Raw genomic sequence first — 113,124 nt, forward strand, 5'->3', positions numbered from 1 at the left:
AACGTTGCGCGGTATCACAGTTTTATAAACTTTAGCGCCCATATGCGCCCGCACATCATCAACAACCTGGTTGGCTAAATTATTACGGCCATCATACATCGTCATAACAATGCCCTGAATGCCCAAATTCTTATTCACAGAGCCGCGCACTTGTTCAACAGTTTTGAGAAGCTGGCTCAACCCTTCAAGCGCAAAGAACTCGCACTGTAATGGCACTAATAGCGAATCAGCTGCGGCCATAGCGTTAAGCGTCAGCAAATTAAGAGATGGTGGACAATCAATGATAACATAGCCAAATTGACCATCTTGCGCGCGCAGAGCATTTTTTAAACGAAAAACACGGTCAGCCGCAGATGCGATTTCCATTTCAACGCCAAGCAAATCCATCGTTGAAGGCACAATAGATAAATTCGGAACCGCGGTCTGAATGGTGGCTTCTGAAATAGAAGCTTCGCCAAGCAATATCTCATAAGAAGAGACTTCGCGGTCATCACGCTCAATGCCAAGGCCCGTGCTGGCATTGCCTTGCGGATCGACATCAACGATCAAAACGTTTTCGCCAATAGCAGCCAAAGCCGTTGCCAAATTAATCGCAGTCGTCGTTTTTCCTACGCCGCCCTTTTGGTTGGCAATGGTTATAATCCGTGTGGATTGACCCATGATTTGAACTCCGCGTATAAACGCTATTTGCGCTTTAGATTTGCAATCTCGAGAATGACCGATTCCGTGTCTATTCTACTTTTATGTATTACCAGATCAAAGTCCCAATTGGCATGGCTTTCTTCCAACTCTTCACGGTATCCACGTCCTTTGTGAAAAAGTCCTACAGCGCCATTTGATAAATGGCACTGCGTCAGCTCAAACAACTTTGGAAGCGCTGCAAGTGCGCGCGCTGTGACATAATTTGGCGTTTGAATAGAAGGCAGTGCATCTTCAATTCGCTTCGAATGTATATTTACACTGCGTGCGCATTGTCCCTTCGCCGCCATCAAAAATGCTGTTTTTTTCCGATTGCTTTCGACCAGATCCACGCGCGTGCCATCAACATCTTCGAGTATGGCCGCTAGAACGATACCGGGAAATCCACCGCCAGAACCAATATCAACCAAATGTCGCATATCTGGCTTTATGAGTAATAGCTGTGCACTGTCTTCTATATGACGCTGCCAGATTTCATCCTTTGTTGAATGAGCAATAAGATTGATCCGTTTCGACCATTGCTCGAACAAGGCTTCAAATGCGATTAAGCGCTGCATAGTTTCACGTGAAACATTCAGCGCGCCATTTAATAATTTTCGATCCATATTAAGCAGCTGATTTCTGTTGTTTGCGAATTTGCGCTATAATCAATGCAATACCAGCAGGCGTCATGCCTTCAATACGCTGCGCCTCTGCAATGCTCTTTGGTTGTCTATCATTCAGTTTATTGCGGAGCTCATTAGAAAGACCGGCGATACTATTAAACTCTATACCCGCTGGAATGAGAAGATTTTCATCCCGCCGCACAGATTCAATATCAGCCTTTTGCCTGTCCATATAAACCGCATAATGCGCTTCAATCGCAAGACGATCTAAAGTATCGCCCTCAAACTGATCAAGCTCTGGCCACACCCGCAATAAATCGGGCAGCTCAATCGTAGCATAAGAAAGAAGGTCATAACCGCTACGTCTGACGCCATCCATATTCAAAGCAATATGGTGTTTACCCGCTTCTTGAGGCGTCAGCGTTTTACTCTTCAACGCCACACGCGCATCATCTAAGCGCGTTTTAACATCCTCAAAATGAGCAGCACGTTCGGAAGAAGCTAAACCAATTTCCACAGCAAGTGGTGACAAGCGCATATCCGCATTATCAACACGCAATGAAAGTCGGTATTCAGCACGAGACGTAAACATACGGTAAGGCTCGCTCACACCGCGCGATGTTAGATCGTCAATCATCACGCCGATATAGGATGATGTACGGCTAAAATGCACAGGCGCTTTTTGGCCAACAAAGTGTGCAGCGTTAATGCCAGCAACCAAACCCTGCGCGCCAGCTTCTTCATAACCCGTTGTGCCATTGATTTGGCCGGCCAAATAAAGACCCGACGTACCCACCAAGTTTAAAGATTGGTCGAGAGCTTTGGGATCAAAGTGGTCATACTCAATAGCGTAACCTGGCTGCAAAATTTGCGCATTCTCTAGCCCAGGGATAGTTTTCATCATCGCCCACTGCACATCTTCAGGCAAAGATGTTGAAATGCCATTTGGGTATACCGTGTGATCATCCAAACCTTCCGGCTCAAGAAATATTTGATGCCCATCACGGTCGCCAAATTTGACAATCTTATCCTCGACCGATGGACAATAACGCGGACCTGTGCCGCTAATATTACCAGAATACATCGCCGAGCGATTTAGATTCTCACGAATGAGATCGTGCGTTTTCTGAGTTGTGCGTGTGATGCCGCAATCAATTTGCGGAACACGAATTTCATCAGTCATCGATGAAAATGGAACAAGCTCTTCATCAGCGCTTTGCAGATCAAGAATTTTCCAATCGATTGTGCGTCCATCAAGACGGGGCGGCGTTCCTGTTTTCAAACGGCCAAGGGGCACGTTTAGTTTAGTCAGACGGTCAGCAAGTAAATTACTCGCCTTTTCTCCCATCCTTCCGGCCGGAAATCTTTTATCGCCAATATGAATAAGACCGCGCAGAAATGTGCCTGTCGTTAAAACAACAGCGCCGCAGGATACATGCGTACCATCCGCCAACTTAATGCCATTAATCGCGCCTGAACCATCCTGTGACAGATCGACAACTTCGCCTTCCAAAACAGAAAGGCCGTCAACAGCGCGAATCTCCGCTTGCATCGCCTCTCTATAGAGCTTGCGATCAGACTGAGTACGTGGACCACGAACCGCTGGGCCTTTTTTGCGATTAAGCATTCTAAACTGAATACCTGATCTATCAGCAACACGCGCCATCAAGCCGTCGAGAGCATCAATCTCACGCACAAGGTGCCCCTTACCCAGCCCGCCAATGGCAGGATTGCAAGACATCACACCAACAGTGTCGAAGGAGTGCGTGGCGAGCGCCGTCTTAGCCCCGAGCGCAGCACTCGCACGAGCCGCCTCGCAGCCAGCGTGACCGCCGCCAATAACAATAACATCGTAATGCATAAAAATACCGCAAGTTAGGAATAGGTGTTGAATGACTCTTATCGACACACAGGTCAAGGCTCTTATGTTTCACGTGAAACAATTAGAGGAATTATAATGGAAAGTGTTTCACGTGAGTCACGAAAACTCGTCGTAATGTTTCACGTGAATCATTTACCAATACAAAATGACGAGAATATGCGCCCTAATACATCTTCTGTATCAAATTGTCCGGTAATACGTCCAAGACTATAGGCAGCAGACCGCAAATGCTCAGCGCGCAGTTCAAGAGCGTCATCGCTCTCTATCGATTTATTCAAATCTTTTAAACACTGAGATAGATGATCGATGTATCGGGACTTAATAGCAGAGCCAATGCGCGACTGATCTAGCTCAATACTAATAATGGCGAACAGTTTCTCTAATAGCGCAGTCACGGAAGCAGCGTCATTAACGCTTACAAAGATAACATCTTCATCGGGTTTAATATCCGAACTTAGATCAGCCTTAGATCGAATATTGAGAACTTTAGAATTCGCGTCAATGAAATCATGATGCCATTCATCCTCATCGCTTAAGAACAAAATAAGGTCTGCTTCTTGAGCTGATGCAATAGAACGGCGGATACCCTCCGCCTCTACGCTGCCTGCTTGTTCTCTGATCCCTGCCGTATCACTAAGCAAAACAAGATAGCCCGCAATATCCAACCGAACCTCAACAATGTCCCGCGTAGTACCTGCTTCGCTAGAAACAATGGCACGGTCACTGCCTGCCAGCGCATTCAGTAAACTTGATTTACCAACATTGGGTTTTCCAATAAGGCTAATTTTAAAACCATCGCGGATACGCTCTGAGCGATCATAGCCGTCAAGATGCGCAGAAATGGACTGATATAGTTTTGCCATATCATTCCAGACTTGGTCCGCTACGGAACCTGGAACATCATCTTCATCAGCAAAATCGATATCTGCTTCGATCATTGCGCGTGCATTTAAGAGCTGGTCCTGCCAATCATTATAAAGGTCTTTTAAACCGCCGCTGGCAAGATATTGAGCAACTTTTCGCTGGGCTGTCGTTTCAGCATCAATAAGATCGGCAAGACCTTCAGCCTCAGTCAGATCAATCTTGCCATTGGCAAATGCACGGCGGGCAAATTCCCCAGCTTCCGCATGGCGAACCCCATCAATGCTGAGCAAAACATCAAGAATACCTGCAACAACGGCGCGGCTACCATGCGTTTGCAGTTCAACAACATCTTCACCAGTAAAACTATGCGGTGCAGGAAACCAAAGGACTAAGCCTTCATCGATTACTGAACCATCATTGTCACGAAAGATTTGTAGGGAGGTTTGGCGGGGCTGTGCAATGCGTGCGCCCAAAACACTAATCACTGTTGCAGCTTTGGGTCCCGATATACGAATAATCGCAACGCCTGAAGGCAAACTGCCAGATGAAAGGGCAACAATAGTATCCATTTGTTGCGCCTTTCATTAGTTTCGGAGTCGAATCAATTGACTCAAATAATACTGACGTAAGATTCGTTTCTAATCCGAATCAAACTATGCGTTCATTGAGTCAAAGAACTCTGCATTGTTCTTTGTCTGCTTCAATTTATCGATCAAGAACTCAACAGCATCCGTTGTACCCATCGGTGCCAAGATACGGCGCAGCACAAAGATCTTCTGAAGATCCTTACGCTCAATAAGCAGGTCTTCCTTACGCGTACCGGATTTCAAAATATCCATTGCAGGATATGTACGTTTATCAGCAACCTTACGATCAAGAACGATCTCAGAGTTACCAGTACCTTTGAATTCCTCAAAGATAACTTCGTCCATGCGGCTACCGGTATCGATCAAAGCTGTCGCAATAATCGTGAGCGAGCCGCCCTCTTCAATATTACGAGCAGCACCGAAGAAGCGTTTCGGACGTTGAAGAGCGTTGGCATCAACACCGCCTGTTAAAACCTTACCAGATGACGGTACAGTCGTATTGTAAGCACGGCCAAGGCGTGTGATCGAATCAAGTAGAATAACGACATCGCGGCCATGCTCTACAAGACGCTTGGCTTTCTCAATTACCATTTCAGCAACCTGAACGTGACGTGAGGCTGGTTCATCAAAGGTAGAAGAAACAACTTCGCCTTTAACAGAGCGCTGCATGTCCGTGACTTCTTCAGGGCGCTCATCGATCAATAGAACGATCAAATAACACTCAGGATGGTTCGCTGTAATTGCATGGGCGATGTTCTGTAAGAGAACTGTTTTACCTGTGCGCGGCGGCGCAACGATCAAACCACGTTGACCCTTACCAAGCGGTGCAACCAAATCGATAATACGAGAAGACAAATCTTTCGATTCGCTATTCTCAACTTCCATTTTGAAGCGCTCATCAGGGTAAAGCGGTGTTAAGTTATCAAAATGGCTTTTATGGCGAATTTTCTCAGGATCATCAAAATTGATCGTATTGACTTTGAGAAGCGCAAAATAGCGCTCACCATCACGAGGGCCGCGGATAAAGCCTTGAACCGTGTCGCCTGTTTTCAGAGAAAACTTTCGAATTTGCGAAGGTGAAATGTAGATATCATCAGGGCCAGGAAGATAATTCGCGCTAGCAGAGCGCAAGAAACCAAAACCGTCTTGCAAAATTTCGACAACGCCTTCGCCGATAATTTCAACATCATCTAATGAAAGTTGCTTCAAAATAGCAAACATAAGCTCTTGCTTACGAAGAGCACTCGCATATTCGACTTCGAGGGATTCAGCGAACGCAACAAGTTCAGGAGCTGATTTTACCTGAAGTTCACGCAAAGACATTTGGTCCATGGGACACCATATAGTTAAAATAGAAGAATAGACGGAAAAGGAGGGACTGGGTTCCGAATTTTCACATCAAATACAGGCGAATTGTGAAAATTTCAAGCCTGATTAAAAATCACGCCCCTAGAGACGCGATTTTTACTTAATCAAAATGGTTTTACAATGACCATAATAACGATGAAAATCATCAAAACTGTAGGAATTTCATTGTACATACGCCATTGGCGCGCAGTTTTATCGTTCATATCAGCGGCAAATTTCTTCACTGCACCGGCATAAAAAGAATGAACACCAGATAATAAAACAACAGCTAAAAGCTTCATGTGAAACCAAGGAGCCGTAAAATATCCAGCTGAATAAGCAAGCCATAGACCCAATACCCATGCGATAATCATAGCCGGCGTCATGATTATTTTCATCAAACGCCTTTCCATGACTTTAAAGGTTTCAGACTGAACTGAGCCTTTTTCAGCATCGCTATGATAAACAAATAGACGCGGCAAATAGACAAGGCCTGCCATCCACGAAATAATTGCGATCACATGCAAAGCTTTAAGCCAGAGATATCGATCAGCAGGACCAGCAAGCCACAATAAAAAACCAATCACTACGAATATAGAAATTGCGATGGCAGCTCTAATCCCTGCCTTTTTTCCAGATTGTTTCGAAGTCGAATCAATTTCAGACATAATTAAGCTTCTCCGCGCACATAACGCACAAGGAAATCCATATCCTCAGGCTTTGCATCAGGTGTAATACCGTGCCCTAGATTGAATACCAACGGCCCCTGACCCAGAACGTCCATAATCCGGTCCACACCTTCCCTGATCGCCGCTTGCCCAGCAACAACCCTCTGTGGGTCAAGATTGCCTTGCACAGGGCCCTCTTTTTGAAGTTCAGCGGCAAATTCAAGCGGAACACTCCAATCAAGTGCGACCATATCAACGCCTGTTTTTTCGCGGTATCCACGATAAAAATGTCCAGCCCCTTTAGGAAACGCTATAATTTTAGCATCAGGACGCTGAGCACGCACTTTATCGACAATGCGTTTGACGGGACGCACACAATTTGCCTCAAACGCAAATTCGTCCAAAACCCCAGACCAGCTATCAAAAATCTTAACCGCATCAGCACCGGCATCCAATTGACCGATCAAATACTCAGCAGAGGCATCAGCCAAGATATCCAGAAGCTTGGCTAGTTCATCAGGCTTTTGATACATGAACAATCGCGACGGTGCTTGATCGCTCGTTCCTCGGCCCGCAATCATATAGGTTGCTACAGTCCAAGGGGCACCGCAAAAACCAAACAATGCAGTTTCATCAGGCAGTTCTGTTCTCAGCCTTTTCACAGCTTCAAAAACCGGCGCTAAATGCGATAGAACATTATCAGGCGTTAAATTATCAACATCGCCGTCAGCCAAAGGCGTCATGCGTGGACCTTCGCCCGTTACAAAGTGAACATCACGGCCCAGCGCATCTGGCATCACCAAAATATCGCTAAACAAAATAGCAGCATCAAAACCATAGCGTCTGATCGGTTGATGTGTTGCTTCAACAGCCATGTCTGGCGTGTAGCAAAAATGAAGAAAGCTTTTCGCTGATTTTCTAAGCTCACGATATTCTGGCAAGTATCGTCCTGCTTGTCGCATAACCCAGATTGGAGGAGGCGCTATATGTGCTCCACCTATCACATCGATGATTTTTCGGTTCGACATGATTTACTCACTTTCATCGATCCCTCTTTAAAGAAGAAATCATTTTTTTGAATCTATTCTTATTTAGAGTCTGTGATTTGTGGGGAAACAGAATTATTCACAGACAGAAGGCCATTTATCCCACTGTTTAAAATAATATACACAATCAACAACATTTTTGTCGGTCAAAATTGACGCAGCTCGAAAATCGCATTGTTTTCAAACTATTCAAAGATAAATCAAATAAAGCGCACATTGTATAACTCTGTGCATAAGCTGTGGAATGAAATGTATATGCTGTGTGTTTTAAACAGCTACATAAAAACGTAAAGATAAGTGTGAACTGGGATAAAAACCATTTAGTTCACAGGCTCGAAGGCCAGCCTATGATTCGCTATTTTTTACGCACATCTTTATCCACAAGGCAAAATCGCTCATAGAGACGAAACTGATCGTTGTTGGAAAATGACAGCAACACTAGATGTTGTGGTTCTAAGATTTATGAAAGCGCGCGACATGTCCCTTATCTTGGCTTCAACCAGCCCCTTTCGAAAAATGCTTTTTGAAAATGCTGGACTGACATTTGAGACCGCTGCGCCTGACGTGGATGAACGCGCGATCGAAGAAACACTAGAAGGCAGCGGTGCAACAGCATCTGATATTGCCGAGATATTAGCCGAATCAAAAGCTAGAAATATTGCTGAAAAGAATCCGGCTAAATTGGTTATTGGCGGTGATCAAACCCTGTCGCTTGAAGGCAGGCAATTTCACAAACCCAAAGACATGGAAGAAGCACGCCAGCACCTTTTAGCAATGAGCGGAAAGGTTCATCAACTTAACAGTGCAATTGTGATTGTGCGCGGTGATGAAATAATATGGCGCCATGTATCGGTCGCACATATGCATATGCGTGTATTAGACCCCGGCTTTATTGGCAGACACCTGGCAGCCGTTGGCGATATTGCATTAAAAAGTGTTGGTTCGTATCAGATCGAAGGGCCAGGTATTCAGCTCTTTGAAAAAGTAGACGGCGAATATTTTACAATTGTCGGCGTACCGATGATCCCATTATTGGCAAAATTGCGTGAGCTTGGAGAAATTGATGGCTGATATAAGGGCTTTTGTTTGCGGTGATCCGATTAAACATTCTCGGTCTCCCCTTATTCATGGGTATTGGCTGAAGCGTTATAAAATCAACGGTTCCTATGAGGCAGTGCAGGTTTCAGCTGAAAATCTGCCAATCTTTATCGAATCTCTTCATGAAAATGGCTGGGCGGGTGGAAACTTCACAATCCCGCATAAACAATCAGTTTTTGATCAACTTGAAGACCTAGATGATGCTGCACGCGCAATTGGTGCGGTAAATACGGTGTGGAGCGAATCCGGCAAACTATATGGTGGCAACACGGATGCCTATGGTTTCGCGGCTAATTTAGATGCGCAAGTGCCAATGTGGCGTGATGCTGAAACAGCCATTGTTTTTGGGGCGGGCGGTGCCGCGCGCGCTGTTATTTTCGCACTTTTAAAAGCGGGCGTTGCGAAAATCATCGTCGTTAATCGCACGATTGAGCGTGCGGAAGATATGGCGCAAAGTTTTGGAAAAACTGTAACTGCTATGACCTGGCAAGATATTACGTCAAAGCTTCAAGATGCCGATCTCTTAATTAACACAACATCACTTGGCATGGATGGGCAACCAGATTTTCCGCTTGATTTGGCGGGTGCGCGCGCCGACGCAATTGCATCCGACATTGTTTATGTGCCGCTGGAAACGCCTTTTTTATTAATGGCAAAAAAACGCGGTCTTCAAACATCGGATGGATTGGGCATGTTGCTGCATCAAGCAACACCAGGTTTTGAAAAATGGTTTGGCCAGAAACCAGAGGTAGATGACGCATTACGGCAAGTCATTATCGACGATTTAGGAATCCGGCTATGATTATTGTGGGATTAACGGGTTCCATCGGAATGGGTAAATCAACGACTGCGGCCATGTTCAAGGAAGAAAATATCGCAGTTCATGATGCCGATGCAGTGGTGCATGATCTTTATCGTCATGGCGCATTGGTTGATGAAATCGAAAATCATTTCCCGGGCACAAAAACACCTTCTGGTGTGGATCGCAAAAAGCTTGGGCAATATGTCTTAAATGACAAAGCTGCGATGAAAAAACTAGAAGCGCTTGTTCATCCGCATGTCAGGCTGGCAGAAGAAAAATTCATCCAAGACAACCGCGCAAAGAACGCAAAAATTGTTGTTCTGGATATACCGCTGCTGTTTGAAACAGGCGGCGATGAGCGTGTTGATAAAATTGTTGTCGTCACCGCGCCTTATGAGGTTCAAAGAAAGCGTGTTTTATCACGTGCCTCGATGACCGAAGAAAAATTCCAGCAGATCCTAGACAGACAAATACCCGATGCGGAAAAACGAGCGCGTGCAGATTTTCTCATTGATACATCGCTTGGCATGGATGCTGCTAAAGAGCAGGTCAAGCACATCATTAGCCAGCTATTAGAGGCTTAAGTTCTGCATAGGTTTATAGCACGCTTGCTATCATAGCTTCTGGGATTCAAACTGAACTAAAGGAAATTCCATGCGCGAAATCATATTCGATACAGAAACAACTGGTTTGGATAACCGCGATGACAGGATCATCGAAATCGGTGCCGTTGAACTGGAAAACCGGTTTATCACGGGTCGTAGCTTCCATGTTTTTGTTAATCCTCAAGGCAAGCAAGTTCATCCCGATGCATTGAAAGTGCACGGCATTACCAATGAGTTTCTGCTCGATAAGCCTGACTTTGCAAAAATTATTGATGACTGGTTGGATTTTACGCGCGGCGCAAAACTAATCGCCCATAATGCGAAATTCGATGTCGGTTTTTTTAATGCTGAATTTGCAAGGGTTGGGTTTCCTGAAATTGATCCAGGTCGCGTCATCGACAGTTTGGTATTAGCGCGCCGCCGCCATCCGATGGGGCCAAATTCACTGGATGCTTTGTGTAAGCGTTACGGCATCGATAATTCCAAACGTGAAAAACACGGCGCATTGCTGGACAGTGAACTGCTCGCAGAAGTTTATATTGAGTTGGTCGGCGGAAAGCAGGCAGCTTTAACACTCGAATCCGATGATAATTCAGCGCAAAAGCAAGGCGATGATGCTGATTTGCCGGAAATCGAAATTAGTGCGCGTCCACGCCCATTGGCACCGCGCCTTACCAGCGATGATATCAAAGCACATCAAGCAATGGTGGATGTTATCGGCGATAAAGCTATTTGGTTAGCCAAGTAAGTGGCAGGCTTGTGAATCCGGCAAATCATTTATGTTTGCACAAAAAAGCCCGCGTGAAGCGGGCTTTGTCGTTAATTTAGATAGGTTTAGTTTGGTTTAACCTGAGATTTTGCTTTTTCTTCAGCAATTCGTTGCTGGAACATTTTAGCAAAATCAATTGGGTCAATCATCAATGGCGGGAAGCCACCGTTGCGCGTAGATTCTGCAACGATCTGACGTGCGAATGGGAAAATCAAACGCGGACATTCAACAAAGAGCAAAGGCATAACATGCTCTTGCGGGAAGCCAGCAATTCTAAACACGCCGCCATAAACCAATTCAACATTGAACAACACGTCATCGCCGTCTTTAGCAATGGCTGTCAAAGTAAGGTTTACGTCATAATCAGTTTCAGAAAGCGGATTAGCGTTGACGTTAACATTGATATTGATCGCAGGCGCTTTTTCGCGTGGACGCAATGAAAGCGGTGCACCAGGGCTTTCGAATGACAAATCTTTTACATATTGCGTCAAAACGCTGAGTTGTGGTGCTTCGCCATTACCGGCGGCTGCGCCTTCAGTACCTGTAGATTTTGGATCTTTAGCCATTAAGTCAGAACCTGTTGAGTTTATTTTGTTAAAGTTGGCTCGAAGTAACACGCTCGAAAGTTGCTGACAAGCAAAACGCAAGCACGCGTTTTAAGTAGCTGAACTCATTTATCAGACCAAGGGCTGTTTGCGTCAGGCTCTCTTTTAAAATCGTCTTCATCAAGATCAATTGTTGGACCGCCGGAAGCATCGCCTTTCGTAGGGCTCTGATCTGAACCACCACGCAGATTGACAATATTGATCCGGCTTTTGGCAAAGTGCCAAACAGCATCGCGAATAGGAGGCACAAATAACAAGAAACCGCAGGTATCGGTGACAAAGCCCGGCGTTAGCAGCAAAATACCCGCAATGGCGATCATAACGCCGTGAACCAGCTCGCGCGCCGGCATTTTTCCGCCGCTTATATCGCTTTGTATTTTTGCAATCAGTCCAAAGCCCTGCACGCGCAGCAAAATGGATCCAATGATGGCCGTGACAACGATCATCGCAAGAGTTGGGAAAACGCCAATTTGGCCACCGACGACCACAAACGTGGCAATTTCAAGCATCGGAATGATCAAAAGCATAAAGGGTATAAGCGAAAAAGGCACAATTTTCTCCAAATGAGTGCTAAGACTAGCTTTTATATAGGTATTTAAGTCATAAATTTGAATGATGACTAGCTGACCTCTATATCAGACTATATGTGCTGATGACGAATCTCGCTAAACAAGGTGTTTTATGGAAAGTTCAAACTTAGTAACCCTCATTTTTGTCGTTGCTGCAGTTTTTGTGTTTATGCAACTGCGCAGCGTTTTAGGAAAACGCACGGGTCATGAACGCCCACCTTTTGATCCTAGCCGCAAACAGCAGGAAGCGCCGGAAAATGACGGCGATAATGTTATTACATTGCCTAATCGCAAAGAGGGTGCGAACGATCCATACAAGCAAATTGATGAGATCGCTGACACTTCCAGCGCTTTGAATAAAAATTTGCGCAAAATCAAAGATGCTGCACCTGCTTTTGAGCCGAAAGAATTCCTAAAAGGCGCAGGCATGGCCTATGAGATGATTGTCATGTCTTTTGCCGACGGTGATAAAAAGACACTGAAAAATCTACTTTCCAAAGAAGTCTATGATGGTTTTGCTGCTGCATTGGACGATCGTGCAAAAGCTGGCGAAACGGTTCAGTCAAATTTTGTTGGTATTGAAAAAATTGAATTTAGCGATGCGGAACTACGCGGCCATGATGCACATCTAACCGTATCCGTGGTTAGCCAGATGATTTCTTCAACCCGCGATAAGGCTGGCGAAATTATTGATGGTGATCCTGAAGCGGTTGTTGAAGTAAAAGATATTTGGACTTTCGCACGCGATACGCGCCAGAAAGATCCAAACTGGAAACTTGTTGCGACAGAAGCTGAAGACTAACTTCAGCATTATCTATGTGGTCACTTCGTCCGATATCCTATAGCGCGCTATCCGGTTGGAAGGACGATGACCACGGCGCTGCTTTAGCAGCGTTTCAGCGCCAAGCGCTCAAACCCATAGATGAGCGCTATAAAACCGGTAGCATCGGGATTACACCCGCTGCTTTCGATCCATTGATCGCATTATCGCAGAAACCGGAAGCGATCAAAAACCCGCGGCATTTCTTCGAAGATAATTTTTCAGTGTTTAAACTTGTCTGCAATGATGAAAAGCGCGGCCAAGTGACAGGTTTTTATGAGCCGGAAGTTGAAGCGCAACGCGGTAGAGATGCACAATTTGCAACGCCTTTGCTGCGCCGTCCTGATGATCTGATTGTTTTAAATGAAAGCAATAGACCTTCGAATTTAAGCGAGGATTATCGCTTTGGCAGACGAGATGGCAATGGAAACATCGTTGAATATTATGATCGTGCCGCCATCAACCGCGGCGCAATCAATGTCGATGATTTTGCGATTGCATGGATAAAAGATCCCGTGGATGCGTTCTTTATTCATGTGCAGGGTGCGGCCCGCTTAAATATGGGAAATAGTGATACCGTCCGCATTACTTATGACGGAAAATCCGGTCATCCATTTACGGCAATAGGCAAGTGCCTCATTGAGCGTGGTGAAATAGCAAAAGATCAAATTTCGATGCAATCCATTCGCGCATGGCTGTCAAAAAATCCAGATAAAGCAACTGCGCTTATGGAAGAAAACAGGTCTTATATTTTCTTCAAAGAAGCCCCTTCAATAAATGATAATTTAGGACCGATTGCAGCCGCAAAAGTACCATTAACCGCTGAACGCTCTCTGGCTGTTGATCGCCTGATACATACGTTTGGAACGCCGATTTTTGTTCAGGCTGATAAAGTGAATGCTGCGCCCTTTCAGCATTTGATGATTGCGCAAGAAACAGGGACCGCAATTGTAGGGCCGTCGCGCGGGGATATATTTTTTGGAAGCGGCGATCTTGCGGGAGAAAAAGCTGGCGCTGTTAATTCACTTTGCGATTTTACAATTCTTGTACCGCATGGCATTGGCTTTGATGAAGCTGGGGTTCAATTGCCATGACACGCAAAATAAATGTTGGGACAAGAGAACTTAAACCTGACGAGAAGGTTCTTTGGAATCTTGTCACGCGAACCGTGGTTCCGATGCGCAAATCAGCAAAACCAGAGCTGGGTGAACCTGAAAGCTTTAGCGAGCATATGGATCAATTCATGCCAGCGCCAAAAAGATCGACACCCATCAAAGATGCTGAATTGCGCCGTGCGAAAGCAGCGAGCCAGATAAAACCGATAACACCGGAACAAAAGCCTAAAACTGCGCCTAGCCCCGCACCCATAGCAGCGCATATTGATAAGCCTGTATATCGAAAAATCGCCAAAGGGCGGCTGCCCATCGACAGCCAAGTTGATTTGCATGATTTAACGCAAGATCAGGCAATTCACCGTTTGCAGGCATTTTTAACACAGGCCCGAAACTTGGGACAAAGGCATGTATTGGTGATTACCGGTAAGGGTGGCTCGCCAACCAGTGAAGGCGTGCTTCGCCGTATGCTGCCAATTTGGCTCAATATGCCGGCTTTTTCTTCAATCGTAAACGGCTACCAAGCTGCTAGCCGAGGTCATGGCGGTGATGGTGCGTTTTATGTTCGCCTGAGGCGTCTGCGATAAGGATAACAATATGACACCATTTGGAGAACGCGTTCGCGAGTTGCGCAATGAGCGCGGTATGACTCAAAAGGAAATGGCAAAACAACTCAATGTATCAGCTGCTTATTTGTCTGCACTAGAACATGGCAAACGTGGCACGCCGCGATGGATTTTGGTTCAGCAGATTATTGCTTGCCTCAATATCATTTGGGATGATGCCGATGAGTTGCAAACCCTAGCGCTGCGCTCTGCACCGCGTGTAACGATTGATACGACACAGCTTTCGCCGCGTGCCACAGAGCTTGCTAATCTTTTAGCATCAGGCATCGATGTCTTGTCAGATACGGCGATAGAAGATCTTCGAATCAGACTTGATGCTGCCATTCGAAACAGTGCTAAAATCCCGAAATATTTGCCGCGAGAATGATGCGCTCATAAAAGAGTACGCAGCTCATCAATACGATCATTAATCAGCCAACCATAATAGTTTTCTTGTGGCGTTTCGATTGGTTTGCCTTCGGCTTTTAATGCCTTATTTTTGCGAGCCAGAGTCAGCGCCCGTGCTTTCGGGTTACCCGTATTATACAGTGTTGCTGTGATACCGGGATTTGTTGAGATGTCGAAATCTGCATAACGCTTATAAGCATCTATCGATGATTTTAATGTTGCTGCGATATAAGGCAGTGTTTTTCTCGGGTCCATGATCGTTGCATAAACATCCTTGCCCCTAGAGGCATCAATTTTGCGGGCGCCTGTCACTTTTGATACTGCATCTGTCATCATGAGCGCAGTCAATGGATTAAGCTGGCCTAAGCCGAAGGTCTGTCCGGCATAAAAGGGTTGAAAAAACACAGCACTAAAACGGTTACGCGGGAATTTTTTACCATCAACTGTTTTGCCGCTGAATTTTGAGATCCAAACATTTTCGCGGCATGTCCAAAGCTCAAGGCTTTCTTTTAAGCTCTTGCACTTTTCAAACTGTGGACGCTCAACAAAGGCCGTAATGTTTTCGCCATCATATTCAAAATTAATATCTGATTTTAGATAGGAAATTGCTTTAATATAATAGCTCTGAGCACGGTCCATTGCATCGACATTGTAAGTATGTTCGCCAACAATCGCGCCGACCATATGGATGGGGTCGATGCCAAATTTTTTGGATATGGATTTTATATCGGAAATTAAACCGCGATCATTTTTGAGAAGTTGAAGTACTTTTTGATATTTTCCATCAAAGGTCTTCTTCAGAGCTTGTGTCCGATTTTTAGACGAACCAGGAATAGCAGGCTGTTCCACGTTCACATTATCACCGGACATTTTTGTCAGTGCATAAGCAGTGGAGGGCATAAGCAGCGATACAGCGCATAGAGCGCTCATCATCGCACTTGTGTAATTATTTTTATGAAGTCCCATCACGCCGCCTTGATTTAACTTTCGTAAGGTTAAATAGAAAAAGGGCGCCCCTATGTCGAGTGCCCCTCTTCCTTTAAGTTTCAGCGTGTGAAATCGGTCACAGAATGAAACGCGATAGATCAGCGTCTTTGGCAAGCTCGCCAACGCTTTTACGCACATAGTCCGCATCAATCGTATAGCTGGAACCAGATTTATCCGGCGCTTCAAAGGAGATTTCATCAAGCACCCGTTCCATGACCGTTTGCAAACGGCGTGCACCAATGTTTTCGACCGTGGAATTCAAATCAACGGCAATATCAGCCAAGGCGTCTATTGCATCATCGGTGAATTCCAATGTCACATTCTCAGTAGCCATCAACGCGATATATTGCTTAATCAAGCTTGCATCGGTTTCAGTAAGAATGCGTTTAAAATCTTCTTTTGTCAGAGCGCGCAATTCAACACGGATCGGCAGGCGGCCCTGCAATTCTGGTAGAAGATCAGAAGGTTTGGCCACGTGAAACGCGCCAGATGCAATAAATAGAATATGATCTGTTTTCACCGGACCATGTTTTGTCGCAACAGTCGTGCCTTCAACAAGTGGCAGTAAATCGCGCTGAACACCTTCTCGGCTTACGCCTGCGCCAGATCGCTCATTGCCAGATGCAATCTTGTCAATCTCATCAAGAAAGACGATGCCGTCATTTTCGACAGACTTGATTGCTTCTTCGACGAGTTTTTCCTCATCAAGCAGCTTATCCGACTCATCATTGACGAGATGCTTATAGCTATCGCGCACGCTTGTTTTAATTTTCTTGGTGCGTCCGCCAAAGGCTTTGCCCATCAGATCGCCAATATTGATCATACCAACATTGGCACCAGGCATGCCTGGAATCTCAAAGCCGCCCTGTGATGCGGTGTCAGCGATTTCGACTTCAATCTCTTTTTCATCAAGCGAACCGTCACGCAGCTTCTTGCGAAAACTATCGCGCGTTGCTGGGCTTGACGTTGAGCCAACCAGCGCATCAAGCACACGCTCTTCAGCATTCAAATGTGCTTTAGCGTTGACTTCAGCGCGCTTTTTCTCGCGCACAAGGCCGATGCCAATTTCAACGAGATCACGGATAATCTGCTCAACATCGCGGCCCACATAACCAACTTCAGTAAATTTAGTCGCTTCGATTTTGACAAATGGCGCACCGACAAGTTTGGCAAGGCGGCGAGAAATTTCTGTTTTACCAACGCCAGTTGGTCCAATCATCAGAATATTTTTAGGCATCACCTCTTCGCGCAAATCGCCGTCTAGCTGCAATCGGCGCCAACGGTTACGCAGCGCGATAGCGACCGCACGTTTAGCGTCTTTTTGACCAATAATGTGACGATCAAGCTCTGAAACCGTCTCGCGTGGAGAATATACACTCATAAAAATTACACTCTGATAGGTGGCAGTTTGTTGATTAACGATGTGGGGAGAGTTGGTCGCACAATCAAGGCGCGAATGCGTTGCCAGCCCGCACCGAACATGATGACAAGCAAACCAATGACCAACAAAATCAGCGCAAGCGGTGGTAGTCCCGTAGAGTTCGCGGTGCTCTCAATCATGTAATAAACGCCAAGCGATCCGAAATAAGCCAGCGTTGGAATGAGCAATGAGCGCCGATCAATGGCTAGGGCGACATAAACAAAAGCACTGATTAACAGGCCCAACATGATGGATGCGGTCATGCCCGGCTCAATTTTGCCGAGAACAACATCTTGGCCCGTTGCAAGGATAAACAATGGATGGACGAGCAATGGCGCGGAAATCACATGCAGCCAAAACGCACAATCAGACCAGACGGTGGAGCGTTCGCGGTCTCGTAAATCGAAATAGACAGCGGTGCAAAACACAATAATACCGCAGATGAGCGGCATCATCAGCGCGCGTTCCAAGATCAAAGGTATTTGTTCAAAGGTGGGTAATTCAACACGGCCATCTGTGACACCATCGTAGAAATATAAAATTGTCCACAGAAACGCGAAGCCTGTTAAGCTGACAGCAATTGCAGCGGACATGATAGGTACGCGGAAACGCCAGAAATATAGGATTGAAATCAGCGCAATACCGCCAAAGAAGGCGCTGCCATAAGAGCCAATTGTCGGGCGCAGGCCAAATGCCAATTGTGGATTATCGGCAATTTTTGCCAAGTCCAATGTTTCCCAAATATAAATGCCAAGTATGGCGGCAGTGTAACCTAAAAATCCAAGACCAAGCACGGTGGATGAAAGTTTCATACGGAATTGGCGTGTAACGAACTCTGCAACAAGCCACATCAAAACAGCCATGAGTGCCGCGCGGATAATTTGATTGTCGCCAAGCCATGTCTGCAAAGCAAAGCCGACACCTGAAAACAACATCAAAATACCGACGGTGACAAACAAATCATTGCCGCCGCCGACAAGCCTTAGCTCTTCATCATTATCAATATTTTGAACGTCTTGCAGTTCTGCAGCGCTATCGTCATCACCTTCACGGGCAATGACTAAAATATCTGCCTGTTGGCGGGCGTTAATGACACCGCGCCTAACTGCCTCTTCAAGATGTGCCTGCTTGAGCATCTAAATACCTTTGTGATCTGAACCCTTGCGGACATCTATGAAGTAAACGCGCAGCAAATGCATGATGAAATTAGCGCGTTTGCTTCAAAGTCTATCAGCTTTCTGCGTCAAGGCTTTCTAAAACAAGGCCATCATTTGTATAGACGCAAATTTCTGCAGCAATCTTCATTGCCCGTTTTGCGATTTCTTCGGCATCATAATCAGTATCGTGTAGCGCACGGGCGGCGGCCAAAGCAAAATTACCCCCTGAGCCGATAGCCATAACGCCGTGTTCAGGTTCAAGAACATCACCATTACCGGTCACGCATAGTGTAACGGATTTGTCTGCAACGATCATCATGGCTTCAAGATTGCGCAAATATTTGTCCGTGCGCCAATCTTTGGCAAGCTCGACAGCTGCACGCATGAGCTGGTCAGGATATTGCTCTAATTTTCGCTCTAACCGTTCAAGCAATGTAAAAGCATCGGCGGTGGCACCAGCAAATCCAGCAATAACGCTGCCATTCTTACCAATACGCCTTACTTTGCGGGCATTACCCTTCATAACGGTCTGGCCCAAACTGACCTGACCATCACCGGCAACGACGACTTTACCTTCTTTTCGTACTGCTACGATTGTTGTCATTATCTGTTCCTCAATCGAAATTCTGTTAGTCGATATGTAATGACTGTAAAATTGATTGCAAATCAGAGCGCTAGTATTTGCTGTAAAGCCTTGGTAAGAGCGTTTTGAGAGAGATTAGGACTGCTATTATGAGTGCGCGTACAGCAAAAATCAGCCGAAAAACTAACGAAACCGATATTTCAGTTTCTGTTGACCTTGATGGCACTGGAAAAAATGTGATCGAAACCGGTGTTGGTTTCTTTGATCATATGCTTGAGCAATTATCGCGCCATTCTCTGATTGATATGAATGTGAGCGCCAAAGGCGATCTTCATATCGACGATCACCACACGGTTGAAGATTGCGGCATTGCGCTTGGTCAAGCGGTCAATAAGGCGCTGGGTGAACGCCGCGGCGTGACACGCTATGCTTCATTGGATTTAGCAATGGATGAAGCACTAACCTCTGCAGCAATTGATGTATCGGGCAGGCCGTTTTTGGTGTGGAATGTCGAATTTACGGCCGCGAAGATTGGTACATTCGATACTGAATTGGTGCGCGAATTCTTCCAAGCCTTTTCACAGCATGCAGGCATCACGCTTCATGTGAGAAATCTTTATGCGGCAAACAGCCACCATATTGCCGAAACTTGTTTCAAGGCGGTTGCACGCGTATTGCGCACGGCGTTGGAAATTGATCCACGCCAAGCCGATGCCATTCCGTCCACTAAAGGCACATTGAACGGTTAAATTAGAAATGGACATGAAATGACGAGTTTCGTTGTTCTGCATAATGATGGCGCACCTTTACGTTTTTCGGAACGTACGGAATTTGTGCGCGATCATTTTTCCATTGTCGCACTGGCCTTTCCGCTTTTCTGGTTGCTTTGGCATAGGCTCTGGTTCGCCACGGTCATTTTCATCGGTGTGATGACAATCTTGGTCTTTGTTGCAGGCGATCATCGTTTCATCTTGGCAGTGGGCCCGCTGAATTTTCTAATTGGGCTTTTTGTAGCTTTAGAAGGTTCTGCTTGGCGCATTGCTTCTTTTAAGCGCCATGGTTATCGGCAGGTTGCAGTGATAGATGCTCAAAATCTTGAAGAGGCTGAGCTAAAGTTTACTTCGGTACATGCCGCAAATGGCGAAACGTCACTTGTCTATAAAAATGCGCAAGCTTATGAGACATCAAGAAATGCGCATGGCGCGGATGATCTCATCTTTGGATTTAACGGGAATAAATAATGCAAGTTGCGATCATCGATTATGGGTCCGGCAATTTACGTTCCGCGACCAAAAGTTTTGAACGCGCTGCGCGTGAAGCGCAAATCGACGCGGATATTATTCTAACCAATGATGCCGATATTGTTGCCACCGCTGACCGCGTTGTGCTGCCAGGTGTTGGTGCTTATGCGGATTGCGCAGCAGGCCTTGCCGCAGTGCCCGGCATGCGCGATGCAATAGATACAGCCGTCATTCACAAAGCACGCCCGTTTTTCGGCATCTGTGTTGGCATGCAATTAATGGCGACACGCGGGTTGGAAAAAACAACCACATATGGCTTTGACTGGATCAAAGGCGATGTGAAAGAAATGACGCCTGACGATGCAGATTTACGCATTCCTCAGATTGGCTGGAACACGATCAATTTGACAGGCGAACATGCTCTGTTTGACGGTATCCATACGGGCACCGATGGTTTGCATGCTTATTTTGTACATTCCTATCATTTGGCTGCCGCTAACAAAGAAGATGTAATTGCAACGGCTGATTATGGCGGACCGATCACAGCCGCAGTTGTGCGAGACAATATGTTTGGCACGCAGTTCCATCCTGAAAAAAGCCAACTTTTGGGGCTGGCTTTGATCGCTAATTTTCTAAAATGGAAGCCTTGATTTATGGCGCGTAAAATACTTTTTCCAGCGATTGACTTAAAAGATGGACAATGCGTTCGGCTCAAGCTCGGTGATATGGATCAGGCAACGATCTATAATGATAGCCCTGCGGCGCAAGCAGCTGAATTTGAAAATGCAGGTTTTGAGTGGCTCCATGTCGTTGATCTAAATGGCGCATTTGAAGGCCAGAGCGTTAATGGCGCTGCGGTTGAAGAAATTCTAAAGGCGACGAAAAATCCGGTACAGCTTGGCGGCGGTATCAGAACGCTTGATCATATTGAAAACTGGCTGTCAAAAGGCCTTTCACGCGTTATTTTGGGAACAATTGCAGTCCGCGACCCTGATCTGGTGATTGAAGCTTGCAAAAGATTTCCAGGCAAAGTCGCAGTTGGCATTGATGCAAAGGGCGGTAAAGTTGCTGTTGAAGGTTGGGCCGAAGCGTCCGAACTTGGCATAATGGAAATGGCTGAACGCTTTGAAGGTGCCGGCGTTGCCGCGATCATCTATACCGATATCGACCGCGATGGTGTGCTGACGGGCATAAATTGGGAATCAACGATTGGCCTTGCCGATCATGTTTCAATTCCTGTGATTGCGTCGGGCGGTTTGGCCTCAATGGCTGATATTGTGCGTATGACAATGCCGGATGCAGTCAAGCTGGAAGGAGCTATTTCTGGCCGCGCGCTTTATGATGGCCGTATTGATCCGGCCGAAGCACTTCAGGTTTTGCGCGGTGAAGGCAAGGGGTCGGAACTTTGAGCCTCAAATCCCGCATAATTCCTTGTCTTGATGTGAAGGATGGGCGACACGCAGCGCCCGCAGCAGCGACGCTGCGAGGACGTGCAAACAAACAAAACGACGCGGCAAAAGGATCAACACGATGACCCTGAAATCTCGCATAATTCCTTGCCTTGATGTGAAAGATGGCCGTGTCGTGAAAGGTGTCAACTTTGTTGATCTGATTGACGCAGGCGATCCGGTAGAAGCGGCAAAAGCGTATGATGCTGCTGGAGCGGACGAACTTTGCTTTCTCGACATCACGGCATCGTCTGACAACCGCGAAACAATTTACGATGTCATTTCACGCACTGCCGAACAGTGCTTTATGCCGCTGACGGTTGGCGGCGGTGTGCGCGCGGTTGAAGATGTTCGCAAACTGCTTTTGGCAGGCGCTGATAAAGTTTCGATCAACACAGCTGCGGTGATGAGGCCGGAACTGGTGGTTGAAGCTGCCGATAAGTTTGGCAATCAGTGCATCGTTGTCGCCATCGATGCCAAAGCTGTTCACGGCGAAGGCGAAGAGCCGCGCTGGGAAATTTTTACCCATGGCGGACGAACCGCAACGGGCATTGATGCGGTTGAATTTGCGCGCAAGGTTACGGATTTGGGTGCGGGTGAAATTCTACTGACATCAATGGACCGCGACGGCACAAAAATTGGTTATAATTTGCCATTAACTCGCGCTGTTGCCGATGCTGTTCGTGTGCCGGTGATTGCATCGGGCGGGGTTGGCGAATTGCAGCATTTGGTCGATGGTGTGCGTGAAGGCCATGCAACGGGCGTTCTTGCCGCGTCAATTTTCCATTTTGGCACATACACCATTCAAGAGGCCAAAGAATTTATGGCTGATGCTGGTGTGAATGTCAGGCTTGATCCGGTGGTGTCGCAATGAGCAAATTCTCACTACAAGATTTGGAAAAAATCATCGCGTCACGCGCCGGTGTAACCGATGGTTCTTCATGGACTGCGAAGCTGGTTTCGGGCGGTGTTGAAAAAGCATCCAAGAAGTTTGGCGAAGAAGCATTTGAGACAGTAATTGCGGCCTTGAAAGAGACCGATACTGATTTAATCGGTGAAAGTGCTGATTTGCTTTATCATTTATTAGTTGTGCTTCACGTTCGCGGCGTTAAAATCGATGCTGTCCTTGATGAATTGGCAAGGCGTACGCAGCAAAGCGGAATCGTGGAAAAGGCATCCCGACCGCAATAATGGCGCCTCGCCATAGACTGGTAAAAAAATGGACCAGAAGGTCGGAAAATTTAGCGCCGTTTCGCAGCGCGCACTTGATGAACAAGTCATTGATCAGCTCACAGGTGAAGAATGGTCGCCCTATAGGCTGTTTTCAGCCGATCAATGGGCAGGTCTTCGCGCAAATACCAAGCTGACTTTGAGTGAAGATGAAATTCGCCGCTTGCGCTCGCTCAACGACCCTGTCGATCTTGAAGAAGTGCGCCGCATCTATTTGTCTTTATCGCGATTGCTTTATGCGCATGTTGAAGCCTCGCAATCCATATTCGAGCAGCGAAAGCGTTTTTTGAATGTTTCAAACGTTACCAAAACGCCCTTCATTATTGGTATTGCTGGTTCTGTAGCCGTTGGAAAATCAACAACGGCGCGTGTTCTACAAGAGCTTTTAAGCCGCTGGCCCACCAGCCCAAAAGTTGATCTTGTTACGACCGATGGTTTTTTGATGTCGAATGCGATGTTGCGTGAACGTGGATTGATGGAACGCAAAGGCTTTCCAGAAAGCTATGATGTTGGCGCTCTGCTCCGGTTTCTTTCGGCGATTAAAGCAGGCACCCCCAATGTGGAAGCCCCGCTTTATTCCCACTTTGTCTATGATGTAATTGATGACGAGAAACAGGTTATCAATCAGCCTGACATTTTGATTTTTGAAGGCATCAATGTTCTGCAGGTGAACCCATTGCCTGCAGGTGGACGCGCGGTGCCGTTCGTTTCTGACTTCTTTGATTTCTCAATCTATATTGATGCCGATGATGAATTGATCCATCGCTGGTATGTGGATCGTTTCATGCGGCTTCGCGATACAGCCTTTCAGGACCCTGAATCATTTTTCCACCGCTATGCCAAAATGTCAGTTGATGGTGCGCGCGCGATTGCAGAAGGCCTTTGGCAGAATATCAACTTGCGAAATCTACGCGAAAATATTCTACCAACGCGTCCACGCGCTGATTTAATTTTGCGCAAAGGCTCGGACCATCTCATCGAGTCAGTGCTTTTACGAAAGCTCTAATTCAAACAGGTGTCACACGGCGCAATGTCAGGTTAATGCGCCCACCGTACTTGAGCAAAGGTGATGTGTTTGGATAAATTCGGTCAACACCGTGATAGTTCAAACGCCCCTTCCCGCCCAGAACGATAACATCGCCGGAAGCAAGCCTGATTGATTTTGTTGAACTGCCGCGTTCAGATCCGCCAACGCGAAACAAACAATCATCGCCCAGTGAAATCGACACAACAGGCGCATCGAAATTCGCCTCATCCTTGTCTTGGTGTAGGCCCATCTTTGCGCCTTGCTCATAAAAATTGATGAGACAAGCTTCGGGCGGATGTGGGTAATTGGCATATTTATGCCACAGGGCCATTAGGCTCGCAGGCATGGCAGGCCACGGATTGTGCGTGACGGGATGCGTTGCTTGATAGCGATATCCATTTTCCTTATCCGTTACCCAGCCAAGCGGTCCACAATTTGTCATCCGAACGCTCATCGGCTTTCCGGTTTTAGGCATGCACGGAATATAAAGCGGAGCCTCAGCAACGATGGCGCGAATATCTTTAAGCAAAGCCACCTGCTCATCAATATTGAGGCACATGGCAATATGTTGAACACCGTCGGGAAGCATCTGGCTTTCTCTTTCTTCGGCTTTAAGAAAATCCCAGCTAGGAATCATCAGAGGAAACAGAGCCACGGTTTTTCTTGATTTGGCTGCGCCCCGCCTTTGATTTAAGCCGCCTTTCGACAGAGCCGCGTGTGGGCCGTGTTTTCTTGCGCGGCGGCGGTGGTGGCTCAAGCGCTTTGAGCACAAGTTCTTTAAGCCGTTCACGCGCATCTTCTCGGTTTCTGTCTTGCGAGCGAAATTTGGAAGCTTCGATAAGAATTTCGCCGCTCTTGGTTGCCTTGCTGCCCGCCAGCTTTATCAGTTGGTGATATTGGCGATCGGTAAAAAGATTTTGAACCGCAACGGCGTTGAACCGCAATTGAACGGCAGTCGAGACTTTATTGACATTTTGCCCGCCTGGTCCGCCCGCAAGAACAAAGCTCTCCGTCATAGACCAACCAGGAAGGGTCTTGTTTGGCTTTACCTCAAGATCGCTGACACTCATTTTTGTTCGCCGTCAGCTTCCAGCCATGTTGTTATTTGCTCAAGCGGCTTGCGCTGAATATCTGGCACGCGCGCATTTTTAGCGGGATAGCCAACCACTAACAATATAACCGGTTTTTCATTATCCGGCCTTTTGCAAACCTTGGACAAAAAGCTCATGGGCGCAGGTGTGTGGGTTAATGTTGCCAGACCCGCCTGATGAAGAGCAGCAATCAAAAATCCAGTCGCGATACCAACGGATTCAGGCACATAGTAATTTTTTGTGCGATTACCCGCATCATCAACGGAGTAACGTTCAGCAAATATCGCGATCAACCAAGGCGCAATTTCAAGAAACGGTTTGTTGTCATCGGTGCCTAAATGAGCAAGGGCACCCAGCCACTCTTCGCCAGCGCGCCCTGCATAAAATGCGCGTTCTTCTTCTTCGGCGGCTTCTCGAATAGCGCTTTTGATCTCTGGATCGCTAATGGCAACAAAGTGCCAAGGCTGCTGGTTTGCGCCCGATGGTGCGCTGCCAGCTGTACGAATGCAATTTTCTATAATGTCGCGCTCGACGGGCTCTGGCGCATAATCGCGAACTGTCCTGCGACGCGCAAGGTTCTGCGCAAAAGCTTGGCTTCGCGTGCGCATTTCATCAACATCAAGCGATGAAAAATTGAGATCAATGGAATGTAATGTGTCGGACATACGCCTATATTGCGCAAGCTTTTCCAAAATACAAGAAAGGCGGCGCATTGCTGCACCGCCTTCGACTTTGTGATTTTATTGTTTAATTATTCTGCAGCTTGGAGAAATCGAGGCGCAGCATCATTGACTTCAATATCGACATGGTCGGCGAATTTTTCAAAATTATCGCGGAACATATTTGCAAGTTTAGCCGCCTGCTCGTCATAGGCTGGTTTGTCTGCCCATGTTTCACGAGGATTGAGGATCTTGCTATCAACGCCCTCAACAGCGACAGGAACTGCAAAGCCGAAATTTTGATCAATCCGCATTTCAACATCGTCGAGATTACCGTCCAATGCAGCAGCAAGCAAAGTGCGCGTTGCTTTAATTGGCATGCGATTGCCAACGCCATAAGCACCGCCCGTCCAGCCTGTATTGACCAACCAGCAATTAACGCCGTTATCAGCAATTAATTGACGCAGCAAATTTCCGTAAGCTGAAGGGTGACGCGGCATAAATGGCGCACCAAAGCAGGTTGAAAATGTTGCTTCAGGCTCTGTCACACCTTTTTCTGTTCCAGCTACTTTTGCTGTGTAGCCTGATAGGAAGTGGTACATCGCTTGTGCTGGCGTTAGCTTCGCAATCGGCGGCATCACGCCGAAAGCATCTGCGGTTAGCATGATGATGTTCTTCGGGCTGCCCGCTTTGCCGCTTGCACTTGCATTGGGAATGAAATCGAGCGGGTAGGCAATGCGTGAGTTTTCAGCCAGAGAGCCATCGTCAAAATCTGGTACACGATTTTCGTCAAGCACAACATTTTCCATGACCGTGCCAAAGCGGCGTGTTGTCGAGAAAATTTCAGGCTCGGCCTCTTCTGAAAGGCGAATAGCTTTTGCGTAACAGCCACCTTCAAAGTTGAAAATACCGTTTGGCCCCCAACCATGCTCATCATCGCCAATCAATGTACGCGCTGGATCAGCTGAAAGCGTTGTTTTGCCAGTACCGGACAGGCCAAAGAAAACAGCAGCATCGCCATCATTGGAAACGTTCGCCGAACAATGCATCGGCATGACGTCTTTTGCAGGCAGCAAATAGTTGAGCGCGGTGAAAACAGATTTCTTGATTTCACCAGCATAAGATGTGCCGCCGATCAAAACGATCATGCGTGTGAAATCAATCGCGATAACTGTCTCTGATCGGCATCCGTGCTTTTCAGGATTTGCGCGGAATGACGGTAGGTCAATAATTGTCATTTCAGATACAAAATCAGGCAATGTTTTGCGATCCGGACGGATTAGTAAATTACGGATAAACAAAGAATGCCAAGCATGTTCTGTAATAACACGTGCTTTGATGTTGTGCTCATCATCGGCACCGCCGATGAGATCTTGAACAAAAAGTTCTGCATTTTGCGTATGCGCAATCATGTCCTTGTAAAGCGTCTCAAACGCTTCAGGTGTCATGGGTTTGTTATTGTCCCACCAAATGGCATCATCAACAATGCCGTCTTTAACTATGAACTTATCCTTGGCAGAGCGGCCGGTATGTTCGCCAGTTTTGGCAACCAGAGCACCATGTGCCGAGATTTCAGCTTCACCGCGGCGGATAGCATATTCGTAAAGCGCAGCTTCAGTTAGGTTGTAATAAGATACAGAAGCGCCTGTTATCCCATTTTTTTCCAAGCTGTGGCTTTTATTGAATATGCCTTGAGTCTTCATAATCGCACCGATCAATTTTTCATTTCAAATATGCTTTTTAAAAAAAGCAGTGCGCTGCGCATCATTGCGAGCGATTTGTCGTTCCAAACAGAATTAGCGAATTATCTCAAATGTTTAATCGGTTTAAAAATTTAAAAATCGTTTCAATCGTTTAAAATTTGTTGAAATTACCCTAACGTTAAGCATGTTTTTTAACGCAAGCAAAAATTTGCGACTATCCCAGAAATTAACGGGCTTTATAAAATGATGCGCAATGAAAGGTTGTATTGCATGACATCGATTTTTATGTGTGCCACAATTTGAACGGAGTTTGAGCGTCTTACCCCCCACAGTGACTAATTCATTGAGTGAAGGGATAACGCTCCATGGTTGGGGAGAACTATCCAGTGCAGACGATTGCGTTGGTCGATGATGACCGCAATATTTTAACCTCGGTTTCAATCGCGTTGGAAGCCGAGAGCTACCGCGTGGAAACTTATACCGATGGCGCATCTGCGCTTGAAGGCTTGTTGGCAAAACCACCGAACTTGGCAATCTTTGATATAAAGATGCCGCGCATGGACGGTATGGAATTGCTACGACGCTTGCGTCAAAAGTCTGACATACCCGTCATTTTTCTGACATCGAAAGACGATGAGATTGATGAATTGTTCGGCTTGAAGATGGGCGCGGATGATTTCATTACAAAACCGTTCTCACAGCGCTTGCTCATTGAGCGCGTCAAAGCGATCCTTCGCAGGTCCGCTGCGCGCGAGGTTCAGCTGAAGCCGGGCGAAACAAGCGGCGCACAAAGCTTGGTGCGTGGGCATCTGGTTCTTGATCAGGAACGCCACACATGTGAGTGGAAAGATAAACCTGTCACATTAACGGTGACAGAGTTTCTTATTCTGTTTGCGCTGGCCCAGCGTCCAGGCGTTGTGAAAAGCCGTGATGCCTTGATGGATGCGGCTTATGATGATCAGGTTTATGTTGATGACCGGACGATCGACAGCCATATCAAACGTCTGCGTAAAAAATTCAAACAGGTAGATGATGATTTCGAAATGATAGAAACACTTTATGGTGTGGGTTATCGTTTTCGAGAGGCGGCTGCCTAACCGGTAGATCAACTTTCAATGAGAGATTGGTCTTGGAGAATGGATGTCTGTTGATACAGATCATAATCCAACAGTGAAAAAGCGCAGTGGCATTAGTCCGCTGCGCAGCTTTTTTGCGCCAATATTGCGGCCTATGCGCCGCATGTTTGGTCATTTATTCTTTTCCAGCATTACACGGCGTATTCTGATTTTAAATCTGGCCGCGCTGGTTTTGTTGATGTCAGGCATTTTGTATCTCAATCAGTTTCGCGACGGGCTCATTGATGCGCGTGTTGAAAGTTTGATGACGCAAGGCGAAATTATTTCTGGCGCAATTGCGGCTTCCGCGAGCGTTGAAACCAATGCAATTCTTATTGATCCTGAAATGCTATTGGAACTTGAAGCAGGTGAAAGCATCGTCCCTAAGGTCGATGGTCTTGATAATCTTGATTTTCCGATCAATCCCGAACGTGTGGCGCCTGTTTTGCGCCGTCTGATTTCTCCAACCCGTACCCGCGCCCGTATTTATGACCGCGATGCCAATTTGATTTTGGATTCGCGCCATCTTTATTCCCGTGGGCAAATTTTACGCTATGAACTTGATCCGATTGATGCGCCTGAATTGTCAATTTTAGACCGCGTGAAAAACTATTTCGGAGGCTTTTTTGTCCGCCGTTATTTACCAGTTTACCGCGAACAGCCGGGCGGTACAGGTGCACTTTATCCAGAAGTTATGGGCGCATTGTCAGGTGGCCGTAGCCAAATCGTCCGCGTTTCTGAACAAGGTGAGATGATTGTTTCGGTTGCTGTGCCAGTGCAGCGTTTTCGCGCTGTTCTTGGTGTTTTGCAATTATCAACGCAAGGGGGAGACATTGATAAAATTGTTACCGCAGAACGCGAAGCCATGTACCGTGTTTTTGCTGTTGCTGTGATGGTGAACGTCATTTTGTCGATGCTGCTTGCCAGCACAATTGCCAATCCTTTGCGCCGCTTGTCTGCCGGTGCCGTACGCGTTCGAAAGTCAATTAAAGCACGCGAAGAAATTCCTGACTTTTCTGATCGCCAAGATGAGATTGGCAATCTGTCTGTTGCGTTGCGTGACATGACGCAATCACTTTATGGCCGGATTGATGCCATTGAGAGCTTTGCAGCAGATGTGAGCCATGAGCTTAAAAATCCGCTGACATCATTGCGTAGTGCTGTGGAAACATTGCCGATGGTCAAAAAAGACGAAATGCGGAATCGGCTGCTGGGTGTCATCGAACATGATGTGCGCCGCCTTGACCGATTGATTACGGATATTTCGAACGCATCGCGCCTTGATGCTGAACTTGTGCGCGAAGATGCACAGCCCGTCGATCTTGAAACACTGCTTAAAAATATGGTGTCCATATTTAATCAGGGGCATTTGGGCGAATTAAATGTCGAGCTGAATATTACCAAACTTCCGGCGGGCACAAGCAGCTACACGGTGCCCGGTAATGAATCGCGCCTCGGTCAGGTCGTTACCAATTTAATTGAAAATGCGCGAAGCTTCATTCCTAAAAAGGGTGGCGAAGTTAAAGTTTATCTCGCGCATAAGAAAGATCACATCGAAGTGCGCGTTGAGGACAATGGACCGGGCATAAGGGCTGAAAATACAGAAACGATTTTCAAGCGGTTTTATACCGATCGCCCCGGCGCTGAAGAATTTGGCAAAAATTCCGGCCTTGGCCTGTCGATATCACGGCAAATTGTTGAAGCGCATGGCGGCACATTAATTGCTGAAAATATTGAATCAAAAACCGACATAGATGAATTTGGCGGCGCCCGCTTCATCCTTTGCTTGCCGTGTGAATAGGCCGTACCGTTGACTGCTTCACCAAAAAACATTCATGCCAATCTGATTGATATTGATGCAAAAGGTGTTTTGATTAAAGGCGAAGCAGGCTCTGGAAAAACAACCCTGATGCTGCACTTGTATCGAAGGTGCCTCAGTGCAGGCGTACCGGTCCACATCATAAGCGACGATCAGACATTGCTTGAAGAACAAAATGGCCAGTTAATGGGCCGTGTGCCGCCTACGCTTGCAGGCAAGATTGAAATTCGTGGTCTTGGTATTGTTAATCGGGAACAGACTTTAAGTCACTCCAAGATTGAGCTGTGTGTAACGCTTGATCGCGAAGAAATAATGCTGCGCTATTGGGATTCGCAGTTTGAAAAAATCGGTAATTTTGAGGTGAAGAAGCTTTGCCTTTCATCTGCAAATAACGAGGCTGCGGGCAACGCGGTGCTTGCCGCGCTTAATTTACCCTTATCGGTTTAACGATATCTTCGGATAATACTTGTCAATTTCAAATTTTACTGCTCAACATGTCGGATGAAAAAAAATCCGGCTACAAGTGAGCCGATGACGGGAAATCACGGTCAATGATCGGTATTGTTTTAGTATCGCACGGCGAAATTGCTTCTGCTTTTAAAAAAGCTGTCGAGCATGTTGTTGGCGCGCAAGAGCAGTTTCAAACAATTTGCATTGAAGCCGACGATGATATGGAGCGTCGCCGCAGCGATATCGTCGCGGCAATTGATGAAGTGAATAGCGGCAAAGGCGTTGTTGTCGTGACAGATATGTTTGGCGGCACACCGTCAAATCTGGCGATTTCATTGATGGAGCCAGGCAATGTCGAAATCATTGCAGGCATGAACCTACCAATGCTTATTAAGCTCGCTAAAGTGCGTGAGAGCAAAGAAATGAACGTCGTTCTTTCCTGTGCAAGCGAAGCGGGAAAGAAATACATCAATGTTGCCAGCCAAGTTTTGGCCGGAAAATAGATGACTGCGCCACTCAATAAAACACTGACCATACAAAATAAAAAAGGTCTGCATGCGCGTGCATCAGCACGTTTTGTGCAGACGGTCGAAGAGTATGATGTCAGGGTGATTGTCTCCAAGGATGATACAAATGTCGGCGGCACATCCATTATGGGCCTGATGATGCTCGCTGCATGCCAAGGTAGTCAGATCGATGTTTCCGTGGCTGGTCCAGATGCGCAAGCTGCGATGAGCGCTATCGATGCGCTGCTTGCCGATAAGTTTGGCGAAGAAGACTAGCCATATCGAGACATAAACATTTCTTTATGTCGACATTGTGCTTGTTCTGCGTCTCTGATAAGGAGGCGGCAAAACGAACAATTTAAATCCTCACATAATTTCGGAGACGGACCACATGGCCGAACACGATTACATCGTAAAAGACATTAACTTAGCCGATTACGGCCGCAAAGAGCTGGATATCGCTGAAACAGAAATGCCGGGCCTTATGTCTCTGCGCGAAGAGTTTGGTAGCTCCAAGCCTCTTAAAGGCGCGCGCATTGTCGGCTCGCTTCATATGACGATCCAGACAGCTGTGCTGATCGAAACATTGACAGCACTTGGCGCTGATGTGCGCTGGGCATCATGTAATATTTTTTCTACGCAGGATCATGCCGCCGCAGCTATTGCAGCGTCAGGCGTTCCGGTTTTTGCTATTAAAGGTCAATCATTGACCGAGCATTGGGATTATCTTGACCGCTCTTTCATGTTCCCTGAAGGCGCAAATTTGATCCTTGATGATGGCGGCGATGCGACACTGTACGTATTGCTTGGTGCACGCGTTGAAGCTGGTGAAACAGATTTGATCGAAACACCGACTTCTGAAGAAGAAGAAGCCATTTTCGCACAAATCAAAAAACGCATGGCTGAAACACCGGGCTTTTTCACAAAAACCCGTGATGCCATCAAAGGCGTATCTGAAGAAACAACAACAGGTGTTCACCGTCTTTATGAATTGCATAAGAAAGGCCAATTGCCTTTCCCTGCAATTAACGTGAATGATTCTGTTACCAAGTCTAAATTCGACAACAAATATGGCTGTAAAGAATCGCTTGTAGACGGCATTCGCCGTGCGACTGATACGATGATGGCCGGTAAAACAGCTGTTGTTTGCGGATATGGTGATGTTGGTAAAGGTTCAGCTGCATCGCTTAGCGGTGCTGGCGCGCGTGTAAAAGTAACGGAAGTTGACCCGATCTGTGCATTGCAAGCTGCAATGGACGGTTATGAAGTTACGACGCTTGAAGACGCTGTTAAAACCGCTGACATCTTTATCACCACGACAGGCAATAAAGACATTATCCGCATTGAACATATGCGTGAAATGAAAGACATGGCGATTGTTGGCAATATTGGTCACTTCGACAATGAAATTCAGGTCGCTAATTTGAAAAACCTGAAAGTCACAAACATCAAAGACCAGGTCGATATGTATGAAATGCCATCAGGCAACCGTATGATCCTATTGTCACAAGGCCGCTTGCTCAACCTTGGCAATGCAACAGGTCATCCATCATTCGTGATGTCTGCATCTTTCACCAACCAAGTCTTGGCGCAAATTGAGCTTTGGACCAAAGGTGAGCAGTACAAGAATGAAGTTTACATCCTGCCTAAGCATTTGGATGAAAAAGTTGCCCGCCTTCACTTGGATAAAATTGGTGCGAAATTGACCGAGCTATCTAAAGAACAAGCAGATTATATCGGCGTGACACCTGAAGGCCCATATAAGCCTGAACATTATCGTTACTAAAACGCACAAAGCCTTATTTTAAAGGCAAATGCGTGCGTGACGAGACACTTGAAATAGGCCGGTTTGTACATACAAACCGGTCTTTTTCGTTTCGACTCTTTTCGTGGAATCCCCAGATGGTTATGTTGGTGTGATTCGGGTATTTTGTGTCTGCGTAATTTCGTTTAAATAATCTATTAAAAACAGTGGCTTCACGGGTTTATGCCTGTGCGCTGGGGGATTCGCTGTATGGCTGTCACACATAAAAAACGGCTCTTGATTCGTCTTTCGGCGAAATTAAATGCATCTGTTTCAAAAACAGGCCAGCTTTTTAAGCCATTATCATTGGCAGCTTTTACATTTCCCGTAACGAGCGCCATGGCCCAAACGTCGGATGTTGGTGAAGCCTCAGAGTCTCCAATTAATCTATTTGGTATTCCTTTACATGCTTTGGAAATAACCCAGTTTTCAATGCTGGCCGGGGCGATGATCGCGGCAATGACATCAGCCCTATGGCTGATTAGAGAGCGTGGCCGCACGTCCAATCAGAACACGGCCTTGCGTGCAAAAGTAGGAAACCTGACATCCCGTCTAAATCAGTTGGAAGCACTTGCTGCGGCTGAAGGGCAACAAGCAGTTATATGGTCAAGCAATGACAGCAAGCCAACGATTGTCGGAAGCTTGGATGCCAGCTCTGGTGCTCCTGCATCACATGCACATGTTTTGGCGTTTGGCCGTTGGCTCGAATCGCGTTCAGCGACGATTCTCGAGCACTCAATTGAGGATTTGCGCCAAAACGCAAAACCATTTTGCGAAATCATTCAGACCAATAATGGAACACCGATAGAAGTTAGCGGGCGCACATCAGGCAGCAGTGCGATTGTAAGATTTTGCGATCTTTCAAAAGAGCGCAAAGCAAGCGCCCAATTGTCGATATCCCATGAGCGTGTCGTCAATACGTTGGAGACACTTCAAAAACTCATGGATGAGTTGAATATGCCAATTTGGCTGCGCGACAAGCAAGGCAATTTGTCATGGGTCAACGAGAGCTACGCAAAGTCTGTTGATTGTGCAGACAGCACTGCGGTGGTGGGCAGCAAAGCCGAGCTTTTTGGAACACAGGCACTCAAATCAATCGTCGATGCACGTGAAGGTGCCAATAAGTTTGCAGGCACGGTGAGCACTGTTGTTGGCGGCGACCGCATGGTTTTTGATGTGGTAGAGGCAAATGGCAGCTATGGCAGCGCAGGTATCGGCATTGATAGGACTGACGCTGAAGCAGCACGCAATGAACTTAAGAAAACCATTCGGAGCCACGAAGAAACGCTGGATGAACTAACGACAGCTGTCGCGATGTTTGATGAAAACCAGAAATTGCGTTTTCACAATCTCGCCTTTGAAAATCTATGGGGTTTAGACGCTGCGTTTCTTGAGCAAGCACCCAATATTACCATGTTCCTTGACCGGATGCGGACAGAAGGAAAATTGCCTGAACAGCCAGAATGGCGACGCTGGAAAGATGAATTACTAAGCGCCTTCCGCGCGACTGAACCATCTGAAGATTGGTGGCACCTAACTGATGGGCGCACCGTGCGCGTGATTTCCAACCCGCATCCAAAAGGCGGCCTTACATGGGTCTTTGAAAACCTGACCGAGCGTATGGATTTGGAGAGCCGCTTTAAAACCATGGTGCGTGTTCAGGGCGATACGCTTAATCATCTGGCAGAAGGCGTGGCTGTATTTAAGGGCGATGGCCGGTTGCAGCTTGCCAACCCAATCTTCCGCGACCTGTGGTCACTGGCGGATTTTGACGATGAAAACCCGCCTCATATTGGTGATATTGCGCGCCAAATTGCGGAACGCGGTGATGATGTGACGGCATGGGAAGAGTTTGCGGGCATTGTAACTGGCTTTGACGATGAGCGTGCGAGCGATGTTGGCCGTGTTAATGTTGGCGACAAAATGCTGTCATGGATGGTTGTGCCGCTGCCAAACGGTCAAACGATGATTGCATTCCTTGATATCACGGCTGCTGACCAAATTGAAAAAGCGCTGCGTGATCGCAATGAAGCGCTAGAGCGCACGGCGCATCTGAAAAACCGCTTCATTCAACATGTGTCATATGAATTGCGATCACCGCTTACCAGCATCATGGGTTTCACCGAATTGATTGCTATGGAGCATATTGGCAAGCTGAATGAAAAGCAGCGTGAATATGTTGGCCATATTGAGCAATCGTCGCTGGCTTTGCTAAGCACAACCGATGACATTCTTGATCTTGCAAGCGTGGATGCTGGCTTTATTGAATTGAGCTTTGAAAAGGTAGCGATAGCATCGACGATGCGTGAAGCGGCTGCTTCGCTTAAAGACCAGTTTGATGCGCATAAGATCGATCTTGTTCTTCGGATATCTCCAGAGGCAGATACAATCGTGGCCGATGCTGAACGTTTAAAGCAGGTTATGCATAATGTGCTCGCAAATGCGGCTGATTTTGCACCGGAAGGTTCAACCGTAACATTTACCTGTGAAAAGGTTGAATCAGGCGTCGTCTTCAAAGTCCGTGACAAGGGGCCAGGCATTGAAGCTGAAGCGCTTAAAACTGTGTTCGAACGCTTCCAAACAGAAGGCGGTGGACGCAACCGTGGCGCTGGCCTTGGTCTTGCTATCGTGAAAAGCTTTGTTGATTTGCATGAAGGTGAGGTTTCTATTGAATCATCACCATCACGCGGCACCGAAGTTATTTTGAAATTTCCCGATGTACCCCCACGTGTAAGTGTGGCAGCTGAATAAGTGATTGAACTTACGTTTCTCAATGAAGATGCACTGAGCCTCTTTGCGCAGGACTTTGCACTGGCGTTAAAAGCAGGAGACTGCATCGCGCTTGAAGGTGATCTCGGGGCAGGCAAGAGCACATTTGCACGCGCAGTCATTCGTGCGGCCTATGGCGATTTTGACAAAAAGATAGAGGTGCCAAGCCCAACCTTTACGCTGGTGCAATTATATGATTCCGCGCCAGCCATTGCTCATTTTGATCTTTACCGCATTGCAGATGCGGACGAGCTGGACGAATTGGGCTTGGATGCGGCGTTAGAAAATGGTGCAGCGCTTATTGAGTGGCCCTCAAGGGCAGCGGATGCGTTGCCTGCCGATCTCATCCTTATCCGGATAACAGAAACGCACGAAGACCCAGATACGCGCCTCATGTCGATTGAAGGCAATGAGGACTTTTTAGCGCGCTTAGAACGCTCAATGGCTATCCGTGCGTTCTTAGGTGAAAGTGGGTTTGGCCAAACAGATCGCCATGCATTTCCAGGCGATGCTTCCGCTCGCAATTATGAGTTCATTCATCACAAAGCTGGTGAAGCGCCGCTGATATTAATGGATGCTCCCAAATTACCGCAGGAACCGGCGCTCTATGACGGTTTGACCTATAAGCAGATTGTGCATTTGTCAGAAGAGGTCAGTGCATTCGTCGCTGTAAGCGAAATGCTGCGCCATGAAGGTTTTTCCACCCCCATAATTTATGCGCAGGATTTGCCAAAAGGCCTGCTGCTGATTGAAAATTTGGGCGAAGGAAAAATCGTTACCGATGACAATATACCGATCAGAGATCGCTACCTCGCCTCTGTAGAAATTCTGGCGGATATTCATGGGAAAAATTGGAAGGGTCGCTGGGAGTTGCCGGGTGGGCAAACCCATATCGTGCCGCGCTATGATGCACGTGCAATGCGAACAGGGCTTTCATTGCTGCCAGACTGGTGGGGCAAAGAAAACGGTCTTTCTGTAGCGCTGCGCGATGAACTTTATCTCTTATGGGAGCCTATTTTTAAGCGGTTTCAATCTGGCTATGATGATTTGATTATTCGCGATTTTCATTCGCCCAATATTATCTGGCGCGGCGATAAAACCGGAAATGACAGGATTGGGATCATTGACCACCAAGATGCGCTTATCGGTCCAGGCGCCTATGATGTCGCTGCACTGATGCAAGATGCGCGCACAATTGTAGCGCCTGAATTGCAAGCAGAGATCTTGGATACCTATTGCGCCCGCAGACGTCGCCAGTCAGGTTTCAACGAATCGCAATCAAGGCTGGATGTTGCTACGCTTGGCGCGTTTCGCAGTTCACGTTTGTTGGGTTTGTGGGTGCGTCTTGATGTTCGAGATGGCAAACACAGGTTCCGCAATTATGAAGCCCCTACCCGTGCCTATCTTGCTCAATCCTTGGCTCATCCAGATTTAGCAGAGCTTCGAGCATGGTATGTAAAAGCGGGCGTTATTGATGCATAAAAAGAACATAGATACGGCAATGGTGCTTGCTGCTGGATTCGGTAAGCGTTTGCGCCCTATAACGGACAAAATGCCAAAACCTTTAGTAAAAGTCGGCGGCAGAACAATGCTTGATCGAGCTTTGGATGTTTTGGCAGATGGTGCGATTTCAAAAGCTGTCGTCAATGTGCATTATCTGGGCGACCAAATTGTAGCGCATTGCAAAACACGACAAGACATAGATTGCACCATCAGCGATGAGAGCGATGCAATCTTGGAAACAGGCGGCGGCACAGTGCGTGCCTTACCATTGTTGGGCGACGCACCGTTTGCGCTGCTTAACGCTGATACATTCTGGATCGATCAGGGCGAGCCAACACTGCAGCGCATGATTAAAACATTTGATGAGAGCAAGATGGATATCTTGCTACTTCTATGCCGTGTTGAAGATGCCACAGGCCATACGGGCGGTCATGATTTTACGATAGTAAGTGATGGCAGATTGGCACGTGCGAAAAACAGTGATGGGGCAGGTTATATCTATGCCGGCGCTGCAATTTATAATCCCGCTATTTTTGACGGTGATCGCAAGGAGGCCCATTCGCTCAATGTCTATTTTGATCAGGCGATTGCAAAGGACCGACTATTCGGCATTATTCTTAAAAACGGTCATTGGATAACCGTTGGTACGCCGCAGGGTCTTGCAGATGCGGAAGCCAAACTCCGTGAACTGAGTTAAGTATATGCGTATTATCACGCGTGCTGCGTGATAATGGTCAAAAAAGAACGGTGATTTGAAAAAGCATATTGAGCCACGAGTCTATACGATTGAGCCTGGACAGCCGTTTCTAGCAACGCTTGCAAAGGCTCTTTGTGATGGTGATTTGATTGCAGGGTTTGCGCATGACGGCGATCCCTTGTCACTGGCAAAAGTAACAATCTATGTGCCGACACGGCGCGCGGCGCGTGAACTGAGATCGGCGTTTCTCGATCATTTAGGCGCACAAAGCGCATTGCTGCCTGTCATCAAGCAACTGGGTGAGTTTGATGAAGAAGAAGCGCTGTTTAGTGGGCACGCAGATGCGGCATTAGGTCTGGCTGAACCCATCGACAGTTTGCACCGCCAACTTCTGTTGGGTGGCTTGATTGCTGATTGGAATAAACATCTGACGGATGCGCTGCGTAACCTATACCCAGATGAAGATATTTTGACACCGGCCTCGACGGCAGATGCGTTCTGGATGGCAAAAGCACTCGCAGAACTTTTGGACCAATTACAGACCGAAGATTTAGGGTTTGAGGCCATTGAAACCGCCGCCGCTGAATTGGATTTACCGGGCTGGTGGAATGTCACGCACGCTTTCTTGCAAATCATTGCCAGCGAGTGGCCGCAAAAGTTAAATGAACTGCGCCGGATTGATCCAGCCATTCACCGTAATATGATGCTGCGCGGCGAGGCGGCACGTTTGACCGAGCAGCAACCAAGCGACCCAGTTATTGTGGCTGGTTCAACAGGCACAATTCCAGCTACTGCTGATTTGATCGCTGCAATTTCCAAACTGCCGTCAGGCGCGGTCGTTTTGCCAGGTTATGATCTGAGCATGAGCCAAGAAACGAAAGCGGCGCTTGAAGATGCAGATGATCTTGCTTCGGCAATTGGTCATCCGCAATATGGCATGCATCATTTGGTCTTGAAGATGGGTGCACAGGGACTTGTTTCAAAAATTGGCGACACAAGCGTCGCTAACCTGCTGGAGCGTCAAAAATGGATTGGTGCAGCGCTTGAACCTGCACCGCGCACGGCAACATGGCTGGAAACACGTGAAAACCTTGCCGATTCAGCTTTTGATAATGTTGAAATTCTAACCGCGGATAATGAACGTCAGGAAGCCGCAGCCATCGCAGCGGCATTGCGTGAAGCAATCGCTGATCCATCCGTCAATGCAGCGCTTGTTACACCGCACCGCACGCTCGCACGCAGGGTTGTTACTGAATTGGCACGCTACGGTATAGAAGCCGATGATTCAGGCGGCAGTGCCTTTGACACAACGCCGCAAGGCGCTTTGCTCGGCTTTGTCTTTCAATGCGTGTTTAATGCAGGTGACCCAGCAGAGTTATTGGCGCTATTAAAAAATCCACTGGTTCAACTCGGTATGCCGCGTGATGTGTATCAGGCTTCATTGGGCTGGCTTGAGCAAATGGTGCTGCGCGGTGGCATTGGACGGTTCACATGCGGAGACTTTGTTGCATTTGCCACTGACCAGATTAATGCTCGCAAAAAAGAAGGTGCCTATGAGCCGTCATGGCTGCGAAAGCTAGATGAAGATCAGCGCACGGACATAGAGGCAGGTATAATATCGCTTGCAGCGCGTATCGAAGCTGCATTTGCTCCTTTATGTATATTGGTGAAGCAGAGTGAAGAGGTAACATTGGAGACGATGTTGGCTGCGACCATCACAACAGTAGAATCGCTTGCCAAAGATGAGGATGAAAACCATCAGCAGCTTTTTACCGGTGAAGCAGGCACCATGCTGCGCAAACTTCTCACATCGTTTTTTGGCAGTGAATTGGAAATCAAATTTGCGCCTGACCAATGGCCAGAAATTGTACGTGCGGTCACGAGCACGATGTCTGTTAAGCCAGTTGCAAATGGTCATCCGCGCGTTTCAATTTGGGGAACATTGGAAGCAAGGCTTCAAACCGTTGATTTTCTAATCATGGGCGGGCTGAATGAGGCGGTTTGGCCGCAACAAACATCCAATGACCCGTTTTTGACGCGCGGCATGAAAATCCGTATGAAAATGCAGCCACCTGAACGCCGCATTGGTTTGTCGGCTCATGACTTTTATATGGGCATGGGGCAGAAACGCGTTCTGCTCACAAGCGCGATAAGAATGGACAATGCGCCAGCTGTTGCATCGCGCTGGCTTCAACGTCTTGAAACGCTGGCAGGCGAAGGCGCTGTGAAAGAAATGCAAGGCCGCGGGCAGGTTTACGTAAATATTGTTCAGGCTTTAGAAAAAGCAAAAGACATAGATTTGGAAACGCGGCCGGAGCCAAAGCCGCCTGTCCATGCGCGGCCAACGCATTTCTCCGTAACGGAAATCGAACGGCTGAGGCGTGATCCCTATGCGATCTATGCAAAGCGCGTTTTGGGACTTCAGCCACTAGAAGATTTGGTGCGCGAACCAGATGCAGCAACACGCGGCACGCTGTTCCATGCGATATTGGAAGAATCGACGAAAGCGAAGATTGATTACACCAAGACCGATGCGGCAGATCAATTGCGTAAGATTGCCGATCATATATTTGCCGACTTTGCGCTTCCTGCAGATATCGAAGTTTTATGGCGAACACGGTTTGATGCTGCGATATCTGCCATTGCGGACTGGGAAAAGACCCGAGACGAGGAAGGCGTTAAGCGCCATGCTGAGTTAAAATCGCAAAAACTACCTGTCGATATGACGGGCGTTACATTGCGCGGTGTTGCCGACCGTTTGGACTTAAACACGGACGGCAGTGTTGATATTATAGACTTTAAAACGGGCGGTGTTCCAAGTGTTGATCAGGTGCATTCTATGTTGGCCCCTCAGATGCCGCTTGAAGCAGCACTGTTAAAACGTGGGGCTTTTGATCAGCTCGGTAAGTCTGATGCCGCAGCTCTTCTCTATGTGACTTTGGGCCCCAAGGGCGATGTAAAACACAATGATGTGCGCGGCACTGGAAACAAGCACAAAGAGGCCGATGTTCTGGCTGATGCCGCTTGGGAAAAGCTTGTGCAATTGTTAAGTTTTTTTGCCGACGAAGGAAATGGTTATGTATCGCGCGCCATCCCAGCAAAGCAGCATGATTATAGCGGAGAGTATGATCACTTGGCGCGTGTGCTTGAATGGTCGGCCGGAGTGGACAGTGATAACGGATCCGAATCGACATGAGCAATAATGAGATCAACACGGATAATTTAAAACCTAAACCCGATCAGGTTACAATCAATCGGCAAGCATTGGCTGCCAGCCCTGATACTTCGGCATGGGTGTCTGCAAATGCGGGTTCCGGTAAAACCTATGTGCTTTCCACCCGTGTTATTCGGCTTTTGCTGACAGGTGTTGATCCGGCAAAAATTCTCTGTTTGACCTATACGAAAACGGCTGCGGCGGAGATGAAAAACCGTGTGTTTTCGCGTCTTGGCGCATGGACGACGATGCCCGATGCTGATCTTGCAAAAGAATTGGTCGCCATTACGAATAAAAATTGCACGGATGCTGAAATTCGTTTCGCTCGTACGCTTTTTGCCAAAGCACTGGAAACGCCGGGCGGGCTTAAAATCCAGACCATCCACGCCTTTTGTGAGGCGCTGCTTCATCGGTTTCCACTGGAAGCCAATATTGCCGGTCATTTTGAATTAATCGATGATGTGGCAGCCGATTTACTCATGGCTGAAGCACGGCGAAAATTACTGACCGGCTCTGAACATGGTAATGGCGCTGTTTTAAGCATCCTTGAGCGTTCCGGAGAAACCGGCTTTGAAGAACTGCTCTCTGAAATCGTCAATAATCGACAAAAGCTCACTAATTTGCTCGATAATCTTGGCGATCCATCTGAGTGGCGACAGACTTATTTGTCGGCAAATGGATTTGATGTGGATTGCACCGCTGAAAATTTAAAGCTGAAAATATGGCCGTTACCGGGTTTAACGCAAGAATATTGCCGCGATGCATTTGCAGTGATTCCAGCAGCTGGCGCTAAGACTGCGCGTGATTTGCTTGAGAAGCTGACGACTTGGTATGGCGACCAAAGAATATTGCCGTCTTTCGACGAAATTTGTGCATTGTTTCTTACAAAGCAAAATGAACTTCGCGCGTCTAAAAATTACGCGTCGGCGAAAGCGGTTGCAGTCGCACCGGAACTACAAGATCGCTTCATCGAAGCAGCCGAATATGTTCAATCCCTGATCTTACGAATCAACCTGCTCGACGAAATAGACCGAACAATGGACGCATTGAGCGTCGCAGATAGGCTCTTATCACTCTACGCCAATTTGAAACGACGACGCGGTTTGCTCGATTTTGATGATCTGATTGAGCGCACAGAAATGATGCTGCTGAAAGACAATGTCGCTGATTGGGTGCGCTATAAGCTTGATCAGGGAATTGACCATATTTTGGTCGATGAAGCCCAAGATACCAGTCCGCCGCAATGGCGCGTTATTAAAACGCTTGCCGATGAGTTCTTTGCCGGCGAATCATCTTCGAGCAACAAACGCACGGTTTTTGCTGTGGGTGATGAGAAACAGTCAATTTACTCGTTTCAGGGGGCTGATCCAAAAGGTTTCGATGATGCGCGCAGCCATTTTTCTGTAAAAATTGGACAAGCGGACCGCAAATTCCAACCTGTTGATCTTGAAGCTTCCTTCCGTTCTACAGGCGATATATTGGCAGCCGTCGATCATGTTTTTGCTTATGCGGACCATAAGCGCGGCTTAGCTGCGCATGGCGGGGATGTACAAAAACACAGATCACTGCGCGAAAATCAGCCAGGTTCAGTGGAAGTTTGGGACTTTGAACGGGCTGAGAAGCAAGAGCAGGAAGAAGATTGGCGCAAGCCCTTTGACTTTGCCGCACAGCCCGCCATTATCGTTGCTGGACGAATTGCGAACCGTATTAAAAACTGGCTTGATAGCGGCGCTTGCCTAGAGGCAACGGGGCAAAAAATCAGAGCAGGCGATGTGCTGGTTCTCGTCAGAAAACGCGATGCTTTTGTCCATGCGCTGTCACGTGCGCTTAAAGAACGTAAAATTCCTGTAGCTGGTGCCGACCGTTTGGGCATGACCAGCCATATCGCCGTTCTCGATCTGATGGCGCTTGGCCGCGTGATGATTAATCAAAGCGATGATCTATCGCTCGCAGCGCTTTTGCGTAGCCCAATGTTTGGTATGAGCGACGATGAGCTGTTTGAATTGAGCTATAAGCGCGAGGGAACATTGTTTGAAACAATGGTGCTTTATGCGTCTAAGGATCAAGAGATTGCGCAGATCGTTACACTGCTGAAACGATGGATGAAGATCGCTGTCCAAAAGCCTGTATTTGAATTTTATAGTCAGGTTTTAGTAACTGACCAGATGCGATCAAAACTAATTGAGCGACTTGGCACCGAAACTGGTGAAATGCTGGATGAGTTTTTAAACTATGCCATCGCGCAGGAGCGCACCGGTCCAGCTTCACTTGAAACATTTTTAAACACGCTAGAACATTTCAGTCCCGAAATAAAACGGGAAATGGAAGGCGATAGCGATCAAGTTCGTATTATGACCGTGCATGGTGCAAAGGGTCTTGAAGCACCCATCGTGTTCCTGATTGATCCTGGAAGTCCTGCCTATGGCAGTCGTTCGACACCCGTTTTACTGCCGCATGATTTGCCAATTGGGCTGGTAACCCCGCTAAAGGGTGTTTTGGTTGGCAATTCTGGCGCAGCGCAATCAGCCGTTACCAAAGACATTATTCAAGGTTTGAAACAAAACGCTGAGGAAGAATATCGGCGCTTGCTTTATGTTGGCATGACACGTGCTGCCGATCAGTTGATTGTTGCCGGTTATGCTGGGCAAAATGGCGGTAAGGATGGAACGTGGCTTTCCATGGTAAAGACAGCCTTGGAGCCTTTGAGCAAGACCGTCACTTATGATGATTTTGAAGCGTTACATTACCCTGAAGAGCAAACGCTAGCGCCCTATCCGCCGCAAAGCTCAAATCAGAGCGATACGTCGCAGAGTTTAACGGTTCCAGCTTGTTTTAATACACCAGCGCCAAAAGAGCCACCTGCCCCGCGCCCATTGGTGCCGTCAGGCGTAACGGGTCTTTCAGTTGAAGCTGATCGGCAAGAAAGCGAGGCGGAACAACCCATGTCGCTGGTTGCTGACTATGAAGCGCAAGGCGTAAAGCTGACAATGCCGCCAAGCCTTGCTGCCAAGCGCGGCAGTGTCATTCACAAACTGCTTCAATATTTACCAGATATCCCAGCTGGCGAACGTGAAGATAAGGCCCGTCTTTTTTGTCAGCATATAGAATCGCGTTGGAGCCGCTCAGATATTGACCAGATTGTTTCGCAAACGCTTCGGGTTATGGATGAACCTAGCTATGCGCCATTTTTCTCAGAAAATGGAAGTACCGAAGTATCGGTTATGGGCATGGTAGATATTGGCGATGAAAAACACGCTGTGTCAGGTGTGGTCGATAGGCTCGCAGTCGTGGGCGACCATGTTTACATTATTGACTATAAGACAAATGCAAAACCGCCTTTGAATTTGAGCGGCGTACCGCTCATTTATTTGCGTCAAATGGCGCTTTATCACGCGTTAATTGCACCGCTATACCCACAAAAACAGGTCAAAGCGGCACTTTTGTTTACGGCGACACCGCAGCTTATTGAAATTGATAATAAGCTGTTGGAACAGACACTTCAAAATATGGTGCCAGACAACACATTAAATTGAGGTCGTATAACTTGAATCTCACTTCAATAGCGCCCACATTGCAGACCAAGAATCAACTCGGAGAAAATCCATGGCGACTGTTAAATCTGATACTGCAAGCTTCCAGAACGATGTTTTAAACGCTGACGTTCCTGTTGTAGTAGACTTCTGGGCCGAATGGTGCGGACCTTGTAAGATGATCGCACCAGCGCTGGAAGAAATTTCGGCAGAAATGGACGGTCAGGTGAAGATCGTCAAAGTAAACATTGATGAAAATCCTGAAATTGCAGCGCAATATGGCGTCCGCTCTATTCCAACGCTTTACATGTTTAAAGGCGGCGAAATTGCTGACCAAATGATTGGCGCGTCACCAAAAGGCAAATTGTCCGATTGGATTAAAGGCGCAACAGCCTAATCCATTACGATGTGAATGAATGAAAACCGGCGCTGAAAAGTGCCGGTTTTTTTATGCTGTGGTCAAACAGGCGGCGTTAAATTATCGCGTAAAACATCGCCAGCTAAGTACAATGACCCGCAAATCAATATGCGCGGTGAAGGCTCAGACGGGGCCAATTGTGCAGTCAATTGATTGATCGCATCGCTAACGCTGGCTGTAACTTCCGCCGTTAAGCCAGCTTCGGTCGCTTGCTGCGCTAAAAAGACAGGATCAACCCCTGCTTCGCTGGATGGTACAGGCACTGTGAAAACGTGGCGCACGAGGCCATTAAAGGCTTTAAAGTAACCAACAGCATCTTTCGTGTTGATCATGCCGCAGATCATGTAAATCGGCCGCTCGCTCGCCTCTTCGCGAACCGCTAAATATTCAGCACATGCGATACCGGCATCAGGGTTGTGTCCCCCATCTAACCAGAACTCTGCATTCTTGGGGCCAAGCTCTGTAAGCGGGCCGCTGGTTAAAGCTTGCATACGTGCTGACCATGAAACATTGAGCATCGCGGCTTCAATTTCACTGTCCGAAGGGTCAAAACCTGCAGCACACACTGCCATTATTGCAGCGGCTGCATTGGCATGTTGATGACGCCCGGGCAAGGCAGGAAGCGGTAAGTCAGACAGTCCCACATCGCTTTGAAAAACAAGACGTCCATGTTCCTCATAAGCATGGAAATCTTGCCCATAAATTTTAACGGGCGCATTGAGTTTATACGCCATATCTTCAAGGGTTTCACGCGCTCCTGCATTCGGCTGGGCGCCAATGATCAGCGGAATATCTCTCTTGATGATACCGCCCTTTTCAGCAGCAATTTTTTCAATCGTATCACCAAGATAGGCAATATGATCGAGCCCAATTGGCATGATAACGGTTGCAGCAGGCTGCTCGATAATATTGGTCGCATCGGCGCGTCCGCCAAGGCCAACTTCGACAATCGCCACATCGGCCGGATGTTCAGAAAACAGCACGAACATAACAGCCGTAAGAATTTCAAAAACGGTAATATGCTCGCCATTATTTGCATGGGCTACACGTTTGATAGCATCAGCAAGTGTCTCGTCGTCAACAAGTGTGCCGGCTAAGCGATAGCGCTCATGCCAACGAACAAGATGCGGTGACGTATGCACATGAACTGATTTTCCATGCGCTTCCAAAATCGCGCGGCAAAAAGCTGCGCAAGAACCTTTGCCATTGGTGCCAGCAATATGAATGACTGGCGGCAGCTTCTCATGCGGATTGTCCAAACGCTCCATAAGCCGTTTGATCCGTCCCAAAGACAGATCAAAGCCTTTGGGATGAAGGCTCATGAGTTTGTCTATCTCATCAGCCGCATGATTGCTGTGTGCAATGTGCCCTGAGCGCTCTTCAAAATCCGATGTCATACCAGAAGCACCCTTGTTGCGATGTTAGCTATTGGCAGGTTTTTCTTTTTCGTTGCTTGAGGCTGAAGTATCAGTACCGTTCGGCAATTCGGCCTGTTCTTCAACCGGCGTTTCAGAGGCCGCAGGCAAAGGCGCTTTAGTTAAAAGGCGCAAGAGGCGTGCAATTGTCGGACGAAGCTCCTGACGCGGCACAACCATATCTACCATGCCGTGCTCCAACAGATATTCGGCACGCTGGAAGCCTTCTGGCAATTTCTCGCGAATGGTCTGTTCGATCACACGCGCACCAGCAAAACCGATGACAGAGCCCGGTTCAGCAATATGAACATCGCCCAGCATTGCATAGGATGCAGAAACACCGCCGGTAGTTGGGTTTGTCAAAACAACGATATAAGGCAGGCCTGCTTCTTTTAACATTTCAACCGCAACCGTCGTGCGCGGCAATTGCATCAAAGATAAAATACCTTCCTGCATACGTGCGCCGCCAGAGGCCGCAAACAAAATCAGCGGGCAGTTCTTCTCGATCGCTGTTTCAAAGCCTTTGATAATCGCATCACCGGCAGCCATGCCGAGCGAGCCGCCCATAAAGGTAAAGTCGTGAAGGGTGGTTACCACCTCCATGCCTTCTAGCTTGCCGCTGGCATTGATTATGGAATCTTCCAGATCAGTTTTCGCTTTGTTTTCCTTCAAACGGTCAACATAACGCTTCTGGTCTCTAAATTTCAGCGGGTCTTGGACCACTTGCGGATTAGCGATAATGTCAAAAACACCATCATCATAAAAATGCTTGATGCGTGCTTTGGCTGAAATTTTCATGTGATAGCCGGAATTGGGAATCACAAACTGGTTTTCTTCCACATCGCGGTGAAAAACCATCTCTCCGGTCTCTGGACATTTAATCCAAAGGTTTTCCGGTGAATCGCGCCGACCCAACATGTCATTTAGGCGGGGCCGCACATAGTTTGTGATCCAGTTCATGGACTATCTCTCTTCAGTTCAGGCACATATTTGATACGACTAGATGCCGTATGTGGCTTTTTTATTCAGCAGCTTCAAGGCGCGCAGATGCACAACCTTGCGCCAAGCCTCGTACAAGTGTTGCAACGGCATCGACAGTATCTTTTGTCGCTTCGCCATTTTTATCCAACGTGTTTTCTACTGCTTTGATGATGGCTGTGCCAACAACAACGCCATCTGCATCGCGGCCAATGACACGCGCTTGCTCGGCTGTCTTAACGCCAAAGCCAACACAGACCGGCAAAGGTGTGTGTCTTTTAATCCGTGCGACCGCATCACCAACCGCTTGTGTTGAGGTGATTGCACCGCCGGTAATGCCGTTCATTGAGACATAATAAACAAAGCCGGAAGTGTTTTCTAAAACCTTTGGCAGGCGCTTATCGTCAGTGGTTGGCGTGGCCAGCCGAATAAAGCTAATACCGCTTGCAAGCGCAGGAAGGCAAAGTTCCTCATCCATTTCAGGTGGCAGATCAACAATGATCAGGCCGTCAATGCCAGCTGCTTTGGCATCATTCAAAAACCGTTCAACACCGTAAACATAGATTGGATTATAATAACCCATCAAAACGATTGGCGTGTCCTGATTTCCATCGCGGAATTTACGCGCCAAGGTAATTGTCTTGGTTAGGTTTTGTCCGCCCTTTAGAGCGCGCAGACCAGCGGCCTGAATGGCAGGACCATCAGCCATTGGATCAGAAAACGGCATGCCGAGTTCAATTATATCCGAGCCTGCTTTCGGCAATGATTTCATGATTGCCAGCGAGGTTTCAAAGTCCGGATCGCCGCCCATGAAATAAGTCACGAGTGCTGGACGGTTTTCGTCTTTTAGACGGCTAAATAAAGTATCGAAACGATTTGACATTTATAGCTCCACACCCAGCGCTTTGCTGACAGTAAACACATCTTTGTCACCGCGCCCGCAAAGGTTCATGACAATAATCTGATCTTTGCGCATTTTTGGTGCGCGTTTAATAATCTCAGCCAGAGCGTGACTTGGTTCTAGCGCAGGAATAATGCCTTCAACCTTACAAAGAAGCTGGAATGCTTCGAGAGCTTCCATATCCATAATCGGCACATAGTTCACGCGGCCAGAATCTTTGAGCCATGAATGTTCTGGGCCGATACCCGGATAATCAAGTCCTGCTGATATCGAATGACCTTCATCAATTTGGCCATCAGAGTTTTGCAATAAATATGTCCGGTTGCCATGAAGAACACCCGGCGAGCCTGCCGACAAGGATGCACAATGTTCGTCACCATCAAGACCTTTGCCGCCCGCTTCAACGCCGACGATTTCAACGTCTTTATCATCCAAGAACGGATGGAAAAGCCCGATAGCGTTCGAGCCGCCACCAACGGCCGCACAGATCATATCCGGCAAACGGCCCTCAAGCTCCAAGATTTGCTCACGCGCTTCATTGCCAATCACAGATTGGAATTCACGAACCATTTCTGGATAAGGGTGCGGACCAGCGGCTGTGCCAATCAGATAGTAAGTTGATTCAACATTCGTTACCCAGTCACGCAGCGCTTCGTTCATGGCATCTTTAAGCGTGCCATTGCCAGCGGTGACGCCAGTAATTTCTGCGCCAAGTAATTTCATGCGGAAAACATTGGGCGCTTGGCGCTCAATATCTTTTGCACCCATATAAACATGGCAAGGAAAGCCAAATCGGGCCGCCACTGTGGCTGATGCAACGCCGTGTTGCCCTGCGCCTGTTTCAGCAATGATACGCGTTTTGCCCATGCGTTTTGCGAGCAAAATCTGACCAAGACAATTGTTGATTTTGTGCGAACCTGTGTGGTTAAGCTCATCGCGCTTGAAATAGATTTTGGCGCCGCCAAGGTGCTCGGTCAAACGTTCGGCAAAATACATCGGCGATGGACGGCCAGTATAATGCTTGTTTAAATGTGCAAGCTCTGCCTGAAATTCAGGGTCTGTTTTTGCCTTTTCCCATTCTTCGTCCAACTCAAGAATGAGCGGCATCAAAGTTTCGGCGACAAAACGACCGCCAAAAATGCCGAACATACCCTGATCATCAGGGCCGGTGCGGAATGAATTGGGCTCCACTGGCTTAGTCATTGGTCTCTCTCTTTTTCGCGTTTGCGACTGCCTCGAAAAACGATGCAATTAATTTCGTACTCTTCACGCCGGGCTCACTTTCAACACCAGAAGATATATCAAGGCCTGACGGTTTGGCATTCGCAATGGCATTACTGACATTACTTGCATTTAAACCACCCGAAAGCATGTAATCAACCGATGGGTCAAGACCCTCAAGCAGCGTCCAGTCAAAGCTGACGCCGTTACCGCCTGGTAGCTCGGAGTTTTTAGGTGCCTTGGCATCAAACAAAAACCTGTCTGTGATGCCATTATAAATATCAATTTTGTCTAAATCATCACGGGTCGAAATCGCAAAGGCCTTCATTACAGGTAAACCGTAACGCGCTTTTACCTGAGTAACCCGTTCAGGGCTTTCTGATCCGTGGAGCTGTAAAATATCAGGCTTCATCGCGGCGACAATTTCATCAAGATATGAATCATCTGCATTCACCGTAACGGCGACAGATTTCAGGCCTTGAGCTTGCGCGCGTGCGCCAAGTTTAGCAGCCGTATCGACCGCAACATGGCGCGGGCTTTTGGGGAAAAAAATAAAGCCGACATGCGTTGCACCGCCTGCAATAACTGCATCGGTGGCTTCAATTGTAGAAAGGCCGCAGATCTTAATATCCATTGTTACCGGATATAGCGGAGTGTACGCAGAGTCGAGGGACTTTTAAGTCTACGCCAGCAAAAGTGTATCACTATGAAGATTTCAGAGAAATGTAAGATGCTTTTAAAACTCGATTGCCTGTAATTTATTGCCATTGCGCTTGAGCCAAGACTTACATTTGTCCGTATCGGGGCACAGCGAAGTACATAAGGCCCAAAAGCGTGCCGAATGGTTCATTTCCTTAAGGTGAGCAACTTCATGCGCGACGAGATAATTTATCACTTTGGGCGGGGCCATCATAATGCGCCAAGAAAATGAAAGCTTGCCATCTGATGTGCAAGAACCCCAACGGCTGGTCGTGTCACGAAAGGTGATGGATTTAGCTTTGCGCCCAACAATATTGGTGTGATGAGCAACCAGAGCTTCAATTTCGCGCTTTGCCTCTTTTTTTAAAAAGTCCGACACACGGCGCGCGACAAATTTTTCATCGCCAAAGACAATCAATTGCGGCCCTTCGGTTTCATGCTCCACGATATGCGTCACACCGCGCCCGTCTTTGCGTATAATCTGATGGTTGACGCCCTGAATAGGAATTTTGATGCCTGCACGCACTTTGGGTTGGTCAGGCACCAAATCCAGTTTTGAGATCAACCAACCGCGATTTCTTTCCAGAAATGCGTCAATCTCACGGGCAGGAAGCCTTGGCGGTATGGTGAGTTTTAAACCGCGCCCGCCAGGCGCAATGCGCAGCGTTAAACGTTTGGCGCGATTATTCTCAGAAATTGTAAGCGGCAAAGAACGGCCTGCAACTTCAAACGCACGCTTTTCGACGGTTGGCTTCGCTTGCCGATTTCTCAATAATTTCAACATGCCGTTAAATTAGCTGATTCTTTGAATTTGCATCTAAAAAAAGCGCCGAACCATGAACAGGCTCGGCGCTTGCTGAAGAGAGCGTAAGGGGGAGGGAACGCTCTTGCACTCAGTTAGTCTTCGTCTTGAATCCGCGGCACAGTGTTATCTTTTGTCTGCGACGCCTTAGCGCTGTCACGTTTGGCCATGAAGCGATCAAACTCTTCTTGGTCTTTCGCACGGCGCAATTCGCGTGAATAATCATCAAATTCAGCGCGCATTTCGTCAAGCTTCATGCGTTCTTCATGAAGGCGCGCAAGCTCGGCATCACGCCAATCGTCAAATGCAACATTGCCGGTGCGAGCCGCACCTGTTTTGCTGCGAAATTGTGCCGCAAAATTATCAGTGCTTTTGTTAATATCGCGTTTGAAAGTGTCCAAACGCTCTCCGTATATAATGTAGGCAAGCATCGCTAAACCGAGCGGCCAAAACACCATAAAACCAAGGACCATTAATGCGATTGTCGCAGGTGTCCATGCTGGGCGAATAAGTGCTGACTGTGTCATAAATCATCCCTCAAAAAAGTGGCAGCAACAATTTCCGCCTTGACTTTTAAATGGGAATTTGAGTTCCATAATTCAAGAAACTTTGATGAAAAATCGTAATTCAAAACGCAGAATTAAATGATTTCAACGTCTTAAACGGAGCATAAAATAAGCAAACAAACCGGCAACAAGTCCCCAAAAGGCAGCGCCCACACCAACAAATGAAATACCCGATGCGGTAACGGCAAAGGTTGTCATGGCCGCAATGCGCTCATTGTCCTGGCTCATCGCAATCATAAGAGCGTTGGTGAGCGGTGCTAATAAGGCAAGACCCGTTGCCAGCATGATAAGTGCGACTGGCATAATAGCGATGAGAGCAACCAGCGATGCACCGAATAAAGCAATCAGAAAGTAGCAGGCAAAATACCAGATACCCACCTGCCAGCGCTTTGCCGGATCAGGATGGCTTTCCTCGCCGGTGCAAATGGCTGCTGTAATGGCAGAAAGGTTTGTTGTGCTGGCACCAAAAGGTGCGCTGAGAATTGATACCAATCCTGTTAATGCAATCGGCTCGCCAACCGGCGGGTTATATCCACTGGCTCGAAGCACAGCTAAGCCGGGTAAGTTTTGCGATGCCATCGTGACCAAATAAAGCGGCAAAGCCAAACCAAAAAACGCAGGAATTGTGAATGAAGGCATGATCAATTCAACAGTTGAAAGCTCTATATCGAATGAGCCCGTTGTTTGGCCTGAATAAAAAGACCATCCAATGCCTGCAGCCAAAACAGCAACAACAGCAAGTGATGGGTTCCACGTGCGGATTATAAAAAACAATATAGCAAGCGGCAGCACGAGCTCTGCACTTAAATTGGCCGCGCGGGCACCTTGCAGCACAAAGGGTAGCATGACTCCGGCTAACATTCCCGCTGAAAGCCCCGATGGAATGCTCTCAACGAGTTTGGAAATCGGCCTAAAAAGACCGGTTATAAGCAGCATAACACCTGTTATGATAAAGGCACCTACACCTTGATAAATATCAAATCCGGTCGTTGCGCCCACAAGTGCAAGACCAGCTGCTGACCAAGCGGTGACAATAGGCATTTTATAACGCCAGCTTAAAAATAATGATTCCAGCGCAATCGCCAAACTAATCGCTGTTACCCAGCTCGCTGTCTGCGAAGGGGTTGCATCTAAAGCAGTGGCGGCCGCAAGCACAAGCGCAACAGTGCCGCCGAACCCGATAATAGAGGCAACAACGGCTGCGGAGAAAGATGAGAATCTGAGTTGCACTTACATACCTATCTGTAAAATCATGTCGTCGAGCACACGTTTCATCAGCGCGATATCTTCTGTGCGTGAAAGCCTGTGATCACCGTCTGGAACATATGTGATGGAAGCGTCGTCTTTTGACATAAGTTCATACAGCCGCTGAGCATGTTGCCAAGGCACATCAGGGTCTTGTTTGCCTTGAATGATATGAACAGGGCAATGTGTATCAATGGAACGGCCCATCACACGGTTTGCGCGGCCGTCATCAAAAAGTTCTTTGGTAAAGATATTCGGATCAGGGCCATAAGGCGTTGGTTCTTCGTAATAACCTTTTGTATTCAAATCGCTTTTTTGTGCACCGGTTAGTTGAGGCTCCATCAATTCCAAAGTAAAATCAGGTGCTGGCGCAAGGAGCAAAAGACCAGCAACACGGCTAGATTGGTCTGTTTTTGCCAGTTCTTCTATCATGCGCAGTGCAATCCACGCGCCCATGGATGATCCGACAAGGATTTGTGGGCCGGAAGTCAGTTGCTCAAAGACGCTAAGCGATTGTTGAAGCCATTTTGAAATCGTGCCTTCAACAAACGAGCCGCCAGATTTGCCATGTCCGGAATAATCGTGCCGCGTGCAAGAAAGCCCGTGCTCTTTTGCATAGGCTTCCAATTCTACCGCCTTGGTGCCTTCCATATCCGAGCGATAGCCGCCAAGCCACATAAGGCCGGGCGAGCGTTGGCCGGCGATGTGATTTGTCGCAATTTCAGTGTTATCAACGAGGATAGTCTTCATATCGGCAGGCACCTTTTAATGTGCGTATAAATGATTAAGTAACGAAATGAAGCTGTAACAAGACCAATACATCATTTGAAGGTGATTTTTGTATTGAGCTGTGTTATGCAACCTTCTCTTGACTAGCGTATTTATGCAGTTAGAGACGTTTAAACATTCCGACAAATTTGTCCAAGGAGACTACGACCATTCGCCGTCCATTCAGAGCTCAGCCCTCCCAGAAACAAGGCCCAACCGCGAACGAAGATATTCAAGCACCAGATGTGCAGCTTATTGATGTTGAAGGTGAAAATGTAGGCATTACGCCTACAGAGACCGCGCGAAATATGGCATCAGAAGCAGGCTTAGACCTCGTTCTTATCTCACCAAATGCAAAACCTCCGGTTGCCAAAATTCTTGATCTTGGCAAGTTGAAATATGAGCAGCAAAAGAAAGCCAATGCTGCACGTAAAAAGCAAAAAACCGTTGAAGTTAAAGAAGTAAAAATGCGTCCGAACATCGACACGCATGATTATGAAGTGAAAATGAAATCTGTTCACCGCTTCTTTGAAGCTGGCGATAAGGTTAAGGTAACATTGCGCTTCCGTGGACGTGAAATGGCCCACCAACAGCTTGGCATGGAGCTTTTAAAGCGCGTCAAGGAAGAAGTGGCAGACATTTCCAAGGTTGAAGCTGAACCTAAGCTCGAAGGTCGCCAAATGATGATGGTGCTTGCACCGCGTTAATTCGCAACGCTAGGCACTAAAAATTAAAACCCCGTCACACTGTGGCGGGGTTTTGTTTTTCATCGACCAAGAGTCGCAAAGGGGTAGTCAGTATAGCCCTTTTCATCACCGCCGTAGAATGTTTCCTGATTGGCTTTGGTTAGTTCGGCATCATTAGCCAAGCGTATCGGTAAATCCGGATTGGAGATAAAATCACGGCCAAATGCGACAGCATCTGCATGCCCTTCTTCAATGGCTTTGCTGGCTGTTGCTTTATCATAGCCGCCATTGGCGATGTAAAAACCTGTCCATGCTTTGCGTACACTTTTAATCAGCTCGGCTTTTTCATTGGACTCATCATTGCCCGGAAAGCCTTCTATACTGTGTAAATAAGCGATTTTACGCTTATCAAGCTCACCGTGATAGGCTTCATAGAGTGCTTTTGGATTCTCCTCCGGCACGTCATTTGCCTCACCAAGCGGCGATGTGCGCACGCCAACGCGGTCTGCGCCGATTTCAGCAATGATTGCATCCAGTGCCTGAAGCGGAAAACGCATACGGTTTTCGATAGAGCCACCAAACTCATCATCGCGATCATTCGATCCGCTATGTAAAAACTGATTGAGCAAATAGCCGTTGGCACTGTGCAGTTCCACACCATCAAATCCGGCATCGATCGCAGCGCGAGCACTTGCAGCGTATTCTTTCACAAGAGCGGCAATTTCATCCTTGCTCAAGGCGCGTGGTTCCGATGTCGGTTCAAAGCCTTTCTCGGTAAATGTTTGAGCATCAGCCTTTTTGGCGCTCGGCGCGACAGGCGCTTCGCCTTTAGGCTCGATGGATGAATGGCGAATACGCCCGACATGCCAAAGCTGGAGGAATATCCGCCCGCCCGCTGCGTGAACCGCACGCGTAATGGTCTTCCAGCCCTCAATATGTTCTGGCTCATGAATGCCAGGGGTTTTAATATAACCCTTACCTAGCGGATCAATTTGCGTTGCTTCGGTGATAATTAAACCCGCGCTTGCGCGCTGCGCATAGTAAAGAGCGGATTTTTCCCACGGTGTGCCGTCTGAATTGGCGCGGTTGCGCGTAAGCGGCGCCATAAAGACACGGTTGGGTACGGTAATCGCCCCCATTTGAGCAGGCGTGAATAGTGAAATTTGCTGTTTCATTGAGCGTCCTTTCTATGCTTGCTTAAATGTGGAATTGGTTTGAAAGTTCCAGTGAACACTATGTTCGCAGTTATGGAGGTGCGTTGCATTTGCTAAAAATGAAGAATCACGCAAATCCGCACTCTAAGAGGTTGCAAATACCGCGCTTTGAGTCTATCTAGCCCCGTCCCGAACAGTCCGGCAGGGCATGCCGTGTCTGTTCACGAACGCTAAAATCTCACATTTCGATTTCATCGTCGAAGGCTTTTTTTATTAAAAGCATCTGTGAGCAACATATAATGGAGAGCAAAATGCCCAAGATGAAGACGAAAGCTTCAGTAAAGAAGCGTTTCAAAATGACAGCATCTGGCAAAATCAAATGCGGCCAGGCTGGTAAGCGTCACATGATGATCCGTCGTTCGAACAAGTTCATCCGCAATGCACGCGGCATGGCTGTTATCTCCGAGCCGGATACAAAGATCATCAAGAAAATGGCCCCTTACGGCCTTTAACCGCTTTGGCTTTGAAGGTTTCAAAGCAGTTCATTTTGAAGGAATAAAATAATGGCACGTGTAAAACGCGGCGTTACAGCCCACGCAAAACACAAAAAAGTAATCAAAGCCGCTAAAGGCTTTATGGGCAGCCGCAAAAATACGATCCGTATTGCTAAGCAGGCTGTTGAGAAGGCCGATCAGTACGCTTACCGCGACCGTAAAGTTCGCAAACGTAATTTCCGTTCGCTCTGGATCCAGCGTATTAACGCTGCTGCGCGCGAACATGGTCTAACATATGGCCGCTTCATCGATGGCTTGGCAAAAGCTGGCATCGAGCTTGACCGTAAAGTGATGTCTGACATGGCGATCCATGAGCCAGAAGCATTTGCGAAACTCGTTGAGCAATCAAAAGCTAAACTGAGCTATTTGAAAGACACAACACCAAACGCTTTTGAAAGCGCTGTTCGCTAAGCCGACGCGCTCTCAATAAATTGGAATTGAGAACCCGCGCTGGCTGGACCAGACGCGGGTTTTTGTTTTTTGCCTCAAGATAGACCTAACTGCCGAATTCGCTGGGAAATAACATGACTGACACCATGCAAGACATTGAAAAGCTCGAAGCGAGCTTAATTGCTGATATTACGGGCGCTGCTGACGAAGACGCGATTGAAGCGGTACGCGTGAGTGCGATTGGCAAAAAAGGCTCCGTCTCTGATTTGATGAAGTCTCTTGGCAAAATGAGTGCTGATGAGCGTCAAATTATGGGCCCAGCGCTCAACGGATTAAAAGTCCGCATTACTGATGCAATTAATGCGCGAAAATCTGTTCTGAAAACAGAAGCGATCAATGCGCGTCTTGCGACTGAAAAGGTCGATGTCACTTTGCCCGTGCGCCCTTCTCCGGCGCAAGCAGGACGCATCCATCCGATTACGCAGGTAACCGATGAAATCACGGCGATTTTCGCTGATATGGGTTTTTCCGTTGCTGAAGGTCCAGACATTGAAACAGACTATTATAACTTCACGGCATTGAACTTCCCAGAAGGTCATCCGGCACGTGAAATGCACGACACTTTCTTCTTCCCGCCTGACGATAAGGGCGAGCGTAAAGTTCTGCGCACGCACACATCGCCGGTTCAAATCCACACGATGGAAACGCAAGAACCACCGATTCGTATCATCATTCCGGGTAAAACATACCGTCAGGATAGCGATCCAACCCACACGCCGATGTTCCATCAGCTCGAAGGATTGGTCGTTGATAAGTCGGCTAACTTAGCAAATTTGAAGTGGACATTGGAAGAGTTCTGCAAAACCTTCTTTGAAGTGCCATCGCTCAATATGCGTTTCCGCCCTTCTTACTTCCCGTTCACAGAACCAAGCCTTGAGGTGGATATCCAGTGCGATCGCTCAAAGCCGGGCGAGGTGCGCTTTGGCGAAGGCGATGACTGGATGGAAATTTTAGGCTGCGGCATGGTCAACCCGAATGTGCTGCGCGCTGGCGGCCTTGATCCAGATATCTATCAGGGTTTTGCTTGGGGCATCGGCATAGACCGTATTGCTATGCTGAAATATGGCATGCCGGATTTACGGGCTTTCTTTGACGCTGATGTGCGTTGGATGGAACATTATGGCTTCCGTCCGCTCGACATGCCGACATTATTCGCTGGATTGAGCTAATGCCTGACTATTCCGATGCTGCTTTATTGACGGGTAATTTTGCGCATATGGTTGCCGAGTTAAAAGCCGGCAAGCGCAAGGCGCCTTCACCCGATGAATGGCAGAAGACGGCTTGTGATAATGAGGCCGAACAGGCAGCCCAATCGGTTGCGAAGCAAATATTTGAACTGCAGTCAGCGATCGATAAAGAAAAAGAGCAGCTTGAAATTGTCACCATAAGCGCTGCTGGTCCTATGCTGGTCATGGGTCTTTTTGCTGGCGAAGGTGATGTCATGCGGGTTGAGGGCTTGTTGCTCTCATCCAAGCAGCCGGTTGCCTTGGTTATTCACGCTAGCCAATTGGCGTTGACGATTACGAAGAGAAGCACGGCTGAGGCAAAGCCGGAAGAAGATGCAACGCAGATCGGGTTTGTCATTTTTGATCAGCTTGAAAAACGCGCCAAAGCCAAACCAGAAGTTGCACCACAGAAGAAACCTGCGGCGAAAGCCAAAACGAACAGAACAAAGCGAAAGACCTGAGATCATGAAATTCACACTCTCTTGGCTCAAAGACCATTTGGATACCGATGCGACACTTGAGGAAATTGTTGAACGTTTGACATCGCTCGGCCTCGAAGTTGAGGAGGTTGATGACAAGTCACAGTTTGCGCCATTCACAATCGCGAAAGTTCTGACAGCGGAAAAGCATCCTGATGCTGATAAGCTGCGGGTTCTTTCTGTTGATATTGGTGATGGAAAACCTTTGCAGGTTGTTTGCGGTGCGCCCAATGCGCGTGCCGGAATGATCGGTGCCTTTGCCGGCCCTGGCACCTATGTTCCGGGTATTGATACAACACTATCTGTCGGCAATATTCGCGGTGTCGATAGCTTTGGCATGATGTGTTCGGAGCGCGAACTTGAAATGTCCGATAGCCATGACGGCATCATTGATCTTCCAAGTGATGCACCAATTGGTACGAGCTTTGCGAGCTATGCGAAGCTGGATGATCCAGTGATTGATATTGGCCTGACGCCTAATCGCCCTGATTGTACGGGCGTATATGGTATTGCACGTGATCTTGCAGCTTCCGGCATGGGCAAGTTGAAAGATGGCTCTGTTGAACACATTAATGGCGAAGGCGACTGTCCCGTCACGCTAAAAATTGATGAACCAGAGCTTTGTTCTGGCTTTGCATTGCGCTTGGTGAAGGGCGTTAAAAATGGCCCATCGCCAAAATGGTTGCAGCAACGCCTCATCGCGATAGGTTTGCGCCCGATCAATGCATTGGTTGATATTACGAACTACATTACATTTGATCGTGGTCGCCCGCTGCATGTGTTTGATGCCGCAAAAGTCACCGGCGATCTTGTGGTGCGCCTTGCGAATGATGGAGAAAAAATCCTCGGTCTTGATGGCAAAGAATATGCGTTGAGCCCTGATAATTTGATTATCGCAGATGACAAAGGCCCAGAATCAATTGCGGGCATTATGGGCGGCGAAGAATCTGGCTGTGATGAAAACACGGTCGATGTTCTGATTGAATCTGCGCTGTGGAATGAAATCAATATTGCAAAGACGGGCCGCGCGCTTGGTATCATTACCGATGCCCGCTACCGCTTTGAGCGCGGTGTTGATCCTGAGTTCATGGTTGATGGTGTTGAGCTGGCAACGAAGCTTGTGACCGAATTTTGTGGCGGGACACCGAGCAAAACTCAAATCACTGGTTACAAAGATTATACGGCTAAGGAGATCACTTTCCCATTTTCCGAAGTTGAACGCCTGATTGGAATTCCGGTAGACGCTGGGCGTTCAGTGGAAATTTTGGAAAGCCTTGGCTTCGGTGTGAAGGAGAATGGCGATAGCGCCGCGGTGACTGTGCCATCTTGGCGTCCAGACATTGATGGTAAAGCTGATCTTGTAGAAGAAGTTATGCGGGTTTACGGCGTTAACAATATTGAACCGCAGCCATTGCCACAACTGAACCATGTTGGCGGCAAAATTCTAACAACACTGCAAACACGCACCCGTCAGGCAAAGCGTGCTTTAGCATCACGCGGTATGCTGGAGGCGGTCAATTGGTCGTTCATTTCTGAAGATCAGGCCAAAGCTTTTGGCGGTGGCAATGAAATGCTCAAGCTGACGAACCCTATCTCGGCAGATATGAGCGATATGCGCCCGAGCTTGCTGCCCGGGTTGATTGCTGCAGCTGGCCGCAATGCTGCCCGCGGTATCGGTGATGTGGCAATTTTTGAAGTGTCCGGCATTTATGAAAATGATACGGAAAAAGGCCAGCGCCGTGTCGCATCTGGTATTCGCAAAGGTACAGCAGGCCTATCCGGTTCAGGACGCGACTGGGCTGGAAACAGCCAAGCGGTTGGTGTCTTTGACGCAAAAGCTGATGCTTTTGCTGCGCTAGAAGCCTGCGGTTTGGCGACAGCTAATTTGCAAATCTTTGCTGAGGCACCGGATTTTTACCACCCTGGCAGGTCTGGTGTGATTAAACTCGGCCCGAAAGTGGTGCTGGGTCATTTTGGTGAATTCCATCCGAATGTTTTGGATTTGCTGGATGTTAAAGGTCCAATTTGCGGTTTCGAAATCTATATTGATGCGCTGCCAGAACCGAAGAAAAAAGCCACAAAAACAAAACCAGCGATGGTGCTTTCATCCTTCCAGATGTTAACGCGCGATTTTGCTTTTGTTGTCGATAGCGATGTAACTGCAGCCTTGATTTTGCGTGCCGCGCAAGGTGCCGATAAGCAGTTGATTGCTGGCGTTAAAGTCTTTGACTTGTTTGAAGGTGCGTCCTTGGGCGAAGGCAAAAAGTCCGTCGCGCTAGAAGTTACAATTCAACCGACCGACAGAACGCTAACGGATGAAGATCTGGACGCGCTTCAAACAAAAATCGTTGCGAATGTTGAAAAAACAACAGGTGGGAAGCTCAGAGCTTAGCTGGCTATTGATTTAGCCACGCGCTCTGATCGATAAAATATATGACGGCCGATTGTTTTGATCGGCCGTAATTTTTTACCCCATGACGGTGATACAGCTGTCGTATGATAATGCGTAATTTGTGATTTTTCTGTCTGTGCAGGATCTCTGAAATTTGGTGTAAGCCCTTCGGCATAAATACCATATTTCACAGCGCCTTGAGCCATAATTAGCGCGGCTTCATAAGCATCACTTTCTTGTGGCGTGTCATCAACACGGTCGCATGCAAAAGAAAATTGGCACCGATTTCTCATATGCGCATTTTCATAAACCACACCGCACACTGAATCCGGATAAGCTTCGCTCTTGACCCGGTTCAAGATTACCTGTGCTACCGCCTTTTGCCCATTTAACTTCTCGCCGCGTGCCTCATGATAAAGTGCATTCGCCATGCATATGGTCTCTAAACCTTGGCCTGTGCGCGTGACGATCTCTTCAGGCAACTTTATGGCGTCTTGTGCGTTTCCTGCTATGAGATGGGCTATTGTTGCAACCGGATAAATTTGAATCATGAGGTTTGCCGCGTGCACTTGTCCGCCCATATGAGTGGAGAAGATAGCAAGCAGCACCGCTCGCGCAAAGGCGCGGGTAGTGATTTTCATAACGCTCGTCTTTTCTAAGATAATTTAAATAAGCGTCGCATTTGCTTCAAAAATGCGGCCCATCAAGGGAGCGCAAGCGGCGATAGTAAGAGTATTTCGTGATAGATTGTGGCAGGGCGCTTGTTTCTAAGTGGCGAGAAGTCTTTTGTCTGATGCGTCGCTATTGACGACAGCGCGTCAATCTCGCATCCATTTGGCGCTGATCTTTTCGATACAAAAATTTTCACCTTAAGAGATGGTCTTGAGAAAATTATGAACCTCATTTTGAACACCGACAGCTATAAATATTCGCATTTTGCGCAATACCCGCCCGAAACGGACGCAATATCAGCTTACATTGAGGCGCGGCGCGGCGGTCAATATGAGCAGACGATTTTCTTCGGGTTACAAATGTATCTCAAAGAATATCTCTCAAAGCGTGTTTCCATGGATGACGTGGATGAGGCCGATGAAATCATTACGGCGCACGGATTGCCTTTTCACCGCGAAGGTTGGGAAAAAATCGTCACAGAGCATGATGGTTATTTGCCAATTATGATCGAGGCTTTACCGGAAGGCATGGTTGTGCCCGTCGGCACACCGCTTGTACAAATACGCAATACACATCCTGATTTCTTCTGGCTGCCAACATTCTTGGAAACATCTTTGCTGCGTGCAGTCTGGTATCCGACAACCGTTGCAACCCTGTCTTGGAATGTGCGCCAAATGATCGCCGAGGCGCTAGAGAAAACCTGCGACACACCGGACGAGATTTTACCCTTTAGATTGCACGATTTTGGTGCGCGTGGCGCAACATCATTTGAGCAGGCAGGACTGGGCGGCGTTGCGCATCTGGTGTCTTTTATGGGCACAGATACAGTCAGCGGCTTGGTTGCAGCACGCAAATATTATTCCGAACCCATGGCGGGATTTTCAATTCCGGCTGCTGAACATTCGACCATGACGTCATGGGGCGAAGAGCGCGAGACCGAAGCTTATAAAAACATGCTTGATCAGTTCGGCGGTGATGGAAAGCTGGTTGCAGTCGTCTCCGATAGCTATGATCTGTTCCGTGCTGTTCGAAAAATTTGGGGCGGGGAACTTAAAGAACAGGTCGAAACAATGGGCGGTACATTGGTTGTGCGCCCTGATTCAGGCGATGCAACGCGGGTTCCCATTGATACAATTGAAATGCTTGGCGAAATCTTTGGCTATTCGCTCAATGATAAGGGCTTCAAGGTTTTGGCTCCCTGCGTGAGGGTCATTCAAGGCGATGGTATATCACCGAAAACGATCCGCATATTGCTGGATGCAATGATCGAGCGCGGGTGGTCAGCTGAAAATCTTGCCTTTGGCATGGGGGCAGGCCTCTTGCAAAAAGTGAACCGCGATACGTTGCGTTTTGCAATGAAAGCCAATGCGCGCTTGGATGTTGATGGCAACTGGCATGGCATCAACAAAGATCCAAAAACCGACCCAGGCAAGGCTTCCAAACGATATCGCCAAGCTGTGATTGCACACGATGGCGTACCATCTGCGGTGCCGCTTAAAGATATTGGCGATAGTCAAAACCTGCTACAACCAGTTTGGGAAAATGGAAAACTTCTCAAGGATTGGACGTTGGCTGAAATTCGAAAACGCGCAAATGGATAAGCGCAACGATTTCAGCTTGGCGCCGTAAATAGAAATTAAAGGGAAATAGCATGTTCAATTGGGGAATTTTATCGACAGCGAAAATCGCGCAAGAACAATTGATACCCGCGATCATGCAGTCCGAACTTGGCAATGTGGCGGCTATTGCCAGCCGTGATTTGGCGCGCGCACAAAGTGTAGCAGAGCGCTTTGGCGTTCCCCATGCTTTTGGTTCCTATGAGGAAATGCTGGCAAGTGACAAAGTGGACGGTATTTATATTCCGTTGCCAACGTCGCAGCATATTGAATGGTCGATTAAAGCGGCGAAGGCGGGAAAACATGTTCTTTGCGAAAAGCCGATCTCACTCAATGCTGAGAAAATCAAAGAGCTGGTCAGCGTTCAGCAAGAAACTGGCGTGCTCATCGCCGAGGCCTTTATGGTCTATTATCATCCACAATGGCTGAAAGTTCAGTCCCTGATCGCTGAAGGCGCAATTGGCACTTTGAAGCACGTGCAGGGCTCATTTACCTATTTTAATCGTGATAGCAATAATATGCGTAACAAGCCTGAACTTGGCGGCGGCGCATTGCCTGACATTGGTGTGTACCCAACGATTGTAACCCGCATGGTGACTGGACAAGAGCCGCGTTCTGTTCTGGCGAAAGTTGAGCGCGACCCTGAATTTGGCACCGATATTTATTCAACGATGGATGTTAGTTTTTCGAACTTTGACATGTCTTTTTATGTCTCCACGCAAATGGCGCTTCGCCAAAATATGGTGTTTCACGGCGATGAAGGTTTTATCGAAGTGCACACGCCATTTAATGCAGGGCTCTATGGCTTCGATGAAGTGACTTTGCATAACCAAAATCATTCAGAAGTTCAGTCGTTTCGCTTTGGCGGCCTCAATCAATATGCGCTGCAGGTTGATAATTTCGTGCGTAAATCGAGGGGCGAAGATGTACGGATTTTCGATCTTCAAAATTCGATCAATAATCAGAAGCTTATTGATGCAATTTTCAAATCTGGTGAAAGCGGCGACCGCGAAGCAGTTTAATTTTTGCGGTTAAATACGAAGCGTGAATATCCAAAATAGGAAAATATGGCGACAATGATGACACCGATAAATGTCGCCAAAAATGGCGAAAAATCGGGTATTAGAAATAAAAGCGCAACATAGATGAGATAGTTGAGCAATGCGCCAACAGCACCAACGGAAGCATAGCGGATAAATTCTTCACGCAAACTGCGTTCGCTTTGGCCAAAGGTAAATGTGCGATTGATGAAGAAGTTGGAAATCATCGCGCAAAGGATAGACACGATACGCGCAATAATTGGGCCTAGCGGCGTCAGATGTAAGAGCAAAAACAAAACGCCAATATCGATCACAAAGCCGCTACCACCGGCGACAGCGAAGGCAAATATTTTACCAGCTTTGGATTTAGCTACCAGTTGCATGATTAAGCGGTCTCTTCATAAACACATGAATGAGTTTCGTTTATAACGCATCCTCGGCAATATCAATTGAAGGTGCTTTAACGCTAGGAAGTTCGCTAAACCGCCATTCACATCGTGGCAGAGTGCGTCGGCAAAAAAGTCGTTCTTATGCGTTTTCATCTTCAAGCAGCAACTGTGACTTTCATGTCATTGACGTTAGGTGGTTTCAAGGTAGCCTTGTCACAACTGATTTGCCGATGATTTGGATTCGAATATGACAATATGTTTTGCAAATATACATAGCATAACAAAACGAATGGTTTCATTGGCGTGCCTAACGGGTCTGGCGTTGACGCTCAGCAGCCCAATGGCAGAAGCACAAACAGCGGCCAAAGAAATATTTGGTCGCACGCCCCTCCCATCGGTTAATCCCGCTGAAGTGCATGGGTTTTATTCCAAAGGCTGTATATCCGGCGCTGTCGCCATGCCGACCGACGGTCCAACGTGGCAGGCAATGCGTTTGGAGCGCAACCGGCGCTGGGGGCACCCAAATTTGATTGCGCTGGTTCAAAAATTGTCACGTGATGCGGTATCGGATGGCTGGCCGGGTTTGTTGGTTGGCGATATTTCACAGCCACGCGGCGGGCCTATGCTTACAGGCCATGCTTCGCATCAGGTCGGGTTAGATGCCGATATTTGGCTGACAAAGATGCCGAATCGGAAACTAACGCGGCAAGAACGGCGTGATACGAGCGCCATATCTGTCTTGAAAAATGACACGCTTTATGTGGACCCAAACATTTGGACGCCAGCACATGGCAAGTTGATTGCACGTGCAGCGCGTTTTGATGACGTGGAGCGTCTTTTTGTGCATCCAGGCATTAAAAAGGCGATGTGCGAAACCTATGGCGGTTCGCCGCAAAATGCTTCATGGCTGGGAAAAGTGCGCCCTTATTACGGGCACCATTATCATTTTCATATTCGAATGAAATGTCCGCAAGGCTCAACCGAATGCCGCAAGCAAGATGCGGTTCCTGCGGGTTCAGGCTGTGATGCTTCACTTGATTGGTGGTTTACCAAAGAACCTTGGACGCCCAAGCCACCCAAGAAAGACGCAAAGCCGGTTAAAAAGCGCGTCGTAACGCTGTCTGATCTTCCAAATAGCTGTTCTGCTGTTTTGCGTGAGCCGCAACCAGCCAACGAGCAATTGGTAACATTTGATGCCAGTTATGATCCCACTGCGGCACTAGCGTCAGCAAGTCCATCGTCTGCACCAGCGGCAAAAAGTGCGGGAATTGGTTTCGATTGGCCAATTCCAGGCTCTCGTCCTTATTAAATTGACTGTCATGCAGCTCTAAAGCTTCCATGCTATGGAAAAGTATTCTATAGCAATTTCAAACGATTTAAAGAAAAGTCGATTGATGGATAAATCAGAAGAGTTACGTAAGCCTGTTTTAGCACTGATTGCACATGACCAGAAAAAAGATGATCTGGTTATGTTTGTAAGCAGGCACATTGCGCATTTTTCCAACTGCCAATTATTTACAACTGGAACAACTGGTTCACGAATTTTAGCAGAACATAAAAACCTTGATTTGATGCCGCTCAAAAGTGGACCGCTTGGCGGCGATCAACAGATCGGTGGCTTGATCGCAGAAGGCAAGGTTGATGGATTGATCTTCTTTGTCGACCCCTTAACGCCCATGCCGCACGACGTTGATGTGAAGGCGCTTATGCGGCTTGCGATTGTTTATGATATTCCTATGGCGCTTAACCGTTCAACCGCCGAAATTTTATTGACGAACTTTGCCGAACAGGCAGATGGAGAATTAAATGCCTAGCAATTCGCATATTTCACCGACAGCACTTCCTTTTCCGATTCTGATTGCAGATATCGGCGGCACGAACGCACGTTTTTCTATTGTTGTTGATTCTTATGCTGAACCTAAAACGTTCGAGCCAATTAAAACCAAAGATTATCCGTCTTTGGATGTGGCGATTCAAACCCATGTGTTGGACCGCACATCGTTGCAACCGCGTGCCGCTGTTCTTGCGGTCGCAGGGCCGACAGATGGTGATGAAATCGACCTGACCAACAATCATTGGGTGGTAAAACCAGAAAAGATGATTGAGCAGTTCGGACTGCAAGATATTATCGTGTTGAACGACTATGAAGCACAGGCTTTAGCGATCGTCGCGCTTGAAGATGAGCATCTGAAAAAAATTGGTGGTGGCACAAAGGCTGAGCGCAGCAATTGCGTCATTTTAGGCCCAGGCACTGGCCTCGGCATGGCAGGTTTAATCCATGCGGCAAACACTTGGATACCGGTTGCAGGTGAAGGCGGACATATTGATCTTGGTCCGCAGACCGATCGTGACAACGAGATTTTCCCGCATTTGGAACGCATTGAAGGCCGTGTAACGGGCGAGCAGATTTTATGTGGGCGAGGCTTGGTGAACCTTTATCAAGCCGTTGCTAAGGCCGCTGGGGAAAAACCAAAATTTACAACGCCTGAAGATGTAACCGCTGCTGCAAAAGATAAATCTGATGCACTTGCCGTGGAAACTATTTCCCTCTTTAGCGAATATCTTGGACGTGTTGCAGGTGATCTGGCGCTTATTTTTATGGCAAAAGGCGGCGTTTATCTAACGGGCGGTATCACGCAGAAGATCTTGTCGATTTTTGATGAAGAGCGTTTCAGAGCTGCATTTCAAAACAAAGCACCGCATTCTGAACTGATAAGCGCTATGCCAACTTTCGCGATACTCCATGAGCAAGCGCCACTCGCTGGATTAACGGCTTATGCACGCACGCCGGTACGCTTTGGCGTGTCGCTAGACCGTCGCCATTGGTGTGCCAAGTAAGTCAATTAGGTAAGCCAATATGGTGCTGTTTTTTTGAGGCTGGTTCCGTTATACCCGCCTCAAGAATAGCGAGAGTGGCAGTAGTTTGACCCAGTTGATATCGACAAGTGATAAAACCGTTGAAGATGGCGGCCTCATGCATGTGCTGCGGCGCATCTATGACGAAAATGGCCGCCGATATTATAAGTCCTATCTATTCGTTGTTCTTTGTCTGTTGGTGATATCTGCAACGACTGCATTTTCTGCATGGATCATGCGCGATGTAATCGATCAGATATTTTATAACCAGCGCAAAGACCTGATCGCTGTCATTTCTCTTGCAATCATGGGTGCTTTCACCTTGCGCGCTCTGGCAATGTATTTCCAAGCGACAACGATGAAGCGTATCGGGAATGATCTGGTCGCAAGTTATCAGAAACGCGTTTTTGCAAAACTCATGTCTTCGGGCGTGGACTTTTTCAACGATAATCGTTCGGGTCGTTTGGCGGCGTTAATATCAGCCAATATTGATGGCATACGCGATGTTCTATCTCTCACGATCACATCTTTTGCGCGTGATTTCGTAACGCTGGTCGGCCTCGTCATTGTCATGTTTTTGCAGGACGCGACGCTCTCATTGATAACGTTCATCATCGGCCCGCTTTTGATCTTTGGCGTTGCTTATGTTTCGCGGCGTATTCGTTCTGTAACCCGTGAAACGGTCCAGTTGAATGCGCGTGTTATCGGTACGATGCAGGAAGCGATGCAAGGCATTACCGTGATTAAAGCTTTCACGATGGAAGAACAGCTTAGCCGGAAAATTCAAGATACAATCGAACATGCGCGCGAGCGTAATAACAAGCTCGCTGTCGTGACAGAGCGTGTAACGCCAATCACTGAAATAATCGCCGGATTTGCCGTGGCAGGTGCCATAGCCTATGGCGGTTATCGCGCCATCAATGATGCGCAGCCGCCAGGTGCAATGTTTGCCTTTATCACAGCACTGCTATTTGCATATGACCCTGCAAAACGCCTTGCACGCCTGAAAGTTAATTTGGAAAAGGCGGTCGTCAATGCCCGCATGATCTACGAAATTCTCGATATGGAAGACAAGCAGCGTGATGCAGCGGGCGCGGCGGCGCTGGCTGTTGATGGCGGAGAGATTGAATTTGAGAACGTAGATTTTAACTATGGTGATGGCACGGCTGTGTTGCACGCACTAAGCTTTAAAGCTGAAAGTCACAAAACCACAGCATTGGTCGGGCCTTCTGGCGCGGGCAAATCAACAGTTATTTCGCTCATACAGCGGTTTTACGATCCATCGAGCGGAAACATTCTTATCGATGGTCAAAACATCGATAACGTGACTAAAAATTCCCTGCGTCAGCAAATCGCTTTCGTGTCACAGCAAGCCTATCTGTTTGAAGGCTCGATTATGGATAATATTCGCTATGGCCGCCCTGATGCGACGGATGCGGAAATTATCAAGGCGGCTGAACTGGCCAACGCTCACCAATTCATTTTGCAACAATCTGCTGGTTACGACACCCCTGTGGGTGAGAACGGTGTGACTCTGTCTGGTGGCCAGCGTCAACGCGTATCGATTGCACGTGCAATTGTGCGCAATGCGCCGATTTTGCTATTAGATGAAGCAACTTCAGCGCTCGACAATGAGTCTGAGCGATTGGTTCAAGATGCGCTTGAAAAAGTTATGAAGGGCCGCACGACAATTGTTGTTGCCCACCGTCTTTCAACCATCGTTAATGCCGATAAAATCATTGTTATCAATGATGGGCAGGTTGTTGAAACCGGTACACATGCGTCATTGTCAAAAAAGAAAAACGGCATGTATGCTCGGCTCAACCATTTGGGCAAAGGCGGCAAAGCTGCTTTGGATATAGAATAGGTATAGGATGACACAGACCGTAAAAATTGCAGTTGTTGGTGCATCTGGCCGTATGGGCCGCGCACTCATTCATGCGGTGTCGCAGAACCCGAAGACCGTGCTTGTGGGTGCGCTTGAGCGCGATGGTGCCGATGCGATTGGCATGGACGCGCATCGTATGATTGGTGAGGCGGCCAACCAGATTATCATTACCGCTGATAAAGATCAGGCGCTGGGCGATGCAGATGTTATCATTGATTTCACAGCGCCAGCGGCAACTTTAGCTTTTGCAGATTATGCCGCCAAGAAGGGCATTGCGCATATTGTTGGCACGACAGGCATGTCTGGCGATGATGATGCAAAGCTTGCATCTTTTGCCGAAAAAACAACCATTATGAAGTCCGGCAACATGTCGATGGGTGTCATTATGTTATCGGTGTTGGTCGAACGTGCTGCAAAAGCATTGACCGCACAGGACTGGGACATTGAGGTGCTGGAAATGCACCATAAACACAAAGTCGATGCACCATCAGGCACAGCGCTACTGTTGGGCGATGCCGCTGCCACAGGCCGCGATATTGATCTGACAGAAAATTCTGTGCGTGTTCGTGACGGTCATACTGGTGCGCGAGAAGAAGGTTCAATCGGCTTTGCAACTTTGCGCGGCGGATCAGTGGTCGGCGATCATTCGGTCATGTTTGCCGGTAATGGCGAAAGCATCACTCTGTCGCATCGTGCAGAAGATCGAAGCATTTTTGCACGCGGTGCTGTTAATGCGGCCATATGGTCTGTTCGCCAAAAGCCCGGCCTTTACTCAATGCGTGACGTTCTTGGATTGAACGACTAAACTTAAAACAACTCACTTAGAAAAATGGAGCCTTCCTATGTCCGGTAAACTCATTCTTGTCCGTCACGGTCAAAGCGAATGGAACAAACTCAATCTTTTCACAGGTTGGAAAGACCCTGATTTGACCGCGCAAGGAATTGAAGAAGCGCAAGAGGCTGGCCGCGCTCTTGCGGAAAAGGGCTTTAAATTTGACATCGCTTTTACATCTGTTTTGCAGCGTGCTGAAAAAACCTGCCAGATGATTCTTGATGGCGTTGGGCAGTCCGATTTGGAAACTATCCACGACCAAGCGCTTAATGAGCGTAACTATGGCGATTTGGCTGGTTTGAACAAAGATGATGCGCGCGAAAAATGGGGTGAAGAGCAGGTGCATATCTGGCGCCGTTCTTACGACACACCGCCACCAGGTGATGAAGGCGAAAGCCTGCGTGATACAGGCGCGCGCGTTTGGCCTTATTTCATGACGGATATTTTGCCGCGCGTTCTTCGTGGTGAAACGGTGCTTGTTGCTGCACATGGCAACTCATTGCGCTCGCTGATCATGGTGCTCGACCGTATGGACAAGGAAAGCATTTTGAAGCTCAATTTGGGTACGGGCGTACCGATTGTTTATGAGCTTAATGCGGATTCAACGGTTAAATCCAAAGAGGTTTTGGGTGATATGTCCGGCGCGCATTAAATGAAACGGGAGGATGAAGACCTAAATATTGGAATTGCTTTCGGCGTTTTCTTAGGTGTACCGATCACACTATTTATGTTTTACCTTGGGAAAGAAAATTTGGATCATATTGAGTGGGAAACTCTCCTAGTAGGCACCTTAGCGACCTTGGGTGCCGCCGCTACAGTCTGGATGATTAGGAGGCAGATTGCATTTGAACAAAAAAAACACGATGAACATGGCATTGCCAAGCGCATGGTGGCTCGAGCGGAGTTAAACTTTGCGCTCAGTGAACTTTGTGAGCACGCGGAGCGCAGTATCGGGAATGTTAGCCAAGGAAAGAAAGTAGAACGATTCAGCGGACATGCAATTGAGGCGTTGAAAGCGATGGTTGAATATGGGGACCAAAAAATTCAATTTCGCATTTCAAAACTTTTTCAAAAGCTTCAAGTTGCTGATTCACGTGCCTCTGAACCTGCTAATAATATTACTGATAAAGCAACATACTCGTTAAATTATATGGAGGTGTATTGTGTTGCCAGTTCGTTGTATGGTTATGCGCGGTTAGAAATAGATGAAATTCGGCCAATTGAGACTCAAGAGTTAAATTTTAATCCGATATTTTTTAATATTAAGACGGTGAATTTAATAGATGAAATCAATCGCCAAGCGGATGCATATCGCAAGAGGGTAATAACGGCATTTACTTTTATCGATAGTTAATCGTTGTATCGCTTGCAAATAAATCACCAGGTTGGTGCTACTCAAGCCTCTCCAACCTGCCCTGCTTCCCATCCCAGCATGGCGCGTTTGCGCGTTAAACCCCAGTGATAGCCGGTCAGCGCCCCTGATTTGCCCATAGCGCGGTGACACGGCACAACAAATGAAATCGGATTTGCGCCGACCGCTGCACCAACGGCGCGTGATGCTTTCGGGCGTCCAATATCCTGTGCAATCTGGCTATAGGGCAAGGCGCGGCCCATCGGTATTTTAAGCAGCGCTTCCCATACATCGACTTGAAAATCCGTGCCAATAAGCACAACGCGCAAGGGTTGGTTGTCGCGCCATTGGGATGGATTAAACACGCGCTGTGCATAGGGCTGCGTCGCGCTTAAATCTTCTTCAAAAGTCGCAAAAGGCCAGCGCTGTGCCATATCATCAAAAGTTGCACGTTCATCGCCAATATCGCAAAAGGCAAGGCCCGCAAGTCCGCGTGTTGTGGCCATAATAAGTGCAAGACCAAAGGGTGAGGCATGAAACCCATAATGGATTGTAAGCCCTGCACCGCCTGATTTGATTTCACCGGGTGACATGGATTCATGCGTCACGAACAAATCGTGCAAACGGCTAGGGCCGGAAAGACCAAGTTCATAGGCTGTATCAAGCAATGGCAAGTCGGCTGCCAGCAAACGGCGTGCATGATCAATCGTAACGGCTTGCAAAAAACCTTTTGGAGATAGCCCTGCCCAACGCGTAAATAGTTTTTGTAGCGCTGTTGGCTCCATTGAAACATTTTTCGCCAGTTCATCCAGTGACGGTTGCTCGCGGTAGTTCTCGCTAATCAACGATATGACACGCGCAATCTTTTCATAATCGCTGTCACGTTTGACTTCTTGTGTCAGTGAAATTTCTGCTAATTGGGACATGGCGTCATCTCCGGACTTCAATATCCCAATTCAGCACTTTGAGCGCATAAGAACCACCCGAAACTTGACGCAAATCAACCTTCTTTCTTCCCAAGTTCATCGCGCACATTTTCACTCAGCAGATCTTCACGCTCGGCATTGCTGCGCTCTTCGTCAACACGTTCGATTATGCTCTCATCAGGGCGCACATCCTTGGCGTGATCATCTTCGCGTTCATTCGCGCTTGTTTCCTGTTTTGGAGCGGATGCTTTTTTGGGTGTTTCACTTGGTGCATCACCTTGGTGAATAATGCGGAAGATTGGTTCTGGGAGCGCAAAACCGTTTCTTTCGAGCGCCAATTTGGTCAGCCGCATCGTTTCTGATTGGGCTTTTGTAAAACTCGTTTGCGTTTGGTCCACCCAACCCGTGAAAACCAAGACGACATTAGAATCGCCAATACTGCTAATCCATGCGTCAGGTGCAGGCTCTTGTAAGACAAAGTCCTGTGCTCTGGCTGCGTTCAAGCCGGTCTCCAGCGCCTTGTCGAGATTGCTCTCGCTCGCAACGCCAATTTCAAACGAAAAGCGGCGATGCGGATTGCGGCTATAATTCGTAATGTTACTTTTAAAGACCGTGGAATTTGGAATGCGGATATGATTGCCCGAAGCATCCATTAAAATCGTGGCGCGTGACGTAAGGCTGATCACGAAGCCTTCATATCCTTCAATGGAGATAAAATCACGCGGCCTAAATGGCTGGCGAATCGACAGCAATATGGATGCAATATAGTTTTCAACCGTGTCACGAACCGCAAAACCGATGGCAAGACCAACGATACCGGCAGCGCCGAGGATTGTGCCCAGCAACGCTGTTGCACCCAAAATATCAAGCGCGAGCACAACACCGCTAACAAAAAAGATCAGGCGAATGATTTGTCTAAGCAGATCGGCAATGAATTGGTTTGGGCTGAGACGGTCCCATGGCCATGTGCGTGAAGCAACAAAAAGTCCGATCAGAAACACAATGCCGCCAACGACGACTGCAACCGTAAACAAGGGAACAAAGGCAATGGACTGCCAGAAGCGATTGTTGAGCCGTTCCCACACAGGCACAAGGCGTTCGCGCAAGGATGTAACCTCGGTGATTTCGTTGCGAACCGTGACAACACCTTCGACGCGCTGAGCAACATCGATTGCTTGTTCTGCAAGGCTTGCCTCTGTCACCTCGCCGCGAAGCGTTACAACGCCTGAGCTGACGATAACATAAACACGGTTCATACCATCGAGCTCGGCTAAAATACGCTCAATACGCAAGTCGATATCAGCATCATCAATGACGGAGGTATCGGCATTGATGATAGCTTTATTTGCCGATGACTGAGCGGCCGTATCGGATTGTGCAGAAGCAACAAGCGATAAGCTCAGCCAGAATATAAAGGTGAAAATAGTTTTTGAAGTCAACCGCATCGTTTTCCCCGCTTCATGCGAGCAAAGACTGGCCTCATTTCTTGGCTTTCGCAAGGGCCTGCGAGAAAGCCGTTGCAAAGCTTTCCCGATCATCGGGGTTCAGAAATGCCCCGATTGTAGATTGATAGCCTTCGCCTGTTATGCGCATTGATGTAATGCCGATTTCATCGTTACGTTCGACGAGAAATTTGGCCCAAAAGGGATTGTATATATGTTTGCGTTGGCGTCCGTTTGGCGTGATTTTTCGAACTTCTAGCGCTGTTCGGGATATTGTGATTTCTTCACGTGCGCGACCAGCATGATAGCTGAATTTGAAGGCTGCATATAAAAGCGCAACATCAAAAAAGAAAAAGATGGCAACTGGCCATGCGCCTAGATGAAAATAAAAATAGGCATTTGAAACACAGATTACAGCCACAATAACCATCATGAGTGCAAAGCCAGATGATGATAGTGATCGATATGGAACAAGCTGCGCTGCAAAAATCGGGTTTGCATCGTCGCCGTCCCAGCCTATGTCAAAATTAGAGCTATTCATAAAAGCAGGATATAGGACGCGATGACGACTGGAAAAGGAAAAATTGCCGCATCAGTTGCGCCGAAGAAAACAAAACCTGCAGCGCTTAAGAAAAAGCGCCTGCCGCGCACCAAATATAATCAGCAAGAATTGCACGAAATTTTCCGCAGGTTTTCCATACAGCGACCAGAACCTAAGGGTGAATTGCTTCACGTGAATCCCTTTACGCTTGTTGTGGCGGTCGCATTATCGGCGCAAGCCACCGATGCGGGGGTAAATAAAGCCACGCGCGAACTCTTTAAAATTGCCGATACGCCTGAAAAAATGCTGGCGCTGGGCGAAGAGACGGTCGGAAATTATATCCGCACCATCGGACTTTGGCGCAATAAGGCCAAGAACGTCATTCTGCTATCGAAAAAGCTAATTGATGATTTTGGTTCAGTTGTACCTAAAACGCGCGAAGAATTGGTAATATTGCCAGGTGTTGGCCGCAAAACAGCCAATGTGGTTATGTCGATGGCATTCGGTATTCCTACGATGGCTGTCGATACGCATATATTGCGCATTGGCAAACGCATTGGCCTTGCGCCTGCTGATACACCGGATGATGTCGAGGCGATTTTGATGCGGATTATTCCGGATGAATATCTTTTTCATGCGCATCATTGGCTGATTTTACATGGTCGCTATTGTTGTAAAGCGCGTAAGCCGGAATGCGAAAAATGTGTCATTGCAGATATTTGCAAGTCGAAAGAAAAAACCTGCGATATACCTGCTGCGCTTGTCGAGTTGCCACAGCAGGTTATTACGTAAGTAAATAATCCCTGCTAGCAAAAGTGGGAATCTGTTTTGGCTAGGACGTGCGTTCAGCCTTGCTTGCTATCGCTTTATGCAAATGCACCATGAGCGCTGCACCAAATAAAGGCGTCATCAAATTGACGATAGGAATGGCAAGAAAGCCTGCAATCATCAGGCCGCCCATGATAATCGTGCCAGAATAGCGTGAGCGCAACATGCGCACCGTTGCAGCATCGTGATGTCGCAGCGCTGCAAATTCGAAATATTCGCGTCCAAGCAAATAGCCATTAATGGCAAAAAACGCGATCAAGTTAACGCCAGGAACAAGCAGCAACATCAGGGCAAGCAGATTGCCAAGAATAACAATGCCAAAAAACTTGAGCGACATGATGATTGAACGGCCAAGCGGCATCGCAGTGCCCGGTTTATCGTTCGGATAATCCTGTTTTTCGACATGTTCTGCAACATCGTCAAGAAACAAGCCCGCGATCACCGCACTGACTGGTCCGATCAGAAACGTTAATCCTACCGCTAAGCCAAGGCCCGCAATGATTGCCGCAAACAGGCCCATCGTACCCGTCCAGCTCGGAAGACTTAATGAGGCAAACCAGTCGCTAACAAAGGGAACTGCAAAAGTCTCTAACCCTACGGTTGTAAGGTTCCAGATAATGATGAGTGCAAGAATTGTCAGGCCCAGTGTTTTCCAAAACACTTGACGCAATTTGGGATCGAGAATTTCTCCGATCGCTTTTTGTGCAGAAGCTATCAACATGGTGACGAGATGGGTGTTGTGTCTTTCGATTGCAAGAACGCGGTAGCAAGAGTGCTGCGTTTTTAGAACAAAGGCTTTTATAATGTGCTGCACCGCGCTAAAGCCATTAAAACACAAATGAAGAGCAGTATTTATGGCTACTTACGACATTCTATGCATTGGCAATGCGATTGTTGATATTATCGCGCGCGCTGAAGATGATTTTCTTAAAGACAACGGCATCATTAAAGGTGCGATGAACTTGATCGATGCTGATCGCGCTGAGCTGCTTTATGAGCGTATGGGCTCGGCAATTGAAACATCCGGTGGCAGTGCGGGCAATACTGCAGCAGGCATTGCGAACTTTGGCTCAAGCACGGCCTATTTCGGCAAGGTTGCAGATGATCATTTGGGCAAAATTTTTCGCCATGACATCCGCGCTCAAGGCGTAGCGTTTGATACCAAGCCGCTCGCAGAAACGCCGCCAACCGCACGGTCGATGATTTTAGTCACGCCCGATGGTGAGCGTTCGATGAACACATATCTTGGCGCATGCGTTGAGCTTAGTCCTGAAGACGTTGAAGATGACAAGGTCGGAAATTCTGGCATTGTTTATTTTGAAGGTTATCTATGGGATCCGCCGCGTGCGAAAAACGCGATCAGAAAATCGGCTGAAATTGCGCACGCAAACGGCAAAAAAGTTGCCATGAGCTTGTCTGACCCATTTTGCGTTGACCGCTACCGCGAAGAATTCCTCGAACTCATGCAGTCTGGCACAGTCGATATTATTTTTGCCAATGATGATGAGCTGAAATCGCTTTATCAGACCGCTGATTTTGACACAGCACTTCAAGCGCTGCGCGGTGATTGTGATCTTGCCGCTGTTACAAAGGGTGCTGATGGCTCTGTCATCATTAGCGGCGATGATACTTATGATATTCAGGCCATTGAGATAAATGAGCTGGTAGACACGACAGGCGCTGGCGATCTTTATGCAGCTGGCTTCTTGCACGGTTATGCGCAGGGTCTTGATCTGGATATTTGCGGCAAGCTTGGATCGCTCGCAGCAGGCATCATCATTCAGCAGATAGGCCCGCGCCCGCAAGTTTCGTTAAAACAAGCGGCTATCGATGCAGGTTTGCTAAGCGCCTGATTATATAATGTCATCCGGGTTTCGGCCCGGACGACTTTTATAGGTTGGAAATGTCCAACCAAAGCGCAGTGCGCCGCCGCGTATGATAAAAGTCACCATAAATCCGGCGCTCGCAGCGAAAATCAAAGGCACACCGAGAACTGTTGCGAGCGTATAGGTTGCCGCCCCTGAAAGTACGGCCGCAATATAAACTTCTGAGCGCAAAAGAACCGATGGTTCGCCGGCTAATACATCGCGTAAAATGCCGCCAAATGTTGCTGTAAGGATGCCCATGATTATGGCGATGCTGATCGAATCTGTTGCAGAATAGCCTTTCGATGCGCCCATAACCGCATAGGCGGATATACCGATTGCATCGAGCCAAAGTAAAAGCTTGTAACGGCTCTCAAACATATGGGCTGTAAAATAGACAAGAATCGCGACTGCCGTACTCACGAGAATATAGGCAGGGTTTAAAACCCAAAAGACAGGCGCTTGGCCAAGAACCAAATCGCGCAACGTGCCGCCGCCAATGCCTGTAATTGAGGCAAAGAATAAAAAGCCGATTATATCGACCTGTTTGCGGGATGCAGCAAGAGCGCCGGTGGCTGCGAAAACAGCAACACCGGCATAATCAAGAAACGGTAAGATTTCCAACGACTAGCTGTCGCTTTGATCTTCAGCAGGTGCATCGGCAGGGGGAGCCTTAGGGCCGCCCTTTGCAACACCAACCATTGCTGGACGCAAGACGCGCTCACCAATTTGGTAGCCTGATTGAACGACTTGAACCACAGTGTTGTTCGGTACTTCAGGGTTCGGCACTTCAAACATCGCTTGGTGGAAGTTCGGGTCAAATTTTTGACCTTCTGGGTCAAGCTTTTTCACACCGTGACGTTCCATCGTGCCAAGCATGGATTTCTCGGTCAGTTCAACACCTTCCAAGAGGCTTTTAAACTCATCAGAACCGCTTTCGCGTTTTTCTTCGGTTACAGCTTCAATCGCGCGGCGCAAATTGTCAGAAACAGCAAGCATATCACGGGCAAAATTTGCAACGGCAAAAGATTTTGCATCCGCAACTTCACGCTTTGTGCGGTTACGCAGGTTTTCCATATCCGCAGCAAGACGTAGCATGCGATCTTTTAAATCTGCATTTTCCGTTGTCAGCGCTTCAACCGGATCGATTTGCGGCGTTGCATCCATATCCGGATCTTCGCCGATCCAGTTGCCTTCATCATCGAACTCGTTTGGATCAAGCTCTGCATAATCGTCAGCATTACCTGCTGCAGCGCGTCGGTTTGCCTTGCGGTCGGCTTTCAAAAGCTCGTCAGCTGCCTTGCGTAGACGTTCGCGGGCGCTTGGGCTCATGCCATCTGGCGTGTTTGTTTCGTCGGCCATGGTCAGTATCCATTGGAAATAAGTATAAGTTTATGCGTCAGTGCATATCGAGGCTGTGGAACTAAAAATCAAGCCCGAACACAAGAATCATTGTCGTTCGATCATTTTGGAAATCAGTTGGGCTGTATAATCCACCATTGGCACGATACGGGCATAGTTTAGCCGTGTCGGGCCAATAACGCCCAGCGCGCCGATAACTTTGTGATTTGAGTCGCGGTAAGGGGCCACCACCAATGACGAGCCGGACAGCGAAAACAAGCGATTCTCAGAACCAATAAAAATGCGCACGCCAGATCCAGTTTCCGCCATTTCAAGTAAATGGATAATCTCTTCTTTGCGCTCAAGATCATCAAGCAAGAGTTTGACGCGCTCAACATCGGCAGCATCTTCAAGATTTTCGAGAAGATTGGAGCGGCCGCGCACGATCAGTTGCGATGGTGCGCCTTTGTTGTCGCCTGCCCAAATGGCCAGCCCGCGTTCAACAAGATCAGCGCTCAGCGTATCAAGTTCTTTGCGCGTGTCATCGCGGCGCAAATCAATTTGCTGTTTTGCTTGCTTGAGCGTTTGCCCGCGCACATGATGATTAAGAAAATTGGCAGCTTCGGCCAATTGCGATGCCATGACGCCGCGCGGTATCTCAAGCACACGGTTTTCAACCTCGCCAGAATCCCAGACGATAACGGCCAGCGCTTTGGTTTCTTCAAGGCGCACAAATTCAATGTGTTTCATCGCCTCTTCACGTTTAGCCGCAACAACGAGCCCCGCACCCTTGGAAATATGCGAAAGCATGGTGCTTGCACCGGTTAAGAGCGCATCTGTTGCCTGATCGGGAATATCGCCTTGAAGCTGCTTTTCAATGAGCCTCCGCTCATTTTCCGATGCTGTGCCGTTTTCCATAAAGGCATCAACAAAAAACCGAAGTCCTTGCTCAGTTGGCAGGCGTCCTGCGGAAATATGCGGAGAATATATAAGACCCAGTTGTTCGAGGTCACTCATCACATTACGCACAGAAGCCGGAGAAAGGCTGTTAGGCAGGAGTTTTGACAAGTTTCGAGAGCCCAGCGGTTCACCCGCTTCCAAATAGCTTTCAACAATGCGCTTAAATATATCGCGCGAGCGATCATCAAGATTGTCAATTAAGTCCTGTGGGCGGTTCGGCATGGTTCTCTTTTATCGATCAAGTGGTAACCTCTATATAGAGCCTACATTGCGCCAAGTAAAAGGGTTTGCGGCCCTATGATTGTTGTTATGTTTGCATTAGAAGCCACCAACATAGCTAATTATAAAAGAGGTTCACCATGAAACGCCCTTCCGGAAGAACGCCAGAACAAATGCGCGAAATCAGCTTTGAGCGCGGTTTCTCTAAACATGCCGAAGGGTCTTGCCTTGTAAAGTTTGGCGATACGCACGTTCTTTGTACGGCCAGCTTGGAAGAGCGCGTTCCTGGATGGATGCGCAATACGGGCAAAGGCTGGGTGACAGCGGAATATGGTATGTTGCCACGCGCCACAGGTGACCGGATGCGCCGTGAGGCAGCGTCTGGAAAACAGGGCGGCCGCACACAGGAAATCCAGCGCCTGATTGGCCGCTCTATGCGCGCAATTGTTGACCTTGAAGCGCTTGGTGAGCGCCAAATCACAATCGACTGCGATGTTATTCAAGCAGATGGTGGCACGCGCACAGCGGCAATCACGGGCGGCTTTGTAGCGCTTTATGATTGTCTTGATTGGATGCATTCGCGCCAAATGGCCTCGAAAACCCGCGTTATTAAAGATCATATCGCAGCGATTTCATGCGGTATCTATGAGGGCGAAGCCGTCACTGATTTGGATTATGCGGAAGATTCAAATGCTGAAACAGATGCAAATTTCGTGATGACCGGTTCTGGCGGCATTGTTGAAATTCAAGGAACGGCAGAGGGCGCTCCCTTTAGCCGCGAAGAGTTCGATAAGCTTTACAATCACGCAGATAACGCAATCCAACAATTGGTTGCCATGCAGAAACAGGTTTTAGGAATCGAATAATGAGCCGTCGTCTGGAAAAAGGTAAGCTTGTCATTGCCACGCATAATGCCGGCAAGTTGAAAGAAATTCGTGAGTTGATCGAACCTTTTGGCTTCGAAGTCACATCTGCGGGTGAATTGGGTCTACCTGAACCAGATGAAGACGGAACAACCTTTGAGCATAATGCACGCCTGAAGGCGATTGCAGCCATGGAGGCGACAGGCCTTCCGGCTTTGTCTGATGATAGCGGCCTATGTGTTGATGCGCTGGATGGTGATCCGGGCGTTTATACAGCCGATTGGGCCGAACTACCCGATGGCACACGCGATTTTGCAATGGCCATGCGTAATGTCGAAGAAAAGCTTCAAGCTAAGGGCGCAAATACGCCAGACCAAAGAACTGGCTCTTTTAATGCAACGCTTTGTCTTGCTTGGCCCGATGGGCACTGTGAGTTCTATAAAGGTGTTGCACAGGGGCATCTTGTCTGGCCACCGCGCGGTGATATCGGGTTTGGTTATGATCCTGTTTTTGTGCCTGAAGGCCATGAACGCACATTTGGCGAAATGACATCGCAGGAAAAGCACGGCTGGAAGCCCGGCCAGCCAGATGCCTTGTCGCATCGTGCACGCGCATTCCAGATATTTGCTAGAGAAGCCCTTGGTGTTGAATAACATCAATGGTGATGACGGAACGCCGGGTTTCGGCGTTTATTTGCATTGGCCGTTCTGCGCGGCCAAATGTCCTTACTGTGATTTTAATAGCCATGTGCGTCATAAGCCCGTCGATCAGCGTGAATATGTGACGGGTTTTTTAAGTGAAATGGCTGCCATGCGCGATGAAACTGGCTCGCGCAACGTTACTAGCGTGTTTATTGGCGGCGGAACGCCTTCGCTTATGGAGCCTCAAACGGTTGAGGCTTTACTGGACGGTATTGCAAAATATTGGGGCCTGCCTGACGGCATTGAGATTACGATGGAGGCCAACCCTTCATCGGTCGAAGCAGATCGGTTTCGTAGCTATCGGCTCGCAGGCATCAACCGTGTTTCGCTGGGCGTACAATCGCTCAATGATGCTGATTTGCAGTTTTTGGGGCGTTTGCACAATGTTGAAGAAGCAAAAATAGCCATTGGCTTGGCACGGGATATTTTCCCGCGCCTGTCTTTTGATTTAATTTATGCACGGCCAAAACAGACATTGGAAGCTTGGGAAGCCGAGCTAAAACAAGCTATTTCCTATGCGGCGGATCATTTGTCATTGTACCAATTGACAATTGAAGACGATACGCCGTTTCAAGCGCTTCACCGTGCAGGAAAACTAATCATTCCCTCTGATGATTTGGCCGCTGATCTTTATGATGTCACAGAGCGCGTTACGCGCGATGCAGGCTTGCCCAATTACGAAGTGTCAAACTATGCCGTGCCGGGCGCAGAATCGCGTCATAACCTGACCTATTGGCGTTATGGTGATTATGTTGGCATTGGTCCGGGTGCACATGGCCGGTTTACGGCAGATGATGGCTTTAAAAATGTGACGATTACCGAGCGCATGCCTGAGCGCTGGTTGGAGAAGACCCGTGAGAACGGCCATGCGATTGTTGAGCGTGAAAAGCTGGATCGGCAACAACAGGGCGATGAATTGCTACTCATGGGGCTGCGCCTTGTTGAAGGTTTGGACGTTGTTCGATTTGAAGAACTGAGCGGTCGGGAATTTAATCAAGAAACACTCAATAATCTGGCAATGGATGGTTTGATTGAGCCTGTGTCCAACACGCGCTTGCGGGCAACGCAATCTGGACGCATGGTGCTCAACAGTGTTGTTGCGAGTTTGGCAAGTTAATGGGCGATCATTCTTACATAATTTCAGGTCACGAAATCAGCGCGCCTCCGTTAGAGCCTGCGCTTTATCTGGTTTCCACACCGATTGGTAATTTAGGCGACATGACAATTCGCGGGTTGGAAACGCTCGCGGCGTGCGATGTGCTGGCTTGTGAAGACACGCGAATCACGCGGCGATTGCTCGATCGTTACGGCATCGCGCAAAAGCCTTATGCTTATCATGAGCACAATGCGCAGAAAGTTGGCCCTAAGCTGATCGAACAGCTCAGCGCTGGAAGATCGGTGGCATTGGTCTCCGATGCGGGCACGCCGCTTGTTTCTGATCCAGGCTACCGATTGGGGCTAGAAGCGCGTGAAGCGGGCTTTCGCGTTATCCCTATTCCGGGTGCATCGGCCGTTCTGGCTGGTTTGGCAGCTTCCGGATTGCCGTCCGATGATTTCAGGTTTGTCGGGTTTCTGCCAAACAAGGACGGCACGCGCCGCAATTTTCTTGAAACCTTGTCACATGTTCAATCCACATTGATTGCGTTTGAAGCGCCAACACGTTTAGCCAGCTCACTAAAGGCGATCAGCGATGTAATGGGGCAAGACAGAATGATCTGTGTCGGGCGCGAACTAACCAAGCGCTTTGAAACTGTTTTGACGATGAAAGCCAGTGAAATGTCAGAGCATTTCGAAGGCGAAACAATTAAGGGTGAGATCGTTATCCTTATTTCTCCATCGCAAACAGCAGACTCACCAACCTCTGACGAAGATGTAGATGCGATCTTAAAATCCTTATTGCAAGAAATGTCTGCATCCAAAGCGGCAAAAGAAGCGGCAAAAATGACAGGTCTGCAAAAGTCTGATCTTTATGCGCGGCTTTTAAACTTCAAGGATAATGATGGCTGAGGGCGCAAGCAATAGACGTCGCGCCTACCGCAAAGGCCACCGCGGAGAGTGGCTGGCGGCGCAATGTTTGCGGCTTAAAGGCTTTCGTATCGTTGCCAAACGTTTCAAAACAAAATCAGGTGAAGTTGATATTATTGCGCGCCGCGGTAAATTGATTTTAATGGTGGAAGTTAAAGCGCGTGATAATGTTGAACAGGCTATGGATGCCGTAACACAGACGGCGCTGCGCCGGATTGCAGCAGCAGGCGATGAATGGCTCATAAAGCAGAAAAATTACGCTTCATTGTCGATCCGTTACGATTTAATTGCTTGCCTGCCAAGGCGTTGGCCCATTCATATTCCTGCCATCTATATGCCGTGAAATATGTAACTTGAATAAAGACGCTCACTAAAACGTAATAGCTCAAGGATTGTAATTTCGTGTTGCAGAGCGCACTTAGAAAAAAACTGATTATAGGAATAAAGACATGGCGCTGAAAATCGCAATCCAAATGGATCATATCGCAAATATCTCAATTGCTGGCGATACAAGCTTCGCTTTGGCCCTTGAGGCTCAGGCGCGCGGCCATGAGCTTTATCATTATACGCCTGACCGCCTGACAATGAGCGGAACAGATGTAACCGCTGCGATGGAAAAATTAGAAGTCCGTGATGTCGAGGGCGACCATTTCACACTTGGCGATAAAGTACGCACAAGTCTGCGCGATATGGACGTGGTGTTGCTGCGACAAGACCCGCCATTTGACATGAATTACATCACAACAACACATATGTTGGAAATGGTTCACCCTGACACATTGGTGGTGAATAATCCGCGTTCTGTGCGCAATGCGCCTGAGAAAATATTTGTGATGGAATATGGCGATCTCATGCCAGAAACTATCGTGACGTTGGATTTAGATGAAATCCGCGCATTTCGTGAAAAGCACGGCGATATTATTTTAAAACCGCTTTACGGCAATGGTGGCGCTGGTGTGTTCCATTTGCGTGAAGGCGACCGCAATCTGACATCCTTGATGGAAATGTTTTCGCAATTGACACGCGAACCCATTATTGCCCAGCGCTATTTGAAAGATGTGCGCGCTGGCGACAAACGTATTTTGTTGATTGATGGCAAGCCGGTGGGTGCGATTAACCGCGTTCCTGCTGAAAGCGATACACGCTCCAACATGCATGTCGGTGGACAGGCGGTTGAAACCACAATGACAGAGCGCGAGTTGGAAATTTGTGCGCGTATTGGGCCGGAGCTTGAAAAGCGCGGACTAACGCTGGTGGGCATCGATGTGATTGGTGGTTTGATGACAGAGATCAATGTGACATCGCCAACCGGTGTGCGCGAAGTGAAAAAGTTTGGTGGCGCAGATATTGCGGCTTTGTTCTGGGATGCAATTGAAGCCAAACTCTAACAGAGAGCCTGATTTTTTGGGCACTGTTTGTTCTCATAGCACAACCACATACAACTGAATTGCAACCTACGCACTAATTTGTTCTTGCAATGTTCTTGCAATGTTTTTCAGAGTGTGCGTTTATAAGTGCCGTAGCGCAACCTATGCAAGGTAGGTTGGTGGGATGGCGCATATATTCTAATTTTTATTGCGCCGATATTCTGGGGGCCGAAATGGTTTCACGAGTTTCGACGGTCGCATTTCAAGGCATTGATGCAGTGCCAGTTGATGTTCAGGTTATGGTCGCACCTGGCAAGATGAGTATGCATATTGTCGGCCTACCTGACAAAGCGGTGGCAGAAAGCCGCGAGCGGGTGCAGGCGGCACTCCATGCATCTGGTCTTTCTATGCCGCCCAAAAAAGTAACGATAAATCTTGCGCCGGCAGATTTACCCAAAGAAGGAAGCCATTTTGATTTGCCAATTGCACTAGGGCTAATGGCAGCATTGGGTGCGATCCCGTCCGATGCCTTAGCCAGTTATAGTGTTTTAGGCGAACTTTCCCTTGATGGTACGATTACCGCGGTGGCTGGTGTGTTGCCAGCTGCTATTGCTGCAAATAGCGTGGGAAAAGGCTTGATCTGTCCCTATGATTGCGGCTCTGAGGCTGCTTGGGCAGATAGCGATATGTCTATTCTAGCGCCGGTAAGTTTAATCGGTCTTGCCAATCATTTTAGAGGCACGCAGGTTTTATCGCGCCCTCAGCCCGTTACACGCATAGCAAAATCAACATTGCCTGATCTTGCCGATATTAAGGGTCAAGAAACGGCAAAACGCGCATTGGAAGTCGCCGCTGCTGGCGGTCACAATATGCTTCTTGTGGGTCCACCCGGTTCTGGCAAGTCCATGCTGGCACAGCGTTTGGCATCTATTTTGCCGCCGCTTAGTCCGCGAGAATTGCTTGATGTGTCTATGGTTGCGTCCATTGCTGGCGAGCTTGCAGGCGGTGAATTATCAGATAGGCGGCCTTTTAGAGCGCCGCATCATTCCGCATCCATGGCGGCCATGGTTGGCGGCGGGTTTAAAGCCCGTCCCGGTGAAGTTTCTTTAGCGCACAATGGCGTTCTTTTTCTCGATGAGTTTCCTGAATTCACGCCGCAAGTTTTGGATAGTTTGCGCCAGCCTTTAGAGACCGGAGAATGTATGATTGCGCGTGCGAACCACCGCGTAACATATCCCGCACGCATACAGCTGATTGCGGCGATGAACCCATGCAGGTGCGGTATGGCAGGTGAACCAGGCCATAGCTGCGCACGTGGTGCGCGCTGCAAGACAGATTATCAAGCGCGTATTTCTGGTCCCTTGATGGACCGCATTGATTTGCGTGTTGAAGTGCCGAGCGTATCGCCCGGCGAGTTAATTCGCGCAAAGCCCGGTGAAGCAAGTGCGTCGGTTGCACAGCGCGTTGCCCGCGCCCGTGCTCGGCAATTTGAGCGATATAGCAGTTTGGGTGAGCATGAAATTAACATGAATGCTCATTGCCCAACGGCGCTGATTGAAGATGTTGCCCAAACAGATGAGGGCGGCATGCAGTTACTTGCAGATGCCGCAGACAAGATGAAGTTTTCTGCACGTGCGTACCACCGGATATTGAAGGTTGCGCGCACATTGGCTGATCTTGACGACAAGGATTATGTTGGCCGTATTCACATTGCAGAAGCGATATCTTACCGAATTGCTGGCGATCAATTATCAATTGCCGCATAATATAAAAATAGATTAGCTACTGCGCACTGCAATTGCGGTGGCTGCACCCGCCAAACACATTGCGGCAAAACGGTTAAGCCGATTGAGCGCCTTTGGTGTTTGTAGCAACTTGCGTGCTTTGCCCGCCGCCGCGATATAAGGCAGCAGAGCAACCATCAACACACCGAAAGTTAGCACCACTAGAATTGAAAAGTCCGTTGGTGTGATCGTTGTTAGATCAAGTAGGTTTGGGAGCAGAGCAAGATAGAAAATAATTGTCTTTGGGTTGCCCAAAGTTACAAGCAAACCTGCCAAAAAGCTTGACCATGAACCGCCAGCTTTTTTGGCAGATATTTTTTCCACTGTAATGCCTTCGCGCCAAAACCCCCAAGCCATATAGAGCAAATAGGCAGCGCCAGCATATTTGAGCGCGACGATAACCCATCCAAATGTCGCGGCGATATAAGCCAATCCGAGCACAGCTGCTGCCAGATAAGTCACATCGCCCAGCACAAGGCCAAATAACATGGGTAGGGTTGGCCGAAATCCAGAGCCCAGAGCACGTGCAACCAAGGCAATAATACCGGGCCCTGGAATAGCTGCCGCGATACCCAGCGCCACGGAATAAGTGACAAAGCCTGAAATTTCCATGTCTAAACCCCAGTTGATCCAAAACCACCAGCACCGCGCACTGTTGCGTCAGGCAAGGTTTTACTCTCTTTTGGTTTTAGCTGTGTGACCGGCGCTATAACCAATTGCGCAATGCGCATATTCCGCGAAATTGTAAAATCGTCCTCACCATGATTGATGAGCAGAACCATCAATTCACCGCGATAATCACAATCGATCGTGCCGGGTGTATTAAGGCAGGTAATGCCGTGCTTCAGCGCAAGACCGGATCGAGGCCGTACCTGTCCCTCATAACCATCAGGAATGGTGATAATAAAGCCAGTTGGCACCAAAACGCGTGCGCCGCTTGCAAGCACCAGTGGTTCATTTTCAGGAACCGCAGCGCGCAAATCCATACCTGCAGCGCCCGCTGTTTCATAGCTCGGCAATGCGATGTCTTGGCTATGTGGAAGCCTGTAAAATGGTAATGTCATCATATTGTCCTGATGCAACCCGCCGCGTCTTTCGTCAAGCATCAACAATACCTTCAAAGCCGCCATAGATCATACGCTTACCATCAAATAACTCCTTATGAGATGTCATACGCGGATCTTCCATGATCTTGGACCATGCTGCATCTGCAATCTCTTTTGATGGCCATTGCATCCAGCCAACAACAACGTCTTCATCATCAGATTTTTGTACGGCTTTATGAAATGATGTGATTTCACCATCGGGTACATCGACGCCCCAAGTCTCGATATATTTCATCACTCCATTCTCTTTAAAAAGCGCAGCGACGTTTTCAGCGTGAGTGATGAACTGATCTTTGTTTGCTTTTGGTACGGCAGCTACGTAAATGTTGAAAAATGTCATCTTTCCTCACGATCTCGATATGATTAAAGGCTTTCTATTAAGCGTTGATCTTAACGCGAATACGGGTTTTGTCGATGGGTGACGTTTGACACAAACTTGCTTGCCTGCCATTGGGATGTGCAAAACAACGGATAACAAAATGCCTTCTATAATTGAGACAGAAGCCAAGCGCCGCCGCACTTTTGCGATCATCGCGCACCCTGATGCGGGTAAGACGACTTTAACGGAAAAGCTCTTGCTATTTGGCGGTGCAATTCAGCTGGCCGGAGAAGTTAAGGCTAAGAAAAACCGCACACATTCACGCTCAGATTGGATGAAAATCGAGCGCGAACGCGGTATCTCTGTGGCGACCTCGGTCATGACGTTCGAATATGGAGATAATATTTTCAATCTTCTCGACACGCCGGGCCACGAAGATTTTGCTGATGATACCTATCGCACGCTGTCTGCCGTTGACAGCGCGGTCATGGTTCTCGATGCCGCTAAAGGTATTGAGCCGCGAACATTAAAGCTCTTTGAGGTTTGTCGTCTGCGCGATATTCCAATTATTACATTCGTCAATAAAATGGACCGCGAAAGCCGCGACCCGTTTGAAATTCTGGACGAGGTAGAAGAAAAATTGGCGTTGGATACTGCGCCAATTACTTGGCCGATTGGCCGTGCAAAGTCATTTGCTGGCACATATCATTTAACTGATAATGCGGTGCGAGGTTCAGATTCTGACGTAAAGCGTACGCAAGTTAATGGACCAGAGGCAGAAGCTGCTGCGGGCTTGCTGCCTGAAAATGAACGCGAAGGCTTCATAGAAGGCGTTAATTTAGCGCGTGAGGCGTGCCGTCCGTTTGACCGCGACTCTTATTTAGAAGGCCATATGACGCCGGTTTATTTTGGCTCTGCCTTGAAAAACTTCGGCGTGCGCGATCTTATTCACGCATTGGCTGAAATTGCACCGCCGCCGCGCGCGCAAGAGGCAGATAAGCGTAAGGTCGAAGCAACAGAAACTGGCATGAGCGCATTCGTGTTCAAAATTCAGGCCAATATGGACCCTAACCACCGTGACCGCATTGCCTTCGCGCGGATTTGTTCTGGCGCGCTTGATCGCGGCATGAAAGCCAAGCTTGTCCGTACCGGAAAGTCTTTAACATTATCGGCGCCGCAATTCTTCTTTGCGCACCAGCGCCAAACGGCAGACACAGCCCATGCGGGCGATGTGGTTGGCATTCCCAACCATGGTTCGCTGCGTATTGGCGACACACTGACTGAAGGCGAAGATATTGTCTTCCGTGGTGTGCCAAACTTTGCGCCGGAAATCTTGCGCCGTGTGCGCCTAAAAGATGCCATGAAAGGCAAAAAACTCACCGAGGCCTTGCAGCAAATGGCTGAAGAAGGCGTGGTGCAGCTGTTCGTTCCTGATGACGGTTCACCATCAATTGTCGGCGTTATTGGCGCCTTGCAGCTTGATGTTCTCAAAGCGCGTCTTGATGCTGAATATTCACTGCCTGTGGAGTTTGAAGCGGCGCGTTTCTCAATTTGTCGCTGGATTTCATCTAAAAACAAAGCAGCGTTCGAAACATTCTTAGACAAGCACCGCTCTTCAACAGCCAAGGATTTGGATGGTGATCCTGTGTTTTTGGCTGAGAACGGATTTTCGCTCAATTATGAGGCTGAACGTGCGCCCGATATGGTGTTTGAGACGATAAAGGATTATCAGGTCAGTAAAGCTGGCTGAAACGCTGTTCCGGCCTTTTAACATAATTTAGCAATCTGTTCCTGTTGAACAGCTTGTTGTATTCCTATGTAAGAACATAGGCATTTTACCAAAGGAGACCATTATGGGCTTGCGTATTAACGACACTATTCCAGATCTTAAAGTTGAGACTGATCAAGGATCGCTTTCTTTGCATGAGTTTATTGGTGACAACTGGGCAATCCTGTTTTCGCACCCAAAAGACTTCACGCCTGTTTGCACAACAGAATTTGGCGCTGTAGCGCAGCTTGCTGATGAGTGGGAAAAGCGAAACACCAAGGTAATTGGTATTTCTGTTGATGGTGTTGAAGACCACAAAAAGTGGAAAGGCGACATTGAAACTTTTGCAGGCGCAAAAGCAGGTTTTCCAATTATTGCGGATACAGATTTAGCTGTCGCTAAAGCCTTCGACATGTTGCCAGCAGAGGCTTATCTACCAGATGGCCGCACACCAAATGACACTGCAACTGTGCGTGTTGTGTTCATTGTTGGTCCTGACAAGAAGCTAAAATTGTCTATGACTTACCCAATGAATGTCGGACGTAACTTTGCCGAAGTTCTTCGCGCATTGGACGGTTTGCAAACAGCAGCAGCCAATAGCGTGGCAACGCCTGCAAACTGGAATGTCGGTGATGATGTTGTGATTCCAGCCACAGTTTCAAACGAAGATGCAAAGGCTAAATTCGGCGAATTTACAACGCATTTCCCATATCTTCGTACAGCGCCGCTGCCAAAGAGCTAAATTTTTTAGTCAGGGGCGGAACGAATTAAGCCGCCCCTCGTTTTCTTCTCAAGTAACGAAGGAGAAAATGAATGACAGATGAACTGTTATCGACAAAGAGCGCTCTCGGCATTGTTGCCGATGATACAATGAGCCGCGACGAAAAAGAGACTGCGCTTCTTCAATTGCGCGAAGAGATCGCGTCACAACAGTCCGACGGTACATTGGATCCAGGTCTTGCATCACGCGCGATGCAGGACATTCAAGTGGCAATGGCTCGCATCAGCGAGTAAGAGCGAACCACAATAGTTTAAAAGTTAAGCCCGGCCAAAAGAGCCGGGCTTTTCTTATGGTTACATGCCCGCGTTTTCACGAATAAAGCTACCATTGCGAAGTTCATCAAAGGCTTGCTGCAATTCTTGGCGCGTATTCATGACAATCGGGCCATGCCAAGCAACAGGTTCTTGGATAGGTTTTCCAGAGATGAGCAAGAAACGTATGCCATGCTCTCCTGCCTGAACGGTCACTTCATCACCTTTGTCAAAGACAACGAGCGTCCGGTCGCCAGTCATATCGCGCAAGTGCAATTCATTGCCTTCAACTTCCTTTTCAACCAGAACGCCGAAGGGGCGAGATGCATCGCGAAATGTGCCTGAACCGTCAAAAATATAGGCAAAGGCTGATCGGTATGTATCAACCTTGAACGACTTTTTCTTGCCTGCAGGAACTGTAATATCGAGATATTGCGGTTCCGATGCAATGCCATCAACGGGGCCTTTCTTGCCCCAAAAATCGCCAACAACCACCCGCACAATCGTGCCGTCATCATCAATGATTTCTGGAATGTCGCCGCCTGCAATGTCTTGGTAGCGCGGCGATGTCATTTTCAAGCTTGAAGGCAAGTTCGCCCAAAGCTGAAAGCCGTGCATTTTTCCAGTTGCATCGCCCTTTGGCATTTCCTGATGCATGATGCCTGAACCGGCAGTCATCCATTGAACCGAGCCAGCGCCAAGCGATCCTGAGTTACCAAGCGAGTCTGCATGGTCAACCGTTCCAGCAAGCACATAAGTGATCGTTTCAATGCCGCGATGCGGGTGCCATGGAAACCCTTTCTTGTAATGCTCGGGATTGTCATTGCGAAAATCGTCAAACAGCAAAAATGGGTCGGCAAGCGAAGGATCGCCAAAACCAAAGGCACGGCTTAAATGAACGCCAGCGCCTTCCATTGTGGGCTGCGCGTGTGAAATTTGTTTTACAGGTCTAATGGACATGATGTGTCTCCTTTGACCGTTAAGTTAGATATATTGATCGTATCATTAAAGTGAACAATAAAAGACAATCTGTTCATTTTTTGAGAACGATGGTAGAACTTCGTCGAAGTCGATACCGTGGTTTTAAGATGGGCTAGTCGAGCACATTTCTTTGATGTAATTATAAGCCACATGTGAATCGGCTCTAGGTGCACATTGATAATCGTCGCGGTGCAAAAGAAGCTGCAGTATAGGAAATAAACATGTGTCGTTGGGCTGCCTATGCGGGACCACCAATTTTCATGGAGGATATGATCCTCTCGCCTGTTCATTCCCTTATTGAGCAATCACAGCATGCTTCGGAAGCAAAAACGGCGATAAATGGCGACGGATTTGGGCTGGCTTGGTATGGCGAGCGTGAAATGCCTGGCCTTTACCGTGATATATTGCCTGCTTGGGCAGATACAAATTTACATTCCTTAGCCAAACAAATTCGCTCAGGCCTATTTTTAGCGCATGTTCGTGCTTCGACAGGCGGGGGAACGAACCGCGATAATTGTCATCCGTTCACCTATGAAAACTGGTCATTTATGCATAATGGCCAGATCGGTAATTTCGACATTTTACGCAGGAGCTTAGAGTTCCGGCTGAGCGATAGCGTTTACGCGATGCGGCAAGGCAGCACAGATTCTGAATTGATGTTTTTACTTGCCGTTGAGTTCGGTTTGGCAGAAGATCCAGCACTTGCATTTGAACGCATGCTTGAATTTGTCATATCGGAAGCTGCAAAGCGCGACTTAGACACAATCATTCGTTTTACAGCCTGCTATAGCGATGGACATGCTTTGAATGCGATCAGGTTTTCTACCGATAACCGCCCGCCAAGCCTTTATTATGCAAGCTGCGCATCTGATCAAAGTATTTGTCTGGTGTCAGAACCGTTTGAACATCCAGACAGAAATTGGACTGCGGTTCCTGCTAATTCTCAAGTGAAAATAGCGGACGGAAAGCTGAGCGTTGCGCCATTCTTATCGGTAAAAGCCGCCGCTGTTGCTTAAACTTTGACCGTTACAAGATGTTGGGCAACCAGTTGAGCCAGTTCATGCGCAACTTGTTGTTTGGTCATTTCCGGCCAAGCATCGTTCTTTTTCTTTGAAATAAGCGTCACGCGATTGCGGTCACCACCCATAACGCCCGTTTTCCCGCCAATGCCGGTATCGGGCGACACATCATTGGCAACGATATAGTCGGCACCCTTGCGTTTGAGTTTAGATGCGCCGTGCTTGATGAGGTTTTGTGTTTCTGCTGCAAACCCAATGACAAGTTGCGGTCTTTTTGCTTCATGGTTCCCGATGGAAGCCAGAATGTCGGGGTTCTCGGTCAGCGCAATAGCGTTGATGCCGCCCTTTTCCTTTTTGATTTTTTCATCTGCTTCGGCCGCCGCGCGGTAATCAGCAACAGCAGCCACAAAAATGGCTGCATCGGCAGGCAGTAATTGGTGAACCGCATCATACATTTCGCGTGCAGTTTCAACGTCAATCGTTTTTACATTTTGCGGTTTAGAAAGGCTGGTTGGTCCGGAAACCAGATAAACATCAGCGCCAAGGTCAGCCAATGCTGTCGCTATCGCATAGCCCTGCTTGCCTGATGAACGATTTGCGATATAGCGCACCGGATCAATCGGCTCATGTGTTGGGCCCGACGTCATAATGATTTTCTTGCCAGCTAAAGGCTTGGGCCGTGTGTCTAATAATTGCTCAATGGCACCCACAATTTCTAAGGGTTCAGCCATGCGGCCAAAGCCCGCTTCACCGCTTTCAGCCATCTCGCCAGCACGTGGGCCAATAAAGTGAATACCATCATTTTGAAGCGTCTTACGGTTGCGCTTTGTGGCTGGATGTTCCCACATTTTAGGGTTCATTGCAGGCGCGATAAGAACAGGCTTGTCGGTCGCCATTAATACAGTGGAAGCAAGGTCGTTGGCCAAGCCGTTGGACATTTTGCCCATAAGGTCGGCTGTCGCCGGTGCGACAACAATAAGATCTGCTTCGCGCGAAAGCCGAATATGCCCGACATCGTGTTCTGCATTGCGATCAAACAGTTCAGTAAAAACCGTATCATTCGCGATTGCGCCAATCGATAATTCGGTGACAAATTCTGTCGCTGCTTTTGTCATAACTGGGCGCACAGATGCACCGCGTTCGCGCAGACGCCTTATGAGGTCGAGGCATTTATAAGCCGCAATGCCGCCGCCAATAATCAGGCATATGCGCTTGCCTGCCAGTGTTTGAGACGAAGGGTCAGAGACTGAAATTGGCGCAGGTGCAGATGCGGGAGAAAGCAGGACTGGTCCAGCCGCCATTTGCGCAAAATAATGCCGCGCTTCTTCTTCCATGGAGCGGCCATTGCTGGCTGCGCGCTTGCGAAGCGCTTCTTTGATTTCAGGTTCAAGATTGCGAATAGTAATAGATGCCATGATTTCAATGAAATCATAATGTTCTTAAAGATGCAATCAATGATTTCAGTGTTATGTGAGTGTCCAAGCGATATAAAGCGCGCTTAGCGCAATAACCCATAATGCACGGCGTCCCCAACGACTTTCCTTAGCTTCAGCCTTACCGATCGCTTTTACGGTCGCAGGGTCGAGTTTCATGCCGTTTTCAGCCATGGCACCCACTTCATGCGCGAGCTGTTCAGTGCGGTTTGCAAGTTCCGGCATAGCCTTCATAAGACGCAAGCCTGCCTTAATGCCGTTACGCGCATCATTTACCACGGCTGCGGGCCCAAGATTTTGCCGCACCCAATCGCCAACAACTGGCTCTGCGGCCTTCCACATGTTGAATTGTGGGTCGAGCATGCGCGCATTGCCTTCAACAACCACCATCGTTTTTTGAAGCAGCAATAATTCAGGCCGCGTTTGCATATCAAAGATCTCTGTCACATCGAACAGCAGGGTCAAAAGATTACCCATTGATATTGTTTCGGCAGGCTGGTCGTGGATAGGCTCACCCACAGCACGGATTGCTTGCGCAAAGGCGTCAATATCATGGTGAGGCGGCACATAGCCTGCCTCGAAATGAACCTCTGCCACGCGCCTATAGTCTCGCTGAATAAAACCGAACAGGATTTCAGCAAGAAAACGCCGTTCTTTCATGCCAATGCGTCCGGCAATACCCATATCAACGGCGACTATGTCGCCTTTAGCATCCACAAATAAATTGCCTGGATGCATGTCCGCATGAAAAAAACCATCGCGCATCGCGTGGCGCAAGAAACTTTGAATGACATTGACGGCAAGTATATTGAGGTCATGGCCAGCTTTCATAAGCGCTGCCGTGTCGCTCATCTTGATGCCGTCAACCCACTCCATTGTCAGCACATTACGGCCAGTGCGAACCCAATCGACTTTGGGAACGCGAAAATCAGTATCGTCTTTTGTGTTTTCGGCAATTTCAGAAAGCGCGGCGGCTTCTAAGCGAAGGTCCATTTCAATGCGCGTGGATTGTGCGAGCGTTTGCGCAATCGCTGTTGGGCGCAGTCTGCGTGTCGCTGGAAAATATTTTTCCTGCAAATTGGCAAACATAAAAAACGTATCGAGATCTTTCTGGAAACGCTGGCGCACGCCGGGACGGATGACTTTAACCGCGACTTTTTTCTCAGACCCATCGGGCATTCGCACATAGGCAGGATGTACCTGTGCAATTGATGCTGCAGCAACCGGCTCTTCAATTTGCGTAAAAAATGTATCCCATTTTGCGCCAAGTGAGTCTTCTAGCCGCGCGATGGATTGCGCCGTTGGGAATTGCTTCATCTGATCTTGCAAAGTCGCAAGATCAACCGCCAAATCTAATCCAATAATGTCAGGGCGCGTTGCCAAAAACTGACCAAGCTTTGCATAGGATGGGCCAAGGCGCGTGATCGCATTGTTCATACGCTCGACATTGTTTAGCCGTCCGGCGCGACGACGCGACATTTTCGTCGCAATTTTATGGGCCGTTAGTGCAGGTCCGCTCAAGCCTTCGCGCGGCATGGCTGCAACAACGCCTTCGCGTGCGAAAACCCAGCCAGCTTTAATAAGGCGAAGTCCTGCTAAAAATGATGACACGTCAGAGTTTCCATCCGGAATGTAGGGCGGCAATACCGCCCGTATAGTTACGGTATGTCGCGCGCTCAAAGCCAGCCGTTTCAATCATTGCTGCGAAATCTTTTTGATTGGGAAATTTGCGGATCGATTCGACCAAATATTGATAGGGTTGTGCATCGCCTGTTACCATCTTGCCAACAGGTGGAATGACTTTAAATGACCAAGCTTCATAGAATTGTTCGAGCAACGGCACATCAACTTCAGAAAACTCTAAACACATAAAGCGGCCACCACGTTTTAACACGCGCCGCGCTTCACGCAGCGCCTTGTTGATATCCGGTACATTGCGAATGCCAAAGGCAATCGTATAGGCATCAAAACTATTGTCTTCAAAAGGCAATTCTTCTGCGTTGGCTTCAACGAAATCAAGATTGTCGATGAGGCCATTTTTAACCGCTCGCTCGCGGCCGACTTCCAGCATGGAGCCATTAATATCAAGAACTGTCGTGTGAACGTTTCGGCCAGATGCTTCGACGATTTTAAAGGCGATATCGCCCGTGCCACCAGCGACATCCAGTGAACGCCAATTACCACGCTTGGGAGGATTGAGTTGCGCAACCATTGCTTGCTTCCAAGCGCGATGAACACCCGCAGACATGAAATCATTCATAATGTCATAGCGCTTAGCAACGTGGTGGAACACCGCGTCAACTTTTTGCTGCTTATTGCCATCCTCGACTTTTTCAAAGCCGAATGATTGCTTCATGTCTTCGCCGACACCGGTACGCGCTGTGGACATAATAAAATCCTTGGTTTCGTTTAACGGCAACATACCCTATGCCGCAAAAATAGCCGCTTTGCCAAGTTGCCGCATGTTACAATAGTAAATAGGTTGGCAAAAAGAAAATAGAAGGGACGTCGATATGGTTTTAAAAGCAGAAATCCATTGTCATTTGGAAGGCGCGGCCAGCCCTGCACTTGTTGAAAGTCAGGCGCGTAAATACAATGTCGATGTTTCCAACATTATTTCGAACGGCGTTTTTGTCTGGAATGACTTCACGCAGTTTTTAAAATGCTATGATGGCGCAGCTGATCTTTTTCGCTCCGCCGATGATTATGCATTGCTGAGCGAGACTTATCTCAATGAGCTTGCAGGTGATGATTGCATTTATTCAGAAATGTTTATCTCAACAGATCACGCGCGCGCCATTGGCATCTCAGAGAAAGACTATATCGACGGCATTGCAGAAGGCATGCGCCGTGCGAAAGAAAAAACCGGCATTGAAGCTCGAATGATTGCAACGGGCCTGCGCCATGGCGGCCCAGAATCAGTGCTTCGAGCTGCCAAATATGTTGCGGGCAACCCGCACCCACTGATCACTGGTTTTGGTATGGGCGGCGATGAACGCATGCACCACCCCAAGGATTTAGCGCCAGGGTTTGACGTTGCGCGGGATGCAGGGCTTGGCATAACGACCCATGCTGGTGAGCTGGTTGGTCCGCAATCAGTGCGTGATTCGCTTGATTATATTAAGCCATCGCGCATCGGTCACGGTGTTCGCGCGATTGAAGATCCTGATCTCGTGAAGCGCTTAGCCGATGAACAGATTGTGCTTGAGTGCTGCCCGGGCTCTAATATCTCACTTAAAGTTTACGATGGGTTTGAGGATCATCCTTTTATGGCGCTGCGCGCAGCGGGCATTCCTGTAACGCTTAATTCCGATGACCCACCGCATTTTCACACGTCGCTCAAACGCGAATATGAAATTGGGACCAATGAGTTTGGTTTAAGTGACGTTGAATTGACCCAAATTACCCGCACAGCGATTAAAGCAGCCTTTGTTGACGAAGAAACACGTAAGCAATTGCTGGCAAAACTGGATTAGAGCTTTCGCGCAGGTTTCACGCGTATTAAGGTCGCCCAAATATCAGGAGAGTTTTCATGAATGGTGTCACTGTTGTTTCCCACCCATTGGTGCAGCATAAGCTTACCCAAATGCGCAAAGTTGAAACCTCAACGGCGGGTTTTCGCAGACTTTTAAGAGAGATTTCACTGCTCCTTTGTTATGAAGTGACACGTGAATTGCCGATGACATCGGAAACAATTCAAACACCGATTGTTGAAATGGAATCGCCTGTTTTAGATGGCAAGAAACTTGTTTTCGCATCGGTTTTGCGCGCTGGTAATGGACTGCTTGATGGCATGCTAGACCTTGTGCCGTCGGCACGTGTTGCCCATGTTGGACTTTACCGCGACCATGAAACGTTAGAGGCAGTTGAATATTATTTCAAAGCGCCTGAAAGTCTCGATGAGCGTTTGACAATCGTTGTTGACCCTATGTTGGCGACAGCGAACTCAGCGATTATGGCAATTGATAAGCTTAAAGAGCGTGGCGCGAATAATTTGCGCTTTGTCTGCTTGCTTGCAGCACCAGAAGGCATTGAAAATTTCACTAAAGCTCACCCTGATGTGCCGATCATTACCGCATCAATTGACGAGCGTTTAAACGAAAGCGGTTATATTGTACCTGGTCTTGGCGATGCGGGTGACCGCATGTACGGCACAAAATAGATAGATTTTTTTCAATAGTCTTTCATGTGAAATAGCGTGGCCCGAAAGCAGCATGATCCAAAATAACCGAAAGCGCGTGTATTGGATTTTGTGCGCGCTGTTGGTCGCACTGGGGCTTTTGGGCATGATCTTGGCGGCAACTTATGCGCGCAGCGATGGGGAAATGCCTCCAGAATTCGCAATTGCGACATGGGTAATATTGCTAGGCATAATTGCAACGGTCCTAGGTCTTGTTTGGGTAGTCGCACGCAAGTTGTTGGGTAGAAGCTAAATATGTCGTCTGCATCACGATGCCGCTTACAAATAGACCGCATTTTAACAAATGCTTTTACATCTTTTTGACGTTGCTAATTGTTTGCTGGCAGCGTTAACGGCCTTGCTAGTTTTCTTGCGTATGGTTTTTGCAAGGAGACTTTTGGATGTTAAGACTTTTACTTGCTGCGAGTATTATTTCGATCAGTGCTTTGGGCGCTGTGGAATATTTGAAGCGAAATAAAGCTCATCTAAACGCAGGTCAAACTCCGCGGCAGACAACAGAACAAAAGCAAGTAACTAAAGCCGATAATAAACCGCAAACTGTTAAAAAAACCGCGCTCCGCTTGTCGGGCGTTGAACACATTGCGCGCGACCAAACCGGCCATTATCGCAGCAACATCAAACTTAATAATTTCAATGTGCAAGGCCTTATCGATACGGGCGCAAGCACAATTGCGATCAATGAAACCACAGCGCGGCGCGCAGGTATTCGGCTTAAACCATCTGACTATATCTATGAGGTAAGCACCGCGAACGGCAGCACGAAAGCTGCCCGTGCAGTCATCAGGCAGGTTACACTTGGCTCCATTCGCATCGCGGATGTTGAAGCGCTTGTGATGAAAGACAGCTCTCTTAATACGGTTCTGATCGGTATGAGCTTTATGAATAAGCTGCGTGGTTTTGAGTACAAATCCGGCAAGCTGGTCTTACGCCGTTAAGAAACCAAATCTGCGATAATTGCTCTGCTATCCGGTGCTTTTGAACCGATACGGTAGGCTTCAAGAATAGTAGTCTGCGCCTTATCTGCATCTGCCTCACTTTTTGCGTGAATAGTACAAAGAGGCTGACCTTTTTCGATCTTGTCGCCGATCTTTTTTAATCGACTAAAACCAACGGAATAGTCGATTTTATCGCCGCCAGCACGTCGCCCGCCGCCCATCTCAACAACCGCAACACCGATAGAGCGCGTTTTAATGTCTGCGATAAACCCATTTGCAGGTGCTGGAATATCTCTTATAACCGCAGCGCGCGGCAAATATTCATCATAGTTTTGCATGATGTCGGCAGGGCCGCCGAGCCCATGAACCATCTGGCCAAAAATTTCAGCTGGACGATTGCTGCTAAGCGCTGAGCGAACATGCTCTTCAGCTTCCTCTTCGCTTTTGGCCAATCCAGCGATGAATACCATCTGTGTCACAAGAGCGATCGTGACAGCCTCAAGTCTGGGATCACGGTGCGTACCATTTAAAAAATCAATGGCATTTTTAACTTCAACCGCATTGCCGACAGCACTGGCGAGCGGCTCATTCATGTCGGTTAATAGCGCAATGGTTTTTGTGCCTGCGCCGTTTCCAACACGCACGAGACTTTCAGCAAGTTTTCGCGCATCGTGTTGTTCGCGCATAAAGGCACCATCGCCAAATTTAACATCCAGCACCAGCCAATCAGGACCTGCGGCCAATTTCTTTGATAAAATCGATGCTGTGATCAGGGATATATTTTCAACCGTCGCGGTGACATCGCGTACAGCATAAAAGCGTTTGTCAGCGGGTGCTAAAGCCGTTGAAGCACCAATGATCGCGCATCCGGCTTTGCGCGTTATATTTAAAAATTGTGCGGTTTCTGGCTCGGACATATAGCCGGGTATTGAATCCATTTTGTCGAGCGTGCCGCCAGTATGGCCAAGGCCCCGCCCAGATATCATCGGAATATCAAGACCGCATGCAGAAGCCAGCGGCGCAAGAATGAGCGAGACATTATCACCAACACCGCCGGTGGAATGCTTGTCCGCAATCGGGCGTTTTAAGGTTGGCCAGCTGAGCACGTCGCCGCTGTCACGCATGGCAAGCGTTAGCGCAACGGTTTCATCATCGTCCATGCCTTGGAAATAAACAGCCATGGCGAAAGCGGCGATATGAGCATCGCTTGCGCTTTCATTTTGAATGGCCGTAACAAAGTCAGAAATCTCACTGTCGCTCAGCTTTAACCCATCGCGTTTTTTAGCGATTATTTCCTGCAACAACACGGCCACGATTAGTAGCCCTCTGATGTCACAGCTTCGCCGCCTTCAAGCGCAGCCAGTATATCGTTTAACATGGCGGACGAACCAAAGCGCAATGTATCAACACCTGCCCATTCTGGACCCATAATTTTATCAACAAGCGCCAGATAAGCGCCGCAATTTTCAACGGTTTTTATACCGCCTGCAAATTTTAAACCGCGCGATTTATCGCCAAACTCTTTTAGAGCTTCGAGGATAGTTTGAGCAGCCTCTAGTGTTGCATTGATTTCTACTTTGCCTGTCGAGGTTTTTACAAAGTCTGCACCTTCTTCCAGTGCAATAAGGGTGGCCTGCTTGATAAGGTTAGGCTCCATCAATTCGCCAGACTCGATAATGACCTTTAGAATTGCTTGGTTGTGGGTTACGGCGCGAATGGTCGAAACCATGTGGCGCGCAGTTTCAGCATCGCCATTTTTCAAGGCTGTGTAGGGTAAAACAAGATCAATTTCGTCGGCACCATCGGCAACGGCTTGTTTTGTTTCATGCATTGTCGCACGTACATCATCGCCGCCTGCAGGAAAGTTTACAACAGTCGCAACCTTGATGTTGGTGTCAGCTAAAATGGTTTTAGCTTGAACAACAAAAGCAGGAAAAACGCATACTGCTGCTGTTTTACCAAATCGGGTTTGTGCCCTTTCACATAATTCAATAATGGCATCCGATGTGCAGTCATCATTCAAATTGGTCAGATCAATGAGACCAAGCGCACGGTTTGCTATTTCTTTTCGGTTGGTCATTTAATCCAAATCTCTAATGGCTTTTACCAAGATAGCCTGTAAGCGTTTCCCGCCAATGGGGGCCATCTCTTTGGTTTCATCATGGCTAAGTTCAGAGCCAGTTATACCTGCTCCAAAGTTTGTAATAACCGAGCAAGCTGCACATTTCAGGCCAAGAAAACGGCCAATGATAACTTCGGGTACTGTGGACATTCCAACGGCGTCTGCACCGAATGTGCGTGCCATGCGTATCTCGGCAGGCGTTTCAAAGCTAGGGCCGGAAAACCACATATAGACACCCTTGCTTAACTCAATTTTGACTTCCTCTGCTGCTGCTTCAAGTGCAGCGCATAGCGATTTATCATAGGCCGATGTCATGCCAACAAATCGGTCGTCAGTTTCTTCGCCGATAAGAGGATTGGTGCCTGAAAAATTGATATGATCCGTTAGCATCATGACTGAACCGAGCGGCATATCATCGCGCAATGAACCCGCAGAGTTCGTCAATATAAGGCGCTCAACTCCAAGCCCTTTAAGAAGCTCTAATGCAGGACGCATGGCGTTGGCATTGCCGTTTTCATAATAGTGCGCACGTCCTGAAAGTATAAACACCGGCTTATCGCTTATGGTGCCTGCAACAAGTTCGCCCGCATGGCCAGAAACGCCGCTAGATGGAAAACCTTCAAGCTCACTATAGGAAAAACGGATGGGGTTTTCGAGCGCATCAACAAGCCCGCCTAGGCCGGAGCCGAGCACAAGTGCGGTGCGCGGTGCCAAACCGTCTAGCTTTTCAATGATCGTGTCGATTGTCGTTTTCAATATTAGGCCTGCTTTGGTTTAGTTTGTTTTTGCCAGAACATCGGATTCAAATCCGTGCGGCAGGAGATCGGCCATAGTCACTGTTTGCACGATGCCCTCCATCGTACACAGATGCACTTTTGCTTCGGCTGGTGCAAATTCAGCTAACCGTTGACGGCAGCCGCCACAGGGTGTGCAAATGTCCTTTTTCTCCGCGATGACGCAAATATCGGTTATCTCGCCGCCGCCTGCCATCACAAAGTGAGAAATGGCGGTTGTCTCAGCGCACCAACCTTCTGGAAATGAGATAATTTCGATATTGGCACCGGAAAAGATGCGGCCGTCCTTGGTTAAGATAGCAGCACCAACCGGAAAGTCTGAATATTTTGCGTGAGCCTTTTCCATCGCTGTTTTAGCTGCAGTAAATAACGGGTCTAGGTCAGCCATATCAGCGTTCCTTCACATAGGGTTGACCACCGGCTTTCGGCGGGATCGCTTTGCCGATAAATCCAGCAAGCAATATAACTGTCAAAATATAAGGCAGCGCTTGCATGAACTGTGCGGGAATTTCAAACAGTCCAGGGATTTTGATACCTGAAAACCGGATTGCAATCGCATCAAGAAAGCCAAAGAGAAGGCAAGCATACATCGCATTAATCGGTTTCCACTTGGCAAATATCAGCGCAGCAAGTGCGATGAAGCCTTTGCCCGCTGTCATATCTTTCACAAAGCCGGCATTTTGAGCAACCGATAGATAAGCGCCCGCAAGGCCGCATAATATGCCGCAACAAATCACAGCGCGGTAACGTAGCCAAACGACAGAGATACCTGCCGTATCAACAGCTGCCGGATTTTCACCAACAGCACGCAAGCGCAGCCCGAAGCGGGTTCTGAACAAAACCCACCACGTTAGCGGCACCGCTGCAAACGCCACATAAACGAGAATAGAGTGGCCAGATAAAAGCTCAGAGTAAATTGGGCCCAATACGGGGATGCCGCTGATACTATCGGCGAAGGGCAAATTTATAGTTTCAAAACGGCTTCCGTCTGAACCAAGCGGCGGTGTTCTGCCGCCTTGTCTAAACCAAGCTTGGCCAAGAATAATTGTTGAACCGGCGGCAATAAAGTTGATCGCAACGCCCGATACGATTTGGTTGCCGCGATGGGTAATCGACGCAAAGCCATGAACCAGTGATAGGGCGATTGAGACTAAAATAGCAGCAGCAAGGCCTATCCACGCAGAACCGTAAACCGATGCCGCTGCAGCTCCAGCAAATGCGCCAGCCAGCATTTTTCCTTCAAGTCCAATATCGAACACTCCTGCGCGCTCTGAATAAAGTCCTGCCAAACAAGCCAGCAACAATGGCACAGAGAGCCGAACAGTTGAGTCAAGAATTAGGATGATTGTGTTAAACGCTTCTATCAATGACCCTCTCCTGTGGTTGCTGGTGCAGCTTTAAGAGAGCTGTCTGCAATACGTCCAAAAAACAATGAAATATAAGGGCGGAACATATGCTCAAGCGCTCCAGCAAAAAGAATAACGAGACCTTGAATAATCACGATCATATCGCGGGTAATCGCTGGCATCTCAAATGACATTTCTGCGCCGCCCTGATAGAGCATGCCGAATAAAATAGCCGCAGGAATGATCCCCGCAGGGTGTGAACGGCCCATGAGCGCCACTGCAATGCCGACAAATCCTGCACCTGTCACAAAATCAAGCTGCAAGCGCCCTTGTGCGCCCATAACAGGATTGAGCGCCATCATACCGGCAAGACCGCCTGAGATCATCATGGTTATAACAATGATCTTGGTTGTGTTGATGCCTGCATATTGCGCCGCTTTCGGGCTATGACCCATGGTGCGGATTTCATAACCAAGGCGCGTGCGCCATATGAGTACCCACACAAGAAATGATGTTACCAACGCCAATAGAAATGTGATGTTGAGCGGCGCTCGGCGAATCGTGAAACCAAAGGCTTCAATCATCCAGTCCAATCTTGGAAGGGACGCACCATCAGCAAATGGGCGTGTTTCAACAGCCATCTGCCCGACAGGTTTTAAAACATCTACCAAGAGATAGACCATCAATGATGCTGCGATGAAGTTAAACATGATCGTTGTAATAACAACATGGCTGCCGCGTTTGGCTTGTAATAAAGCTGGAATTAATGCCCAAAGGCCACCAAAAGCTGCCGCGCAAAGTGTGGCGATGGGCAGGTTGATCCACCACGGAAAAACGCTGTCAAATGCAAGACACGCAACAGCGACACCCAAACCACCAATATAGGCTTGGCCTTCGCCGCCAATATTAAAGAGCCCGCAGTGGAAAGCCACTGCAACGGCAAGTCCAGTGAAGATAAAGTTTGTTGCATAGTAAAGCGTGTAGCCAATGCCGTCGCCGGAACCAAAAGCACCATCAACCATCAAGACTGCGGCGCGAAGCGGGTTTTCGCCAACAGCAAGCACAACAAGGCCTGCGACCAGAAAAGCGACAGTTAGATTAATAAGAGGAATAAGCCCGTAATCGACCCACCGCGGTAATTGTGAATAAGGCTGTGCCATGGGTTTACTCCGCCGCTTCTATTTTATCGTTCGTAACACCGGCCATCAAAAGGCCAAGCTCGCCTTCGGTTGCTTCTGGCCCGCACTCGCCAACCACCTTGCCATCGAACATAACGATGATCCGGTCTGCAAGTGAGCGGATTTCATCAAGCTCAACAGACACCAACAAGACAGCCTTGCCCGCATCGCGCATTTCAATAATCCGCTTGTGAATAAATTCAATTGCGCCAACATCAACGCCGCGTGTTGGCTGGCCAACGATTAAAACGGAAGGGTCCGTTTCCATCTCGCGGGCGAGCACGATCTTCTGCTGGTTGCCACCAGAAAAATTCGCAGTCTTTAAGCGGCAATTGGCCGGACGAATATCGTATTTCTCAATCTTATCGCGCGCATCATTGCGAATGGCTTCGATATTGAGCATCGGGCCAGATAAATAACGTGCGTCATCATGATAGCCAAGAATGGAGTTTTCAGCCTCTTCAAACGCCAGAACCAACCCCATATGGTGGCGGTCTTCTGGAACATGGGCCAGCCCGCGCTTGCGCAGCATGGCTGGATCGGCCTTCCCTGTAACATCAATCGGCTCGCCGTCGAGCAGAACGCGCCCTTCTTTTGCCGGTCGGATGCCGGTAATCGCCTCAATCAATTGGCTCTGGCCATTACCCGCCACACCTGCAATGCCAACAATTTCACCGGCACGCACATCAAGGGAAACATTTTTGACCATATCGATGCCGCGTGAATCGCGCACGGTCAGGTTTTGAACAGCAAGCTTTATTTCACCAGGGTTCGGATCGCCCTTTTCTACGCGCAGCAAGACGCGTCGGCCAACCATAAGCTCGGCTAATTCTTCGACAGAGGTTTTGTCCGTTTTGCGTGTCGCTACAATCGTGCCTTGGCGCATCACAGATACTTCATCGGTCACGGCCATGATCTCACGCAATTTATGTGTGATCAGAACGATCGTTTTTCCCTGTGCTTTTAACTGTTCGAGAATGCGAAACAGGTGATCTGCCTCTGATGGTGTCAACACGCCGGTCGGTTCATCAAGAATGAGAATTTCAGCGCCGCGGTAAAGCGCCTTTAGAATTTCGACCCGTTGCTGAATACCAACAGGAAGTTCTTCAATGATTGCGTCAGGATCAACATTGAGCTCATATTCTTTCTCTAAGCGAACAAGTTCTGACCGTGCTTTGGAAATGCTGCCTGACAAAAGCTGGGAATCTTCAGCGCCAAGAATGATGTTTTCAAGAACGGTAAAATTTTCAACCAGCATGAAGTGCTGGTGAACCATGCCAATGCCAAGCGCTATAGCGTCATTGGAAGAGTTGATCTTGGTGTTCTTGCCATCAATGCTAATCTCGCCGGAATCGGCTTGATAAAAACCGTAAAGGATCGACATGAGCGTGGATTTCCCCGCGCCATTTTCACCGATAATACCGTGAATAGTTCCCTGCTTGATTTGCAGATTGATATCGCGGTTCGCTTTAACGGGGCCAAAGCTTTTATTAATGCCGGCCAGTTCGATTGCATATTCTGCCATACAACACACTCAAAATTTGATCAGTTGGTCAAAGCCTAGCAGGTCCAGCTTGATAATCTAGTCCTGCACATAAGCTGTAGCCGAACAAAATCAGTGATATCAACTTAAAATCGCAAGAGACAGTGCGCATTAGAAAGTGTTATGCTCTTCAAAAGAAACTTTATGCAGAGGATTTATGATGGATCGGGCTGAAACGACACGTCTTGATGATTTGGAAATTTTGGCCGCGCATCAAGCTCAGATGCTTGATGATCTAAACGGCGTGGTTGTTGAACAGGGCAAAATTATCGCTGATCTACGCCGCCGTGTTGAAGCGCTAACTGGCCGTATCGTAGAATTTGAGTCTGACGCGAGTGCTTCCGCGCCAACACAAAAGCCGCCGCATTGGTAATCAGGGTACTGCAAAAGTCATATTGGCCCATAGCGTTTCCCAAACAGCATTTTTTTCCTGCGCGAGCGCATTTGCGGGTTGCCGAATAACAACGGCATCAAGTTGATATGTGTGGCCCGGCGTTACCGCGATTGTCGCGATGCCGTCATCATTGGTTCTGGTCGTGAACACCCGCACATCGTCTTCGGCATCCGCAGTCTTCTCAAAAACTTCGACCTGAGCATTTTTGCGCGGGCTTCCCTGATAAAGAACCTTCACATCAAACCCATCATCCAACTTATCTGTGTAAGGGTTTTCAAGCGCAACGATTTCAGTTTCTAGTCCGTAAGAGCGGTCAGCGCCCCCCGCATTGCCGACACCAATAAGGCTCTTGGCATAACGCGAATAAACTTCTCGAAATTTATCTTTTGGAAAACCGAGTTGTTCATGCTCGGCAAGCGTGTTTTCAAAGGCCTTATGCGTGACAAAAGACGCAAATTTATCAAACTCCGTATATGTGACGATCATATCGTTTGACTGATATAGGAGAATGTTCAATCCTTCGCCCAATGCATTAATATCAACAGTTGGACGATTGCCAAGGCGCCCTTCTACAGGTTTAAAATGCTCGGCAAGCGCTATGTCAAAGCGTTGAAATCTGTCTGGAAAAAAAGAGTAGGAACTGCCTTTGAAGTTTTGTCCCACTTTAAGATTGCTGACGATTTTCTCATCCACATCTATTTCATAGTTCACACCTTCCAGCCACAATTCGTGTGCGCTGGCAGGAGCGCTGAATAAGCAGGCAACAGACGCAAATATTCTAAGGCGATTAATCCACATGTTCCGTAACCTTTATAGTTCCATGCTTCCCAATGTGTTCTTCACTGGGTTTAAGTCAAGTTTGCTGATGATCGCGCTCTTGTTTGCCGCAGCATTACCAGCGGCATATGCGCATGAAACGCGGCCAGCAATTGGCGACCTTGTTATAGATGATAAGGAAATGGTGCTTAGCGTTGATGTTAATCTGGAAGCATTTGTTGCAGGGGTGAACTTAAGTGAAGTTGAAGACACCAACTTGACTGAACAGGCCGCTGATTATGACAGCCTGCGCGCATTAGCGCCCGATGAAATGGAACAGAAGTTCCGTGCGTTCTGGCCGCAGATGCAGTCCGGCTTCAAAATCATGGCCGGTGAAACAAAAATAATACCGACGCTGGATCGTGTGGAAATTTCAGACGAGCCGAATCTGGAGTTACTGCGTGATTCCAAGCTCACATTGCGCGCAGAGCTTCCAAGCGATGATACCTCTGTTACCATTGGATGGGAGCGCAAGTTTGGCCCTTTGGTACTGCGCCAACAGGAGGGTGGACCAGAAGCTTACACGGCGTTTTTGCGTGACGGCGAAATTTCCGCAGCAATTCCGCGCTCAGGCGGGGTCGATGAAAGTGCTTGGTCTGTATTCAAGCGTTATATTGTCGCCGGTTTCGAGCACATTTTACCGCTTGGGCTAGACCACATTCTTTTTGTGCTCGGCCTGTTTTTCCTGTCGCCTAAATTAAAGCCGCTGCTTTTGCAGGTAACGACATTCACCTTGGCCCATACATTGACCTTGGCTCTCGGGATTTTAGGGATCATCAATATTGCGCCTGAAATCGTTGAGCCTCTTATAGCGGCGTCGATTGTTTATGTTGCCGTAGAGAATCTGATTACCAGTGAAATGAAACCGTGGCGCCTCATTGTCGTGCTGCTTTTTGGTTTGTTGCACGGATTGGGCTTTGCATCGGTTCTTGGCGAATTTGGTCTTGATGGCAGCCGCTTTGTCACCAGCTTAATTGGATTTAATATCGGTGTGGAGCTGGGTCAGCTAACGGTTATTGCTATGGCTTATCTCGCGGTTGGGCTGTGGTTTAGCCACAAACCTTTCTACCGCACTTATATTTCTAATCCTGCTTCCATCATAATTGGACTTGTTGGTGCTTATTGGTTTGTCGAGCGGGTTTTTCTTTAATGCGTTGAAGAAAGTTGGAACCAAAGCTGGGCTGCTTCGTTGTTTGGGCAAGTAAGATCAACAACGAAAATTGGAGGCCCACATGGCAGCGGCAACAAAAACGAGCGCAGCATCGCGCGCTAAAGAAGTTTTAAACAGCGCAAACAATGCAAATAACGTTGAGGCACAGCTTGAGGCGTTAAAAGCAGATGTGAGCAAACTCACACAGGCTCTAACTGAGGCTGGAAACGAGCGATTTAAAGAAGCAAAAAACAGCGCAATTGAAGCGTCGGAATATGCTTCCGAAAACGCTCAGCAAACCATTGCTCGTCTGCGCGGTGAGCTTGAAACGCTCGATCAAAAAGTATCAGAGCAGATCCGCGAGCGTCCATATCAGGCACTTGGCATAGCGGCAGGTGTTGGCGTTTTAGCTGCGCTGCTCTTGCGTAAGTAAAGCCAATGAATGCTTTTCTGCCACTCCTCATTGGAGCAATGAAGTCCGACGTCGCGACGACGGTTAAGCGAACAAAACGGCAAGTGATCCTATATTCGGTTCTTTGCCTGTTCGCATTAACGACTTACGTCCTCGCGATTGTTGCGGCCATTACATACGCTGCAACTTATCTTGGAACTTTCGAGGCTATTTTAATTGCAGCGGCAATTTCTGCAGCAACTAGTCTGTTGGTTGTCGCTATCTTAGCGATCTTGAATTACCGCGATAAGAAAGCGCGCCGCCGTATGGCTTATAATACGGTTGCGGTTGCTCAAATGGGTGCAAGTTCTGTGTCGTCTGTGACAGGCGCTATGAATTTAAAGAAGTTGCTCATGGTGGCTGCAGCAGCCTTTGCGGCGACGAAACTATCACAAACACGCAAATAATTCATTTCAGGGAATGCTGCACTGTCTGTAAGCGCCCAAAGATAATGAAAGGGTTTTATCGTGCCAAGAACCGTAAAATCAGAAGTGGAAGCCAAGCAGGGCAGGAAAGGCATTCCGGTGCTCAATGTGCTGCTTATAGCGATCGGCTTGGCATTTATCGTCTGGTTCGGCATGGAGCTTTTCTTTAGCGATACGCAATCTGGCGGCATGGTTCCCAACGAAAATGTTCAAAGCGAAACACAATAATTGAAGGAGTTTATATCATGGCGAAGGTCACAGCTTTAAATCCTAAAACACGTAAAACGACACCCGAAATTGGGCTTGAAGAAAGCTACCTCGAAGAGGCCTCTAAAGGGCTTTCAGAAGTTCTTGCGTCTACGTACAAATTGATGATCAAAACGCAGGTTTACCACTGGAATGTTGTCGGGCCGCTCTTTGGCCCGATTCACGAATTGACCGAAGCTCATTACAATACATTGTTTGAGGCAATCGATATTATTGCTGAGCGCGTGCGCGCCTTGGGGCATATTGCACCTGTTAATTTTGGTGACATGAAAAACTTTGCACCAACAGGTCACAGCGTTGATAATTCTAGTGCCCACGACATGGTAGCTGATCTGATTAAAGATCATGAGGCTGCGGCACGCACAATCCGTGAGGTTGGATCTAAAGCAGGCGAAGCAGGCGATATGGTAACCGAAGATATGCTAACCGCACGTCTCACATTCCATGAAAAAGCCCTGTGGATGCTTAAAGCAATTGTATCCGATTGATAGTTGAAGAATATAAAGTATGAGGACGCGTCGGTTTTGCCGGCGCGTTCTTTTTTATGGGGCTTTTAAATAAATGGCCGGCGTTTTTCGTCTGTATGTTCCCATCCGGCAAGTTCTGATAAGCGCGCTTCATCAAGAACAAGGCAGCCGCCATCACGCCATTCGATAAGTTTTTTCTCGCGAAGCTTTTTCAGCGTTTTGTTCGTATGGACAATTGAAAGCCCCAATGTATCCGCGACATGTTGCTGTGTAATTGGAATGACATTGTTCTTGGTTGTAAATATGCCGGAGCTATGTGCCCGCCGATTTAAAAACGCTAATAAATATGCTGAACGTTCCAAGGCCGAGCGCCGCCCTATTGATAATAAGTGCTCATCCAAAATGCGTTCTTCGCGCGCGGCTATCCACGTTATATCATATGCAAGGCTTGGGTGTTTTGAGAATAGATCGGTCACCTTATCACGTTCAAAAACACAAAGTGTTAGAGGGCTAAGGGCTTCAATCGTGTGTTGCATTTCACCTGTAATGCTGCCCTGCAGGCCCAACAGATCGCCTGGCACAGCATAGTTTAAAATCTGCCGGCGCCCGTCTTCGAGTATTTTGTATCGAAAAGCCCAGCCTGAAAGTAAGGTATAAAGATGCGCATTATGTGCGCCATCAACGATAATGGTTGTGCCTGCATCGGCCGTGAGTTCGCCCGTTTTAAACTTTTCAACATAAGCGAGTTCATCCCCTTCAAAACGGCGAAAGGCCTCTAATTTACTTAAGGGGCAATGGGCGCATTCCGTACGGTTCGGGGCGCGAGACTTACCATTTTTCATGTTTTTCCATTCAACTCTGATGGCATCAGAGCATAAATAATTTCGCTCTATATGTCTTATTTAAATGACAGACCCAATTTGCCCTGCGAGTTGCGGTGTTTTCGGAGCTGGAAATGTCAATTGGTTCTGTTCAACTTATTGCAATCGTCGAACGCGAATATCTCATCTCAATAGATATAGAACGCATTATAGCTGATCACTTTAACTGTGAAATCCATGTAATAATGCCAGACGATGCTCAAGAAAAACTAGCGGCGATCAACTATGATGTCCTAATCATTGATGCTGATATGCCGAGCGAGATCATAAGCGGCCTTGTGCCTGTAATCGCGCGTTCAAACCCCAAAGTCGTCTTGCTCACGGTCAGCGATGTTGACCCTGAAACCTATATTCCGTTCCCTTATCGTGCAGCAATAGCCAAGCCGTTTACGGATGAGCAGGTTGTTAACACGCTCACCTCATTACTGTTGGCCAAGGTGGTTTAGATTTAGGGCACTCATTTTGTTGGGAAAGAGCCTATTATCTGGAATAGGCGCGTGATCCGATTGAGGCTGCATTTGCATCCATCACATAGTCTGATGCGCCTTTAACATCGAGAATTTCAGCAAGGCGTAACCGTGCTCTGCTGACGCGGCTTTTTATCGTACCAACGGCGCAGTCACAAATTTCAGCAGCTTCTTCATAGGAAAAACCCGAAGCGCCGATTAAAACAATAGCTTCGCGTTGGTCTTCAGGCAGTTGATCGAGCGCTTTTTTAAAGTCTTGCATATCAAGGGCACTGTCTTGGCCTGGATGAACAGCTAAGCTGTCTGTAAATGTGCCTTCAGTGTCCTGCACTTCACGGCCTTTTTTGCGCATCTGGCTGTAGAACTCATTGCGCAGAATCGTGAAAAGCCAAGCTTTCATGTTCGTTCCCATCTGGAAACTTTCATTTTTCGCCCAAGCTTTAAGCACTGTATCTTGAACAAGATCATCAGCCTTGTCTGCGGCACCAGTTAAGGAATACGCAAATGCGCGCAAGCTCGGTAAGCTGCCAAGCAGTTCCTTTTTAAAACCTGGCGCTAGTTCTTTCTCAGCAGTACTCATTTATGGCCGCCTTTGGTGTGGTTACTTTCAGCGGCGTCCAACTGTTCCAACAGATCAAGGAAACGATCTGGAATAGTCTGGTCTTCAACTGATTTATAAAGGGCCTGAAGTTTAGTGGAAATTTGAGTGCTAACTTCGCTAGCGGAGTTATTGCTGTCCGCTCCTTCTTGCTTTAATTTTTTATTTTGTGAATACGTCATTGAAATCTCGATAATTGATCTAGCCATATTAAACGCGCTAACGAAAAAAAAGTTCCGCGCATTGGGAACTTTTTTTGATACGCTTCATTTAGCTTACGACGAAGATCTTCAAAGGAATACAAATAATGACTTTATCTACGCGTATTGCAGGGCATTTACCACTTTTACGTCGGTATGCACGCGCTGTAACAGGTTCGCAGACGTCGGGTGATGCTTATGTGGCGGCAACGCTCGAAGCGCTTATTGCAGATGTGGGTGCGTTTCCAACCGCCTCAAGCGATCGTATTGCTTTGTTCAAGATGTTTGCAGGTATTTTTGCGTCATCAGATGTGAAAATCCCAGAAGTGAATTCACCATTTGCTTGGGAAAAGAAAGCTGCTCAGAATTTATCGAATGTGGGCACAGCAGCACGGCAGGCTTTTTTGCTGGCATCACTAGAAAATTTCACCGCGGATGAAATTGGTGAAGTGCTTGACCGTGAGAAAAGTGAAGTCGGAGATTTGCTGGACGAAGCGTCTTCACAAATCGCCGAGCAAGTTACGACCGAGATTATGATTATTGAAGATGAGCCGCTCATTGCTATGGATATTGAGGCGATGGTTGAGGACTTGGGCCATACTGTGTCAGGCATAGCGCGCACGCACTCAGAGGCTGTAGAGCTATTTAACCGCACAAGTCCTAAAATGGTGCTCGCCGATATTCAATTGGCCGATGGCAGCTCAGGCATTGATGCGGTCAATGATAT

General features: G+C 48.0%; 120 protein-coding genes (2 of these 120 running past the window's edge). 66 read left to right on the forward strand and 54 right to left on the reverse strand.

Annotation, left to right across the window (positions count from 1 at the left end; translation table 11 throughout):
- The 7 genes from N530_RS0108355 to hemE form a co-directional block, all read right to left on the reverse strand.
- Positions 1-660 carry the 5' portion of a ParA family protein gene (locus N530_RS0108355; protein ID WP_026480329.1) on the reverse strand. The gene continues 129 nt to the left of window position 1, outside the view, so 660 of the gene's 789 nt are visible here — the first part of the coding sequence; its start codon is at positions 658-660; its stop codon lies beyond the left edge, outside the window.
- Between the two features lie 23 nt (positions 661-683).
- A complete protein-coding gene (gene rsmG / locus N530_RS0108360) occupies positions 684-1,304 on the reverse strand; it encodes a 16S rRNA (guanine(527)-N(7))-methyltransferase RsmG (RefSeq protein ID WP_026480330.1) in 621 nt (206 codons plus the stop codon).
- A 1-nt stretch (position 1,305) separates the two neighbouring features.
- Positions 1,306-3,165, reverse strand: coding sequence for a tRNA uridine-5-carboxymethylaminomethyl(34) synthesis enzyme MnmG (mnmG, locus tag N530_RS0108365; protein ID WP_026480331.1), 1,860 nt, complete (start codon positions 3,163-3,165; stop codon positions 1,306-1,308).
- A gap of 149 nt (positions 3,166-3,314) precedes the next feature.
- A complete protein-coding gene (gene mnmE, locus N530_RS0108370; RefSeq protein ID WP_026480332.1) occupies positions 3,315-4,619 on the reverse strand; it encodes a tRNA uridine-5-carboxymethylaminomethyl(34) synthesis GTPase MnmE in 1,305 nt (434 codons plus the stop codon).
- An 84-nt stretch (positions 4,620-4,703) separates the two neighbouring features.
- Positions 4,704-5,969 carry a transcription termination factor Rho gene (gene rho, locus N530_RS0108375; RefSeq protein ID WP_026480333.1) on the reverse strand — a complete coding sequence of 422 codons (1,266 nt, stop codon included), beginning with the start codon at positions 5,967-5,969 and terminating at the stop codon, positions 4,704-4,706.
- Positions 5,970-6,109: 140 nt separating this feature from the next.
- Positions 6,110-6,652, reverse strand: coding sequence for a protoporphyrinogen oxidase HemJ (gene hemJ, locus N530_RS0108380; protein ID WP_026480334.1), 543 nt, complete (start codon positions 6,650-6,652; stop codon positions 6,110-6,112).
- 2 nt (positions 6,653-6,654) lie between these two features.
- Positions 6,655-7,680 (reverse strand): uroporphyrinogen decarboxylase, encoded by a 1,026-nt coding sequence (gene hemE, locus N530_RS0108385; RefSeq protein WP_026480335.1) that lies wholly within the window; start codon positions 7,678-7,680, stop codon positions 6,655-6,657.
- Between the two features lie 480 nt (positions 7,681-8,160).
- Here hemE and N530_RS0108390 point away from each other — a divergent pair, with 480 nt between their 5' ends.
- The 4 genes from N530_RS0108390 to dnaQ all read left to right on the forward strand — a co-directional run bounded on the left by N530_RS0108390 (position 8,161) and on the right by dnaQ (position 10,951).
- Positions 8,161-8,769 carry a Maf-like protein gene (locus N530_RS0108390; RefSeq protein WP_026480336.1) on the forward strand — a complete coding sequence of 203 codons (609 nt, stop codon included), beginning with the start codon at positions 8,161-8,163 and terminating at the stop codon, positions 8,767-8,769.
- The gene (locus N530_RS0108395) at positions 8,762-9,598 is read left to right on the forward strand and encodes a shikimate dehydrogenase (RefSeq protein ID WP_026480337.1); all 837 of its coding nucleotides are present in this window, start codon (positions 8,762-8,764) and stop codon (positions 9,596-9,598) included. Before N530_RS0108390 ends, N530_RS0108395 begins: the two co-directional genes overlap by 8 nt.
- Positions 9,595-10,182, forward strand: a complete 588-nt coding sequence (gene coaE / locus N530_RS0108400; RefSeq protein ID WP_026480338.1) for a dephospho-CoA kinase — start codon at positions 9,595-9,597, stop codon at positions 10,180-10,182. The genes N530_RS0108395 and coaE overlap by 4 nt, the downstream gene beginning before the upstream one ends.
- Before the next feature lie 70 nt (positions 10,183-10,252).
- A complete protein-coding gene (gene dnaQ, locus N530_RS0108405; RefSeq protein ID WP_026480339.1) occupies positions 10,253-10,951 on the forward strand; it encodes a DNA polymerase III subunit epsilon in 699 nt (232 codons plus the stop codon).
- Between the two features lie 86 nt (positions 10,952-11,037).
- Here the strand turns inward: dnaQ and secB are convergent, their stop codons facing one another.
- Complete coding sequence (secB, locus tag N530_RS0108410) at positions 11,038-11,538, reverse strand: protein-export chaperone SecB (RefSeq protein WP_026480340.1); 501 nt, start codon at positions 11,536-11,538, stop codon at positions 11,038-11,040.
- Positions 11,539-11,642: 104 nt separating this feature from the next.
- The gene (locus N530_RS0108415) at positions 11,643-12,128 is read right to left on the reverse strand and encodes an FxsA family protein (protein ID WP_035266720.1); all 486 of its coding nucleotides are present in this window, start codon (positions 12,126-12,128) and stop codon (positions 11,643-11,645) included.
- 130 nt (positions 12,129-12,258) lie between these two features.
- Here N530_RS0108415 and N530_RS0108420 point away from each other — a divergent pair, with 130 nt between their 5' ends.
- From N530_RS0108420 to N530_RS0108435, 4 genes are read left to right on the forward strand one after another with little or no spacing between them, the layout of a single operon-like run.
- Positions 12,259-12,948: a Tim44/TimA family putative adaptor protein gene (locus N530_RS0108420; protein ID WP_026480342.1), complete on the forward strand. Its 690-nt coding sequence runs from the start codon at positions 12,259-12,261 to the stop codon at positions 12,946-12,948.
- 14 nt (positions 12,949-12,962) lie between these two features.
- The gene (locus N530_RS0108425) at positions 12,963-14,060 is read left to right on the forward strand and encodes a murein transglycosylase A (protein WP_026480343.1); all 1,098 of its coding nucleotides are present in this window, start codon (positions 12,963-12,965) and stop codon (positions 14,058-14,060) included.
- Entirely contained in the window at positions 14,057-14,665 is a 609-nt protein-coding gene (locus N530_RS0108430) for a Smr/MutS family protein (RefSeq protein ID WP_026480344.1), read from the forward strand. Before N530_RS0108425 ends, N530_RS0108430 begins: the two co-directional genes overlap by 4 nt.
- Before the next feature lie 10 nt (positions 14,666-14,675).
- A complete protein-coding gene (locus tag N530_RS0108435; protein WP_018689748.1) occupies positions 14,676-15,071 on the forward strand; it encodes a helix-turn-helix transcriptional regulator in 396 nt (131 codons plus the stop codon).
- 5 nt (positions 15,072-15,076) lie between these two features.
- On the opposite strand, the gene N530_RS0108440 is transcribed toward N530_RS0108435, so the two are convergent.
- The 4 genes from N530_RS0108440 to hslV all read right to left on the reverse strand — a co-directional run bounded on the left by N530_RS0108440 (position 15,077) and on the right by hslV (position 19,259).
- On the reverse strand, positions 15,077-16,057 hold the full coding sequence (locus N530_RS0108440; RefSeq protein WP_035266722.1) for a DUF1402 family protein: 981 nt from the start codon (positions 16,055-16,057) through the stop codon (positions 15,077-15,079).
- A 97-nt stretch (positions 16,058-16,154) separates the two neighbouring features.
- Entirely contained in the window at positions 16,155-17,459 is a 1,305-nt protein-coding gene (gene hslU, locus N530_RS0108445; RefSeq protein ID WP_026480346.1) for an ATP-dependent protease ATPase subunit HslU, read from the reverse strand.
- Between the two features lie 5 nt (positions 17,460-17,464).
- A complete protein-coding gene (locus N530_RS0108450) occupies positions 17,465-18,634 on the reverse strand; it encodes a hypothetical protein (RefSeq protein WP_026480347.1) in 1,170 nt (389 codons plus the stop codon).
- Positions 18,635-18,728: 94 nt separating this feature from the next.
- Complete coding sequence (gene hslV, locus N530_RS0108455) at positions 18,729-19,259, reverse strand: ATP-dependent protease subunit HslV (protein ID WP_026480348.1); 531 nt, start codon at positions 19,257-19,259, stop codon at positions 18,729-18,731.
- Positions 19,260-19,387: 128 nt separating this feature from the next.
- Between hslV and hisB the strand changes: the two genes are divergently transcribed.
- From hisB to coaA, 7 genes are all read left to right on the forward strand, one after another.
- The gene (gene hisB, locus N530_RS0108460; protein WP_026480349.1) at positions 19,388-19,987 is read left to right on the forward strand and encodes an imidazoleglycerol-phosphate dehydratase HisB; all 600 of its coding nucleotides are present in this window, start codon (positions 19,388-19,390) and stop codon (positions 19,985-19,987) included.
- An 18-nt stretch (positions 19,988-20,005) separates the two neighbouring features.
- Entirely contained in the window at positions 20,006-20,479 is a 474-nt protein-coding gene (locus tag N530_RS17705) for a DUF2628 domain-containing protein (protein ID WP_051540845.1), read from the forward strand.
- Positions 20,479-21,129: an imidazole glycerol phosphate synthase subunit HisH gene (gene hisH, locus N530_RS0108470; RefSeq protein WP_018689741.1), complete on the forward strand. Its 651-nt coding sequence runs from the start codon at positions 20,479-20,481 to the stop codon at positions 21,127-21,129. The genes N530_RS17705 and hisH overlap by 1 nt, the downstream gene beginning before the upstream one ends.
- 3 nt (positions 21,130-21,132) lie before the next feature.
- Entirely contained in the window at positions 21,133-21,888 is a 756-nt protein-coding gene (hisA, locus tag N530_RS0108475; protein ID WP_026480350.1) for a 1-(5-phosphoribosyl)-5-[(5-phosphoribosylamino)methylideneamino]imidazole-4-carboxamide isomerase, read from the forward strand.
- 121 nt (positions 21,889-22,009) lie between these two features.
- Positions 22,010-22,801 (forward strand): imidazole glycerol phosphate synthase subunit HisF, encoded by a 792-nt coding sequence (gene hisF / locus N530_RS0108480; protein ID WP_026480351.1) that lies wholly within the window; start codon positions 22,010-22,012, stop codon positions 22,799-22,801.
- Entirely contained in the window at positions 22,798-23,118 is a 321-nt protein-coding gene (locus tag N530_RS0108485) for a phosphoribosyl-ATP diphosphatase (RefSeq protein ID WP_026480352.1), read from the forward strand. Before hisF ends, N530_RS0108485 begins: the two co-directional genes overlap by 4 nt.
- 28 nt (positions 23,119-23,146) lie before the next feature.
- Positions 23,147-24,163 (forward strand): type I pantothenate kinase, encoded by a 1,017-nt coding sequence (coaA, locus tag N530_RS0108490; RefSeq protein WP_018689737.1) that lies wholly within the window; start codon positions 23,147-23,149, stop codon positions 24,161-24,163.
- A 1-nt stretch (position 24,164) separates the two neighbouring features.
- On the opposite strand, the gene N530_RS0108495 is transcribed toward coaA, so the two are convergent.
- From N530_RS0108495 to N530_RS0108510, 4 genes are read right to left on the reverse strand one after another with little or no spacing between them, the layout of a single operon-like run.
- Positions 24,165-24,821, reverse strand: coding sequence for an alpha-ketoglutarate-dependent dioxygenase AlkB (locus N530_RS0108495; protein WP_247869181.1), 657 nt, complete (start codon positions 24,819-24,821; stop codon positions 24,165-24,167).
- Complete coding sequence (gene arfB, locus N530_RS0108500) at positions 24,811-25,254, reverse strand: alternative ribosome rescue aminoacyl-tRNA hydrolase ArfB (RefSeq protein ID WP_018689735.1); 444 nt, start codon at positions 25,252-25,254, stop codon at positions 24,811-24,813. Before arfB ends, N530_RS0108495 begins: the two co-directional genes overlap by 11 nt.
- Positions 25,251-25,988, reverse strand: coding sequence for a nitroreductase family protein (locus N530_RS0108505; RefSeq protein ID WP_081773929.1), 738 nt, complete (start codon positions 25,986-25,988; stop codon positions 25,251-25,253). The genes arfB and N530_RS0108505 overlap by 4 nt, the downstream gene beginning before the upstream one ends.
- 38 nt (positions 25,989-26,026) lie before the next feature.
- The gene (locus N530_RS0108510; protein ID WP_026480355.1) at positions 26,027-27,637 is read right to left on the reverse strand and encodes a phosphoenolpyruvate carboxykinase; all 1,611 of its coding nucleotides are present in this window, start codon (positions 27,635-27,637) and stop codon (positions 26,027-26,029) included.
- 386 nt (positions 27,638-28,023) lie between these two features.
- Here N530_RS0108510 and N530_RS0108520 point away from each other — a divergent pair, with 386 nt between their 5' ends.
- From N530_RS0108520 to trxA, 12 genes are all read left to right on the forward strand, one after another.
- Positions 28,024-28,734 carry a response regulator transcription factor gene (locus N530_RS0108520; RefSeq protein WP_026480356.1) on the forward strand — a complete coding sequence of 237 codons (711 nt, stop codon included), beginning with the start codon at positions 28,024-28,026 and terminating at the stop codon, positions 28,732-28,734.
- Between the two features lie 43 nt (positions 28,735-28,777).
- Entirely contained in the window at positions 28,778-30,553 is a 1,776-nt protein-coding gene (locus N530_RS0108525; RefSeq protein WP_026480357.1) for a sensor histidine kinase, read from the forward strand.
- 9 nt (positions 30,554-30,562) lie between these two features.
- Positions 30,563-31,018, forward strand: coding sequence for an HPr kinase/phosphorylase (locus tag N530_RS18595; protein ID WP_051540846.1), 456 nt, complete (start codon positions 30,563-30,565; stop codon positions 31,016-31,018).
- A gap of 104 nt (positions 31,019-31,122) precedes the next feature.
- Positions 31,123-31,524 (forward strand): PTS sugar transporter subunit IIA, encoded by a 402-nt coding sequence (locus N530_RS0108535; RefSeq protein ID WP_026480358.1) that lies wholly within the window; start codon positions 31,123-31,125, stop codon positions 31,522-31,524.
- A complete protein-coding gene (locus tag N530_RS0108540; RefSeq protein ID WP_018689727.1) occupies positions 31,525-31,803 on the forward strand; it encodes an HPr family phosphocarrier protein in 279 nt (92 codons plus the stop codon). It begins immediately after the preceding gene.
- Between the two features lie 115 nt (positions 31,804-31,918).
- Positions 31,919-33,313, forward strand: a complete 1,395-nt coding sequence (gene ahcY / locus N530_RS0108545; protein WP_026480359.1) for an adenosylhomocysteinase — start codon at positions 31,919-31,921, stop codon at positions 33,311-33,313.
- A 228-nt stretch (positions 33,314-33,541) separates the two neighbouring features.
- Positions 33,542-36,082, forward strand: a complete 2,541-nt coding sequence (locus tag N530_RS0108550; RefSeq protein WP_051540847.1) for a PAS domain-containing sensor histidine kinase — start codon at positions 33,542-33,544, stop codon at positions 36,080-36,082.
- The gene (tsaE, locus tag N530_RS0108555; RefSeq protein WP_026480361.1) at positions 36,083-37,582 is read left to right on the forward strand and encodes a tRNA (adenosine(37)-N6)-threonylcarbamoyltransferase complex ATPase subunit type 1 TsaE; all 1,500 of its coding nucleotides are present in this window, start codon (positions 36,083-36,085) and stop codon (positions 37,580-37,582) included.
- Complete coding sequence (locus N530_RS0108560; protein WP_026480362.1) at positions 37,575-38,300, forward strand: nucleotidyltransferase family protein; 726 nt, start codon at positions 37,575-37,577, stop codon at positions 38,298-38,300. The genes tsaE and N530_RS0108560 overlap by 8 nt, the downstream gene beginning before the upstream one ends.
- A gap of 55 nt (positions 38,301-38,355) precedes the next feature.
- Positions 38,356-41,496: a double-strand break repair protein AddB gene (gene addB / locus N530_RS0108565; protein ID WP_026480363.1), complete on the forward strand. Its 3,141-nt coding sequence runs from the start codon at positions 38,356-38,358 to the stop codon at positions 41,494-41,496.
- On the forward strand, positions 41,493-45,047 hold the full coding sequence (addA, locus tag N530_RS17715) for a double-strand break repair helicase AddA (RefSeq protein WP_035266730.1): 3,555 nt from the start codon (positions 41,493-41,495) through the stop codon (positions 45,045-45,047). The genes addB and addA overlap by 4 nt, the downstream gene beginning before the upstream one ends.
- A gap of 70 nt (positions 45,048-45,117) precedes the next feature.
- Positions 45,118-45,441, forward strand: coding sequence for a thioredoxin (gene trxA, locus N530_RS0108575; protein WP_018689720.1), 324 nt, complete (start codon positions 45,118-45,120; stop codon positions 45,439-45,441).
- Between the two features lie 62 nt (positions 45,442-45,503).
- Here trxA and N530_RS0108580 read toward each other — a convergent pair whose 3' ends face one another.
- The 9 genes from N530_RS0108580 to N530_RS0108620 all read right to left on the reverse strand — a co-directional run bounded on the left by N530_RS0108580 (position 45,504) and on the right by N530_RS0108620 (position 54,039).
- On the reverse strand, positions 45,504-46,859 hold the full coding sequence (locus tag N530_RS0108580) for a folylpolyglutamate synthase/dihydrofolate synthase family protein (protein WP_051540848.1): 1,356 nt from the start codon (positions 46,857-46,859) through the stop codon (positions 45,504-45,506).
- Positions 46,860-46,883: 24 nt separating this feature from the next.
- Positions 46,884-47,837, reverse strand: a complete 954-nt coding sequence (gene accD, locus N530_RS0108585) for an acetyl-CoA carboxylase, carboxyltransferase subunit beta (RefSeq protein WP_026480365.1) — start codon at positions 47,835-47,837, stop codon at positions 46,884-46,886.
- 61 nt (positions 47,838-47,898) lie between these two features.
- On the reverse strand, positions 47,899-48,738 hold the full coding sequence (gene trpA / locus N530_RS0108590; RefSeq protein WP_026480366.1) for a tryptophan synthase subunit alpha: 840 nt from the start codon (positions 48,736-48,738) through the stop codon (positions 47,899-47,901).
- A complete protein-coding gene (gene trpB / locus N530_RS0108595; protein WP_026480367.1) occupies positions 48,739-49,959 on the reverse strand; it encodes a tryptophan synthase subunit beta in 1,221 nt (406 codons plus the stop codon).
- On the reverse strand, positions 49,952-50,611 hold the full coding sequence (locus N530_RS0108600) for a phosphoribosylanthranilate isomerase (protein WP_026480368.1): 660 nt from the start codon (positions 50,609-50,611) through the stop codon (positions 49,952-49,954). Before N530_RS0108600 ends, trpB begins: the two co-directional genes overlap by 8 nt.
- 102 nt (positions 50,612-50,713) lie before the next feature.
- Complete coding sequence (locus N530_RS0108605; RefSeq protein WP_051540849.1) at positions 50,714-51,460, reverse strand: M48 family metallopeptidase; 747 nt, start codon at positions 51,458-51,460, stop codon at positions 50,714-50,716.
- A 113-nt stretch (positions 51,461-51,573) separates the two neighbouring features.
- Positions 51,574-52,005: a DUF2852 domain-containing protein gene (locus tag N530_RS0108610; protein WP_026480370.1), complete on the reverse strand. Its 432-nt coding sequence runs from the start codon at positions 52,003-52,005 to the stop codon at positions 51,574-51,576.
- A 123-nt stretch (positions 52,006-52,128) separates the two neighbouring features.
- The gene (locus N530_RS0108615; protein ID WP_026480371.1) at positions 52,129-53,274 is read right to left on the reverse strand and encodes a benzoate/H(+) symporter BenE family transporter; all 1,146 of its coding nucleotides are present in this window, start codon (positions 53,272-53,274) and stop codon (positions 52,129-52,131) included.
- Positions 53,275-54,039, reverse strand: coding sequence for a carboxylesterase (locus tag N530_RS0108620; RefSeq protein WP_026480372.1), 765 nt, complete (start codon positions 54,037-54,039; stop codon positions 53,275-53,277). It abuts the gene before it with no gap.
- Positions 54,040-54,227: 188 nt separating this feature from the next.
- On the opposite strand from N530_RS0108620, the gene infC reads away from it, so the two are divergent.
- Positions 54,228-54,764 carry a translation initiation factor IF-3 gene (gene infC / locus N530_RS0108625; RefSeq protein WP_035266785.1) on the forward strand — a complete coding sequence of 179 codons (537 nt, stop codon included), beginning with the start codon at positions 54,228-54,230 and terminating at the stop codon, positions 54,762-54,764.
- Positions 54,765-54,823: 59 nt separating this feature from the next.
- Here infC and N530_RS0108630 read toward each other — a convergent pair whose 3' ends face one another.
- Complete coding sequence (locus tag N530_RS0108630) at positions 54,824-55,918, reverse strand: alkene reductase (protein ID WP_026480373.1); 1,095 nt, start codon at positions 55,916-55,918, stop codon at positions 54,824-54,826.
- 290 nt (positions 55,919-56,208) lie between these two features.
- Between N530_RS0108630 and rpmI the strand changes: the two genes are divergently transcribed.
- The 5 genes from rpmI to pheT all read left to right on the forward strand — a co-directional run bounded on the left by rpmI (position 56,209) and on the right by pheT (position 60,998).
- Positions 56,209-56,409: a 50S ribosomal protein L35 gene (gene rpmI / locus N530_RS0108635; RefSeq protein WP_026317464.1), complete on the forward strand. Its 201-nt coding sequence runs from the start codon at positions 56,209-56,211 to the stop codon at positions 56,407-56,409.
- Between the two features lie 51 nt (positions 56,410-56,460).
- Positions 56,461-56,862, forward strand: a complete 402-nt coding sequence (rplT, locus tag N530_RS0108640; RefSeq protein ID WP_026480374.1) for a 50S ribosomal protein L20 — start codon at positions 56,461-56,463, stop codon at positions 56,860-56,862.
- 125 nt (positions 56,863-56,987) lie between these two features.
- A complete protein-coding gene (gene pheS / locus N530_RS0108645) occupies positions 56,988-58,070 on the forward strand; it encodes a phenylalanine--tRNA ligase subunit alpha (RefSeq protein ID WP_035266788.1) in 1,083 nt (360 codons plus the stop codon).
- Positions 58,070-58,588, forward strand: a complete 519-nt coding sequence (locus N530_RS0108650; RefSeq protein WP_026480375.1) for a hypothetical protein — start codon at positions 58,070-58,072, stop codon at positions 58,586-58,588. The genes pheS and N530_RS0108650 overlap by 1 nt, the downstream gene beginning before the upstream one ends.
- A gap of 4 nt (positions 58,589-58,592) precedes the next feature.
- Positions 58,593-60,998, forward strand: a complete 2,406-nt coding sequence (gene pheT / locus N530_RS0108655; RefSeq protein WP_026480376.1) for a phenylalanine--tRNA ligase subunit beta — start codon at positions 58,593-58,595, stop codon at positions 60,996-60,998.
- On the opposite strand, the gene N530_RS17720 is transcribed toward pheT, so the two are convergent.
- Positions 60,995-61,639 carry a cell wall hydrolase gene (locus tag N530_RS17720; protein ID WP_051540850.1) on the reverse strand — a complete coding sequence of 215 codons (645 nt, stop codon included), beginning with the start codon at positions 61,637-61,639 and terminating at the stop codon, positions 60,995-60,997. The two genes, pheT and N530_RS17720, sit on opposite strands and share 4 nt — an antisense overlap.
- A gap of 252 nt (positions 61,640-61,891) precedes the next feature.
- On the opposite strand from N530_RS17720, the gene N530_RS17725 reads away from it, so the two are divergent.
- Positions 61,892-63,271: a nicotinate phosphoribosyltransferase gene (locus N530_RS17725; RefSeq protein ID WP_035266732.1), complete on the forward strand. Its 1,380-nt coding sequence runs from the start codon at positions 61,892-61,894 to the stop codon at positions 63,269-63,271.
- A gap of 50 nt (positions 63,272-63,321) precedes the next feature.
- Complete coding sequence (locus N530_RS0108670) at positions 63,322-64,308, forward strand: Gfo/Idh/MocA family protein (protein WP_026480377.1); 987 nt, start codon at positions 63,322-63,324, stop codon at positions 64,306-64,308.
- Here N530_RS0108670 and N530_RS0108675 read toward each other — a convergent pair.
- Positions 64,305-64,709 (reverse strand): GtrA family protein, encoded by a 405-nt coding sequence (locus N530_RS0108675; protein ID WP_026480378.1) that lies wholly within the window; start codon positions 64,707-64,709, stop codon positions 64,305-64,307. The two genes, N530_RS0108670 and N530_RS0108675, sit on opposite strands and share 4 nt — an antisense overlap.
- A 295-nt stretch (positions 64,710-65,004) precedes the next feature.
- Between N530_RS0108675 and mepA the strand changes: the two genes are divergently transcribed.
- From mepA to N530_RS0108710, 7 genes are all read left to right on the forward strand, one after another.
- Positions 65,005-66,024, forward strand: a complete 1,020-nt coding sequence (mepA, locus tag N530_RS0108680; RefSeq protein WP_035266734.1) for a penicillin-insensitive murein endopeptidase — start codon at positions 65,005-65,007, stop codon at positions 66,022-66,024.
- An 85-nt stretch (positions 66,025-66,109) separates the two neighbouring features.
- The gene (locus N530_RS0108685) at positions 66,110-66,529 is read left to right on the forward strand and encodes a methylglyoxal synthase (RefSeq protein ID WP_026480380.1); all 420 of its coding nucleotides are present in this window, start codon (positions 66,110-66,112) and stop codon (positions 66,527-66,529) included.
- The gene (locus tag N530_RS0108690; protein WP_026480381.1) at positions 66,522-67,553 is read left to right on the forward strand and encodes a glucokinase; all 1,032 of its coding nucleotides are present in this window, start codon (positions 66,522-66,524) and stop codon (positions 67,551-67,553) included. The genes N530_RS0108685 and N530_RS0108690 overlap by 8 nt, the downstream gene beginning before the upstream one ends.
- A gap of 136 nt (positions 67,554-67,689) precedes the next feature.
- Positions 67,690-69,438 carry an ABC transporter ATP-binding protein gene (locus N530_RS0108695; protein ID WP_211097883.1) on the forward strand — a complete coding sequence of 583 codons (1,749 nt, stop codon included), beginning with the start codon at positions 67,690-67,692 and terminating at the stop codon, positions 69,436-69,438.
- A 7-nt stretch (positions 69,439-69,445) separates the two neighbouring features.
- Entirely contained in the window at positions 69,446-70,264 is an 819-nt protein-coding gene (gene dapB / locus N530_RS0108700; RefSeq protein WP_026480383.1) for a 4-hydroxy-tetrahydrodipicolinate reductase, read from the forward strand.
- A 37-nt stretch (positions 70,265-70,301) separates the two neighbouring features.
- Entirely contained in the window at positions 70,302-70,943 is a 642-nt protein-coding gene (locus N530_RS0108705; RefSeq protein WP_026480384.1) for a 2,3-bisphosphoglycerate-dependent phosphoglycerate mutase, read from the forward strand.
- On the forward strand, positions 70,944-71,645 hold the full coding sequence (locus tag N530_RS0108710) for a hypothetical protein (protein ID WP_026480385.1): 702 nt from the start codon (positions 70,944-70,946) through the stop codon (positions 71,643-71,645).
- 41 nt (positions 71,646-71,686) lie between these two features.
- Here the strand turns inward: N530_RS0108710 and N530_RS0108715 are convergent, their stop codons facing one another.
- From N530_RS0108715 to N530_RS0108725, 3 genes are all read right to left on the reverse strand, one after another.
- Positions 71,687-72,568, reverse strand: a complete 882-nt coding sequence (locus N530_RS0108715) for a bifunctional helix-turn-helix domain-containing protein/methylated-DNA--[protein]-cysteine S-methyltransferase (RefSeq protein ID WP_026480386.1) — start codon at positions 72,566-72,568, stop codon at positions 71,687-71,689.
- A 74-nt stretch (positions 72,569-72,642) separates the two neighbouring features.
- Positions 72,643-74,013: a mechanosensitive ion channel family protein gene (locus tag N530_RS0108720; protein ID WP_026480387.1), complete on the reverse strand. Its 1,371-nt coding sequence runs from the start codon at positions 74,011-74,013 to the stop codon at positions 72,643-72,645.
- 34 nt (positions 74,014-74,047) lie between these two features.
- Positions 74,048-74,551 carry a DUF2244 domain-containing protein gene (locus tag N530_RS0108725; protein WP_026480388.1) on the reverse strand — a complete coding sequence of 168 codons (504 nt, stop codon included), beginning with the start codon at positions 74,549-74,551 and terminating at the stop codon, positions 74,048-74,050.
- A 21-nt stretch (positions 74,552-74,572) separates the two neighbouring features.
- Between N530_RS0108725 and nth the strand changes: the two genes are divergently transcribed.
- Positions 74,573-75,343 (forward strand): endonuclease III, encoded by a 771-nt coding sequence (gene nth, locus N530_RS0108730; protein WP_051540852.1) that lies wholly within the window; start codon positions 74,573-74,575, stop codon positions 75,341-75,343.
- Positions 75,344-75,383: 40 nt separating this feature from the next.
- On the opposite strand, the gene N530_RS0108735 is transcribed toward nth, so the two are convergent.
- Positions 75,384-76,100, reverse strand: coding sequence for a sulfate transporter family protein (locus tag N530_RS0108735; protein ID WP_026480390.1), 717 nt, complete (start codon positions 76,098-76,100; stop codon positions 75,384-75,386).
- 133 nt (positions 76,101-76,233) lie between these two features.
- Between N530_RS0108735 and N530_RS0108740 the strand changes: the two genes are divergently transcribed.
- Positions 76,234-77,232, forward strand: coding sequence for an adenosine kinase (locus tag N530_RS0108740; RefSeq protein WP_026480391.1), 999 nt, complete (start codon positions 76,234-76,236; stop codon positions 77,230-77,232).
- Here the strand turns inward: N530_RS0108740 and N530_RS0108745 are convergent, their stop codons facing one another.
- From N530_RS0108745 to hrcA, 3 genes are all read right to left on the reverse strand, one after another.
- Positions 77,233-77,868 carry a trimeric intracellular cation channel family protein gene (locus N530_RS0108745; protein WP_026480392.1) on the reverse strand — a complete coding sequence of 212 codons (636 nt, stop codon included), beginning with the start codon at positions 77,866-77,868 and terminating at the stop codon, positions 77,233-77,235.
- 3 nt (positions 77,869-77,871) lie between these two features.
- Positions 77,872-78,606, reverse strand: coding sequence for a nucleotide exchange factor GrpE (gene grpE, locus N530_RS0108750; protein WP_026480393.1), 735 nt, complete (start codon positions 78,604-78,606; stop codon positions 77,872-77,874).
- Between the two features lie 87 nt (positions 78,607-78,693).
- A complete protein-coding gene (gene hrcA, locus N530_RS0108755; RefSeq protein WP_018689683.1) occupies positions 78,694-79,767 on the reverse strand; it encodes a heat-inducible transcriptional repressor HrcA in 1,074 nt (357 codons plus the stop codon).
- A 137-nt stretch (positions 79,768-79,904) separates the two neighbouring features.
- Between hrcA and rph the strand changes: the two genes are divergently transcribed.
- The 7 genes from rph to N530_RS0108790 all read left to right on the forward strand — a co-directional run bounded on the left by rph (position 79,905) and on the right by N530_RS0108790 (position 86,486).
- Positions 79,905-80,630, forward strand: a complete 726-nt coding sequence (gene rph, locus N530_RS0108760) for a ribonuclease PH (RefSeq protein WP_018689682.1) — start codon at positions 79,905-79,907, stop codon at positions 80,628-80,630.
- Positions 80,630-81,280, forward strand: coding sequence for an RdgB/HAM1 family non-canonical purine NTP pyrophosphatase (gene rdgB, locus N530_RS0108765; protein ID WP_026480394.1), 651 nt, complete (start codon positions 80,630-80,632; stop codon positions 81,278-81,280). The genes rph and rdgB overlap by 1 nt, the downstream gene beginning before the upstream one ends.
- Entirely contained in the window at positions 81,267-82,445 is a 1,179-nt protein-coding gene (hemW, locus tag N530_RS0108770) for a radical SAM family heme chaperone HemW (RefSeq protein WP_026480395.1), read from the forward strand. The genes rdgB and hemW overlap by 14 nt, the downstream gene beginning before the upstream one ends.
- A complete protein-coding gene (gene rsmI, locus N530_RS0108775) occupies positions 82,445-83,335 on the forward strand; it encodes a 16S rRNA (cytidine(1402)-2'-O)-methyltransferase (protein WP_026480396.1) in 891 nt (296 codons plus the stop codon). The genes hemW and rsmI overlap by 1 nt, the downstream gene beginning before the upstream one ends.
- The gene (locus N530_RS0108780; protein WP_202899049.1) at positions 83,325-83,696 is read left to right on the forward strand and encodes a YraN family protein; all 372 of its coding nucleotides are present in this window, start codon (positions 83,325-83,327) and stop codon (positions 83,694-83,696) included. Before rsmI ends, N530_RS0108780 begins: the two co-directional genes overlap by 11 nt.
- Positions 83,697-83,802: 106 nt before the next feature.
- Entirely contained in the window at positions 83,803-84,741 is a 939-nt protein-coding gene (gshB, locus tag N530_RS0108785; protein ID WP_026480398.1) for a glutathione synthase, read from the forward strand.
- 212 nt (positions 84,742-84,953) lie between these two features.
- Positions 84,954-86,486, forward strand: a complete 1,533-nt coding sequence (locus N530_RS0108790) for a YifB family Mg chelatase-like AAA ATPase (protein ID WP_026480399.1) — start codon at positions 84,954-84,956, stop codon at positions 86,484-86,486.
- Between the two features lie 12 nt (positions 86,487-86,498).
- Here the strand turns inward: N530_RS0108790 and N530_RS0108795 are convergent, their stop codons facing one another.
- Genes N530_RS0108795 through N530_RS0108805 form a run of 3 tightly spaced genes read right to left on the reverse strand, consistent with a single transcriptional unit; the run spans position 86,499 to position 87,950 of the window.
- Positions 86,499-87,116: a LysE family translocator gene (locus N530_RS0108795; RefSeq protein ID WP_026480400.1), complete on the reverse strand. Its 618-nt coding sequence runs from the start codon at positions 87,114-87,116 to the stop codon at positions 86,499-86,501.
- A gap of 2 nt (positions 87,117-87,118) precedes the next feature.
- A complete protein-coding gene (dut, locus tag N530_RS0108800; RefSeq protein WP_026480401.1) occupies positions 87,119-87,610 on the reverse strand; it encodes a dUTP diphosphatase in 492 nt (163 codons plus the stop codon).
- Positions 87,603-87,950, reverse strand: coding sequence for a DUF1428 domain-containing protein (locus tag N530_RS0108805; RefSeq protein WP_026480402.1), 348 nt, complete (start codon positions 87,948-87,950; stop codon positions 87,603-87,605). The genes dut and N530_RS0108805 overlap by 8 nt, the downstream gene beginning before the upstream one ends.
- 139 nt (positions 87,951-88,089) lie before the next feature.
- Between N530_RS0108805 and N530_RS0108810 the strand changes: the two genes are divergently transcribed.
- From N530_RS0108810 to N530_RS0108820, 3 genes are all read left to right on the forward strand, one after another.
- Positions 88,090-89,679, forward strand: a complete 1,590-nt coding sequence (locus N530_RS0108810) for a peptide chain release factor 3 (protein WP_026480403.1) — start codon at positions 88,090-88,092, stop codon at positions 89,677-89,679.
- 103 nt (positions 89,680-89,782) lie between these two features.
- Positions 89,783-90,439: a peroxiredoxin gene (locus N530_RS0108815; protein WP_018689671.1), complete on the forward strand. Its 657-nt coding sequence runs from the start codon at positions 89,783-89,785 to the stop codon at positions 90,437-90,439.
- A gap of 71 nt (positions 90,440-90,510) precedes the next feature.
- Positions 90,511-90,711 (forward strand): hypothetical protein, encoded by a 201-nt coding sequence (locus N530_RS0108820; RefSeq protein WP_026480404.1) that lies wholly within the window; start codon positions 90,511-90,513, stop codon positions 90,709-90,711.
- Between the two features lie 60 nt (positions 90,712-90,771).
- On the opposite strand, the gene N530_RS0108825 is transcribed toward N530_RS0108820, so the two are convergent.
- Positions 90,772-91,689 carry a pirin family protein gene (locus tag N530_RS0108825; protein ID WP_026480405.1) on the reverse strand — a complete coding sequence of 306 codons (918 nt, stop codon included), beginning with the start codon at positions 91,687-91,689 and terminating at the stop codon, positions 90,772-90,774.
- 242 nt (positions 91,690-91,931) lie between these two features.
- On the opposite strand from N530_RS0108825, the gene N530_RS0108830 reads away from it, so the two are divergent.
- Positions 91,932-92,726, forward strand: coding sequence for a class II glutamine amidotransferase (locus N530_RS0108830; protein WP_026480406.1), 795 nt, complete (start codon positions 91,932-91,934; stop codon positions 92,724-92,726).
- Here the strand turns inward: N530_RS0108830 and coaBC are convergent.
- Genes coaBC through ubiE form a run of 3 tightly spaced genes read right to left on the reverse strand, consistent with a single transcriptional unit; the run spans position 92,723 to position 96,551 of the window.
- Positions 92,723-94,144, reverse strand: a complete 1,422-nt coding sequence (gene coaBC, locus N530_RS0108835; protein WP_026480407.1) for a bifunctional phosphopantothenoylcysteine decarboxylase/phosphopantothenate--cysteine ligase CoaBC — start codon at positions 94,142-94,144, stop codon at positions 92,723-92,725. The two genes, N530_RS0108830 and coaBC, sit on opposite strands and share 4 nt — an antisense overlap.
- A 51-nt stretch (positions 94,145-94,195) precedes the next feature.
- The gene (ubiB, locus tag N530_RS0108840) at positions 94,196-95,773 is read right to left on the reverse strand and encodes a 2-polyprenylphenol 6-hydroxylase (protein ID WP_026480408.1); all 1,578 of its coding nucleotides are present in this window, start codon (positions 95,771-95,773) and stop codon (positions 94,196-94,198) included.
- 1 nt (position 95,774) lies between these two features.
- Positions 95,775-96,551, reverse strand: coding sequence for a bifunctional demethylmenaquinone methyltransferase/2-methoxy-6-polyprenyl-1,4-benzoquinol methylase UbiE (gene ubiE, locus N530_RS0108845; protein ID WP_026480409.1), 777 nt, complete (start codon positions 96,549-96,551; stop codon positions 95,775-95,777).
- 124 nt (positions 96,552-96,675) lie between these two features.
- Here ubiE and N530_RS0108850 point away from each other — a divergent pair, with 124 nt between their 5' ends.
- The 3 genes from N530_RS0108850 (at position 96,676) to N530_RS0108865 (ending at position 99,298) form a co-directional block, all read left to right on the forward strand.
- A complete protein-coding gene (locus tag N530_RS0108850; RefSeq protein WP_026480410.1) occupies positions 96,676-97,638 on the forward strand; it encodes an adenosine deaminase in 963 nt (320 codons plus the stop codon).
- Positions 97,639-97,694: 56 nt separating this feature from the next.
- Positions 97,695-98,324 (forward strand): uracil phosphoribosyltransferase, encoded by a 630-nt coding sequence (gene upp, locus N530_RS0108855; RefSeq protein ID WP_018689663.1) that lies wholly within the window; start codon positions 97,695-97,697, stop codon positions 98,322-98,324.
- A 419-nt stretch (positions 98,325-98,743) separates the two neighbouring features.
- Positions 98,744-99,298 (forward strand): TIGR02281 family clan AA aspartic protease, encoded by a 555-nt coding sequence (locus N530_RS0108865; protein WP_026480411.1) that lies wholly within the window; start codon positions 98,744-98,746, stop codon positions 99,296-99,298.
- On the opposite strand, the gene deoA is transcribed toward N530_RS0108865, so the two are convergent.
- Genes deoA through N530_RS0108900 form a run of 7 tightly spaced genes read right to left on the reverse strand, consistent with a single transcriptional unit; the run spans position 99,295 to position 106,263 of the window.
- Positions 99,295-100,605 (reverse strand): thymidine phosphorylase, encoded by a 1,311-nt coding sequence (gene deoA / locus N530_RS0108870; RefSeq protein ID WP_026480412.1) that lies wholly within the window; start codon positions 100,603-100,605, stop codon positions 99,295-99,297. The two genes, N530_RS0108865 and deoA, sit on opposite strands and share 4 nt — an antisense overlap.
- Before the next feature lie 8 nt (positions 100,606-100,613).
- Positions 100,614-101,378: a deoxyribose-phosphate aldolase gene (gene deoC, locus N530_RS0108875; RefSeq protein WP_026480413.1), complete on the reverse strand. Its 765-nt coding sequence runs from the start codon at positions 101,376-101,378 to the stop codon at positions 100,614-100,616.
- The gene (locus N530_RS0108880) at positions 101,379-102,176 is read right to left on the reverse strand and encodes a purine-nucleoside phosphorylase (protein ID WP_026480414.1); all 798 of its coding nucleotides are present in this window, start codon (positions 102,174-102,176) and stop codon (positions 101,379-101,381) included.
- 18 nt (positions 102,177-102,194) lie between these two features.
- Entirely contained in the window at positions 102,195-102,602 is a 408-nt protein-coding gene (gene cdd, locus N530_RS0108885) for a cytidine deaminase (RefSeq protein ID WP_026480415.1), read from the reverse strand.
- 1 nt (position 102,603) lies between these two features.
- Positions 102,604-103,578 (reverse strand): ABC transporter permease, encoded by a 975-nt coding sequence (locus N530_RS0108890; RefSeq protein WP_026480416.1) that lies wholly within the window; start codon positions 103,576-103,578, stop codon positions 102,604-102,606.
- The gene (locus tag N530_RS0108895) at positions 103,578-104,720 is read right to left on the reverse strand and encodes an ABC transporter permease (protein ID WP_026480417.1); all 1,143 of its coding nucleotides are present in this window, start codon (positions 104,718-104,720) and stop codon (positions 103,578-103,580) included. Before N530_RS0108895 ends, N530_RS0108890 begins: the two co-directional genes overlap by 1 nt.
- A gap of 4 nt (positions 104,721-104,724) precedes the next feature.
- Positions 104,725-106,263, reverse strand: a complete 1,539-nt coding sequence (locus N530_RS0108900; RefSeq protein WP_026480418.1) for an ABC transporter ATP-binding protein — start codon at positions 106,261-106,263, stop codon at positions 104,725-104,727.
- A 175-nt stretch (positions 106,264-106,438) separates the two neighbouring features.
- Here N530_RS0108900 and N530_RS0108905 point away from each other — a divergent pair, with 175 nt between their 5' ends.
- Positions 106,439-106,654 carry a SlyX family protein gene (locus tag N530_RS0108905; RefSeq protein WP_051540854.1) on the forward strand — a complete coding sequence of 72 codons (216 nt, stop codon included), beginning with the start codon at positions 106,439-106,441 and terminating at the stop codon, positions 106,652-106,654.
- Here the strand turns inward: N530_RS0108905 and N530_RS0108910 are convergent, their stop codons facing one another.
- Positions 106,655-107,473 (reverse strand): DUF4198 domain-containing protein, encoded by an 819-nt coding sequence (locus tag N530_RS0108910; protein ID WP_026480420.1) that lies wholly within the window; start codon positions 107,471-107,473, stop codon positions 106,655-106,657.
- Here N530_RS0108910 and N530_RS0108915 point away from each other — a divergent pair.
- From N530_RS0108915 to N530_RS0108935, 5 genes are all read left to right on the forward strand, one after another.
- A complete protein-coding gene (locus tag N530_RS0108915; RefSeq protein ID WP_081773931.1) occupies positions 107,472-108,641 on the forward strand; it encodes a HupE/UreJ family protein in 1,170 nt (389 codons plus the stop codon). The two genes, N530_RS0108910 and N530_RS0108915, sit on opposite strands and share 2 nt — an antisense overlap.
- Positions 108,642-108,723: 82 nt before the next feature.
- Positions 108,724-109,074: a YqjD family protein gene (locus tag N530_RS0108920; protein ID WP_026480422.1), complete on the forward strand. Its 351-nt coding sequence runs from the start codon at positions 108,724-108,726 to the stop codon at positions 109,072-109,074.
- Positions 109,075-109,112: 38 nt separating this feature from the next.
- The gene (locus N530_RS17735; protein WP_155851955.1) at positions 109,113-109,499 is read left to right on the forward strand and encodes a hypothetical protein; all 387 of its coding nucleotides are present in this window, start codon (positions 109,113-109,115) and stop codon (positions 109,497-109,499) included.
- Between the two features lie 60 nt (positions 109,500-109,559).
- Entirely contained in the window at positions 109,560-109,745 is a 186-nt protein-coding gene (locus tag N530_RS19050) for a hypothetical protein (protein ID WP_155851956.1), read from the forward strand.
- A 17-nt stretch (positions 109,746-109,762) separates the two neighbouring features.
- Positions 109,763-110,272: a Dps family protein gene (locus N530_RS0108935; protein ID WP_018689647.1), complete on the forward strand. Its 510-nt coding sequence runs from the start codon at positions 109,763-109,765 to the stop codon at positions 110,270-110,272.
- 65 nt (positions 110,273-110,337) lie between these two features.
- On the opposite strand, the gene N530_RS0108940 is transcribed toward N530_RS0108935, so the two are convergent.
- Positions 110,338-111,093, reverse strand: a complete 756-nt coding sequence (locus tag N530_RS0108940) for a Crp/Fnr family transcriptional regulator (RefSeq protein WP_026480423.1) — start codon at positions 111,091-111,093, stop codon at positions 110,338-110,340.
- Positions 111,094-111,206: 113 nt separating this feature from the next.
- On the opposite strand from N530_RS0108940, the gene N530_RS0108945 reads away from it, so the two are divergent.
- Positions 111,207-111,578 (forward strand): hypothetical protein, encoded by a 372-nt coding sequence (locus N530_RS0108945; protein ID WP_026480424.1) that lies wholly within the window; start codon positions 111,207-111,209, stop codon positions 111,576-111,578.
- Positions 111,579-111,612: 34 nt separating this feature from the next.
- Here the strand turns inward: N530_RS0108945 and N530_RS0108950 are convergent, their stop codons facing one another.
- Together N530_RS0108950 and N530_RS0108955 are read right to left on the reverse strand one after the other, a co-directional pair.
- Entirely contained in the window at positions 111,613-112,179 is a 567-nt protein-coding gene (locus N530_RS0108950; protein ID WP_018689644.1) for an RNA polymerase sigma factor, read from the reverse strand.
- Complete coding sequence (locus N530_RS0108955) at positions 112,176-112,406, reverse strand: NepR family anti-sigma factor (protein WP_018689643.1); 231 nt, start codon at positions 112,404-112,406, stop codon at positions 112,176-112,178. Before N530_RS0108955 ends, N530_RS0108950 begins: the two co-directional genes overlap by 4 nt.
- Positions 112,407-112,504: 98 nt before the next feature.
- On the opposite strand from N530_RS0108955, the gene N530_RS0108960 reads away from it, so the two are divergent.
- On the forward strand, positions 112,505-113,124 hold the 5' portion of the coding sequence (locus N530_RS0108960; protein ID WP_026480425.1) for a response regulator. It continues 175 nt past the right edge of the window; 620 of the gene's 795 nt are visible here — the first part of the coding sequence; it begins with the start codon at positions 112,505-112,507; the stop codon falls past the right edge of the window.

The sequence above is a fragment of the Ahrensia sp. 13_GOM-1096m genome, from assembly GCF_000620605.1.
Taxonomy (GTDB): Bacteria; Pseudomonadota; Alphaproteobacteria; order Rhizobiales; family Rhizobiaceae; genus Ahrensia; species Ahrensia kielensis.

What these genes read in the sequence shown, in the direction of transcription:
- rsmG (WP_026480330.1), bottom strand. Translation starts at nt 1,304, where the DNA reads ATGGATCGAAAATTATTAAATGGCGCGCTGAATGTTTCACGTGAAACT.
- mnmG (WP_026480331.1), bottom strand. Translation starts at nt 3,165, where the DNA reads ATGCATTACGATGTTATTGTTATTGGCGGCGGTCACGCTGGCTGCGAG.
- mnmE (WP_026480332.1), bottom strand. Translation starts at nt 4,619, where the DNA reads ATGGATACTATTGTTGCCCTTTCATCTGGCAGTTTGCCTTCAGGCGTT.
- rho (WP_026480333.1), bottom strand. Translation starts at nt 5,969, where the DNA reads ATGGACCAAATGTCTTTGCGTGAACTTCAGGTAAAATCAGCTCCTGAA.
- hemJ (WP_026480334.1), bottom strand. Translation starts at nt 6,652, where the DNA reads ATGTCTGAAATTGATTCGACTTCGAAACAATCTGGAAAAAAGGCAGGG.
- hemE (WP_026480335.1), bottom strand. Translation starts at nt 7,680, where the DNA reads ATGTCGAACCGAAAAATCATCGATGTGATAGGTGGAGCACATATAGCG.
- N530_RS0108390 (WP_026480336.1), top strand. Translation starts at nt 8,161, where the DNA reads ATGAAAGCGCGCGACATGTCCCTTATCTTGGCTTCAACCAGCCCCTTT.
- N530_RS0108395 (WP_026480337.1), top strand. Translation starts at nt 8,762, where the DNA reads ATGGCTGATATAAGGGCTTTTGTTTGCGGTGATCCGATTAAACATTCT.
- coaE (WP_026480338.1), top strand. Translation starts at nt 9,595, where the DNA reads ATGATTATTGTGGGATTAACGGGTTCCATCGGAATGGGTAAATCAACG.
- dnaQ (WP_026480339.1), top strand. Translation starts at nt 10,253, where the DNA reads ATGCGCGAAATCATATTCGATACAGAAACAACTGGTTTGGATAACCGC.
- secB (WP_026480340.1), bottom strand. Translation starts at nt 11,538, where the DNA reads ATGGCTAAAGATCCAAAATCTACAGGTACTGAAGGCGCAGCCGCCGGT.
- N530_RS0108420 (WP_026480342.1), top strand. Translation starts at nt 12,259, where the DNA reads ATGGAAAGTTCAAACTTAGTAACCCTCATTTTTGTCGTTGCTGCAGTT.
- N530_RS0108425 (WP_026480343.1), top strand. Translation starts at nt 12,963, where the DNA reads ATGTGGTCACTTCGTCCGATATCCTATAGCGCGCTATCCGGTTGGAAG.
- N530_RS0108430 (WP_026480344.1), top strand. Translation starts at nt 14,057, where the DNA reads ATGACACGCAAAATAAATGTTGGGACAAGAGAACTTAAACCTGACGAG.
- N530_RS0108435 (WP_018689748.1), top strand. Translation starts at nt 14,676, where the DNA reads ATGACACCATTTGGAGAACGCGTTCGCGAGTTGCGCAATGAGCGCGGT.
- N530_RS0108440 (WP_035266722.1), bottom strand. Translation starts at nt 16,057, where the DNA reads ATGGGACTTCATAAAAATAATTACACAAGTGCGATGATGAGCGCTCTA.
- hslU (WP_026480346.1), bottom strand. Translation starts at nt 17,459, where the DNA reads ATGAGTGTATATTCTCCACGCGAGACGGTTTCAGAGCTTGATCGTCAC.
- N530_RS0108450 (WP_026480347.1), bottom strand. Translation starts at nt 18,634, where the DNA reads ATGCTCAAGCAGGCACATCTTGAAGAGGCAGTTAGGCGCGGTGTCATT.
- hslV (WP_026480348.1), bottom strand. Translation starts at nt 19,259, where the DNA reads ATGACAACAATCGTAGCAGTACGAAAAGAAGGTAAAGTCGTCGTTGCC.
- hisB (WP_026480349.1), top strand. Translation starts at nt 19,388, where the DNA reads ATGAGTGCGCGTACAGCAAAAATCAGCCGAAAAACTAACGAAACCGAT.
- N530_RS17705 (WP_051540845.1), top strand. Translation starts at nt 20,006, where the DNA reads ATGACGAGTTTCGTTGTTCTGCATAATGATGGCGCACCTTTACGTTTT.
- hisH (WP_018689741.1), top strand. Translation starts at nt 20,479, where the DNA reads ATGCAAGTTGCGATCATCGATTATGGGTCCGGCAATTTACGTTCCGCG.
- hisA (WP_026480350.1), top strand. Translation starts at nt 21,133, where the DNA reads ATGGCGCGTAAAATACTTTTTCCAGCGATTGACTTAAAAGATGGACAA.
- hisF (WP_026480351.1), top strand. Translation starts at nt 22,010, where the DNA reads ATGACCCTGAAATCTCGCATAATTCCTTGCCTTGATGTGAAAGATGGC.
- N530_RS0108485 (WP_026480352.1), top strand. Translation starts at nt 22,798, where the DNA reads ATGAGCAAATTCTCACTACAAGATTTGGAAAAAATCATCGCGTCACGC.
- coaA (WP_018689737.1), top strand. Translation starts at nt 23,147, where the DNA reads ATGGACCAGAAGGTCGGAAAATTTAGCGCCGTTTCGCAGCGCGCACTT.
- N530_RS0108495 (WP_247869181.1), bottom strand. Translation starts at nt 24,821, where the DNA reads ATGATTCCTAGCTGGGATTTTCTTAAAGCCGAAGAAAGAGAAAGCCAG.
- arfB (WP_018689735.1), bottom strand. Translation starts at nt 25,254, where the DNA reads ATGAGTGTCAGCGATCTTGAGGTAAAGCCAAACAAGACCCTTCCTGGT.
- N530_RS0108505 (WP_081773929.1), bottom strand. Translation starts at nt 25,988, where the DNA reads ATGCGCCGCCTTTCTTGTATTTTGGAAAAGCTTGCGCAATATAGGCGT.
- N530_RS0108510 (WP_026480355.1), bottom strand. Translation starts at nt 27,637, where the DNA reads ATGAAGACTCAAGGCATATTCAATAAAAGCCACAGCTTGGAAAAAAAT.
- N530_RS0108525 (WP_026480357.1), top strand. Translation starts at nt 28,778, where the DNA reads ATGTCTGTTGATACAGATCATAATCCAACAGTGAAAAAGCGCAGTGGC.
- N530_RS0108535 (WP_026480358.1), top strand. Translation starts at nt 31,123, where the DNA reads ATGATCGGTATTGTTTTAGTATCGCACGGCGAAATTGCTTCTGCTTTT.
- N530_RS0108540 (WP_018689727.1), top strand. Translation starts at nt 31,525, where the DNA reads ATGACTGCGCCACTCAATAAAACACTGACCATACAAAATAAAAAAGGT.
- ahcY (WP_026480359.1), top strand. Translation starts at nt 31,919, where the DNA reads ATGGCCGAACACGATTACATCGTAAAAGACATTAACTTAGCCGATTAC.
- N530_RS0108550 (WP_051540847.1), top strand. Translation starts at nt 33,542, where the DNA reads ATGGCTGTCACACATAAAAAACGGCTCTTGATTCGTCTTTCGGCGAAA.
- N530_RS0108560 (WP_026480362.1), top strand. Translation starts at nt 37,575, where the DNA reads ATGCATAAAAAGAACATAGATACGGCAATGGTGCTTGCTGCTGGATTC.
- addA (WP_035266730.1), top strand. Translation starts at nt 41,493, where the DNA reads ATGAGCAATAATGAGATCAACACGGATAATTTAAAACCTAAACCCGAT.
- trxA (WP_018689720.1), top strand. Translation starts at nt 45,118, where the DNA reads ATGGCGACTGTTAAATCTGATACTGCAAGCTTCCAGAACGATGTTTTA.
- N530_RS0108580 (WP_051540848.1), bottom strand. Translation starts at nt 46,859, where the DNA reads ATGACATCGGATTTTGAAGAGCGCTCAGGGCACATTGCACACAGCAAT.
- accD (WP_026480365.1), bottom strand. Translation starts at nt 47,837, where the DNA reads ATGAACTGGATCACAAACTATGTGCGGCCCCGCCTAAATGACATGTTG.
- trpA (WP_026480366.1), bottom strand. Translation starts at nt 48,738, where the DNA reads ATGTCAAATCGTTTCGATACTTTATTTAGCCGTCTAAAAGACGAAAAC.
- trpB (WP_026480367.1), bottom strand. Translation starts at nt 49,959, where the DNA reads ATGACTAAGCCAGTGGAGCCCAATTCATTCCGCACCGGCCCTGATGAT.
- N530_RS0108600 (WP_026480368.1), bottom strand. Translation starts at nt 50,611, where the DNA reads ATGGATATTAAGATCTGCGGCCTTTCTACAATTGAAGCCACCGATGCA.
- N530_RS0108605 (WP_051540849.1), bottom strand. Translation starts at nt 51,460, where the DNA reads ATGTTGAAATTATTGAGAAATCGGCAAGCGAAGCCAACCGTCGAAAAG.
- N530_RS0108610 (WP_026480370.1), bottom strand. Translation starts at nt 52,005, where the DNA reads ATGACACAGTCAGCACTTATTCGCCCAGCATGGACACCTGCGACAATC.
- N530_RS0108620 (WP_026480372.1), bottom strand. Translation starts at nt 54,039, where the DNA reads ATGAAGACTATCCTCGTTGATAACACTGAAATTGCGACAAATCACATC.
- N530_RS0108630 (WP_026480373.1), bottom strand. Translation starts at nt 55,918, where the DNA reads ATGAAACAGCAAATTTCACTATTCACGCCTGCTCAAATGGGGGCGATT.
- rpmI (WP_026317464.1), top strand. Translation starts at nt 56,209, where the DNA reads ATGCCCAAGATGAAGACGAAAGCTTCAGTAAAGAAGCGTTTCAAAATG.
- rplT (WP_026480374.1), top strand. Translation starts at nt 56,461, where the DNA reads ATGGCACGTGTAAAACGCGGCGTTACAGCCCACGCAAAACACAAAAAA.
- pheS (WP_035266788.1), top strand. Translation starts at nt 56,988, where the DNA reads ATGCAAGACATTGAAAAGCTCGAAGCGAGCTTAATTGCTGATATTACG.
- N530_RS0108650 (WP_026480375.1), top strand. Translation starts at nt 58,070, where the DNA reads ATGCCTGACTATTCCGATGCTGCTTTATTGACGGGTAATTTTGCGCAT.
- pheT (WP_026480376.1), top strand. Translation starts at nt 58,593, where the DNA reads ATGAAATTCACACTCTCTTGGCTCAAAGACCATTTGGATACCGATGCG.
- N530_RS17720 (WP_051540850.1), bottom strand. Translation starts at nt 61,639, where the DNA reads ATGAAAATCACTACCCGCGCCTTTGCGCGAGCGGTGCTGCTTGCTATC.
- N530_RS17725 (WP_035266732.1), top strand. Translation starts at nt 61,892, where the DNA reads ATGAACCTCATTTTGAACACCGACAGCTATAAATATTCGCATTTTGCG.
- N530_RS0108670 (WP_026480377.1), top strand. Translation starts at nt 63,322, where the DNA reads ATGTTCAATTGGGGAATTTTATCGACAGCGAAAATCGCGCAAGAACAA.
- N530_RS0108675 (WP_026480378.1), bottom strand. Translation starts at nt 64,709, where the DNA reads ATGCAACTGGTAGCTAAATCCAAAGCTGGTAAAATATTTGCCTTCGCT.
- mepA (WP_035266734.1), top strand. Translation starts at nt 65,005, where the DNA reads ATGGTTTCATTGGCGTGCCTAACGGGTCTGGCGTTGACGCTCAGCAGC.
- N530_RS0108685 (WP_026480380.1), top strand. Translation starts at nt 66,110, where the DNA reads ATGGATAAATCAGAAGAGTTACGTAAGCCTGTTTTAGCACTGATTGCA.
- N530_RS0108690 (WP_026480381.1), top strand. Translation starts at nt 66,522, where the DNA reads ATGCCTAGCAATTCGCATATTTCACCGACAGCACTTCCTTTTCCGATT.
- N530_RS0108695 (WP_211097883.1), top strand. Translation starts at nt 67,690, where the DNA reads ATGCATGTGCTGCGGCGCATCTATGACGAAAATGGCCGCCGATATTAT.
- dapB (WP_026480383.1), top strand. Translation starts at nt 69,446, where the DNA reads ATGACACAGACCGTAAAAATTGCAGTTGTTGGTGCATCTGGCCGTATG.
- N530_RS0108705 (WP_026480384.1), top strand. Translation starts at nt 70,302, where the DNA reads ATGTCCGGTAAACTCATTCTTGTCCGTCACGGTCAAAGCGAATGGAAC.
- N530_RS0108710 (WP_026480385.1), top strand. Translation starts at nt 70,944, where the DNA reads ATGAAACGGGAGGATGAAGACCTAAATATTGGAATTGCTTTCGGCGTT.
- N530_RS0108715 (WP_026480386.1), bottom strand. Translation starts at nt 72,568, where the DNA reads ATGTCCCAATTAGCAGAAATTTCACTGACACAAGAAGTCAAACGTGAC.
- N530_RS0108720 (WP_026480387.1), bottom strand. Translation starts at nt 74,013, where the DNA reads ATGCGGTTGACTTCAAAAACTATTTTCACCTTTATATTCTGGCTGAGC.
- N530_RS0108725 (WP_026480388.1), bottom strand. Translation starts at nt 74,551, where the DNA reads ATGAATAGCTCTAATTTTGACATAGGCTGGGACGGCGACGATGCAAAC.
- nth (WP_051540852.1), top strand. Translation starts at nt 74,573, where the DNA reads ATGACGACTGGAAAAGGAAAAATTGCCGCATCAGTTGCGCCGAAGAAA.
- N530_RS0108735 (WP_026480390.1), bottom strand. Translation starts at nt 76,100, where the DNA reads ATGTTGATAGCTTCTGCACAAAAAGCGATCGGAGAAATTCTCGATCCC.
- N530_RS0108740 (WP_026480391.1), top strand. Translation starts at nt 76,234, where the DNA reads ATGGCTACTTACGACATTCTATGCATTGGCAATGCGATTGTTGATATT.
- grpE (WP_026480393.1), bottom strand. Translation starts at nt 78,606, where the DNA reads ATGGCCGACGAAACAAACACGCCAGATGGCATGAGCCCAAGCGCCCGC.
- hrcA (WP_018689683.1), bottom strand. Translation starts at nt 79,767, where the DNA reads ATGCCGAACCGCCCACAGGACTTAATTGACAATCTTGATGATCGCTCG.
- rph (WP_018689682.1), top strand. Translation starts at nt 79,905, where the DNA reads ATGAAACGCCCTTCCGGAAGAACGCCAGAACAAATGCGCGAAATCAGC.
- rdgB (WP_026480394.1), top strand. Translation starts at nt 80,630, where the DNA reads ATGAGCCGTCGTCTGGAAAAAGGTAAGCTTGTCATTGCCACGCATAAT.
- rsmI (WP_026480396.1), top strand. Translation starts at nt 82,445, where the DNA reads ATGGGCGATCATTCTTACATAATTTCAGGTCACGAAATCAGCGCGCCT.
- N530_RS0108780 (WP_202899049.1), top strand. Translation starts at nt 83,325, where the DNA reads ATGATGGCTGAGGGCGCAAGCAATAGACGTCGCGCCTACCGCAAAGGC.
- gshB (WP_026480398.1), top strand. Translation starts at nt 83,803, where the DNA reads ATGGCGCTGAAAATCGCAATCCAAATGGATCATATCGCAAATATCTCA.
- N530_RS0108790 (WP_026480399.1), top strand. Translation starts at nt 84,954, where the DNA reads ATGGTTTCACGAGTTTCGACGGTCGCATTTCAAGGCATTGATGCAGTG.
- N530_RS0108795 (WP_026480400.1), bottom strand. Translation starts at nt 87,116, where the DNA reads ATGGAAATTTCAGGCTTTGTCACTTATTCCGTGGCGCTGGGTATCGCG.
- dut (WP_026480401.1), bottom strand. Translation starts at nt 87,610, where the DNA reads ATGCTTGACGAAAGACGCGGCGGGTTGCATCAGGACAATATGATGACA.
- N530_RS0108805 (WP_026480402.1), bottom strand. Translation starts at nt 87,950, where the DNA reads ATGACATTTTTCAACATTTACGTAGCTGCCGTACCAAAAGCAAACAAA.
- N530_RS0108810 (WP_026480403.1), top strand. Translation starts at nt 88,090, where the DNA reads ATGCCTTCTATAATTGAGACAGAAGCCAAGCGCCGCCGCACTTTTGCG.
- N530_RS0108815 (WP_018689671.1), top strand. Translation starts at nt 89,783, where the DNA reads ATGGGCTTGCGTATTAACGACACTATTCCAGATCTTAAAGTTGAGACT.
- N530_RS0108820 (WP_026480404.1), top strand. Translation starts at nt 90,511, where the DNA reads ATGACAGATGAACTGTTATCGACAAAGAGCGCTCTCGGCATTGTTGCC.
- N530_RS0108825 (WP_026480405.1), bottom strand. Translation starts at nt 91,689, where the DNA reads ATGTCCATTAGACCTGTAAAACAAATTTCACACGCGCAGCCCACAATG.
- N530_RS0108830 (WP_026480406.1), top strand. Translation starts at nt 91,932, where the DNA reads ATGTGTCGTTGGGCTGCCTATGCGGGACCACCAATTTTCATGGAGGAT.
- coaBC (WP_026480407.1), bottom strand. Translation starts at nt 94,144, where the DNA reads ATGGCATCTATTACTATTCGCAATCTTGAACCTGAAATCAAAGAAGCG.
- ubiE (WP_026480409.1), bottom strand. Translation starts at nt 96,551, where the DNA reads ATGTCCACAGCGCGTACCGGTGTCGGCGAAGACATGAAGCAATCATTC.
- N530_RS0108850 (WP_026480410.1), top strand. Translation starts at nt 96,676, where the DNA reads ATGGTTTTAAAAGCAGAAATCCATTGTCATTTGGAAGGCGCGGCCAGC.
- upp (WP_018689663.1), top strand. Translation starts at nt 97,695, where the DNA reads ATGAATGGTGTCACTGTTGTTTCCCACCCATTGGTGCAGCATAAGCTT.
- N530_RS0108865 (WP_026480411.1), top strand. Translation starts at nt 98,744, where the DNA reads ATGTTAAGACTTTTACTTGCTGCGAGTATTATTTCGATCAGTGCTTTG.
- deoC (WP_026480413.1), bottom strand. Translation starts at nt 101,378, where the DNA reads ATGACCAACCGAAAAGAAATAGCAAACCGTGCGCTTGGTCTCATTGAT.
- cdd (WP_026480415.1), bottom strand. Translation starts at nt 102,602, where the DNA reads ATGGCTGACCTAGACCCGTTATTTACTGCAGCTAAAACAGCGATGGAA.
- N530_RS0108895 (WP_026480417.1), bottom strand. Translation starts at nt 104,720, where the DNA reads ATGGCACAGCCTTATTCACAATTACCGCGGTGGGTCGATTACGGGCTT.
- N530_RS0108900 (WP_026480418.1), bottom strand. Translation starts at nt 106,263, where the DNA reads ATGGCAGAATATGCAATCGAACTGGCCGGCATTAATAAAAGCTTTGGC.
- N530_RS0108905 (WP_051540854.1), top strand. Translation starts at nt 106,439, where the DNA reads ATGATGGATCGGGCTGAAACGACACGTCTTGATGATTTGGAAATTTTG.
- N530_RS0108915 (WP_081773931.1), top strand. Translation starts at nt 107,472, where the DNA reads ATGTTCCGTAACCTTTATAGTTCCATGCTTCCCAATGTGTTCTTCACT.
- N530_RS0108910 (WP_026480420.1), bottom strand. Translation starts at nt 107,473, where the DNA reads ATGTGGATTAATCGCCTTAGAATATTTGCGTCTGTTGCCTGCTTATTC.
- N530_RS0108920 (WP_026480422.1), top strand. Translation starts at nt 108,724, where the DNA reads ATGGCAGCGGCAACAAAAACGAGCGCAGCATCGCGCGCTAAAGAAGTT.
- N530_RS17735 (WP_155851955.1), top strand. Translation starts at nt 109,113, where the DNA reads ATGAAGTCCGACGTCGCGACGACGGTTAAGCGAACAAAACGGCAAGTG.
- N530_RS0108935 (WP_018689647.1), top strand. Translation starts at nt 109,763, where the DNA reads ATGGCGAAGGTCACAGCTTTAAATCCTAAAACACGTAAAACGACACCC.
- N530_RS0108940 (WP_026480423.1), bottom strand. Translation starts at nt 111,093, where the DNA reads ATGAAAAATGGTAAGTCTCGCGCCCCGAACCGTACGGAATGCGCCCAT.
- N530_RS0108945 (WP_026480424.1), top strand. Translation starts at nt 111,207, where the DNA reads ATGTCAATTGGTTCTGTTCAACTTATTGCAATCGTCGAACGCGAATAT.
- N530_RS0108950 (WP_018689644.1), bottom strand. Translation starts at nt 112,179, where the DNA reads ATGAGTACTGCTGAGAAAGAACTAGCGCCAGGTTTTAAAAAGGAACTG.
- N530_RS0108955 (WP_018689643.1), bottom strand. Translation starts at nt 112,406, where the DNA reads ATGGCTAGATCAATTATCGAGATTTCAATGACGTATTCACAAAATAAA.